Raw genomic sequence first — 115,343 nt, forward strand, 5'->3', positions numbered from 1 at the left:
CTATAATAGAAAAGTAGAAGAAGGTAAAAATAAAATGAGTGTACTAAATGCTGTAAGAAACAAAATTATACACATCATTTTTGCTTTGATTAAAAATCAAACTTTTTATCAAAACCGCTTGAATTTGTCATAGAAATCGATGTGACGTAGCGTGTGTACTCAACTATGCTGAGTCTAGTTGAAACGTCAGTTCGAGTGGTTTTTCGTAATGTAATGGAGAAAAATTGTACTTCGGCAAGCTCAGCAGAGCTATCGAGAACTCCTAAGTGTACTATAGAATAAACTTGAACATATCGGTTCTAAAAACATCTCGATACACTGCACTACCGTGCAGCACTCGATGTGACGTAGCGTGTTTACTAGATTTTTAACGAGCTATCAATCTAGATTTGTTTTTACTTTAATTCTAAACTTACCATTTGTCAATGCCTTAGATTTTGTATCATCCAAATGGCTGTACATAGTACATGCAAAGGTACCTTCAACAATATAAGTGCTTTGATCCTCTTCCTCTACAGAAGTAATTTTAAACGAAGCATCCGTGTTTTCTCCGGCCGAAGTATAAAAATCTTGTTCTTCATCTGCAACTCCAGCTACTTTTGGTGGAAACAATGAAAACGTAATTCTTCTAAAGGTTTTATCGCTTACCCCTTCAGAATACACAAAATCGTTTGAATCAAAAAAAGACTCTAGAGTCTCATTCTCATTAGCTGTAGAACATAACCCCAAAGGCATTTCATAAATAAATAGTTTAGCTCCGTCAACATTAGGTACCGGACTTTGAGTATTATCAGGCAACACTCCAAATGCATATGAGCCAAAACAATCTTCTGTATCTTCTCCGGTACGTGGCACTCTATTTATACCTCCTCCGCCAAAATCTATAGTATGGTCATCGTTAGGAGGAGTACCAATTGTAGGATCATATGATTGAAATCTAATATCAAAGGCTTCATCACCTAAAGTTCCTGTAAAGAAAAATTGGTCAAGTAGTACTGGATTAACAGGAAGAGGAGCCTGAGGGTCATCACTATCAGAACCACAAGAAGAAAGCATTATTAATATGCTTGCTACGAATAAAGGGAAAGATAAAATTTTGTTTTTCATGTTACTTTTTTTGTTTGTTTTCTGTATTAAATTAACTAATTGTTATTACAACGATAGTACGTCGTTTACTTTATGTGTCTATAAGGGTAAAATGTTACCCTATTTTTTCGATTTTATTTGTATTGACACTAAGGTTTCTTTCAAACTCCTGTTGATAAGGAGTACTTATACTTGAGCTACGCGTTGCCAAAAGCATCTCGATAGTTCCGTGTGGCATTCGATGTGACGTAGCGTATATACTCAACTATGCTGAGTCTAGTTGAAACGTCAGTTCGAGTGGTTTTTCGTTATATCAATGTCATAACATATCGCCTCGTCAGTTCGAGTGGTTTTTCGCAATGTAATGGAGAAAAACTGTACTTGGGTAAACTCAGCAGAACTATCGAGAACTCTTAAGTGTACTATAGAATAAATTTGAACATATCGGTTCTAAAAACATTTCGATACACTGCATTGCCATGCAGCACTCGATGTGACGTAGCGTATATACTCAACTATGCTGAGTCTAGTTGAAACGTCAGTTCGAGTGGTTTTTTGCAATGTAATGGAGAAAAACTGTACTTGGGTAAACTCAGCAGAACTATCGAGAACTCTTTTAGTTATGAATGCATCTCGATAAAATTCTCCCTACGGTCAAATCACTCGATCCCGAAACAAGTTCGGGACAAGTTGTGGCGTAGCGTGTGTACCTATAATTCATGGTCATTTACGTATAAATACTTTAGTAATAAACACGTATTTATACTGTTGTTTCTTCTTTTGTCTTGGGATACCTTTAGCATATAATATTCGCTTTTACATTGATAAGAACATCTTCTATGCATACTACCCCTAGGCATAAAAAAATGTACTCTTAATAGTATATCGTGGAGATCAGAAACCACTCAAAAAAACGAGGCGGAATCCGAAAAGCCATACGAGTAGGAAATTCTTAAAACCAATATAGACATGGCATGTAGATCAGCATCAGTTAAAAGAGTTGCCGACAAAACCGTAAAGGCAAAACAACAAGTAGACAAGCTTCAGGCGATGATTCAGGCTCAGGAAGCCGCCAACAAGAAAAAATTCTACGAACAGATTGAGAGTCACTTGGCTAGCGCTAATATTACAGACGCAAGACAATTATCGTATAACTCTGATATCAAAACAGAATATACCAGCGAGTTTAGTTTAGATAAGATTGCGGCAGTAGTGACCTCTTCGTTAAAAGCTGTTTCGGCAGCATCAGACCCTACCGTGGTAAAACCTGCCATGAGTGCAGAAGCTATAGATGCGTATGTAGATGTAGTGAATACTGTGGCACAGGCCGCCAAATCTTCTTCAACAGCTTCGGCGAGTTTATCGTTCTCTATGAATCGTTTATCTCCGGGTATGTTTGGATTTTTATATGCATCCTCAGTAAGCATCCAGGAAGAAGAAACTTTTGGTAGCGAAGCGGTTACTTCTACCGCGATTTATTATCGACTTATGGAAAGTATCGATGATGTAAAGCATCAAGCAAGATTTGATGCTGCTCTTATCGATAAGAATAATTACTTACACATGAAAACATTACAAGCCGGACTTACCGATGAACTCGCTCAAGGTAATATAGACATTAATACCTGGATGAAACTAGACGATCAATACTCGGCAGCAGTAGCCAAACTTAAAGCCAGACTTGATGCCGATCAGATTAAATCAGCAGAGCAATTAGTGGTTAAAAAGAAAAGCATGACTGTATCGACCAATCACCAGCTTGTACTTGAATCTCTAAAAAAACTAACAGCAATGGGTGATATACATAAGGTAGCGATCGAGAGATCACAAGCTCGAATTGCGAGTTCATATTTCTAGATTAAATACATAAATAAACTAGCCCTCCTCATTTAAAAGCTTAGTAGCTATAGATACAGTTACTAAGCTTTTTTTGATATACTGGATAATGCTGTTACCCTTCGATAGGCTCAGGGTACGTTTTTGAACAAACTTGTAGAAGGTTGGTTCCTTAGCTTTCCGAAGGACTAACTCCTGAAAACTTACAACTGCATATTTTCAATAAAACGAGAGACTACTTTTTGGAATCCGTTGCTTACAAAGAGTACCGCAGGATAGGTGGCAATAAATGCAAATACAAACGAATTTAATCCCATAATGCCCGCACAGAAGAAATGAAAGGTGACAGGAATTATCAAAGCGAAGATATTATACGGTGGCGGGATAAACAGCACCAAAAAAAATAAGACTTCAAAAATAAAGGTTGAATGATTTAAGACCTTGATAAGTTTAGGTTTATCTTTTAGAAACTGAACCACATGCCTGGATCCATATGTTTTGGTATTAAATATCCCAAATACAATAGTGCCCGACCGCCATGTCTTTGAAATTAGTTTGGCTACACCTGCGGTTAAATAAGATACTATGGACTGATACGCAATAAACAATAAACTAGCCGCTACGATCACTTTATTATCAGGAAACAAAGCTATAATCAACAAGCATAACAACACAATACTCGACATCTGATCTGAACCATCTTTGCCAACCGGTAATCGAAAATGATAATATAACTGTGTTAGAAACAATAAGATCACTACCCACAATACCAACCCTGAACCTGTTGCAAGCTGGTATATAAAATAAAGTAACAATCCCAAACGAAAAAGCATTGCAATGGTTAAACCAAGGGGCTCAAAAAGAAATGATAATCCCTTCTTAAGTCGAGGCTTTTTTCTAAACTTTATCTCTCTCCATATGTACCAAGAGTAGAGTCCATTATTTCCCATCTGAGTTTTTAGCGCCATCAATTCTAAAGTCGAAATAATCAACCCTACCGCCAATATAATTCCGGTTAAGGTTATTACTACAGTGATGTTATTAAAATCAGTTAAAAAATTAAGTGTTTCAGTCAAATTCATGAAAATAAGATTCAAAGGTTTTGGTAGGATCATCTGTAGAGAAGTATCCGTATGTTGAATAAATTAAAAATCTTCGTTTGCAATTCTGGGATGATGGTTGGGCATAATTATTCACAAAATTAACCAGTACTATATAGGGAGTGTATAGTTCTAGTACCAAAGAATTTTTATCGATTTTACGTCTATGTTTCTTTTTATATTTTAAGAGCAAAGAAGTCATATCGGTCAGAGCTTTTAACGGTCTTTTCTCTGGATTCCAAATAAGCTTAGTAATCGCAAATCTTGTTTCATTTCCGTAAAGGTCAATCTCTACCGGATCAAAAACCTGATCTGTATCGATATCATAATCCTGATAATACAATACATAATCTGTAGTCTTTGGTATGGGGGCAAAAAAAGTCCACTTAGGTACTAAAGAGAAATAATTATAGATACTAATATACATTTCGGTTGCCCGAAACTGATAAAACAACGTAGCTATCCCCCAAATTAAAAAGAAGGAGACGATTAAGATTTCTACGACAATCATATTATCTGTTTTTATTTTTTAGCCGAAGTAGCTCTTGAATACTACGACCTTTTTTTATTGTTTTCGCTTTATCCCTGGTTCTTGACAGCTCGTTTTCTTTCATTTCAATTTCGATTATAGATTGAGTAATATCGATATCTTCGTGAATAACAAAAGCCCCGCCTATGGCTTCTTGTGCCATAGCCGCAGCTTCTGCCAATGCACTTTTAAGCGCAGTGCGTTGCACTTCGCTCATCTCTTTGTGTATAAAATCCAGCATTAAAAAGAATTTTTGCCGTCTATTTTTTCATGTTTAAAAGATCAGAAGGTTTAGAACCTGATCGTTGTTTGGGCGCATTTAGTGAATCATCGGGTAACTCGGGATCTGCCAGGGCAGCTACAGCAATCAGTACTTCGGCAACGACCTCACCAGCATCGGCAGCAGCCTCACCCGCATCAGCAGCGGCATCCCCTGCATCGGCTGCATCATCCCCTGCATCAGCAGCGGCATCATCGCCAGCGTTATCATCGGCATCATTATCATCTGCCGCATGGTCATCGGCAGCATCATCTGCAGCATCATCATCGGCAGCATCATTATCCTTGTTTCGTGCGGCCTTTACTGCTTTGGCAACTACCATTCCTGCATTGATAGTAAAAGCAGCAGCAGCTATTGCCAAGGCAACTACTTGTGTAGCATCAGACTCCTCTGATGTTGTGCCATAAAAATCATACTCAGTCGTTGGTCTATGATCTCCTTTACCCCATTTATAACCAAAGAAAATTAATGTGGATTTATCCTTAGGATCCTTAGAGATCGCTATAGCCACATTATGAGAATTATCATCGCTTGCAAACCAAGCCAACATATAAGTAGTATCTTTTGAATCCTGGTCTTTTTGCTCTAAAAACAAAGGGTTTTTGATATCATTACCAGCAAAAGTAACATGACTCCCCGATAAAACCAGATCACCTTGTTTAACCTTATCATGATTAGTTGTTTTATAGGTACCATCAAAATCCTCGAAGTGAAACACTTGTTTTGCGCTAAGTGCAGCAAGATTAAAAGTGGTCGATTGAGCCGTACTTGGGGCAATGGTATATACACCTTCTCCAGTACTTTTGATCAACTGCAAACTAGAAGGGTTATTATCGCTTGCGTTCCAGGTAATTTCTGAAAGTAAGTTTTGAGGATTATTAATGGTCACCCCGTCAGAAATTGCAGACATTTGTGTGGGTCCGGTACCGGTAAATGTAAAATGAAAGATGGGGCCGAAATTAGCTTTCTTAAAATCCCCGGCAGCATCATATAAGCTGATTAGAAATGCGGTTTCAGTAGACATATTTTTTGGTTTAAGAGTTATTTTAAATTTACCGTTTTTTTACCACCTAAACTGAATAATATCAAACAAAAACAGCTTTGTAGGAAACTATTTTCAAGTCTAATTCGGCATATCTGATTAAGGGCAATTTCCCCGCCATAAACACCTAATTTATACAAAAATCTTTTTAAATTTCCTTACGGTTTTCCTCATCGGAAGGTTGGAAATATTGGGGTAAATTAGGGTGACCTCTCGAGTTTACTTAACAACTATACAGTAACATTTCTATATCCCAACACATTAACATAAGTACTATAGATTGTTTTGTTTATAAACGAAACAACAATAGACATCCAAGTCAGTAAAACTTTAAAGAATAAAAAAAGGCCAATCTCATAAAATGAAACTGATCTGTTATAATATTGCAATACATTAATCAGAAGACCAAAACAAAAAATGAGAACACTACAGCTATTGATCCTAGCACTAATATCCTTACTACTAACCATATCATGCAATAAAGATGATAGTCTAAACAATAGAATAGTCATCACCCAATTCGTTTTCAAAGGAGATATTATGATAAACAACCAGGCAGAATTGGTCAATTTTGCACTTCAAGGATATACTGAAATACAAGGAAACTTAACTATATCTGGAGTTACTGATCTAACACCCTTAAATGCTATTACTAAAATAGATGGAACCGTCTTAATAAAAAACAATCCAGATATGGTGACCTTATCAGGGTTTTCTGGAATTACAGCAATTTCGCACTCTTTAAGTATTTCAAATAATCAAGCCTTAGAATCGATAACGGGTTTTGAACAATTAGAAACTGTAGATATATTTTTTGTATATAAAAATGAGAAATTAAAAAACATAGATAGCTTTGGCCAACTAAAAAAAGTAGAGGTGCTGGATATAAATTCTAATCCTGAATTAGTATCGATTGAGGCATTTTCAAACGTAGAGCGTTTAAGTGGTATTGCAATAAAAAGAAATTCAAAACTAACCACAATATCACCTTTTTCTAAGTTAACCGAGATATCTAAATCTTTTGAAGTTAAAAATAATACTTCTTTACCTGGTCTGAGTTGTTTTGCTACATTACAAAAAATAGGCGAATCAATGGTTATTACTGAAAACAAATCATTAACCACTTTAGACGGAATATCAAATATAAGAACTATAGGTACTGGTTCTACGATTATAGATAACGAAAACTTGGACAACTTTTGTGCCTTACAAAATGTTGATTTTACAGATAAAAAATACTCAGTTTTTGGCAACTTACATGATCCTACCAAAGAACAATTAAGAGGGTCAGGTTGTAAGAGTTGATTAAAACCAAAATAAATATGATTATCAGGCATTCTTTTCATCTGTAGACTTTTTTATGATACACCATGCTAGATGTGGTATTCGACCCCGAAACAAGTTCGGAATAAGCTATGACATCTTGTATTAACTCTACATCTCAACAGTAACATTCCTATTACATAATACATAAACATTATATTTTTTTACATATGAACGAAACAACAATACCTAACGACTTAGACGAAACATCCCCAAGAAGAAGGGCACTATTACCGATATGGATCAAGATATTCTTATGGATATTTATGATTTTCGGTTTTATAGCTCCGATAGGATTACTATTTGGGTTTTTAGGCATGGGGTTTAACTTATCACTCTATGGATTGGAAACTACCAATGCTTTATCTGTAGTCGGGCTTCTTATAACATTATTATTTGCTATAAAAGGTGTAGTCTCTTTTGGATTATGGACCGAGAAAGATTGGGCGGTTCAACTAGCCATTATAGATGCTTCATTTGGAATCATTGTATGCCTCTTTGTATTGATTTTTCCGTTATTAGTTGATAACAATGATATTGGTTTTAGTATACGATTAGAGTTGGTAGTATTGGTTCCTTATCTTCAGAAAATGATGAATATTAAAGAAGATTGGAGTGATAGAGTGGCAAATAATTAAAAAATAAAAGAAGGTCAGTTTCAAAAAATGAAACTGACCCTTTGTATTCTTGCAGTTGTCTAACCATAATTACTAATTGAATTTGGTTAGCCTTAATATAACGAATCTATGACGAGAGAACAGCATTTAGCATTTTGTAAAAAATGTACAAACCGTGAGATGGACCTTAAACAAGGTTTAGTCTGCACGCTTACTAAAGAAAAAGCAAACTTTATAAACGAATGTCGTGATTATATTCTTGATCCAGAATACCAGGAGCGATTTGATGACACCAAACCTTTGGAAAACCATGTAATAAAAAGCTTGGTAGACAATAACGTATTAGATACACTAAGGCAAGAGCAAAATTACCCTCAAGGATTAATAGCGGGGATATCAACTGGAATTGTTGGAGCAGCAATCTGGGGAGCTATTACTGTAGCTACAGGGTTTCAAATTGGCTTTATGGCACTTGCCATAGGAGCTGCAGTGGGAATTGCAATCCGCTTTTCTGGCAAAGGAGTAGATTCAATATTTGGAATTTCGGGTGCTATTATTGCTGTATTGAGCTGCCTGCTTGGTAATTTCTTTAGCATTATAGGTTTTTTAGCCCATCAAGAAGATCTTAATTATATCGATACTTTATTTTTGTTTGACTACTCATTTTTATGGCCTATCATGCAAGAGACTTTTAGCATAATCGATCTGCTCTTTTATGGAATCGCCGGAGCCGAAGGTTATAAATTTTCGTTTAGAGCCTTGACTGAAAAAGATATTGCTCAACTAAAGGAAGAATAGTCAAATTTTACACCATGCAAAACAACTAGGAGTACTAAAAATAGCGCTCCATGTTTATATATATCGAAGTACAATTCTCCCTGTGGTCGAATCACTGGATGCGACATATCATTTTGTGATCAGTTGAAGTGATTTTGATGATAATCGAGATTATACCGAGAACTGTTTTTTATCTAAACGTCCAAACTTCATTTTAAATAAATAGTTTAGATTTGTTTCTTCATACTTTAGAAAACAAAAAATTACTACATGAGTGAAAAATGGAAAAACAAGATAAAAACCGGGGGAATATGGGGAGGTATGACTGCTATTATTTCTAACCTATTTAGATTAGCAGATCATGTATCTTTTGAAGATATCTTTTTTACGTATCGTTTTTTATTAGAACTTCTAGTATTCTTAGTAGTAGGGATTTTATTTTTTTCAGGAGGTTTTAATGTAAAACCTAAGGAATAATATTTTCAAGATCTAAGAAGTGTACATATCATATAACTCAGAAATCTTAGGGATTCAACATGAAATATCTGCTCACCGGACAAGAAACCGAAAGATTAAGCTTTAGGCTTTTAGAACCTGAGGATTTTAATGCCTGGGTTCCTCTTTTTAAAGAAAAAGACGTGGCTAAGTTTTTGGGTATGGATCCAAAACTATCGCCTAACGGCCTATGTCAAGCGTGGTTTGATAAATCGTTTAATCGATATCAAAATGATTTAGGCGGCATGAATGTTTTAATTGATAAAAAAACAAACCAATTTATTGGACAATGCGGGCTCTTAATACAGACCATTGATGATGTCAAACGGCTTGAAGTGGGGTATTCTATTCTTCCCAAATTTTGGAACCAGGGATATGCTTATGAAGCAGCACGAAAATGCAAAGACTATGCTTTTGAAAATAACTTTACTGATTCATTAATCTCTGTAGTACATATCGATAATATAGGTTCTGAAAAAGTGGCTTTAAAAAATGGAATGACCTTCGAAAAACTAACCGAAGAGGTTTTTAATGTGTTTAGCATTAGTAAAGAAGATTGGAAGCTTTCAAAGCAAATCTGATCCTATAGATCCCAATCTATGACGCGATAACAAATTCTCAACCCCAAACCCTCATATTTTTAGAGTACCATTTAACATTACTTTATCATTACTGGTTGTAATATTCTTTAAAAAGTAACGACCTTTAAGATATGATTAAAGAGTTTACAGAATTTTCTACAGAAGCTATCTTAAAAACAGGAGACGAAGAGTTACTAAAACCGTATACAGTATCAAAGCTTATAGGGTTGTATACCTTTGTTTGGGTTAAAAATTCTGAAGCTACTTTAGAAATTGATGGCATCGTTACCACTATCAAAAAAGATAAGATTGTAGTACTTACACCAAATCAATATTTCAAATTTATTAGTGGATCAAATTTGATTGTATATCAATTTAATCGCGAGTTTTATTGTATTAAAGATCATGATAAAGAAGTGAGTTGTATGGGTATTCTTTTTTATGGTAATAGTACAATACCTATTATAGAATTAGATAATAAAGAAAGTGGTAAGCTTGATTTGTTTCACCAGATTTTTTTGGAAGAACTAGATACCGTAGATACTATACAAGCCGAAATGTTGCGTATGCTTATGGCACGATTTATTATCACCACTACCCGATTGATTAAACAACAAGGAGGATATGATGAGAATAAAAATCAGGTAGACCTTATTAAAGAATTTAATGCTTTGGTAGAATTTAATTTTAGAAAAGAGCATTCTGTAGCGTTTTATGCGGAAAAATTATTCAAATCCCCTAAGACACTCTCGAATAATTTTGCTAAATTTGAGAAAAGCCCACTCCAGATCATACATGATCGAATTGTTTTAGAAGCCAAACGCCTACTTATTTATACAGAAAAGACTGCCAAGGAGATTGCGTATGAAATTGGTTTTGAAGATGCGTCACACCTGAGCAGAATGTTTAAGAAACATACCTCTTTTTCGCCTTCAGATTTTAGAAAACAGCTTAAATCTGAACCTGTCGGGAATTATTGACAAGTGTAAAGGAAAAAGTGCCATGTTATAGAATTTGTTTTTGCCCCAACTTTGTAGTGTAATTAATAAAAGAACCACCGAAACCTGTTTCGGGAAAAACATAAAGACATGAAAAATTTTACTCACCATATTAAAATAGCTTTTTTTGGAATATTATTTCTTGCTTTTTCTACGGGTACTGCCCAGGTAGAATTAGAAACGGTATACCTTAACGATTATACTGAAGAGGAAGTATATACAAATAATTTTAGCAGTTTTAACGACGATTTAATTGCTGAAGATGTTATCAATTTTAGAATTGAAATAAAAAAAGCAAAAGAAGATAATAGCTATTTATTATTTCTTTCAGAAAGAAATAGTCTCGAAGTGTTGACCGCTGGGTATTTAAAAACGATCCGCAAAGGAGCAAACAGAAGTACTGATGCTGAAGCTTTTGTAAATTATCTTAGAGAAAAACTTCCAGAATTAATTAATCAATTTAGGAAAGATAATAACCTTGAAGAGTTATATATCATTTCTCGAAAAAATACTTTTAATGGTAAAATAGACGCTTTACCGGTTGTACTTTAATTTTTTATTATTTTTTTATTAAATTCGGGTTGCTAACAAATTACCCCTATTAATGAAAAATAAATTACCCCTATTGCTGCGCATTGTCGTGGCAATAATTCTAATTCAGACTCTCCGATTTAAATTTACCGCGCATCCAGATAGTGTTTACATTTTTACCAAAGTAGGTTTAGAGCCTTACGGTAGAATAATTACAGGAGTAACCGAACTTATTGCTGGAGTATTACTCTTCATTCCAAAAACTATTTGGATGGGAGCTACTTTAACACTAGGAATTATTGGTGGAGCCATAATGATGCATTTAACCAAATTAGGGATTGAAGTAAATAATGATGGAGGTATTCTTTTTATTACTGCTGTTATTACTTTTGTCTTAAGTGCCATAATTCTTTGGATGAAAAGAAGAGAAGTCAACTTTTTCTAAAAAGATCACCTAAAAACATATATACTAAAAGCTTAAACCCTTGCAATTGCAAGGGTTTTTTATTTCGGGAAGAATCGACAAGTATCCGGGAAAATCTTCCATTTCTTATGGCTACTTTCTGATGCATCTTTGTATTGTTAATATAAAACAATAGAAAGATGACAATTCAGAATAAATCAATTTTTAATCTCATAGAGATTTTCAGAAAAGGAAAGAAACAAATCATAAATACAATAAACCCTAAGACACATTGTGAGCAAAAAGGGATTCATGATTTTTATTGTGATACAGAAAAACCTTTTATAGAAAGGAGCTAATACAAGTTAAAATCAAGATCGGGAATTTTTGACAAGTCTCCGGGAAGAATAAACATTTTATCACCTTGATTTTCACCTGATCTTTGTACCAGAAAATTAAAACAAATTATAACACATCCTGAAACACGTTTAGGATAAACTAAAACAAAAATAAAACTATAAAAACTTTAAAATTATGAGCACATTTAATGTACCAACCAGAGAAGAAGTAAGCGCTAATAACCAAGCGATATTTGACAACTTAAATAAAGCTTTAGGATTTGTTCCTAATCTATACGCAACTTATGCGCATAGTGATACAGCTCTAGAAAATTATCTAAACTTTTCTAATGCAAAAACATCATTATCAGCAAAAGAAAAAGAAGTAGTTAACCTAGCCGTTAGCCAAGTAAATGAATGTATTTATTGTTTATCAGCACATACTGCAATCGGAAAAATGAATGGATTCACTGATGAACAAATCCTTGAACTAAGAGCTGGATATGCTTCTTTTGACAGCAAACTGGATGCCTTGGCTAAACTAGCTAAAAATGTTACCGAAAATAGAGGAAAAACAGATCAAAACGTAATCGAAAATTTCTTTGCAGCTGGATATACAAAAGGAAACTTGATTGATACGATCTCATTAGTGGGTGATAAAACCATCTCTAATTACATCCATAGTACGACTCAGGTTCCTGTAGATTTCCCGGTTGCTCAACCACTAGAAACTGCAACAGTATAAGTGTAACCATCGAGGTAGAATTACCCCTTTATATATTTCCCGGAAGAAGCAAGAAATAAAAAGCTCTTCCTTTTTCCGGGAACCTTTTAAAAATAAAATAATTAATCATTTATATACATTAATAATTATCAAAACCATGAAAAATTTAATCTCATTATTTACATTACTTTTAGCAATCACTTTTAGCGCACAGGCGCAAGACGTAAAAACAGTTGCTTTAGAACAAACTAAAGGAGAATTTACTCAAAAAGAAATCAAATTATCTGAGGGAAGTTATATTTTCAATATCACTAATAATCAAGCGGGAACTGATGTAGGTTTCGTATTAGTACCTCAAGGAAAAGATGCATCTGATGCCAAAAATCACATCAAAGAAGCATACGTAACTAAGGTAGTTGCCGAAGGTAAAACTGAAAGCTCGAATACAGTTACGCTACAGAAAGGAACATATACATACTTTTGTCCGTTAAATAAGACACCGCAATATACTCTGGTAGTAGAGTAATTACATGTCTTTTTCAAAACTTAAAACCTTGTTAATATAGATTAGCAAGGTTTTTCTTTTTATATTTTAGCTAAAAACTAACCCTGATGAAAAACTTATTTGTCCTCGTAGTATGTCTTTTGACATTAGTTGCCTGTAAAACCGATGTTAAAAAGCAGAATCAATACGAAGAAGATGTAGAAGTAAGAGATCCACAACTTATTACTAACAAGGAGAAAAAGAAAATGCTTACTACAGCCGAGGCTATTGCGCATGCAAATGGATTTGAACATTGGAATAAAGTAAAAGAAATAATCTTCACTTTTAATGTGGATCGAGATACAGTCCACTCAGAACGATCGTGGAACTGGAAGCCTAAAGAAAATCTGGTTACCATGACCTCTGCAACAGATACCATTACGTATAATAGAACTCAAATAGATAGTACTAATCAAAAAGCAGACGAAGGTTTTATCAATGACAAATATTGGTTATTGGCTCCTTTTAATTTAGTTTGGGATAGCGCAAGTTTTACTTCGCAACATCAAGTAAAAGCTGTTGCTCCAATTAGTAATAAAGAAATGCAAAAGCTAACCATTGTTTATAAAAATGAAGGTGGGTATACTCCGGGCGATGCTTATGATTTTTATTTTGAAGGGGATTTCATTATCAAAGAATGGGTTTTTAGACAAAAAAATACCGCAGAGCCATCATTGATTACTTCTTGGGAAAATTATAATACGTATAACGGAATCAAAATTGCAAAAACTCATAAACGCAATGAAGGTGATTGGACCTTACATTTTACAAATATTGAGATAATTACAGAATAACACACCGGTATTATATATCGGTTATGCTTCTTTTTTCTTAAGAAAGAAAGTGATTATCATGGCTATACTAGTCGCTACCAATAAGGCTATAAAGCTAAGTTGAAGACTATCTATTTTTGATAAAAAACCTAAAAGTGGCGGACTTAATAAAAAGCCTAAATATCCAAACCCGGCAACAAAAGAGATTCCTTGTGCAGCAGAAATACCATTGGTTTTTCCTGCTAGTCTAAATAACTCAGGAATAATTACCGAAAACCCTAACCCTACCAATCCAAAACCAAAGATGCTAATTACTAATTGAGAAGCTAATACTGCAGAAAATCCAAGAATACTTAAAACACATCCACCGACAATTATAGCTAGCGATCCAAATCGTTTACTAATTGCATCTCCCAAAAAGCGCCCCAATGTCATCGTGGCAGAAAAAGCTACGAATCCAAACCCGGATATCTTCTCTGAAGTAACCTTTATAACATCTTGCAAATATAACTTGCTCCAATGCTCTATGGCACCTTCGCTACCCATAATTAAAAAAGCTATAATAGTAAGCCCAAGTAGCGGACGAATAAGACTTAAATCATAAGACTCTTTTTTCTTTTTGGAGGCACTACCTTTGATATCAAAGTACGCTTTGAAGATTATCAAATTAGTAAGGATAACAAAAATTACGGCGCATAGCATATGCATTATTGGAACTTCAAAATAATCAATTATTAAACTCCCAATACCGGCTCCAATTACACCTCCTAAACTAAAAAAACCATGTGAAGCCGACATAATATGAATTGTATCTTCTTGTTCAATATCCGAGACAAGGGCATTCATAGAAATATCGGTTAGGCATCCTGACAATCCTACTAAAAAAAGAGAAATACACAATGTAAGATACGTGGGCATCAATAAAGGGATCAAAAATAACAACGAGAATACTACAATAGCAAAAAATGTAGTTTTGCCGACCCCTATCCTATCAATGATTAAAGATGACAAAGGAATCATTACAAGGGTACCTAGGGCAAAACAAAATAATGCAATCCCCAATTGTGCATCATCTATTGCCAATTTGGATCGTACCTGAGGAATATAAAGTACCCAAGTACCGACAATGATGTTTAACGATGCAAATACCCATGCAGGACCAAAGTAACGCAGCTTTGTAAGGATCAATTGTAGTGAGTTCATTATTAGTTAGTTTGCATACTCATTGTTATCATCTCAAAATTAAGACTATACCAGCATTAATTCATAAAACAAAATATTCCATCCCTAAGACAAAATATTCTAATAAGCTCTTTATAAATAAAAAAAATGATAATTTTATTACATGAAAATGTCTTATGAGCAAATCTATCTAGAGCAATCCAAGTCTTTAAAAATAGAGACCTATACTTACGATTCGCTATGTAACACTATTAATTGGCATATACATCCAGAGTATGAAATTGTGTATATTAAAAATGGTAGTGGTAAAATTCAACTTGATAGATATTCTCAAGAGTATACTGATGGATGTATCATTTTTTTAGGACCGAATATTCCACACATGCCTTTTGGCAATAAAGAATTTAAGACCAATGTAGAAGTAGTGATTCAATTTCCAGAAGCTTTTGTTACAGAAAAACTAATTCATTTTCCTGAGTTTGCATCGATGATGAAATTCATTCAAAAATCAACACAAGGCATCATCTTTTCTTCTGAGACTCATAAAAAATTATCTGCCGCTTTTCTGAAATTCAGAAATCAAAATAATACCGAAAAGCTCCTAAATTTTTCACAACTATTATATCAACTTTCAATTTCTGAAGGTCAAAAGTTAATTCTTAAAAACAATCATTCTTTAGAGATTAACAAACATTCTCTAGAAAGAATTGCAAAAGTATACCAGTATATAAATAAGAACTATAATAAAGAAATACGATCAGAAAGCATTGCCAATAGCTTAGGGTTGACTCCAAATTCTTTTTGCAGAATGTTTAAATCATCTACTAATCGAAGTTTTATTAATTTTCTAAATGAGTTTAGAATACGAAAAGCGCAAGAACATTTCGAAAACGATAAACATGTTACAGTTTCAGAAGTTATGTATCAATGCGGGTTTAACGATCCTTCTTACTTTTCAAGGCAGTTTAAAAAGTACTTAGGTGTCTCTCCTTCAGATTACAACAAACAGTAACCTAGGATTGTTTCGGTTTATGTATTAATTGACTAAACCCTACCTTATCAATGAAACGTGTTATTACATTAGGCATCAATCGATATTTTCTTCTTCATTGACCTCTTCTACTTGACCCGACTGATAATCTATACGGTACTTCTTTTCTTTACAACAGCTTTGAGTAGAATATAATCCAAAAAGTTGACTCGTATTTGTATATCCACCAATAATAATTTCTGCATGTGTCTTATATCGCAACAATTTTCTAAATATTCCATAAGCATTTATGGGTGGATTTGTTCTAAACTCCCCATCAGTGTGGTAATAAATCGAAATACCTCGATAAACCCGACTAAACAAAGCTCCATGTTGAGTCTTCCATTTTGTAACATATATTATCTTTCCTTCTTTAGGCAATCGAATAGTGCCCACTATCGGTTTTGGGTTGTTTGCAGTTATTTGTGCTAATATTACGAGAGCAAATATTACAGTGAATATCGTGAGCAAAACTTTAACAATTTTCTTTAAGGAAAGATTCCAGTACATAACTATCAAAACAAAGGCGTTAATAATGAAGATAACCCCCAAAATTTTGATCCAAGTAAAAATATTACTTAGCGATTTAGGGTTAATAGTATTATAATCACTACTAATAATAGTCAATGCTAGAGTTACCGAAAATAGAAAAACACCACTACTTAAAAATGCATAATACGGCTTTCTATTCTCTGTATTAGTATCTGGATTTTGTTTCACCTTGCTCTTAAAATTACGTTTCTTTGATTTTTATGTATTGAAAATACAATTTGTTACCGTAAAGAACCATATTTTGCAAAAAGACTTACAATCTCAATAATACTAACTAGACAACTCACTATTCTTTTCTAAAATCCCTTGTTTTAGTATTTGTCCAAATCTAAACATATCTTCAAAAGAGCAATAAAATGGAGCGGGAGCCAATCGAATTACATTGGGTTCTCTCCAATCGGTTATCACACCGTTCTTCATCAAAAATTCGAATAGTTTTTTGCCTTCTCCATGCAAAAATACGGAAAGCTGGGTTCCTCGTTCTTTAGGGTTAGATGGAGTAATAATTTCAAAAGTACTTTCTACTTGCGCATCTATTTCTTTCAGAATATATTCTAGATAAGCTACAATGAGATTCCGTTTTTTGATTAGGGCATCCATACCAACTTCATCAAATAATTCTAACGATGCCAGATATGGCGCCAAAGCTAAAATTGGTGCATTGCTTAACTGCCAGGCATCTGCATTAGGCATGGGTTCAAACTGGGGTTTCATCAAAAAACGGGTTTCTCTACTTGTACCCCACCATCCTTCAAATCTTGGAATCTCTGTTTGATTATGAAAACGCTCATGTATAAAGCACCCCGAGGCGTTACCTGGTCCACTATTCATATACTTATAGCTACACCAAGAAGCAAAATCAACATCCCAATCGTGTAGTTCTAATTTAATATTCCCGGCGGCATGTGCAAGATCCCATCCTACAAAAGCGCCAATATCATGCCCTGCTTTTGTGATGGTTTTCATATCAAAAACTTGTCCTGTATAATAATTTACGCCTCCAATCAAAATAAGAGCACATTCCTCTCCAACCTCAGTAATTGTATCGAGAATATCTTCTATCCTAAAATTATGTTCTCCATCACGTTTCTTGATTTCTACTATAGCATCATTAGGGTCATATCCATGAAACCGAACTTGGCTCTGCAACATATATTGATCACTTGGAAAAGCTTTTTCTTCACAAATGATCTTATATCTTTTTCCTTTAGGTCTATAAAAAGAAACCATTAACAAATGAAGGTTTACTGTAAGTGTATTCATTACAGTAATTTCTGAAGGTTTGGCCCCTATAATTTTACTAAGAGGATTAGCCAATCGCTCATGGTAATCCCACCAAGGTTTATCTGCATAAAAATGTCCTTCAACAGCAAGCTCTTCCCAGTCTTGCATTACCTCATCAACATATTTTTTTGCGTTTTTAGGCTGCAACCCTAGCGAATTTCCTGTGAAATAAATAACCTGCTTTTCATTAACTTTTGGAAAAAGAAAATGATCTCTATATGAGTTTAATGTATCCTGTTTGTCTAATCTTTGAGCAAATTCTAAAGTATTCTCAAATTGCATTCTTGGTGTTTTGATCCAAAAATACAGATTAGAAATGACAGATAAGAATATCTTGTTCATAAAGTTTTTTAGCTTTGCAAAAAAGTTAGCAACATGCATTTTATTCCTGAAGAGTTAGATAATTACGTTGTAAAACACACACAACAAGAACCTGAATTATTACAACAACTTACTCGAGAAACATATCAAAAAATACTACAACCTCGAATGCTTAGTGGTCCATATCAAGGACGTGTTCTAAGTATGCTATCTAAACTCATTGCTCCAAAAAACATCCTTGAAATTGGAACATATACTGGCTATTCTGCCCTTTGTTTAGCTGAAGGAATTCAAAAAGAAGGAGCGTTGCATACCATAGATATTAATGAAGAATTAGAGGACTTTCAGAGAAAATATTTTGACCTTTCTCCTTATGGAAAACAGATCCACCAACACATTGGAGACGCCACTCAAATAATCCCTAATCTCGATAGTACATTTGATTTGGTATTCATTGATGCAGATAAACCTAATTACCCCACATATTTTGAACTAATTATTGAAAAGATGAATACTGGAGGTGTAATACTATCTGATAATGTATTGTGGAGTGGAAAAATAATTCAAGAAGTTGCTGAAGAAGACATATCTACAAAAGCGCTTCTGGAGTACAATAAACTTTTGATTACAGATAAAAGAATAGAAACCGTCTTACTACCTATTAGAGATGGATTAACAATTAGTAGAGTTATGTAAAATAAACAAAGGGAGCTTTTGAAAGCTCCCTTTGTTTATTTGTTTTAATACATTATGATTATTGAACTGCTTTAAAAGCATCAATATTACCATAACCAAATCGTCTATTACGGTTTGGATAATTATCTGCTGCACGTCTTAATTTATCTAGCACCTGATCTCTATTCATGTTTGGATTACGAGCCCATACTAATGCTGCGATACCCGCAGTTGTTGCTGTAGCAACCGATGATCCTCCGACCATATTTCTTGTATTACTATTAAACCCTATTACAGGCACTGTTCTATCACTGTTGGCTCTTCTTTGCATAGCAATAGTAAAATCAATTTGTCTACCACTATGGCAGTTACTACAACGATCTCCATTATCTTTTACTCCTGTAACCGCTACAGTTTCAGACATCGATGCAGGAAAAGTTACTGGATACCAATTGGTAAAACTGGTAGATGTTCCTCCTGCAGCAAAAATTAACTTACCTCTATTATGGGCATATCGAACAGCATCTTTTACACTTCCTATAGACCATACATAACCCAATGACATAGAAATAATACGCACATCTGATCTATCGCCTAGTTGTCTTAACGCGTTACTAACTCCTCTGCGTTCTCTTGAGCTATTTAACAATACATCTCCAGTACCTCTATATGCCACAAGGTTTGCATTGTATGCAACTCCTACAGGCATCCCATCATCATTACGAGGAGAAACCATTGCTGATGCCATTGATGTTCCGTGACCGCATTGATCACTATCTGATCCATCAAAGGTTCCAAATCTTTGTACAGTTCTTCCGGTAGAAAATCCATCATTAAATCCATTACTACTTAAAAGATTTTGACTAGATGATATTCCTGTATCTATTAAACCAATAGTGATTCCTGCTCCTGTACTTAAATTCCATGCTTGAGGAACATTATGAACGTCAAAATTCCAAGGTAACCATGCATTTGGTGAGATTACTCTATAATCCTGCGTATTTAACGTTCGGTTTCCTGTTTCACAACCAAAAGACTTCGGCTGTATTTCATTATTACTAAATAAAAAAGATTCATAACCTAGAGGGTCCAGATAACGAATTTGGTCAGCCGATTTTAACGCTCTAATGGTTTCTATATCAGAAATTTGAACATCTATAGCATTAAGAACATCATAATCATAAACTATTGGATCTGACTTTGATATATCTTCAGAAGACCTTACAATGTTTACTATATTTTCTTTTGCATCTATCAATCTGGAAGATTTTTCTATAGAGAAGCTTTCTCCTTCATAACCAAAACCAATGCTTAAAATTCCGCCACCATGCATAACGGCACTATATAACATATCATCAGGAGCATCCATCCATTTGACGTCTCCATATTGCCTTAATTGGCTTTCGATATAATCGTTAATTACTTTTTTAGATAATAATTCTTGGGATTGAAAAGAATTTGAGTTTGGATCAATAATTTCATTAGGGTCATCTTTTGAGCATGAGAATACCAGAATAAGCCCAATGGCAAAAAGTGCAATTTTTTTCATTTTGAATAAGATTTACGAGTTTGTGTATAAAAGCCTATGTAATAAAAAATCCTTGGGACGCGGAAAAATTATCATTTAGTTAATTTCATGGCTAATATATTAAATATTCACTAAATATTACACCTGTTTATTAAGATAATGGCAATGAAATTGAAAATATTATGCTTGCACAGCATCTAGAATAAAGTTGAAATTTCCCCGTAACCCAAGTAAACATTGAGGTTTAATAGAAAAGAAAGTATACTTACAATAATCACAAAAAAATCATAGATTTTTTAATAAATGCTAAAAAATTACACACTAAAATTAAGTAAAACTAAAAAATAGAGGGTTACAGCTTACGTTTTACCGGACCGGTAATCTCATTGACATCATCTTTAACTTTGTCAATCTCCTTTTTGATATCTGTAGTAATGGAATTAGGGATATCTGTATCTATACCATGTTTTTCTGCACTTTTGGTGATTTCGGTTTTGATATCGTTAGTAGCATCTTTAACAATACGCATACCTTTACCTAAGCCACGAGCAATTTCAGGGATCTTATCGGCCCCAAAAACCATCACCAGTATAAAAACGATGAAAGCAATTTCTGTTCCGCTAATAAATAAAGGTAGTGTAATCATAATGCAAATATATAGAATATCGTTAAAACAAAAGCCATCCTCGGCATATCGGGATGGCTTTTATTTAGAATTTATTTTTTAACTATTGTCCTTTAACTTTATTTTTAAATTCTTGAAACTTTCCTAATTTTTTTCGTTTAGGCCAACTATTATTGGATGTATCAATATCTGCTGTTTCCTGATTAGGATCTACAACAATTTTTGAAATAGCCTTCTCTGTAGCCATAGCTCTTTTTACTGAGCTATCATTTTTACGCCAGATCTCTGCGGGATAGGTAATTGTTTCAGTAGTACCATCCTCATAGGTATATTCTACTATTAATGGCATTACCAATCCTCCTGGTTTTTCAAATGTAATCTCATAGAAAAACTTTGGATTTTTCATTCGTGCTCTTTCTTCGGCAGAAAAATTATCCATTAAGTACTCTTTTAATTTTATTGGGTCTTCAATTATACCATCATTCCCTTTAATTCTAGTATAATCATCACTTCCTTCTTCTACCATAACCACTAAATCTGCGGGGTTAGCAAATCTTAACCTTCTATTATTTGAGGCAAAACGCTGAGATTCTAATGTTGGAATTTTAGAGACTACAAATTTCTTTACCTCGCTAACACCAATATCAGTATAATCAGTGGTATAAAACCAACCTCTCCAAAACCAATCCAAATCTACCGCAGAAGCATCTTCCATAGTTCTAAAAAAGTCTTCAGGTGTTGGATGTTTGAACATCCAGCGTTGAGAATAGGTTCTAAATGCATAATCAAAAAGTTCTCTTCCCATCACAGTTTCTCTAAGAATATTTAATCCTGTCGCCGGTTTTGCATATGCATTCGGACCAAATTGATGAATATTATTAGACTGCGTCATTATAGGAGATAAACGGTTTTGGTTTCCACTCATATAAGGAACAATTTTTGCAGCTGGACCTCGACGAGATGGATATTTTTTATCTTTTCCTAATGCCTCTGGATACCACTCTCCGAAATCTTGCTCTGCCACATATTGTACGAATGTATTCAGACCTTCGTCCATCCAAGTCCATTGACGTTCATCACTATTTACAATCATTGGAAAGAAGTTATGACCAACCTCATGGATGATAACACTCATCATTCCGTACTTAACCCTATCAGAATATGCTCCGTCAGGATCAGGTCTACCATAGTTCCAACAAATCATAGGATATTCCATTCCTTGATTTTTAGCATGTACTGAAATAGCCTTGTGATATGGATAATCAAAGGTCATTCGGCTATACGATTTTAAGGTACTTGCAACTACTTTTGTTGACCAATCTTCCCAAAGTGGATTTCCTTCTTTTGGATACATTGACACAGCCATAACATCTCTATCACCAATCTTAACAGCCATCATGTCCCAGATAAATCTTCTCGAAGTTGCGAATCCAAAATCACGAACATTTTCAGCTTTTAATTTCCAGGTTTTCTTCTTGTCAGAAAAAGATTTAGAAGCTTTATCTGCTTCTTCTTGCGAAACAATAATTACTGGATTTTCATATGATTTTTTTGCTTTATCATATCGACTCAACATTTCTTTAGTAAACACCTCTTTTCGGTTTACTAGCACACCAGTACCGTCCAAAATATGATCTGCTGGCACTGTAATATTTACTTCAAAATTACCGAAAGGTAGTGCAAACTCTCCACGCCCCCAGAATTGATGATTTTGCCATCCTTCGACATCATTATACACCGCCATACGTGGGTAAAACTGAGCGATAACATAAGCTCTGTTTCCATCTTCAAACTCTTCGTAACCAGATCTGCCACGACCGTTTACATGATCATTGATATTATACCACCAGTCTATTGAGAATACAAACTTACCCCCTGGCTCTAAATTCTTAGGCATTTCAACTCTCATCATAGTTCTGTTGATCGTATGCTTCAGTGGTTTTCCATTTGCGTCTTTTACAGAAGTGATATTAAATCCACCATCAAAAGGTTCGGACATATATTTAGTTAAGAAGCCTTTTGGAGTATTTGCAAGATCTACACCGCTTCCTTGTATAAGCGGAGTTTTAGAATCTTTAGCACGCATGTTTTGATCTAATTGCACCCAAAGAAATTCTAAATTATCTGGTGAGTTATTAGTGTAGGTAATCGTTTCTTTACCGGTTATTTTTTTATTTTTATCATCAAGCTCTATATCCATTTTGTAATCTGCTTGCTGCTGATAATATGCTGATCCCGGGGCTCCTGACCCTGTTCTATACATATTTGGAGTAGCAAACTCTTCATACATTTGCTTGAATTTATTTTGATTGGTATGCCCCAGCTCGCGAGTTTTCTCTGAAGATCCTTCATTTTGAGCGTATGTAATAGCTCCTGACATTAAAATGGCTGCCAAAAGAACCTGAAATACATTTTTCATTTGAGTAATTTTGAGTTAATTGAAAATAATTTGCAAAATAGTCGTTTTTTAAAAGTTTAGCGTTTCATTCACTAAATTTTAACACCCCTGTACTCCTACCTCCTTCTAAAATTAAACTCTTACGTTGGTTTTCTTTTTTGACATGTACAATATTTTGTTGTTCTTCAAAAAGATCCATTAAAATTTCATTTGAGATTTCTATAGCGTCAAAGGACTTAACATTTTCGATTTCTAAATAACATATAATCAGATCATCTTCGTATTCTTTCCCTAAAAATGTAAAAGAAACTTCTTTATTATTTACAATAAATTTTAATTTCTGATTAAAATATTTCTCAAGATGTTGATCTATTTTACTGGCCTCTTTAGTAGAATTTAAAGTGATAGAGTCGTCATATCGCTCTCTCAAAACATCCTCCATGTCATCAATAAAAATTCTTGAAATGATCTGTAAAGACTTTTCCTCTTTATTATAATCTACTTGTGTAACGCTAACATAAAATTTATGGGTTACAAAAGAGCTTAAAGTAATGTAAATTCCTATTAGAAATAATAGTAATGATTTATTCGTCATGTATAATTGTAAAATGCTAAATGTAATTAAATTTAGAGATTTGAATTAAAAAATTGTGCCAAAATTAAATTTATGAATCATAAACTTTAAAAATCTTATCATTCTACCTGTTAAAGAGCCTCTAGCACTTTACTTTTTTCTAAGAGAAACTACTTCAGGTTCCCTAAACGATTGTCAAGAAAAAGATGGATTGAAGATTAACATATTGCAATTATTAAGTAGGATTTACTATTGCCGTTGACGATATAGTTTACTTTGAATTACTAAAAATTGAAGTAAATCTAATTCTTTACCTGTTTCAAAATACGCATTATTCAAACCATTATCTTCGGCAAAGAAGAGAAAGTCATTTATTTGATGTATTTCTAGAGCCAAGTAATCTTTAAAGAAGTCATCATTATACATATTTCTAACTTTAACATCTATATCCTTTGGCTCTTTTTTGGTTTTTGATTTATTCTTATTCTCAAAAGCCAATTTAAAAAGGTTTACAAAGTTTAGGCCGTTGATAAATCTTTCTTCCACAAATGCATTATTCTCTGGAGTTGTTAAATCATCTGGCGTAAAATCATAATCTGTATCATTAATTTTGGAAGATGTTTGTTTAGCAACATCTTTAATACCACTTTGGCTGTATCCTATTTTTTTTACATCAACCGATACATTTCCTAATAAATCATACGGTGTAACCACTACCTCTTCTAATTGATTTACAGATTCGTTTAGAAAAACATTCAATTTTTTAGTATTTATAATTCCTTTATCAACCAAAATAACAAAATGCTGATATTGCATAGCTACCACTTCAATTTTATCATTAATTCCTGCATTAATTCTAAAAACTCCATCTTTATTACTAATAGTTCCCTTATTTGTACTACGGTTATACACAACAACACCTTCTACATCGTCTCCTATTGGGGCACTTATTTTGCCATCAATAATAACTCTAGAGGTAATTTGTGCCATTGTTAAACTTATTGTAAAACAGATAAGAGCTAGGGATAGTTTAATTTTCATAATTTGCAGCGATTGAATTTTCTTCAATTAAGATACTACATTTTTTTATCTTCAATTCAGATTTCAATATAAGAAAACGTTAAACTACCTTTACAAAAAAACCAATGACAAATTGTATAATCGCTAGCACTTCAACCATTCATGGAAGTAAACCATTAGAATACTTACGTGAAGCTTTACTTGAATTATATTCAGGAATTGATGAAATATTATTTATTCCTTATGCCCGTCCTGGCGGAATTACACATGATGAATATACATCTAATGTCAATATCGCTTTTAATAAAATCAATAAAAAAACAGTTGGTATACATACATTTTCCAATCCGGCTGAAGCCCTTAAAAATGCTAAAGGAATATTTACGGGAGGGGGAAATACGTTTCTGCTAGTAGACCAATTATATAGAAATAAAGTTATTGAGCCCCTTAAAAATGCTATACATTCTGGAACACCTTACTTAGGAACGAGTGCCGGAAGCAATATATGTGGACTTACCATGCAGACCACAAATGACATGCCTATTGTGTATCCTCCTAGTTTTAAAACTTTAGGAATAGTTCCTTTTAATATTAACCCGCATTATCTTGACCCAGATCCAAATTCTACTCATAAAGGTGAAACAAGAGAAACCAGAATCAAAGAGTTTCATAATCTGGACCCCCAACCTGTTGTTGGTCTTAGAGAGGGAAGTTGGCTAAATGTCAAGGGTCAAGAAGTTTTATTAAAAGGAAAATTATCTGCTCGAATTTTTGAGCAGAATAAAACCCCATACGAAGTTGAACCTGAAAGTGCATTATCTAATTTAAACTAAAACAACACTGTGGATTATCAACAAATCCTTAATCAAATCGAAGATGAACTTTATACCCAGAAAAGTACGGGGAAAATAGCTTCCTATATCCCTGAATTGGCTAAAATAGATCCCCACAAACTAGGTATGCATTTATATTGCATTAACTCTGGGCATTATCATTTTGGATGTAATGATGAGAGATTTTCTATTCAAAGTATATCAAAGGTATTTGCTCTTACCCTTGCAATGTCTTTATTAGGTGACGATTTGTTTAAACGTGTAGATGTAGAACCTTCTGGAAACCCTTTCAATTCTTTAGTGCAACTAGAATACGAACAAGGAATACCCAGAAACCCCTTTATCAATGCAGGAGCGTTAGTAATTTCTGATATTTTAATTTCTCAATTAGATAATCCCAAAAAGGATTTTCTGAATTTTATTCACCAGATTACAGATGAACCTTCTATAACTATAAATACCGATGTTTTTAAATCAGAAAAAGAATATAGCTACCGTAATGCTGCTGTATTAAACCTTATGAAAGCTTTTGGTAATATTGAAAATGATATCGATACAGTTTTGGACTTTTATATTTATCAATGTTCTATAGAAATGTCTTGTAAAGAGCTCTCAAAAGCATTTATGATTTATGCGAATCAAGGAAAAAAACTTATAGACAACACTCAAATTATATCGCTTCAAAAAACAAAGCGTATTAATGCCATAATGCAAACCTGTGGTTTTTATGATGAAGCAGGCGAATTTAGTTTTAGAGTTGGACTACCAGGAAAAAGTGGTGTTGGAGGGGGTATTGTAGCCATTCACCCCCACCAATACGCAGTAACAATATGGAGCCCTAAACTTAATCCAAAAGGAAATTCTGAATTGGGGATGTATGCCTTAGAACGATTAACCACTTTGACTGGGTTATCAATTTTTTAATTTTTTATTTCTCTGTTTCTTTCTGAATGAGATTTTCTTTACCAGTATTCATTTTATTCTTATAAAAATTATATCCCTGGGCCATAATAATTACCAAAATAAAATAAACAAACAGAGAGTTGTACGTAGTGCCTTTGCCAGAATGTACAATTATAGAAGTTGCAGATAAAGGAAGAGCTACCAAAATAAGTTTAAGATCTTGCCAGTTTTTTCTTTTATATAAAAAATAAACTAACGGAAATAATAACCATCCTACATAAGAAACCGGGATTGTGGTAGTCAATGTTCTGGCTATTCTTTTAAATATAATTGTGATATACCATACTGGATCATTCTTGATATCATCAATCACCTTTTTTTTCACCACTTTTTCATAATTCGGAAGCTCTTCCGGTTTTTTATAGTATAGCCTATGATCATCATAATAATCGTTCGTAATGTATCCTCCAGAATAATTAATATCCATACCATACTCTTTTTGCAAAATTGGAATAGCATATTGATATGCTATAACATCATACCATTGATACCCATATTTGGTATCAAAATCACCTAAACCACAAAAAACCGGGTGCCAAAAATTATGCCCGCTCAATCTTGGACCATTATATATATGTCCTCCGTGATTACCTACCAGATGCATTGTTTGTTCAAATTTTAAGCTAAAATGATACCTGATCATTGTCTTACTAGCATTAAAACAAAAAAGTACTACCAACACATAAATAATTTTAGGCGCCCATCTAATACTTGATGATAAAATATAAATCAACAGAAGAGATACAATCACAACCGAAACTTCATTCCTGAATTCGCTAAAAAACCCAACTAAAGCTCCAGATATTATAGCAACAATTACATACTTGAAATAATTAATAGACTTGGAAAACAAAAAAGGTAAATTAAGGCCAAGAACAATAAAAAAGGATGAGGCCATCAATCCAAAAATATTATCTCTACAATAGACTTCATAAATAAAAAATGGAGTACAATTAATTAAAATCAACAGTAAAAGTCCAAATAATGGTTTTTTAATACGCCAAAAACCTATAAACAAGACTAAAAGCCCCGCTACAAATAATAACGAATTAAACAATTTAATCGAAGGATTCTCAGGAGATCCTTTAACCAATGCATTGGGCATATATGCCAGAATCCTTGCAGATTCTCCTAATCTGGACCAATGCATATACTCCATAATAAGATCATTAGGCCTATTTTTTATTTCATTTTTAGCACCTTCTTCAGAGTAGTCTAAATCACCATTTAAGGTTGCTAAAGGAAACTGATTCAAATAATAATAGAAGTAAATAAATCGATATGCTTTATCAGGAGAAAATCCAGCTGCATCCTTTCGTGCCTGTATTTCGGGTATTTTTTTATAATCTGTTTTAACATAAAGAAATGCATTAAAAAGAATCACCGACAATAAGACAATTCTCAATCCTTTTTTTGCCTTTAGAAACAATTCGAAACGACTAATTAAATCTAATACTTTATTCATATTAATCATTCTTCTTTTTTATAATGTAAATTGGTCTTTTACGCATTTCCTGAATAAGTTTTTCGAAATACAATGACAAAATAGATAGTGTTACAAATAAAATTGAAAAAGAAGCAGACATAAAAATAATGATCGTATTATATCCTGATGGAGCCGTTGTACCATACCAATATGTATAAAGTGTATAACCAATCATGCCTATAGTGAATAGAATAAAAAACACAGATAAGAAAATACTAATTCTCAAAGGTTTATTTGAAAAAGAAAAAATAGCGTTAAACGCTAGTTTTGTGAGACCTAAATACGAATAGCTACTCTCTCCATACTCTCTAGCAGGAGCTGTAAAAGTCAATGTTTTCTTTGAAAACCCTAGAGACTGAATAAATCCACGAATAAATCTATTTTGATCTCTAAAATTAGACTCTAATATTTCCTTTATTTGCTTTGATATTAAAAAAAAGTCAGTTGAATTTTCTTCAAATTTTACAGCTGATAAAAAGTTAATAACCTTATAAAAGAATCTAGAAAATCTCTTCTTAAGAAAACTATTATCATTGCGACTTATACGTTGCATCAAAATAATATCATTTCCTTCATTATACGATTGTATCATTTTTGGAATCTCCTCTGGTGGGTGTTGCCCGTCTGAATCAATACATATTATAGCCTCTCCGTTAGTATTATCAATTCCAGCAATCATTGCTGATTCGTGTCCAAAATTCTTTGAAAATTCAATAGAAACATTGCTAATATTTTCAAAAGATTCTTTCTTTCTAATTTGGTCAATAGCCATTTGTGTTTGATCTGTACTCCCATCATTCACCCAAATAACTTCAAAATCTATATCATTTTCTCTACGTAATACTTCTTTTAATGAATCCCAAAAATGATCCACCCCCTCTTCTTCATTATATAATGACACTACTATGGATACAAGTTGCTTTTTCATTTCTAAGGTATCGTGCTAAAAAGAAGTATTAAATATTTTTATTTTTCAAAAAAGGATGGTAGTCTCCTTTCAAAGGGGTAATTTCTGCATTTCTAATATCGTGTACAATTTCAATAGAGGGTTTAGCGTCTATTAATCCATAACCTTTACCATTTAAAATCCCCTCATAACTTCTTGTATGTAATTCTGTAAAACCAGTACTAAATTCTATTTCTTCATTATCAATAGTAATTGATCTATATGTTCTTTTACCCTGTTTTTTTATTTCATCTGGGATATTATCATAATCAATAGACAAAAACCATCGAACTCTAGCTTTTTCAAATTCGAGATACCCAGAAGCACTATCATTTGTAAGAAGATGGACTTTATTTTCTTTTACTTCACCAAAAACCCAAGATAACATATCATAAAAATGAACACCGATATTTGTAGCGATACCACCGGATTTTGAAACGTCTCCTTTCCATGAATTGTGATACCAATTACCCCTAGATGTCAAATAAGTAAGATCAAAATCATATATTTTATCTTTTGGCCCTTTCTCTACTTTTTCTTTCAAAGCGATAATACTTGGATGCAGCCTTAGTTGTAAAATAGTATTTACTTTTCCGGCTGATTCTTGCTCGATTTCAATCAAATTATCAATATTCCATGGATTAAGAACCAAAGGTTTTTCGCAAATAGCACTAGCACCTCTGCGCAAAGCCATACGTATGTGAGAATCGTGCAAATAATTTGGCGTACATATACTTACATAATCCAGCGCTACATTCTTACGCCTTTTAAGTTTTTCAATATGTCTATCAAATCTTTCGAATTCAACAAAAAAATGTGCATCAGGAAAATAACTATCTATTATTCCAACACTATCAAACTTATCTAATGCAGCAATCAGGTTATTATTGGTATCCTTTATTGCTTTAAGATGCCTTGGAGCGATATAACCTCCAACTCCAATTATTGCAAAGTTTTGATTATTCATGAATTATATTTTAAAAACTTTACCATCACTAAATTTATATTTTTCGTTACTCTCCGAACATACGGCGATATCATCAGAATCAAACTTCAACTTATGCCCATATTCACTCATCCAGCCAATTTGTTTAGCGGGATTACCCACTACTAAAGCATAGGGTTTCACATCCTTGGTTACTACGGCCCCTGCTCCTATAAAAGCATACTGACCAATATCATGACCACAAACAATAGTTGCGTTTGCACCAATTGTTGCGCCTTTTCCAACATGTGTTTTAGTATATTCTCCTCTCCTATTAATTGCGCTTCGAGGATTTATTACATTAGTAAAAACACAAGAGGGCCCTAAAAAAACATTATCACCACAAGTAACGCCGGTATAAATCGAAACATTATTCTGAACCTTTACATTATTTCCTAAAACTACTTCAGGAGAGATTACTACATTTTGACCTATATTGCAATTCTTACCAATGACACTATTAGGCATTATGTGAGAAAAGTGCCATATTTTTGTATCATCTCCAATGGTGCAATCTTTATCAATAACTGCAGTCTGATGAACGAAGAAATTTAAACTCATTAAACAATTTTACAATTTATACTACCTCTTTACTAATTTTCGTCAAATTAAAATACTTAATTTAAATAAAAAGGGATACTCAAATATAGTATAATTCATATTTGTTTATGAAGACAAAGTAATAATTTGACAAAACAATTATGTTTTTCAGACATTATAAAAACTATAAACTTGGGTTTATACTTATAGAAATACTCAAAAAACTCTCTCTTCGGATTATGAAAACAACATAAAACTACTATATTTAATGCCGATTCGACCTAATAAATTTAGTGAAGCGCAAAATAACATTGTCATACAAAGAATAAAAAAGTTTCCCAAAGCTGTCTAAAATTCAAAAAAGAATATGTTTAAAAACTTTACCTCTAAAAAATTTGAGTACCGGGCTTTAATAACAATACTTATTGTTACTCTTTTTGTGTATTTTAATCATTTTGACAACCCTTTCTTTTTTGATGATACTCACACAATTTCAGAAAATGAATCCATAAGAAGCTTGAGTAATTGGACAGAATTTTTTACTAATGCCGACACATTTAGTTCACTTCCTGCAAATAGAGCATATCGCCCTATGATAACTCTTAAAAATGCAATTGATTACTCAATTGCAGGGGGGCTAAACCCGAGATATTACCATTATCATATCTTTTTTTGGTTTTTGGTTTTAATTACTTTATTATTTTTATTATCCAAGCACATCTATAAAGAATCTGATTCTAAAAATAAATTTATAGGAGTTACTGCCCTTTTTGCAACAGCCTGGTTTGCTGTCCATACTGCTAATGCCGAAACCATTAATTACATCTGTGCTCGATCTGATTCTTTTTCAACCTTGTGTATTGTCGCCTCACTTCTTTTATATATTTACCCCACGACTAGAAAATGGCATTTATACATACTTACAATGATCATTGGGATATGGACAAAACAAACAGGGGTTATGTTTTTTCCAATTCTTTTTGTGTATATACTTTTATTCGAAGAATATGAACTCATTTCTGAGTTTAAAAAGGACACGAAACAAAAAGTAATTAAAATACTAAAAAAAATAGCGCCAGCAGGAATTATTGCCGCGTCGCTCTTTTTATTCAATCAATATTATTTAACACCTAAGTCCACAGATTCCACAAATTATCTAGTCTCCAGGTTTGAATACATAAGTACACAATGTTATGTAATTATGCATTATCTTGGTAATTTCATACTTCCAATTGATTTGAGTGCAGATCCTGATATTGCAATTATCAAGCCTTGGTATAGTATTAAAATTATTTTAGGGTTCCTTGTTATTGCGGCACTTATTTTTATAATGATAAAAGCCGCTATGCATAAAAAATCAAAGCCAATAGCATTTGGTATCGCTTGGTTTTTTATTGCATTGCTTCCCACAACTTTAAATCCTTTATTTCAGATCGCAAATGATCATCGAATGTTTTTCCCTTTTGTAGGCCTTTTTATAGCTGTTCCTTGGGGTATTAAAATGGCATTAGAAAAATATGATTTCCTTGAAAGAAGCAAAAACTATTCTAGATATATTGTATCCATATCTTTATTAATTATTGCTGCACATGCATACGGAACTATTCAAAGAAACAAAATATGGGATTCCTCAGATTCTTTATGGTTAGATGTTGTTGTAAAAAGCCCAAAAAATGGAAGAGGTTTAATGAATTATGGGCTCACGCATATGGCCAATGGAAATTATGAAGTTGCCTTAGAATATTTTAATAGAGCACTAGAATATACCCCCAATTATTATACCCTGTATATTAATCTGGGGATTTTAAATGGCGGTATGAATAATCATGCTAAAGCTATTCAACATTTCGAATCTGCAATAGCACTAAACTCATCTTCTCCGGCACCAGAGTTTTACTATGGCAGATATCTAGTCGGTCAAAAAAAATATAATGAAGCCCAAGTCTATTTAAAAAAAGCTATTGAAAAAAGCCCAAATCATACTAAGTCCAAAGAGCTTTTATCTTTAATCTCCAATGATATAAAACAACCTGAAGAAGAAATCAATAGTCTTCTTGAAGAAATTAAAAATAAACCTTCTCCAAGACTATATCTTGATCTTAGCATAAAATACTATGAAATCCAAAATTATGCTATGTCTATTGCCGCTAGCAAAGAACTATTAAAATTAGATCCTAATAATGCCGATGCCTACAATAATATGTGCGTAGCATACAATCAATTAAAACAATGGAAACTTGGCGCAGAAGCATGTGCAAAAGCAATTGAAATTAACCCAAATTTTCAATTAGCAAAGAACAACCTAAAATGGGCCGAAAATAATATCCCCAATAAATAAGAATTAAAAACCTAATTAATAATGCTTAATAATAAAACAATTGCAGTAGTAGTTCCGTGCTACAATGAAGCTAAACAAATAAAAATGGTGTTAGACAGCATGCCAGACTTTGTTGACCGAATAATTGTTGTGGATGATGCATCCAAAGATGATACTACTGGAGCTGTTATAAAGCATTTAGAAGAAAATAAATCTGCTCTAAAACTAATATCTAATATTTCTCAAGAAATTACTCCTAACATATATAATAGAGCAGATATTGAAGTAAGACAAAAGAGCATTGATGAAGTTCAAAAGTTTACTCCTATTGAAGTTTTAAACGAAGATCCAGAAAACGAAAGAATCATTGTTATCAAGCATCTTACCAACGGAGGTGTTGGCGCAGCAATCGCAACAGGATATAAATGGTGCAAAGATCATGACATTGATTGTACGGCAGTGATGGCAGGTGATGGGCAAATGGATCCTGCCGAACTTGAATCCATATGCAAACCCGTAGTAGAAGAAGAAATTGACTATGTAAAAGGTAATAGGTTAATCCATAAAAGTGCATGGGTTATTATACCTAGAGTTCGTTTTTTAGGGAATTCTATTCTAAGTATTCTTACCAAAATTGCTTCAGGATACTGGGGAGTTTCTGATACACAAAGTGGATATACCGCAATATCGAACAATGCTCTAAATTCTATCCCACTATACGATATTTATAAAAGATATGGTATGCCAAATGATCTTTTAGTTAAACTAAACATCGCTTTTTGTACCATTCGTGAAGTAAAAATAAAACCAATATACGGAGTAGGAGAAAAATCTAAATTAAACATTCTTAAAGTTTCTATACCGATTTTACTTTTACTTATCCGTTGTTTTTTTAAACGTTTACAAACAAAATATCTATACCGTAGTTTTCACCCTTTATATCTTCTATACTGGATCTCATTTATAATAGGAACTGTAAATATCTATTTTCTATACCAATTAATTATAAATTTTCTGGATCCGTACTCAAAAACTCCAACAGATTATTTGATCATATTTATCTTTCTAACCATATCTGGATTTCAGTCATTATTATTTGCCATGTGGATGGATATCCAGGATAATGAAAGACTATCTAAGTAACTACCTCAGGAGAAGTCCGCGAGGCATCGGTTGGAAAATAATTTTGATTTCGAGGCAAGCCTCCGAGCATTCAAATCTCGATTATCGAGTAAAATTTATTCAAGCCTTTTAAGCTTACTTAATTCTACTGGCGAAAAATAAAACCAAATCGCACCGGGTAACAAAGAAAGAAGTTGTAATAAAAAGATAATCAAGGATAATGCTATAGCATCCTGAGAAGAAAGATCATATAATTGAAAAATAATTACCAAAGATGTTTCGCGAACGCCTATACCTAATATTGTAATGGGAAGTAATGTTAATATCCCTAAAATAAAAGCTCCTAAAAATAACCCCAAATGATTTATTGAAATATTCATTACCCAGGCCATATAATTAAATACACCATAAATCAAAATCATACTTAGGCAAGTAATAGCAATAGCCTTTAAACCATCATAACCTTTAAGATTATGAGAATTAAAAGCATTCCACCAAGGCTGTATGACTTTTATTAACTTATTGCGTAATAAATAAAAAATAACAACCACCAATAATAAAACTCCAATCCACAATAATAATGACCAAGGGTTTTTAGGAAATTTTAAAATACCAAAATGAAATTGATAGTAAACAATTGCGATTAGACTAAAAAAAGCCAGACAAATCAAATCAAAAATTCGATCCATGATCAAACTAGACCAACCTATCTTTTGGCTAGGCAATTGATCTTTAATATAAAATAATCTTGCAAAATCTCCTATTTTTCCAGGAGTAATATTGGCAAGAAAGATACCAATAAAAAAAACTCTAAATGCCTGAAAACTTTTCAATGGTATACCGTAAGAATTAGAAACGACCTTCCATCTTAAGCTTTTTAAATAGAAAGCTACCCAAAAAATAAGTATCCCAACAAATACATGAAATATAGAAACTTTCTTAATTGAATCTATAGTCTCTCTCCAACCAACTTTATAAATTAAAAAGCAAAACAGGAGTATTCCTAAAAACTTAACCCAAAAACCAAATCGTTTCAAAACTTTATATACATTACTTAGTATCTCTATGATTATCTCCCAAAATAAATTTTAATTACATTGATTTAAACTTAAAAGAAATCACGCCTTTTCTTTCTCCATATTTCCAATAAATACTAAATCTCCATGTACTTTCTCGCAAGTATAAAATTTCATTTTCATCTCCTGTTCCAACATCCATTTATATGGAAAAAACCTAACATGTTCATCCAAAGTGTAATAATAAGCCCTTTGACAAGGAACTACAACACATAAAGTATGTTTAGTAATACGCTTTAATTCTTTTACTGCTTTTTCAAAGTCTATAACATGTTCTAATGTATGTGTAGAAACCACGACATCAAAAGCATTATCATCAAATGGTAAGTTTTCAATATTTGCCTTAAAATAATCGCTATGATCAAAAGTCTTTCCTCCTATAATATCGCAACCTGTGGTTTTAAATCCTTTTTTATTTGCATATTCAAGTAAATAACCACTACCGCATCCCACATCAATAAAAGTATTATCGTTGGATTCAATTTTATCGAACATATACTTTAGACATTGTTTTGACATATCTGTTAATCGACTATTCGAAAACCTCGTATCCCTGTTAGAATAGAAATCAGCAAACTCTTTATCAGTCCATTTATAAATGGTTGACTTAAGATTCATAACCTTTTTAATATCCCTACCCTTGTAAGCATAATAATAAAAAGGATACATAAAAAATTTTGAATCCCTGATTGCAGGGGGCAACCACTCATCCATAAAATATCTAATAATGTTGGTAAAACTTCTACTATTCATATTTAATTATAATAAAGAATATACATATGCGCAAAGTAATATTTTACTCTCGCAGAAACAAAAAAGAATACATGTATTGAAAACCTTAAAAGAAAAAAGGATCCTATTTAACTCAAATAGAATCCTTTTTAGAGCGGGAGACCGGGTTCGAACCGGCGACATTCAGCTTGGAAGGCTGACGCTCTACCAACTGAGCTACTCCCGCTTTTACGATGGCAAATGTATTAGATTTATATTAAATAAAAAATAAAATGTTTTTTTTTCTTGATGAAGAATAAAACTTTAACAAAACGCGGAATTGACTTATTAAAAATCGGTGTTTTATCGACAATAATTGTATTTTACCGAAAATATTGTATATTTGCTTAGTTAATTGGATTTTAAAGTTTTAACAGTTTATATTTATCTTCGTAATTATGAAGATTTTTTTTAAAGCATAAAATCAATTACGGTTAAACCATAATATAAAAATTTTTTAACCGCACCCAAAACTCAAACTATGAAGATAAAATTACCCCTAATAATTTTACTTTTATCTTTAGCTAATTCCTATGCGCAGGTCAAGATTGGTGATAACCCCAATCAAATTGACCCTTCTTCTATATTAGAATTAGAGAGTACCGACAAGGCCCTTGTACTAACTCGAGTAACCACTGCACAAATGAATGCTATTACTCCTCTTAACGGAGCATTAGTTTACAATACAGATGATGATTGTGTTTATCAATATAATAATAACTCTTGGAGTAGTCTTTGTACTGGAGGGCCAACAGGGCCAACTGGAGCTGTAGGGCCAACTGGACCAAGAGGATCAACTGGACTTACGGGTCGTACTGGATTAACCGGACGCACAGGATTAACCGGTAGAACTGGATTAACCGGTAGAACTGGATTAACAGGACGTACCGGACTTACAGGTAGAACAGGATTAACTGGGCGTACTGGATTAACCGGTAGAACTGGACTTACTGGTCGTACTGGATTAACCGGACGTACCGGACTTACAGGTAGAACCGGATTAACTGGGCGTACTGGATTAACAGGTAGAACTGGACTTACGGGTCGTACTGGATTAACTGGACGTACAGGACTTACGGGTCGTACTGGATTAACCGGACGCACAGGACTTACTGGTAGAACTGGATTAACCGGACGCACAGGACTTACTGGTAGAACAGGACTTACGGGTCGTACTGGATTAACCGGTCGTACAGGACTTACTGGTAGAACTGGACTTACTGGTCGTACTGGATTAACCGGACGTACCGGACTTACAGGTAGAACTGGATTAACAGGTCGCACAGGATTAACCGGACGTACTGGATTAACAGGACGTACCGGACTTACAGGTAGAACAGGATTAACAGGACGCACAGGACTTACTGGTAGAACAGGATTAACAGGACGTACTGGATTGACTGGGCGTACCGGACTTACAGGTAGAACTGGATTAACAGGTCGTACCGGACTTACGGGTCGCACAGGATTAACCGGTAGAACTGGATTAACAGGTCGCACTGGACTTACGGGTCGTACTGGATTAACCGGACGTACAGGACTTACAGGTAGAACAGGACTTACTGGTCGCACAGGATTAACAGGACGTACCGGACTTACGGGTCGTACTGGATTAACGGGACGTACCGGACTTACGGGTCGCACAGGATTAACCGGTAGAACTGGATTAACAGGTCGCACAGGATTAACAGGACGCACTGGACTTACGGGTCGTACTGGATTAACCGGTAGAACAGGACTTACTGGTCGCACAGGATTAACTGGACGTACCGGACTTACAGGTAGAACTGGATTAACAGGTAGAACTGGATTAACAGGTCGCACAGGATTAACAGGTCGTACCGGACTTACGGGTCGTACTGGATTAACGGGACGTACCGGACTTACGGGTCGCACAGGATTAACCGGTAGAACTGGATTAACAGGTCGCACAGGATTAACTGGACGTACCGGACTTACGGGTAGAACAGGATTAACAGGACGCACTGGACTTACGGGTCGTACTGGATTAACCGGACGCACAGGATTAACTGGACGTACCGGACTTACAGGTAGAACAGGATTAACAGGTCGCACAGGATTAACAGGACGCACTGGACTTACGGGTCGTACTGGATTAACCGGACGCACAGGATTAACTGGACGTACCGGACTTACAGGTAGAACAGGATTAACAGGTCGTACTGGATTAACCGGTCGTACAGGATTAACAGGTAGAACTGGACTTACGGGTCGTACCGGACTTACTGGTAGAACAGGACTTACTGGTCGCACAGGATTAACAGGACGTACCGGACTTACGGGTCGTACTGGATTAACGGGACGTACCGGACTTACGGGTCGCACAGGATTAACCGGTAGAACTGGATTAACAGGTCGCACAGGATTAACTGGACGTACCGGACTTACGGGTAGAACAGGATTAACAGGTCGCACAGGATTAACAGGACGCACTGGACTTACGGGTCGTACTGGATTAACCGGTAGAACAGGACTTACTGGTCGCACAGGATTAACTGGACGTACCGGACTTACAGGTAGAACTGGATTAACAGGTAGAACTGGATTAACAGGTAGAACTGGATTAACAGGTCGCACAGGATTAACAGGTCGTACCGGACTTACTGGTAGAACTGGATTGACTGGGCGTACTGGATTAACCGGTAGAACTGGACTTACTGGTCGTACCGGACTTACTGGTCGTACTGGATTAACAGGTAGAACTGGATTAACAGGTCGTACCGGACTTACTGGTAGAACTGGATTGACTGGGCGTACTGGATTAACTGGACGTACCGGACTTACAGGTAGAACTGGATTAACAGGACGCACAGGATTAACCGGACGTACCGGACTTACTGGTAGAACTGGATTGACTGGGCGTACCGGACTTACAGGTAGAACAGGACTTACGGGTCGTACTGGATTAACCGGTAGAACAGGACTTACTGGTCGCACAGGATTAACTGGACGTACCGGACTTACAGGTAGAACAGGATTAACGGGACGTACCGGACTTACAGGTAGAACAGGATTAACAGGTAGAACTGGATTAACAGGTCGTACTGGATTAACCGGACGTACCGGACTTACAGGTAGAACAGGACTTACTGGTCGCACAGGATTAACCGGTAGAACTGGATTAACAGGACGCACAGGATTAACAGGTCGCACGGGACTTACGGGTCGTACTGGATTGACTGGGCGTACTGGATTAACCGGTCGCACAGGATTAACCGGTAGAACTGGATTAACAGGACGTACCGGACTTACAGGTAGAACAGGACTTACTGGTCGCACAGGATTAACCGGTAGAACTGGATTAACAGGACGCACAGGATTAACAGGTCGCACTGGACTTACGGGTCGTACTGGATTGACTGGGCGTACTGGATTAACCGGTCGCACAGGATTAACCGGTAGAACTGGATTAACAGGACGTACCGGACTTACAGGTAGAACAGGATTAACTGGGCGTACTGGATTAACCGGTAGAACTGGACTTACTGGTCGTACTGGATTAACCGGACGCACAGGACTTACTGGTAGAACTGGATTAACCGGACGCACAGGACTTACTGGTAGAACAGGACTTACGGGTCGTACTGGATTAACCGGTCGTACAGGACTTACAGGTAGAACAGGACTTACTGGTCGCACAGGATTAACGGGACGTACCGGACTTACAGGTCGTACAGGACTTACGGGTAGAACAGGATTAACAGGCCGTACAGGATTAACAGGACGTACCGGACTTACAGGTAGAACTGGATTAACCGGACGCACAGGACTTACTGGTAGAACAGGATTAACTGGACGTACCGGACTTACAGGTAGAACAGGATTAACAGGTCGTACCGGACTTACTGGCAGAACTGGACTTACGGGTCGTACTGGATTAACCGGTCGTACAGGACTTACAGGTAGAACAGGACTTACTGGTCGCACAGGATTAACGGGACGTACCGGACTTACGGGTAGAACAGGACTTACTGGTCGCACAGGATTAACAGGACGCACTGGACTTACGGGTCGTACTGGATTAACCGGTCGTACAGGACTTACAGGTAGAACAGGACTTACTGGTCGCACAGGATTAACTGGACGTACCGGACTTACAGGTAGAACTGGATTAACAGGTCGTACTGGATTAACCGGACGTACCGGACTTACAGGTCGTACAGGACTTACGGGTAGAACAGGATTAACTGGGCGTACTGGATTAACTGGACGTACCGGACTTACTGGTAGAACTGGACTTACTGGTCGTACTGGATTAACCGGACGTACCGGACTTACGGGTCGCACAGGATTAACCGGTAGAACTGGATTAACAGGTCGTACTGGATTAACCGGTCGTACAGGACTTACAGGTAGAACTGGATTAACCGGTCGCACAGGATTAACGGGTAGAACTGGATTAACAGGACGCACTGGACTTACGGGTCGCACAGGATTAACGGGTAGAACTGGATTAACAGGACGCACTGGACTTACGGGTCGCACAGGATTAACTGGACGTACCGGACTTACTGGTCGCACAGGATTAACCGGTAGAACTGGATTAACAGGTCGCACAGGATTAACCGGACGTACCGGACTTACGGGTCGTACTGGATTAACAGGCCGTACTGGATTGACTGGGCGTACAGGACTTACAGGTAGAACAGGACTTACGGGTCGTACTGGATTAACCGGTCGTACAGGACTTACAGGTAGAACTGGATTAACCGGTCGTACCGGACTTACAGGTAGAACAGGATTAACGGGTAGAACTGGATTAACAGGTAGAACTGGACTTACGGGTCGCACAGGATTAACTGGACGTACCGGACTTACTGGTAGAACTGGACTTACGGGTCGCACAGGATTAACCGGTAGAACAGGATTAACCGGTAGAACAGGATTAACTGGGCGTACTGGATTAACAGGTAGAACTGGACTTACGGGTCGCACAGGATTAACCGGTAGAACTGGATTAACAGGTCGCACAGGATTAACCGGACGTACCGGACTTACGGGTCGTACTGGATTAACAGGCCGTACTGGATTGACTGGGCGTACAGGACTTACAGGTAGAACAGGATTAACGGGTAGAACTGGACTTACGGGTCGCACAGGATTAACTGGACGTACCGGACTTACTGGTAGAACTGGACTTACGGGTCGCACAGGATTAACGGGTAGAACTGGATTAACAGGACGCACTGGACTTACGGGTCGCACAGGATTAACTGGACGTACCGGACTTACGGGTAGAACAGGATTAACAGGTCGCACAGGATTAACTGGACGTACCGGACTTACGGGTAGAACAGGATTAACAGGACGCACTGGACTTACTGGTCGTACCGGACTTACTGGTCGTACTGGATTAACAGGTAGAACTGGATTAACCGGTCGTACCGGACTTACTGGTCGTACTGGATTAACCGGTAGAACTGGACTTACGGGTCGTACCGGACTTACAGGTAGAACTGGACTTACTGGTCGTACTGGATTAACAGGTAGAACTGGATTAACAGGTCGTACCGGACTTACTGGTAGAACTGGATTGACTGGGCGTACCGGACTTACTGGTCGTACTGGATTAACAGGTAGAACTGGATTAACCGGACGTACAGGACTTACAGGTAGAACAGGATTAACAGGTCGTACCGGACTTACTGGTAGAACTGGATTGACTGGGCGTACCGGACTTACTGGTCGTACTGGATTAACAGGTAGAACTGGATTAACCGGACGTACAGGACTTACAGGTAGAACAGGATTAACGGGTAGAACTGGATTAACAGGACGCACTGGACTTACTGGTCGTACCGGACTTACGGGTCGTACTGGATTAACAGGTAGAACTGGATTAACAGGTCGTACCGGACTTACTGGTAGAACTGGATTGACTGGGCGTACCGGACTTACAGGTAGAACTGGATTAACGGGACGTACCGGACTTACAGGTAGAACTGGATTAACAGGTCGTACTGGATTAACCGGACGTACAGGACTTACAGGTAGAACTGGATTAACGGGTAGAACTGGATTAACAGGACGCACAGGATTAACCGGACGTACCGGACTTACAGGTAGAACAGGATTAACGGGTAGAACAGGATTAACAGGACGCACTGGACTTACTGGTCGTACCGGACTTACGGGTCGTACTGGATTAACAGGTAGAACTGGATTAACAGGTCGTACCGGACTTACTGGTAGAACTGGATTAACGGGACGTACCGGACTTACAGGTAGAACTGGATTAACAGGTCGTACTGGATTAACCGGACGTACAGGACTTACAGGTAGAACTGGATTAACAGGACGCACAGGATTAACCGGACGTACCGGACTTACAGGTAGAACTGGATTAACAGGACGCACTGGACTTACGGGTCGTACTGGACTTACGGGTCGTACTGGATTAACAGGCCGTACTGGATTGACTGGGCGTACAGGACTTACAGGTAGAACTGGATTAACCGGTCGTACCGGACTTACAGGTAGAACAGGATTAACGGGTAGAACTGGATTAACAGGTAGAACTGGACTTACAGGTCGCACAGGATTAACTGGACGTACCGGACTTACGGGTAGAACAGGATTAACAGGTCGCACAGGATTAACAGGACGCACTGGATTAACAGGACGCACTGGACTTACGGGTCGCACAGGATTAACTGGACGTACCGGACTTACAGGTAGAACTGGATTAACAGGTCGTACTGGATTAACAGGTCGCACAGGATTAACCGGACGTACCGGACTTACGGGTCGTACTGGATTAACAGGTCGTACTGGATTAACAGGCCGTACTGGATTGACTGGGCGTACAGGACTTACAGGTAGAACAGGACTTACGGGTCGTACTGGATTAACCGGTCGTACAGGACTTACAGGTAGAACTGGATTAACCGGTCGTACCGGACTTACAGGTAGAACAGGATTAACGGGTAGAACTGGACTTACGGGTCGCACAGGATTAACGGGTCGTACAGGATTAACTGGACGTACTGGACTTACAGGTAGAACAGGATTGACTGGACTTACTGGTCCTACAGGACCAACTGGAGCTACAGGAATCACAGGTGCTACTGGTCGTACCGGACTTACAGGTCGTACTGGACCTACCGGACCAACGGGACCTACCTATATAGAAAGCGTAACCAATACAATAGCCGGTAATAGAATTGCAACAGTAAACCTATTTGATGGAAGTACGGTAGATATTGATGAAACAGTAACTACTTTAACTCAAAATGATGCTAGTGTTACAGGAGAAATCACGTACACTAACGAAGCTGGAACTGCTACGACTGCTCAAGTAGTAAGTGCTAATACTGGTAATGATGTTTCAGTAGGAACGGATGGTGGTGCATTCTTTACCAACCCGGTAAAAGCCATGGGTAAAGTGGCTGGTGATGGAACTGCTATAAAAATATTGAATGCTACGGTAGCAAGAGTAACAGCAGATCCTGAAGGAGATTATCAAATAACCTTCACAACGGCTATGCCAGATTCTGATTACATCATCCAGCTTTCAATATTAGATTGTGGAGGTGATTGTCCTGGAAATACTGGGCAAGACTATGATGATCCAGGTATTACTTATTATGACCAAACCCCTACAGGATTTAAGGTTAATATTGGTGATAGCGATAATGGAACGAATCAAAAAGATGATATAGATTTAGAGTTTATGTTTACCGTTCTGGACTTTTAAAAAAGTTCATTAGTTAAACTTAATATCTAGAATACCATTAAGAAAACAAGATAGTTCGAAAGCAAATAATATTGAAAATGAAAAAATTACCCCTTTACATATTATTTATAGCATTGATGAATCAAGCCTATTCACAAATAGGCCCAAATGATGCAAATGCATTAATGGGGTTACCAACGGCCACCGATTTAACGGAAATAAATGCTATTCTTAATCCACAAATTGGATCTGTAGTATTTAATTTGGATGATGAAGAGATTTATAGATATACAGGCCCTACTAATGGTTGGCAATTATCCACAGATGACCAAAATGCTTCAGAAGTACCTTTGTTAAACAATGTAGATGTAGATGGATCCCCAACAGATCCTACTCCCAATGAAACAAATGTAGAAGAAGTGATTCAAGCGATCGCCCCAATTACTTCTGCAGCAGCACGGGTATTCTATCCTCCTTCTATTGCTATTGACGCCACATCTACTGGGGTTAAGACTCCTATTGATTTATATCAACTTTATGTTGATCAGTTTGCTTCGCCTATTGCGGCTAGTGATCCTATTAATGCTCCAACAATACCGGTTTATAATAGAAATGAATTGTATTATTATGTGACCTTTGCCGATGAAAATGTTTTTGGAAATCCTACGACTATTTCTATAGATGGTAATGGAAATATGAGCTATAGCATTGTAAATCTTCCTACTGATTTTAACACCATTATTAATGTAGTTTTTGTAGTTAGATAACATTAACATATGAAATCTAATCACTACATATCATGTTTTTTATTTTCTCTGCTACTTGTATTGTCATATGGTAGTGCCTATAGTCAGGATACATATGCTGATAATTTTGGTACAGTAGCCTATAATAATAATGATGGAACACAAACCTGGTCTACAAACTGGTCGGAAACCAATGACGACAATAGTGCAAATTCTGGCAATATACTTATAACTGGAGGGCGTTTAAGATTCGAAGATTTAAGTATAAATTCGGAACAAATTATAAGAAGTTTGGATTTATCAGGTGCTAATAGCGCTCAATTATTTTTTGATTTTCAAACTACGGGTCTAGATGGGTCTGGGGGAGCCAGCACAAGAGAACAACTTGATGTACAAGTGTCTGCCGATGGAGTAAATTTTACGACCGTTGGATCATTTGGAGGAACACAAACCGATTCTTTCAATGTAGACATCACTCCATTTTTATCTGCAAATACTACTATACGGTTTATCAATTTAAGTACATGGGCTTTTGGAGATTGGGAAGCAAATGAATTTGTATTTATTGATAACTTGACTATTGAAACGAATGCATATGTAATTTCGAATGGTGGAACTGTTACCGCTTGCGAAGGTACTTTTTATGATTCAGGAGGACCCTCTGCGCAATATTCAAATAATGAAAACTTCACATATACTATTTGCCCAGATGCCTCAGGAAATGAAGTTATTGTAAATTTCACAACATTTGATGTTGAAGCTCCTGGTTTTACACTTTTTGATTTCCTAAGAATTTATGATGGCAGTGATACTTCTGGTACCCTAATCGGTACTTTTCATAATTCAAACTTGCCTCCGGCAAATATAACAGCTAGCACAGCTTCAGGGTGTTTAACTTTTGAATTTACTTCAGATTTTTCTGTTACAGAAAATGGTTGGGAAGCCACTATTTCTTGTACTAGTTCATCTCCTCAACTATCAATTAGCGATATTACAGTTAATGAGAATGCTGGAACAGCAGATCTAACTGTAAGTCATACCGGCTCAAATACTGCTGGAAGTTTTACCGTAGAATATTCAACAGCAAATAATAGCGCTACATCTCCAGGTGATTATACCGCAACTGGATCCCCTACTCCTACAATTACTTTTTCTGGAACAAGCCCTGAAAACCAAACGTTAACCGTACCTATTACTATTATAGATGATAATTTTGCAGAAGCGACAGAATCATTTTTTGTAAACTTAGCCAATGTAAGTGATCCTTCAGTTACAATTACTGATGGACAAGGAGAGATTACCATTGATGATGATGATAATGCATCTATAGCCATAAATGACATAACTGTAAACGAAGCTGACGGTACAGCTACGTTTACTGTAACTTTATCAGGCGCCAGTGTTTCTGGTGGTTTTTCGGTACCTTTTACTTTTGCAGACGGTACTGCTACAGACCCTGCCGATTATACTTCGGCAACGGCGACCAGCTCTCCTATTAATTTTACCGGGACCATTAATGAAACACAACAGATAACTGTTCCTATAGTTGATGATACTGATATTGAAGGAGATCATAACTTCTTTGTTAATCTAGGCACACCTAGCAATACCATTGTTGCTGTTGGTGACAATCAAGGTGAAGCCACTATACAAGATAATGATGCCGCACTTAGTATCAATGATGTGTCTGTAAATGAAAATGCAGGTACAATTACATTTACAGTAACACATATAGGACCAAATACTTCAGGGAATTTTACAGTAGACTTTGCTACTGCTGATAATACCGCTACTGCAGGTGTAGGTAATGATTATACTGCCGATAGTGGTACTTTAAGCTTTACAGGAATTAGTGGGGACACAGAACCGATTACAATCACAATTCTGGATGATATTGTAGTAGAAGGAGATGAAACATTCTTTATTAACTTCTCTAATGTAAGTGATGCATCTGTAGACATAACTGATCAAGGTATAGGAACTATTGTTGATATAGAAATAGAGAATCCAAGACCCTATGAAGAAAGGGTGACTTTTAATGTAAGAGGTAATTTTGACATGATCGGTAACACAAATCTTATTTGTACTGCCAACTGTGCAAGCCCTGTAGCTAACAATCCAACTGTAGTAATGGGTAATGCAAGTATTGATGGGTCAACAATAAATTCTAGTAGTGCGGATTTAACATTACCTGCAGGAGCTACTGTTACCTGGGCAGGTTTATACTGGGGAGGCTCTTACAGTTCTAATGTAGCAGGAATTACAGCCCCAGATCCTTCATTAAATTTACAACAAGTTCAGTTTAGAGAACCTGGTGCCGGGACCTATACAACAGTTAATGCAGGTGTTACCAATATCGAAACAGGAAATTTTGGAGCCACCTGGAATGCATTTATGTCTTATGCTGATGTTACAACTTTAGTACAAAGTGCAGGATCCGGAACCTACACTGTAGCCGATATTCCGTTATTAACAGGTACTGGTTTTACAGGGCCTTTTGGAGGATGGACGATGGTAATCATATACGAAGATCCTACGGATATAACCCGAAGTGTAAGTATTTGGGACGGTTTTGATTTCTTTGGATTTGGAGCCAATGATAATTTCACAGTTACTGGATTGCTTACTCCGTCAACGGGTGCTTTTGATACCGATGCCGGATATTTTGCCTTTGATGGTGATTCTGGAACCTTTACAGGAGATTTTGTTGCCATAAACGGAACAGCACTTTCTAATGGATTAAACCCAGCCAATAATACTTTAAATAGTACCATATCCAAATTTGGAGTTGATGTCGGTGGACGAAACCCAAATCAAAGTTTTAATTGGGGAGTTGATATTGATATTTTTGATGCTACTGGTTTAGTACCTAATAACGCAACAACGTTAGGTGTAGATCTGGGTAGTGCAAATGAAGGAATCTGGGGTGGAGTATTTGCCGTTTCTACCGAAGTAGCTTTCCCAGCAGTAGCTAGTAAAAACTTTTCTCCAACATCAATTGGATATGGCGAAGAATCTACCGTAACTATAGTTTTAAACAACCCGTCTGCGGGGGTAGATCTTACAAACTTATCCTTGACCGACAATTTACCAACAGGAATGAATATTTCTACAACGCCTAATGCTACCTCCTCTTGTGGAGGAACTGTTACTGCTGTAACTGGCTCAGATAATTTCACCATTTCTGGTGTAAATTTACCCGCAGGAAATAGTTGTACCTTTACATTTGATGTTATCGGTACTGTAGTTGGAGATCTTGATAATACGGTTTCATCTGGTGATATAACAAATGATCAAGGTATTCCATTGGCAGGTACAACTACAGGTACATTAAATGTGTTTATCAGAAGTGTAATTACCAATAGACAAATAACCTATAGAGTAAACCCAAACTAATATATGATCAAAGAATTTAACATACTGGCCCTGGTATTACTTCTTTCCTCTTTTGGTTTGAATGCACAAACGGTATTCTGTAATTTTGGCACTATACAAATACATGATCAAGGGCAAGTTGGTTTTCATATCGACGTTGTAAATAATGGAACTTTTGATCAAAACCTGGGTTTGGTTGGTTTTTATAACCCAAATGGAGGTTTAAATGTTTCGGGTAGTAATCGCCCTGTATTTTATGATTTGGATATTGATGTAAGAGACGAGCTTTTCCTGGATGTTGCTGTTGGTGTAACTAATTTTCAAGAGTTTATTAGTGGTCGTGTTGAAACCCCAAGAAATAGACCCGATGTATCTTTAGATTATATTAATGACACCCCATATTTAGGAGAGAATGATGATCGTTTTGTAGATGGATATGCCACAATAACGGGACTTTTGGATTTTACCTTCCCGATAGGAGATGATTTTAGATTAAGACCTATGCGTATCGAGAGCCAAGCTGCAGTGAATACTGCAAGGGGAGCATATTTCTTTGAAGATCCAAATTCTCCCAATTTTTTCTCAGAAAATTTTGACACCAATATCTTTTCAAATACTCTATTTGGTGTAAGTCAATTCGAATTCTGGGATCTCGATGGAAATGTAGAAACCCGAGTAACACTTACCTGGGATGACAACAGTAATATTCCATCATTAGTAGATGACTTAGAAAACCTTAGAGTTGTAGGTTGGGATCCATCGTTGCAGCAATGGGTCAATCTTGGTAATTTCAGTGTATCTGGAGACCTCAACAATGGTGAGATTACATCAGAACTATTTATCCCAGATAATTATGTAGTCCTAACCTTTGGAACTTCGGATAGGTTAATCGATGGTGATCTTGAAATTTTTACAGCTGTATCTCCAAATGGAGATGGATTTAACGATACTTTTATTATTCAAGGTATAGCGCAATTTCCTAATAACGAACTATCTATCTTTAATCGTTGGGGAGTAGAAGTATATAACAAAAAAGGGTATGACAACTCTTGGGGAGGGCTTTCTGAAGGAAGGTCCACCATAGCCAAAGGAGAAGAATTACCTGTAGGTACGTATTACTACGTTTTAAAAATCGAAGGACAAAAAGATCGTGCCGGATATCTTTATATCAATAGATAACCCTATTTAACCTTAACTTTACTATTTCTAGATACACTTAATCATATCTGGACACACCATACTCTATATATAGATACTTATATCAACATATCTATAATTACATAAAGCCCTATCTTTTAATATATTTAAATGTATATTTATATATACATATTTGTATATTAAGATATATTATATTATTAGTATAGATACCTTATCATGTATCTAAAGACACGTTATAACCAACTTAAAACAATTACAATAATGCCATTAGACAATATTATAAGCATAAGTTTTACATCTGAAGAACTTCAAGAGATTGATAACGCTTTTAACACCATCGAGACTATTATTAAAACCAAAACGGTAAACCTTACTCCTGCCGAAAGATCTAAGTACGGCAGTATTGCCAATCGTAATAAATTATTGGTAGACAAAGCCAAAAATTATATGGATCAATATCCAGAATGGATCCCTAGGCCGTTAGATAAAGAAGAATTTGATCGTGACTATGTAACCCGGGATCAAATAGAAAAAATGATTCAACAATTACATAACTATAGCCAACAATTGATCGATACCAAAACCTTGCTCGATCATGATAATTATAAAAATGCTATCAGTTTTTACAGATTAATGAAGTATTTATCTACAACCAATGAGCCTGGCGCCGAAACAGTTTATAATGATATGAAAACACTCTTTAAAAATCGTTTTACACGATCCAAAGACCGAAAAAAGTAGTATTTACTCCATAATAAAGAACTTTATTTTTTGAAAAACATCAGTAATTACGGTTTCCCTCAACGATAATGACGATATATTTTTTTATCTTTGAACCATAGTTGATAGGTAATCGTCAAAATTGTAGTCAACAGAAATTCTTACTTAATAATTACCCCTAATTATTTAAAATAAATTAGAAAACGTGCTTTTCTATATCTAATACTATACATATGATTTACTATATGTAAATATTAGCTATAGCAATAAGTGTGGCAAATTGCTATAGAATGCTTATTACAAAAGGTTATATAAGAGGAATATCTAGAGAAAAAAATCTTTTTCTACTTCTTTTACTACTTCCTATTTTTCAAATATTCTCATAAACCGCTACCGTTAGTATCGAAGTTACATGGCCTAATTTTGCTGAAGAAAATGCTGCTCAAATTAGAAGTATAGATAATGCTACAATTTTTTATACCGATTGTGTTGGGGGACTCGGTGCAGCAACGTGTAATCAAACCACGAATCAAAATCTTTCGTATACCAATACAGGTTCAGTAGTTTTGAATTATGGTGGATATAACTTAATACTTTTTGATTCTTTCAATGATGGATGGAATGGTGCTTCAAGTATACGCGTATTTGTAGATGGCGTTTTAGTCGTCGATGAGGATTTAGCTAATGGTGCCAGCCCCAGAATAATTGGATTTTCAGTATTTGACACTTCTGTCACCCAAAATCCTCCGCTCACATTATTTGATCAATTTAATGGCTATTTTGATTATACAGTCACTGGGGGAACATTAAGAACTAGTGATACTGATCCTTGTGCCATAACAACATCTTCATCAAACACCTTAACAAGAACAATACCTGCAGGTGCTACCATTGAAAAAGCATACTTATTTTGGGCACATTCTAATTATACTGTAGATACTAATGTTACTTTCGAAGGGCAAAATGTAACCGCCGATGTAGTCAATCAATATGCCGTGAGTCAGATATCATTTTTTGGAATGGTTAGCGACGTAACCTCGATCATACAAGGCATTCCTGATCCTTCTTCAAATACATACGACTTTAGTGATTTAAATGTTGATAACACTAATAATACAGGTTTCTTTTGTGGTTCTACAACACTCGGCGGATGGAGCCTGATGATATTTTATACAGAACCATCACTACCAGCTTCAAGAATTAATTTATTTAATGGATTCAATGGATTGCAAAATGCTACTACCGACTATACTATCGATAACTTCTTTGCCATTAGTAGTGCAGGCGCTAAGACAACAGTATTAAGCTGGGAGGGAGATCAAGCTTTTTCGGGAGGTGAAGATATCTCAATTACAACAAGTTTAAATCCGACACCAACTTCTTTAAAGGGAGACGGAGATAATATTGCTCCAACAGAAAACCCATTCAATTCCACCATTTTTGACAATACACCTGGAGGAGCGACCGTAAATAATACTGCTGCTTTTGGTTTAGATTTGGACACTTATAATATTGCTTCACTTATTGGAGCTGGAGATACAAGTGTGACTACCAATGTTGATGTTGGGGGTGATATAGTTATACTTAATGCAGTAGCTATAAAAGTTACCAGTAATTTGATTGTAGGAACGGTTTATGAAGATATCAACTACCCTGGAGGGGCAGGACGTGATCTTGCCACATCCTCTGGAGCACCTATCGAAAATGCTACGGTAGAACTATATGACAGCTCCGGGAATCTAGAATTAATTGCCACTACAGATAGTGCCGGAGAATATGTTTTTGCAGGAATGGCAGATGGTGATTATACCGTTAGAGTAGTAAACAACACGGTTAGATCTACACGAGGAGGAGGAACCGCTTGCACAACTTGTTTACCAATACAAACCTTTAGAAGAAATTATACCGCCAGTACATTAAGTGATGTCACTAATGAAGTGGGAGGAGCAAACCCTCTAAACGAAGATCCTGGAGCGGTAACAACTATTGGAGACCCATTACCTGCGGGAGCACAAACTCTTTCTTCTGTTTCTATTAGTGGTGAAGGCGCTGTGGATTTAGATTTTGGTTTTAATTTTAACACTATTGTAAACACGAATGGAGACGGGCAAGGATCACTGGAGCAATTTATTATTAATTCGAATACTATTGATGAAACTGGATTAGATATTGAAGCGCACCCTAATGATATCACTCTGGATCCAAATGCCGGAGAAGATACTTCTATATTCATGATTCCTACCAATGCAGATCCTCTAGGAAGAACCACAGACCCAAGATACAATAGTACCGATGGTTATTTTGACATTTTAACTACTGTAAATTTATCAGCAATAACGGGCGCTAATACTAAAATAGATGGAAGAACTCAGACAGCATATTCCGGTAACACGAATACAGGAAGCATCGGGTCTGGTGGTACTACAGTAGGTACAACGGCTGTTACGTTACCAACTTATGATTTACCCGAAATACAGGTACGACGAGATGGGAATGGCTATGCCATCGATATACAGGGCAATAATGTTACCGTAAGAAATATAGCTGCATTTGCCAATGGAAATAGCGGAGATGGAATACGAGTAACTTCGGGAACAGGAATAATCGTTCAATCAAATATTGTAGGTCCAAATGCAGTCGGCACTCTTGAGGGAAACACAAGAAATGGAATTCGAATAAATGGTGGAACCTCTACGGTGACCGGAAATTATATTGCACAAAATAGATTGAGAGGAATTAGGATAAATAACAATGGCCCTCCAACAAGTACTATAACGCTTAATCATATAACAAACAATGCCAGTAACACCTGTAATAATAATGGCAATATTCAAGTAAGTGGGGGTGCCTTAATTGAGATACGAAACAACTTAATTGAAAATGCGGGAGCTTATGGAATTAATCATACCGCCGGAACAGTTACTATTACAGATAACACCATAACAACATCGGGGCAAAACGCAGGATGTAATAGTGATTCTGGTATTCGATTAAATACAAACAACGCCTCGGTTGTCAGTAATATAATTAACGCCAATAACGGATCAGGAATTGCAGTGACAGGGGGAACAACCTCTGGGAATTTAATCTCTCAAAATTCAATTTATAATAACGGATCGGCAACTAATTTATCATTAGGTATAGACATTAACGATGATGGAGTTACTATAAATGACAGTGGTGACGCAGATACGGGTCCAAATGGTAGTCTCAATTTTCCGATTATAGAATCTGCTGCCGTTGCTGGAGGCAGAATAAGAGTTATAGGATGGGTAGGTGCCGGTGCAACTGTTGAGTTTTTCTTAACTGATATTGATCAAGGAACTGCCGTTGCCGGAAATAATCAAATAGGTGGAGTATCTCGGGATTATGGAGAAGGACAAGTATTTATTGGATCAGCAATAGAAGGATCTGGTGCAGATAATAGTGCTGCATCTTCTACATATAACGACGTTGACGGAAATACAGACACTACCAATAGGTTTGATTTCATGATTACGCTAACTTCAGCAATACCAGCAGGCAGTATCATAACCGCTACAGCAACGATATCTAATACTACTTCAGAATTTGGAAGTATTTATGCTGTTAGGGCAGGTAGTATAATTACCAATAGAAACATTACGTTTAGGGTAAAGTCAAATTAATTTATAAATCTATTCAATCCCGTTTGCTGGAGTACATATGCAAAGACCGTAAGTTTTTTACGGGAAGAATATATTTTATAAAAAAATACAGTAGATTACGGATTTCCTCATATTTTCTTATTCATATAATTCATATATTTGATCACTAGAGAGCACACTCCAATCGTCAAAGTCGCACTCAGTATATTATATTATACTTGACAATTACCCCTCTATTTTTAAAACTAACACTTTCGAGTTTTAACCACTTGAGAATTAAATTTTGTTTAGCTCAATAGGCTATATCCATTAAAAATAAACCTATGCTTAAAACCTATATAATCATAGCATTTTGTTTTATAATTTCTTTCACTTTTGCACAATCCGTCAACGATTATAGGTCCGTTGGATCCGGTAACTGGACCAATGTATCTATATGGGAAGTATATAATGGTACCGCGTGGGTAGCCGCCACAACTTATCCTGGAGAAATAGCCGGCACTAATGATGTGTCTATTGAAGGTGGAGATTCTATTACGGTATCATCTTTTATTCCTAATAGTTTTAATTCACTCACTGTAGGTGACGGTACAGGTGCAACCGATACACTATTGGTTAGTGGAACTTCCAATTTAGACACATCGCGAATTACTATTGCTAATGGTGGTTTTGCTTCATGGACGGCCAACGTGAGTTTATTTCTCCCCGCAGGAGCGGCTTTTGTTATTGAACCGGGGGGTAGTTTAGATACAACAAGACCTTGTAGCGCTTCTAAACGTCTAGTAATAGGATCAACTATATATGCGACTTGTAATGGTGGCGCTGGGGCAGATTTTTCATTTACAGACCTAAATAATGGTGGTGGAAGTCTTAGCGTTACACCAAGTTCAAATAGCTCTATTTGTACAAGTGAAACTCTTACACTTTTTGCAAATGTATCGGGTACCGGGAGTTCTACGGCAACATTTAGCTGGACAGGTACCGGTCCTGGGAGTTATACGTTTAGCTCTATCTTAGAAAACCCAACAGAAACTGGTCTTACAGCGGGTAGTTACACATATACCGTTACTGTTACTTCATCAGATGGCTCCATCACCAACACTGGCTCTACAGATGTTGTTGTTAGCGATTCTCCAAATGCACCTGTAAGCAATGGCAATATGATAGCCTGCACCGGAGCCACTATACCCACATTAACTGTTTCGGTTAATGCTGGTGAAACCGTAGATTGGTACGATGCAGCAACTGGAGGAACTCTTTTACTAAGTAATAATGTAAGTTATACTCCAACAGCATCAGGTAGTTATTTTGCCGAAGCAAGAAATATAGCAGCCGGTTGTGTAAGTAGCACTAGAACCGAAATTGTATTAACTATTAAAACCTGTACAATTATCACTAATAGCAGAATTACGTTTCGGGTAAAAGCAAATTAGTTAGCATTAAAATTTCTTTACAAAGTGATATCCCCATATTTCATAGTTTTCATTTAGATAAAACTTATGAGAGGGATAATTAGACACATAGCTATTCAATTCTGAAGTTTCGCAACCTTTACTCTGGGCATACTCATAGATCCATGCAAACACCTTTTTACCTATCCCCTTTCCTCGGTACGTATCATCAATATAAACATGATCAGGTTCACAAGAACGACCTGCATAATGTCGGGTCATAAACCATAAACCAAATATTCCAATTTGTTTATCATCTTGATACACCCCCCAACATTCATAATTCTGATCAAACATTTCTGTAAAACGTTCCATTAAAATTTCATCTTCAAATTGATTATTCATTAATTTTTGAATCAAGGGAAGAGATTTATGAAAGTCCTGTTTTAAAATTTTGTGAAATGCTAAATTCATATGATGTTTTTCTGCAAAAATAATTATACATTTATCTCAAAGATGTAAAGAATTCTTAAAATATATAAAATCATAAGAATGAAAGAAAAAACAGGAAAAACACAAGATCTTATCGATAAAAAATTTCTAGAAGAACGTAGCGTATTTCTATGGGGACAGGTTGATGACAAATCTGCCAAACATGTTATTGATAGACTTATGTATTTAGATATGATAAGCAATGAGGAAATCAAATTATATATTAATAGTCCGGGAGGGTATGTTACTTCAGGATTTGCTATGTATGATACTATAAAAAGTCTAAAAAGCCCGGTATCCACAATCTGTACTGGGTTAGCCGCTTCTATGGGATCAATTCTTCTAAGTGTTGGTGAAAAAGGACGTAGATTTATACAACCTCATGCCAAAGTAATGATACACCAACCAAGTGGTGGCGCAAGAGGACAGGCTTCTAATATAGAGATTCAGGCAGCAGAAATTCTCAAAACCAAAGAATTAAGTGCACAAATACTTGCGGACAATTGCGGACAGGACATGGAGAAAGTTTTAAAGGATTTTAATCGTGATTATTGGATGGATGCCGATGAATCTCTAACGTATGGTATTGTTGACGGAATCTTAGAATAATATAGATAATCAAGTTTTGATGTTGCGACGAGATTTTATGGAAATTAGTGCATTGGGAGCCCTAGGACTTTCATTAGCATCATTTTCTATATTTCAGTCTGAATTCTCAAAAGACGATTTAATGGGTAAAGGAAATCCCTCGCTTTATGGTGAGGGGTTCAAACTCAGAAAAGAAGCTTACGAAGCCTTTTTAAAAATGAAAGCTGAAGCTTCAAAAAGTGGATTTAAAATAAAAGTTGTCTCCAGTTATAGAAATTATGCTCACCAAAACCGAATTTGGGAACGTAAATACAAAAGATTTACTGCAGATGGTCTATCTCCTATCGATGCCATAAAAAAGATTATTGAATATTCGACCATCCCTGGCACTTCCAGGCATCATTGGGGTACCGATATTGATATTGTAGATGGTAATGCTCGGCAGCCTAAAGGTCTGCTTCTTGCAGAAAACTTTGAAAGCGACGGACCATTCTGTAAATTCAAAGAATGGATGGACAAACATGCAAATTCTTTTGGATTTTATTTAGTATATACAGACAAAAAAGATAGGAAAGGTTTTAAATACGAACCCTGGCATTACTCCTATGCCCCACTCTCTATCCCCATGCTTAAAGCATATCAAAAACTCTCTATTATCGAAGAACTTAAAAAAGCTAAACTACTCGGCAGCAGTTTTTTTACTGATGATTTTATTCAAAAATACAGTATAGAGAACATATCTGATATTAATCCAGAATTATTGTAAATTTGCATACTAAAATCATACTTTTTTAGTTATATTATCGAAAACCCCATAATCATGAAAACTACTTTATTACGCTATTTATGCGCTTTCGCTTTACTATGTATTACATTTTCTTGTTCAAATGATGATGATGCACCCTTCATCCCACAAGGAAGCACTAATCCACCTGTTGACACCCCAAGTGAGGTTTCTATTACTGATGAAATATTTACGTTAGTAAATGCACATCGATTGAGCAATGGTTTAGCTGCCCTAGAAAAAAGCACTACAGCAGATATATTAGCGGCAGAACATTCACGATATATGATTGGCCAGGGTCGAATTAGTCATGATAATCGTGATACAAAATTTGCAACATTACGGGAAAATGAAAATGCAACAAGATTTGGAGAAAATGTTGCCGCAGGACAAACTTCAGCGCAATCTGTGATGACAGCCTGGCTTAATAGTGATGGCCATAGAGAAAATATTGAAGGTGATTATACACATATAGGTATTGCTGCCATAAAAGATCAAAATGGAAGCTATTACTATACACAAATTTTTTATCGCTAAACTATGCAAACTCAACTATGCTAGTTAGCACTAATTTCGTTCAATAATTGTGAACGACACCTCTAGTAGTTGCTTACTAAAAAGTGTTTTAAACATTTTATTAGTAAGCAACTTTTTTATTTCTTAACTTTAAATACTAATCATAATTATATTTTCATGAGACGTGGTGGCTTAAAAATTCGGGTCTTAATTGGTTTGGCAATAGTGGCTTTTGCATTTTTTAAAAAATGCAATAATAAAACCCTGAACCCATATACTCAAAGAGTCCAAAACATTAATATGACAAGCGATCAAGAAATTGCTATCGGATTACAAAGTGCACCAGAAATGGCTCAACAACATGGTGGATTATATCCTGATCAAAAATTACAAAGTTATATAGATATGGTAGGAAATAAGCTGGTTAACTCTAGTATGGCTAAAGAAACCCCCTATAAATATGATTTTCATTTACTGGCAGACCCTAATACAATTAATGCTTTTGCACTGCCAGGTGGGCAAATATTTATCACCTATGCTCTTTTATCTAAATTAGAAAATGAAGATCAGGTTGCGGGAGTATTAGGACATGAAATAGGCCATGTATTGGGTAGACATTCGGCAGAACGAATTGCCGAACATGATTTTTGGAAAACTATATCTACTGGAGCATCTGTAGGTGCAGATGCCGGAGGAATTGTAAATAGCATTGGTCAAAATGTACTTTTGGGTAATGGTCGTGATGATGAGCTGGAAAGCGATAAACTGGGAGTACTTTTTATGATTAATTCTGGCTATAACCCGACCGAAATGATCGGCGTGATGAAGATTTTAAAGGCCGCTGCAGGACCTAATCGTACTCCAGAATTTCAAAGTACACATCCGGATCCCGAAAATCGTATAGAAAAGATTAAAGAAGCCATTCGAGAATATAGTCAATAAAAAAACCTGATTGTTAAAACAATCAGGTTTAAAATTTAAGCTTCAATTCAAGAAATACTATGATAGTTCCTCAAGAAGAGCTATAGCTTCTTTAGCATTAGATAATTTTGCAAATTTCATTGCATTATATCCTTTACTATTCTTGGTTTTGATATTAGCTCCTTTTTCTACAAGAAGTTTAATAATATCTACACGATTGTATCGTGCCGCAAACATTAACGGAGTCATCCCATTAGATTTCTTGTTAACATCACTACCTAATTCGATTAGTTTTTTGACAGTTTCGGTGTCACCCTTTACAATAGCCATACAAAATGGACTAGTTTGTGCTGTAATTAGATCATAACTATACTGATTATAATCTGTAGTACTGATTTCTGTAGCAAAACTTACTGATGAAATAAGCATAATCGCTAGGGTAAATAACAAAGTTTTTTTCATGATGAATGAATTTAAAAATTAATTAATTATTAGTTCATATTAAATAAGACCCTTGAAACATGCATTTTGTTACACTAAAAGAATCAAATAACAGAATTTTAACCTTTATATAACAAAATATCTTAATAGTAATACCACTCTATACCATTGTATTTCAAATCAATACTCGTTACTCTTCTTTATTGGTATCAAATTTTACTTCGTAAATAAATTATATTATTCTCAAAAAAACTTGCTAAAACACTAAGTATAACCTAATATTAATCTTCTCTACACACATTCGTTAATAGTTTCATAAAAACCAAGGCACCCATAACCCTAAAGAAAAGTTTAAACCATAAAGGAATAACCTCTCTTTTTTGTGTGCTTATTCTTGAAGTTGTAACTTTGCCTCTTATCTCACTTTGAGATTTTTTTACTTAATACTAACCAACCAAAACTTCAAATTAAGAGCATATTATGAATAAGAAAGTAATCTTGATGATTCTAGATGGATGGGGTACATCTCCAGATCCAAAAGTGTCTGCAATAGATCATGCAAAAACACCTTTTGTCGATAGTTTATATACTAAGTACCCTAATGCATCTTTACGTACAGATGGTCTACATGTTGGATTACCCGACGGACAAATGGGAAACAGTGAGGTAGGACACATGAATCTTGGTGCTGGTCGAATTGTCTATCAAGATTTGGCCAAGATCAATCTCGCGGTTGAAAATAACACACTAAAAGATGAACCAGCACTTGTTGAAGCTTTTCAATATGCTAAAACAAACAATAAAAATATTCATCTACTTGGATTGGTTAGCGATGGTGGTGTACATTCTCATATTAATCATATTAAAGGATTACTTGATGCCGCCAATTCTGAAGGGCTCAAAAATGTATTCCTTCATGCGTTTACCGATGGTCGAGATGTAGATCCAAAATCTGGTAAAGATCACATACAAAACATACAAAACCATATGTCCAAAACTACCGGAAAAATAGCTTCGGTTATAGGAAGGTATTATGCCATGGATCGAGACAAAAGATGGGAGCGGGTAAAACTAGCATATGATCTAGTTGTTAATGGTATGGGTGAGATTAGTGATAACGCCCAAGAAAGTATTCAAAAAAGCTATGATAATGATATAACTGATGAGTTTATTAAACCAGTGGTTATCCAAGAAAATGGAGCGCCTGTAGCTACCATACAAGATGATGACGTTGTCATTTTCTTTAACTTTAGAACGGATCGTGGTAGAGAGCTTACAGAAATGCTTTCACAAAAAGATATGCACGAATACAATACGCATAAACTACCTTTATATTATGTTACCTTGACCAATTATGATGATACTTTTGCGGGCATCAAAGTAGTTTATGATAAAGAAAATATTACCGAAACGTTGGGAGAGGTACTTTCTAAAGCTGGTAAAAAGCAAATTCGTATTGCCGAAACCGAAAAATATCCTCATGTTACCTTTTTCTTTTCTGGCGGACAAGAAGAACCTTTTAAAGGTGAAACCAGGATCCTACGAAATTCTCCAAAGGTTGCGACCTATGACTTAAAACCTGAAATGAGCGCTTATGAATTAAGAGATGCTCTTGTTCCAGAATTACAAAATGTAGAGGTAGATTTTGTATGCCTTAACTTTGCCAATGGAGATATGGTAGGTCATACCGGCGTAATGGAGGCTGCCATCAAAGCGTGTGAGGCTGTAGATATTTGTGTAAATGACATCGTAAGTACCGGGCTTGAAAACGGCTATACCACCTTATTAATAGCCGATCATGGTAATTGTGAAACCATGATCAATCCAGATGGTACACCACATACTGCGCATACTACTAATCCTGTTCCTTTTATTATTATTGATAACGATCAAATCAATATTAATGATGGTGTTTTAGGTGATATCGCACCAACAATACTTGAACTAATGGGGGTAGAAAAACCAGATGCAATGACTCAAAAATCCTTAGTTAAATAGGCTCAAAGACAAATTTTGTTAAATACCTCTAAAGTTTAATACTCAAAATAGTCTTTATATTATTTTCGTACAAAAAGCAATAGTATGCTAATGAAAAAAGTGTTTTTAATTTTTATTTCTTTACTCCTAAATGCATGTATGAGTACCTCTTCTTCAGTAAATAATGGAGGGACTACTCAGGATGAGGATAGTATTATACCAAGGCAATCAAATCCTGATATTTTGGTAGGAAAACAAGATAGAAAAGCCCTGAAACAGGAACCCTTTGCAATCTGGTTCAATAAAAATTATAACGACTACGTTATAGATACAGAAACAGTAGAGAACATTTCTATGTACCTTGAGGATATATCTATCAAAGCTTTTATGGGTACTTGGTGTAGTGATAGCAAAAGAGAAACTCCAACTTTTTATAAAATTCTGGATACTGCGAAATATGATTATCGAAATTTTGAATTGATTACAGTTACTAGAGATAAAAACACTCCAGAAGGTTTTGAAAAAGGTTTAGACGTTATGCGCGTTCCTACTTTTATCTTTTACAAAGAAGGAAAAGAGATTGGAAGATATGTAGAATTTGCACGAGAAACACTAGAAAAAGATATATTGGCGATTGTATCGGGAAAACCGTATAAACATTCGTATGAGGATTAAATTATATATCCTAATATTCTTTGTAAATTTGCCAACCTTATAATTTAGGATATTATGATCATTGTTAAGACACGTGAAGAAATAGAATTAATGCGCGAAAGTGCCCTGGTGGTATCCAAAACTTTAGGAATGCTTGCATCTGAAGTAAAACCAGGAGTAACTACCCTACACTTGGATAAATTAGCAGAAGAATTTATCAGAGATCACGATGCAATACCAGGTTTTTTAGGGTTGTATGATTTTCCAAATACACTTTGCATGAGTCCCAATGCTCAAGTTGTTCATGGTATCCCAAATAATACTCCTTTAGAAGAAGGCGATATCATATCTATAGATTGCGGGGCGATTAAAAATGATTTTTATGGAGATCATGCCTATACATTTCCTGTTGGTGAGGTATCTCCAGAGGTAGAACGATTACTTCAGGTTACTAAAGAATCGTTATATGTCGGTATTGCAGCATTAAAAGTAGGAAATCGCGTTGGTGATGTGGGGTATGCAATCCAAAAATTTACCGAAGAAGCAGGCTATGGTGTTGTTAGAGAGTTAGTAGGCCATGGTATAGGTCGAAAAATGCATGAAGATCCTGAAATGCCAAATTATGGTCGTAGAGGAAGAGGAAAAAAACTTGTTGAAGGTATGGTCGTTGCAATAGAACCTATGACTAATATGGGCACACATCGTATCAAACAATTACGCGACGGATGGACTATTCTTACGGCAGATGGTAAACCCAGTGCACATTTTGAGCATGATGTAGCCATTATAGATGGTAAACCAGAGATTCTTTCTACCTTCAAATATATCTATCAGGCTCTTGGCATCGAATCTGATGAAGAAGATGCTTTTAGACAAGAAGTATTGACGGTTTAGCGCATTATGTTGTACTCAAAGTTATTCTTTGTGTACCTTCAAAATTATGAAAAAGCTTTTCAAATTTATTCTTAACACCATCCCCAGGCCACTACTAATTCGGTTGAGTTATGTGATACGACCGGTTATTTCTTTATTGCTTAGAGGAAAAACCTATACAGATCCAATAGATGGAAAAAGTTTTTCTAAATTTTTACCTTATGGATATGGTAAACAAAGAGATAATGTACTCTCTCCTTCTACCCTGTCATTAGAACGACATAGACTACTCTGGTTATATTTAAAAAACGAGACTAATTTTTTCACCACACCTTCAAAGGTATTACATTTTGCTCCAGAACAAGCCTTTTATAAACGATTTAGAAAGCTAAAACACCTCGATTATACGACTACTGATCTTAATTCACCTTTGGCAGATGTAAAAGCAGATATCTGTAATCTTTCCTTTAAGGATAATCAATATGATATTATTTTTTGCAATCATGTGTTAGAGCATATCCCAGACGATACTAAAGCTATGCAAGAGCTATTTAGAGTCTTAAAACCAGGAGGAATGGCGATTTTACAAATCCCACAAGATCTCAATCGAGAAACTACTTTTGAAGATGACTCTATTACCGATCCAGTCGAGCGAGCCAAAATATTTGGGCAATATGACCATGTTAGAGTGTATGGTAGAGATTATTTCGAAAAACTAAGATCAATAGGTTTTAGAGTAGAAGAAATAGATTATACTGATACGATTACAAAAGAAGAAGTCGTTAAATACTGCCTTGCACCTGGAGAAATCTTACCGGTTTGTTATAAGCTTTAATTACGCTTATTATAACACCCTAAACAATTAATATTCTTCTTTTTAATACCTTTACTGGTAAGAACACTAACTAACTTTCTCAACGCATACGATGAAAATGAAGCCTACCCCAAAATTTTTGTTGTCAAAAATGGTTTTTACCGCCTTGTTGATGATTCTATGTAAAACAGCACAGGCACAACAAACAATAGACACATTAGTTGCGTATCAAAATTATAAGATAGCCGATTCTCTATTAGAGGTAGGTAAGTATAAAACCTCTATTACATACCTAAAAACCGCCTTACCCGCCTATAGAAAAGCTAAGAACTGGAAAATGGTATCGAATTGTCATAGTGATCTATCGGCATGTTACTGGAGAACTTCTGACTTAAAAAAAGCACTATTACATGCCCAAAGCGCCTTAAAAACAGCTACTCTTCACCTAGACAAAAATAGTATCGAAGAAGCCAATGCTTATGATAACCTTGGGAATTACTATGAAAATACTACAGAATATGACAAAGTTTTTAATAATTACAAAAAGGCGTTAACGATAAGACAACAGAGATTACCTAAAAATCATCCCGAAATTGGACATTCTTATAATAATCTGGGTGTTTTTTACTTAAAAAAAGATGAGCTTCAAAAATCATTGGAATATTTAGAAAAAGCACTTACTATTTATTTAGAGTTTTATGGTCCTGATCATCCTAAAACAGGAACTTCTTATAATAACATTGGTGTAATCTACGATGATCTTGGGAAATACAGAAAAGCACTTGAATACTATAAAAAAGATTTGTCTATAGGTCTTAAAAATCCTGATGAAAATCCTCTCCAAATAGGATACGGTTATATCAATGTAGGTGGAATCTACTACACCCTTAAAGAATATGATAAAGCCTTGGATTATTACGAAAAAGCCTTGGAAATAGTTATTAATGAAGGTGATCTTTACGGAATAATCGGAGTATACACTAACTTAGGATTACTATGGGACGATAAAGGAGAATACGATAAATCTTTAAACTACCATAAAAAAAGTTTGGAAGTACAGTTTCAACTTTATGGCAATGAGCACCACGAAATACCAGTGGGTTATCTCAATATTGGCCTGGGTTACTATAACAAAGGTGATTTTGAGAAAGCAAAAGAATATTACAACCAAGCATTGCAAATGACTAGAACTTTAAATGGAGAAAATAATAGTGAGGTGGTCAATATATATCAACATTTCGGTAACCTTCATACTCGAAGCAAAGAGTATGATATCGCTATGGAATATTATGAAAAAAGCTTAGTCATAGATCAGAGTATTACAAAAGAAAACAGTCCCGATATCCCATGGTCATATATAGGAATTGGACAGATTTATTTTGAGAAAAAAATGTATTCAGAAGCATTGTATTATGCTCAAAAAGGTTTAAAGGCAATCCAAAACGCTTATGGCGAACAACATATTGAAGCTATTAATTCGTATAATAGTATTGCAGCAATTTATAGTAAACTAGGAAAATATGAAGAAGCTTTCAAACATTTAGACAAAGCATTACTTATTAACACCAAAAGGAAATTCACTAATGTTTCAAAAGGCTCATTTAACATAAACAAATACATAGATCATAAAGGGCTATTAAAGACACTTCATTGCAAAGCAAATACACTCCAATCTTTATACAAAAAAACTCAAAAGCGGGAGTATTTTAACGAAAGTGTTACAACTTATGAAAACATAGGTACCCTAATTGATAAAATGCGGCAATCTTATCAAAATCACCAGGACAAAATAACTTTTGCAAAGCATTCTAAAGATATATATACCGATTTTATACAAACTCTTTTACTATCTGAAGATGTTTTGACCTCAAAACAAGCACTTCTATGTGCTGAAAAAAGTAGAGCCAATACCTTAAACGAACTTCTTATCGATTCTAATGCAAAAAAAATTGCCGGACTTCCCACAGAATTGCTAGAATTAGAAAAGAAATTAAAAATAAATCGTGCTTTTTTTCAATCTCAAATAGTTGATGAGTGGTCTTACGGCAAAGTAGACACCATAAAAATTAGAGAATATGAAAATATGCTTTTCGAAATTAATAGGAAGCAAGACTCCCTATTATCGGTACTAGAAAACAACTACACTAAATACTATCAGCTTAAACATCAAAACGATGTTATTTCGGTATCAGGAATTCAAAAGAAGCTTTCAGAAAACACTACCTTACTTGAGTTTTTTACTTCAGACACTATTACGTACGCTTTTACCATCTCAAAAAATGACATTACCATAAAGAAATTAAAAACTCCTGATCTAACTCGACAAATTGAACAATTTAACCAAGTTATTATCTCTAAAAACATGAAGGATTTTCAAAAGAAATCTCATGCTCTTTATGAAACACTATTAGCCCCTATTGCAACTAAATTAAAGGGAGATGAACTTATTATTGTTCCAGATGGAGCCCTTTGGCATCTCAATTTTGAATTATTACTCTCCCAAAACACATTATCAAAATCAATTAAAAGCTTCCCTTTTCTTCTTAAAGACTATGCCATAAGTTATGCCAACTCGGCTACCCTTTTATTTAAACCGCCAAAAGACTACACGCAAAATTCAGAGCTTTTAAAAGAATGTGTAGCTTTTTCTTTTTCAGATTCTATAAGTGTCTCTAGTGGACAAAGCTTATCGCTCGCAACATTAAGAAATAGCAATATAGACCTCCCTGGAACGCGTAAAGAAATTAATGCCATTGCTAATATTGTAGATGGCAAATATTATTATGGTGACCAAGCCATTGAAACTAATTTTAAAAATAATGCCGCCCGTTACAATATGATACATCTTGCTTTGCACGGAGAGGTTGATCATAAACACCCTGAGAATTCTAAACTTTATTTTACAAAAATCAAAGATTCCATAGAAGATAACATATTGTATGGCCATGAATTATTTGCCTTAGAAATTCCTGCTGAATTAACTGTACTTAGTGCTTGCAACACAGGTTCAGGAAAAATTGCCAAGGGAGAAGGTATTATGAGTTTAGGAAATGCCTTTCAATATGCAGGAACCAAAAGCCTATTATTAACAAGTTGGGAAGTATATGATGAAACCACTCCTAAATTAATGCAGTATTTCTATTCAAACCTCAAAGAAGGGATGAATAAAAGTAAAGCCTTACAACAAGCTAAACTTAACTACCTAAAAAACTCAGATAATTACCTTGCAGCTCCGGTATATTGGGGTGGGTTTTATTTGGTTGGAGATCCTTCGCCAATTCAATTTAAAAATAGTACCATATGGTATTGGATTATTGGATTAAGCATTCTTGCACTAGTTTCAGGTCTATTTTTATATAAGCTTAGATTGAAAAAACCTAAAAATAACATTGCCTAGTTCCCAGAGAAGTCTTAACGATTCGCTTTAAACCCTAAAAAATTCTTTTTTAAGGTAACATTTTGACTACTTGTTACATTAAAGATAGTTATTAATATAAATTATTTAATTATGAAATTGACAAGTTTAAAACAATTTAAACAACTAAATTCTAGTGAGTTAAAACAAGTAAATGGTGGTGTTAGTAGAAAAGAGTATTGCAATACTTTAAATAACACTATCACTCATAAAACATCATTTACATATACCGAAATACAATCTTTTGCTAAAGCATTAGCAGATCACTGTTAAGATTATAGTATTCAATCCGGGTATTTGCATCGTTAAATGCCCGGAAATTGATTTACAGCAAGGGTTTTCAGCTCCTTGTTCTCATTTTCATAAATAAAAAACACTTTAAGCTCTGGGTGCGTTTTTAAAAATTCTTTTGATTTTTCTAATCCCATCGACATGAATGCGGTAGCATAGGCATCGGCTTCCATACAGGTACTTGTAAGTACTGAAACACTTAACAGATTAGATTTATGAGGATAGCCGGTTTTTGTATCAATAATATGTGCATACCGATTACCTTGCTCATCAACTTTATATTTTCGATAACTTCCAGAAGTTGCCATCGCTTCATTTTGTAATGAAATTACTTTATTATAGGACTGAGTAGTATCAAAATTAGGATCTTCAATCCCTATTCGCCAAGGTTTTTGTTTTAGGATATTGCTTCCTTTACCTCGTATTTCACCACCAATCTCTACCAAATAATTTTTGAATCCCTTACTCTCCAGAAATTCAGCAAATACATCCACGGCATATCCTTTAGCTAATGCATTAAAGTCAATAAACGAATTCGGGTTTCTTTTTACAATTTTGCCATCTTTAAGAAATACTTTATCCAATCCCACAGAAAGCAACAAACTATCAATTTTAAGACTATCTAACGACGTTACTTTTCCTTCTGGACCAAAATCCCAGGCATTAACCAAAACTCCAATGGTAGGATCAAAAGCACCTTCAGTTTCTTTATATATTGCCTTCGAGGTCTTGAATACTTTTATAAAATGATCATCAAGAACCACGGTCGTATCTCCTTGATTAATTTTAGATATATCAGAATCCTTTATGTATGTTGACATGGATTGATTAATCACGGTGATCAAACTATCGTATGATTTAGAAAAATCAAGTTCTTTGTGGTCCAAAAACTGAACAGAAAATGTGGTACCAAAAGCTTTTCCGCTTGTAAAATTAAGGTGTAATTTTGAATCTTCTCTACAAGAAATCAGTAAAATAATTACAACACCAAAAATCAGCTTTTTTAACATATTACCTAATTAAGATGCGTTTCTACAACCTGCAATCCAGCGTATTCTAAAATATAATCTTCATTCAATACCACAGGTTTATTTGGATTTTTTGCATTTTGCAGCCCCACGCCTGCATAAAACACTTTGGCTTCTTGTTCTCTTGCATGTTTTTTAAACGATTCCATCCAAATCATATCATAATTATGAGGATTATCGGGATAAGAAATGGCCTTTACCAAAACAAAATATCTTTGATTGGTGTTATCTATACACACAAACTGAGGATGTTTTCCCAGCTTACTATTAATTGCAATAAATTCGAAGCCTTTTTTCTCTAATTCTTCCCCTACAATATTCATGGCAAGGTTGTGCAATTCTTGTTTTGTCAATATCCTAGTCATAGCGGTGCAAAGATATTATTTTGAACGTATAATTCAGAAAAATATCAATAGTAAAAAGGGATTAAGAACCCACACTTTCCTACGCAGGAAGACTACATATATTTATCTATAAAACTACTTAAATCGTATAAAACGGGCTTCATCAAAATAATAACTTGGCGTATACACAGGTTCATTTTTATCAAAACGATACCATGGAGAAATTGAAACGTTTTCAAAATTTTTAAGTAAACAAACACTCTGCGCAGGAGTATTGCCTTGAGCTAAGAGGTACATCTTATCCCCTAGTTCATTTACAATTTCATCAACAATGATTTCAATGTGCCCGGGAGAACCAGGTTTGACTAACATATCACCTATTTTAATATCATCAACCTCAACTTTTTCAAGCTCGGTATGCATAGATAATGTACCTGCATACGTATAAATCAGGTTTAAATATTTATAAAAATTGCTTTTAGAATGGTTTGGGGATGCTGTTTTATGAAACGTAACTCTATTACCAGATATTTTGGGTCGATAGCCTTCTGCATATTTAATCCAGGAACAATAATGACCTGATGTAAAATTAAATCCTATTTCATCCTTTCTGTTTTGTTGCCATAAATATTCAGATCGTATTCGCATTAAAGCATCTGCACATTGCTGTAATCCATTTTTTGGCACCGAAATCTCTAAAATTGCCTCATGCCAATCTTGTGCAAAATACTCAGTATCATCATAATTAATAATTTTACTCCCATAGGGTTTTAATGGATAATATCGAAGATAATTTTCAAACGAGTTTTTGTCATAAATAACTCTTTTATACCCTTCGGGAACGAGTACTCTTGTAGCAATAGAATCCCCTTTTACATTTATAAAATCAGGTTCATAAATAACATTTGCCACAACTCCCTTTACATGATTTGCAACCAGTTTTGTACTGCTCATATTTCTTAATAGTAAAAGAAGAATCACAGCAATGCAAATAGAAACAATATACTTTTTCATAGGACTATAATAGTTGTACGAATTAAAAAATTAAGATGTGTGAAAAATAGCCCTTTACATTTTGTTTAACAAAACATTAACAAACAATATAATTTTAACACAAGTCTTTTAAAGCAATTACTAATAAAATCTTAAAATAAAATTTATGAATTTAAAAACGGCTTACACACTCTTAGTGCTCACAATTACATTTTCTATTACCACGTATGCTCAAGAAGAACAAGATTATGGCTTTAATAAAGGCGACTTCTATGTTTCAGGAGCTTTTAAATATAGCAGTTTAATAAGTGATCAGTTTTACCCAGACAATGAATTATTTGTAGAACCATCTTTTGGATACTTTATATCTGACAATATTTCTCTGGGAGTTCAATCAGAATTCTTATTAAGTAATACTGACAATTATGATGCATTTGGAGTAGGTGTTAATGGTCGCTATTATTTTATACCTAAAAAAAGATTTAATGTATTTACCGAACTAGCAGTAGATTATTCTAATACTAAAAGCAGTTTTAGTTCTTTTAGAGACAATACAGAAGCTTTTAGCACAACATTCTCAACAGGTTTAAACTATTTCATTACAAAAAATCTATCCTTATTTGCGAAATTTGAAATTTTAGACTACAGCTACTCAGAAGTTGATGTAAACTCTGGTAGTTTTTTCCAATTTCAAAACCCACGTAGTTACGATAATCACACATTAAGAATAGGTCCAGAAAATTTACACCTAGGAATTTTATATAAATTTTAATCCATCAAATGCTCAAAAAAAACCGATACAAGTACATTGTATCGGTCTTTTATTTTATAATTATTTTGAAGAATTATCCTCCAAAATCATCAAATCTGATATTCTCATCTGGGATTCCAAAGTCCTCTCCCATTTTCTGAACAGCTTTATTCATTAATGGTGGTCCACAGAAATATAATTCGATATCTTCTGGAGATTCGTGATGATTCAAGTAATTATCAATTACACAATTATGTATGAATCCAACAAACCCATCTCCTACGGTATCATCAATATCTTTTTTCACTTTCCAATTATCTTCTTCTAATGGTTCAGATAAGGCAAGGTAAAATTTGAAGTTAGGGAAGTTCTTTTCTAAATCATAAAAATGATCTAAATAGAATAATTCACGCTTTGAACGCCCACCATACCAATACGTTACTTTACGTCCTGTTTTCAGGGTTTTGAATAAGTGATACAGGTGAGAACGCATTGGTGCCATACCAGCTCCTCCTCCAACGTATAACATCTCAGCTTCAGAGTCATTAATAAAAAATTCTCCATAAGGTCCAGAAATTACTACTTTGTCTCCTGGTTTTTGAGCAAAGATATATGATGATGCTACCCCAGGGTTTACATCCATCCATCCATTTTTTGCTCTATCCCATGGCGGAGTAGCAATACGCACATTAAGCATAATCTCTCTTCCTTCTGCAGGGTAAGAAGCCATAGAATAAGCTCTCTCTACAGTTTCATCATTTTTCATTACTAATGGCCATAAACCAAACTTATCCCATTCTGCCTGAAACTTATCTGGAGTATCGTGTTCCTCTGGATGTGCAGTAATATCAATGTCAGAGTACTTGATCTCACACTGCGGAATCTCGATTTGGATATATCCTCCTGCCTTATATCCCATATCTTCAGGAATACGAACCACAAATTCTTTAATAAAAGAAGCAACATTGTAGTTACGTACTACTTCGGCTTCCCATTTTTTGATACCGAATACCTCTTCAGGAATTTCGATATTCATATCTTGTTTTACTTTAACCTGGCAAGCTAAACGAGCTCCATGTTGCAACTCTTTTCGAGAGAAGTGTGGAGTTTCTGTAGGTAGTGCTTCTCCTCCACCTTCTAATACGTGGCATTCGCACTGGATACAAGTTCCACCTCCACCACAAGCAGAAGGTAAAAATATTTTTTGACCTCCTAATGTAGATAATAATGTGCCTCCAGAAGCTACTTCGATTTCTTTTTCACCATTAATGGTAATTTTTACCGGTCCTGATGGCAGTAGTTTATCTTTTGCAAATAATAAGATTCCTACTAAAACAAGAATCAGTACCAAAAACGAAATAATCGTAATTGCTATTGTTCCACCTGTAGATGCTAAAAATATCATATTATTTAAGTATTGTAACGTTAGTATTTTCGGCTACTTCTTTTGTAGTCCCTTCTTCTTTTTCAATCTGAACAGCCTTTTGCTCTTTTTTACCTTCTTCTTTACCACCGGTAAGCATTCCTCCAAAACTCATAAAACCAATAGCCATTAATCCAGTAAGAATAAAAGTGATCCCTAACCCTCGTAATGGAGCTGGAACGTTAGAATATCTAATTTTTTCTCGAATTGCCGCAATAGCCAAAATTGCTAAGAACCAACCGATTCCTGAGCCTATACCATATACAGCTGCCTGAGAAATATTAGAAAACTCTTTTTGTTGCATAAATAAAGATCCTCCAAGAATTGCACAGTTTACAGCAATCAAGGGTAAAAAGATACCTAATGAATTATAAAGTGCTGGAGAAAATTTCTCAACAACAATCTCTACTAATTGTACCATTGTAGCAATCGTAGCGATAAATAATATAAAGGTTAAGAAACTTAAATCATAGTCTGCATACTCTGGACCTAACCATACCAAAGCACCTTCTCTTAGAATATATTTATCTAATAAAAAGTTTAGTGGTACTGTAATAGCCAGTACAAATATTACCGCTGCTCCAAGACCTACCGCAGTAGATACTTTTTTGGAAACTGCAAGGTATGAACACATTCCTAAAAAGAATGCGAATACCATATTATCTATAAAGATCGATTTTAAAAACAACTCTAAATATTCCATGATTCTTTATTTTAATGATCTTCGATTAATGCTTTATTTCTACTTCTCTGAATCCAGATAATGATTCCTACCGTAATCAGTGCCATTGGCGCCAATACCATAAATCCATTATTTTCATATCCTATGGCATATAACCCTGTCTTTTCGATAGGATCACCTAGTACCTTGGCTCCAAATAGTGTTCCTGATCCAAACAACTCTCTAAAGAAAGCTACAATAATCAATAACACTCCATATCCTGCTGCATTTCCTATTCCATCAAGGAAAGATTTCCATGGACCATTTCCTAAGGCAAAAGCTTCAAAACGTCCCATGATAATACAGTTGGTGATGATTAAACCAATAAAAACTGAAAGTTCTTTACTTAGCGTATAGGCAAATGCTTTTAATACTTGGTCTACTATGATTACTAAAGCTGCTACAACAACCAGTTGAACGATAATTCTAATTTTAGAAGGTATAATATTTCTCATTAAAGAGATTACTACGTTTCCTACTCCTAATACAAAAATCACCGAAATTGCCATTACAATTGAAGGTTTCAATTGTGCAGTGATCGCTAATGCAGAACAAATACCTAATACCTGAATAGTAATTGGGTTATTATCCGCTAATGGATCTACTAAAAGTTTTCTGTTTTTCTTCGAAAACAAAGGTTCTTTAGGCTCTTTTACTTTAACTTTTTCTTCTGTTACTTCAGCCATTTGTTATTTTTTTAAAGTTTCGAAATAAGGCAAATACATTCTAATCCCTTTCTTTACCATTGCAGTTACACCATCTCCTGTGATTGTTGCTCCAGCAATTGCATCAACGGCATTATCTTCTTTTCTTTCATTCTTAGGATCTGCATTACCTTTCTTTACCGTTACACCTTGATAAGATCCCGAAGCATCAAATATGTTTTCTCCTTTAAAATCATCTCTAAAGAAAGCTTCTTTAATATTTGCTCCTAGCCCTGGTGTTTCTCCTTTATGGTCAAAAAATGCTCCTTGGATCGTTTTAAAATCTTTATCTAGAGATACATACCCCCAGATTGCATCCCAAAGCCCGTTACCTCTCATCGGCACAACATAGTACTTTTGTCCATCTTTTTCACCGATAAACAAAGGCATCTTTCTCTCATAATTAGAGTCTTGCTTTACCTTATCGTTTTCTTTCTTCACTTCTATATCAAAAGCATCTGTAGTTTTTTCGGCAGTGCTTCCTGTAACAATATATTGACCCTCATTGCCAATATACTTATCAAACAATTCTTGTGCTCGTTCTGCAGGAACAAACTCATTAGGATCATTTGGATCTGCAATTCCCATTGCAAAAAGAATATTTTGCTGCTTTTCTGTACGCTTATTAGCCGAGATTCTTTCTTTTAATGAAGAAGCTGTAAAAGCTAATAACGAACCAACCACAACTACCATTGCAATAGCAAATATGATTGTATACGAATTTTTATCTGTATTGATCGCCATGATTAAGCGGTTTTTAATTTTAAACGTTTCATTCTTTTCTTCACATTACCTTGTACCACATAATGGTCAATAGTAGGAGCAAAAACATTCATTAATAAGATTGCTAAGAATACTCCTTCTGGATACGCCGGATTAAATACACGAATTAATATTGAAATAAATCCGATTAAGAATCCATAGATCCATTTTCCTTTATTGGTTTGTGATGCGGTTACAGGATCTGTAGCCATATACACTATACCAAAAGCGATACCTCCTACGATTAGGTGCTTCCAGAATTCAAGGCTCATTAATGCATAGAATTTACTTGAATCTGTGACCCAACCTGCATTTACAACACCGTTAAATATAAGTCCCATTACTAGTGCGCCCAGAACGGCACTAAGCATAATTCTCCAACTTCCAATTTTAGTAAAGATCAAGAATAATCCTCCTAATAAAATTAAGAAGGCCGAAGTTTCTCCAACCGATCCCGGGATAAATCCAAAGAACATATCCGAAACAGAATAATCAAATGGTTTAGAATTAGCTAAGAATCCTAATACAGTTTCTCCTGACAACGCATCAACTCCAGATTTTTCTACTGCAGAGTGCACCCAAACTTTATCTCCAGACATCCAACCTGGATATGAGAAGAATAAAAAAGCTCTTATCGTTAGTGCAGGGTTAAGAATATTCATTCCTGTACCTCCAAAAACCTCTTTACCGATTACTACACCAAAAATTACAGCTACAGCTAGCATCCATAATGGAGTATCAACAGGCACTATAAGTGGCACAAGCATTCCGGTAACCAGATATCCTTCTTCTACCTCATGTCCTTTGATCACTGCAAAAACAAATTCTACTGCAAGACCAACTCCATAAGAAACAACAACCAATGGTATAATTTCCCAAAATCCAATCATAAAGTTATCAAGAGACCAAAACTCTGAGCTAAAAAATCCATTAGACACAGCTTCTATTGTTCCTGATGCCAAATGATATTGGTATCCAGCATTAAACATACCGAATATCAAACATGGCAATAAAGCCATGATTACGGTATTCATGGTACGCTTTAAATCATCTGCCCCACGTACATGTGCACCAGAATGAGTAGTTTCGTTAGGTAAATACAAAAACGTATGGATTGCATTAAATGCAGGAGCCATCTTTTTGCCTTTATATTTTAGTTTTAGTTTATGTAATTTATCTTTTAATCCCATAGCACTATCCAATTTCTTTTAACATTAGGTCTAACCCTTCTCTAACAATCTGTTGATGTGGTTGTTTAGAAGGACATATAAACTCTGTAAGAGCAAAGTCTTCTGGAGCAACTTCGTACATTCCTAATTGTTCCATTGCATCCAGATCATTTACCACGCAAGCTTTTAGTAATTGCAACGGATAAATATCTAATGGAAATACATTTTCATAACTTCCGGTAACTACAAAAGCTCTATGCTCACCATTTGTATTGGTATTAAGCGCATATTTCTTTTTCGGAAACAACCAAGAGAATGTTAAAGCTCTAGATGGAGATATCTTATTAAAAATAGGTTTATTCCACCCAAAGAATTCATAATCATCTCCTTCAGGAATTACAGAAATAGTATTATGGTAATATCCTAAGTTACCATCTGGTTTTACGTTTTCACCAGTTAATACATCTCCACTAATTACTCTAATATTTCCTTCATCATGGACTCCAGAGTCATACACCATTGATGATACCTCTGCTCCAATCGTAGTCTTGTAATATTTTGGATTTTTAACTGAAGATCCTGCTAGTGCAATGGTTCTTTCTGCATTAAACTTACCTGTTAAAAGAAGTTCACCAATGATTACTAAATCTTGAGGACTTACAACCCAAACAACTTCTCCTTTATTAATAGGATCTATTTTTGCGATTTGTACACTAACATTTCCTGCTGGATGTGGACCAGAAACTGTATGAGTGGTTATGTTATTAAGACCAGATAGAGGAGAATTACTCTTTTTACCTACAGAAACATGCACCTGACCCTCGGTTAGTTTACTTAACGCAGTTAATGCAGCCTGAAGCTCATTCTCTTTACCTTCTAGCACATAATCATAATCTGCAGTAAGAGGTGCTGTCGCATATCCTGATACAAATATTGCTTTTGGAGCAACATCTGGGTTAGCAATTACATCATAAGGACGTTGCCTAATAAAAGGCCAACAACCAGAGGATAAAAGATGGGATTTAATATCATCACCACTCATGGCGTTAACATCTTTTGCTCCAAAATCAGCATATTGCTGCTCTTTATCTGCAAGAATTTTAAAAGCTAAAATCTTTCTTTTGGCACCACGCACAATTTCTACTACCTCTCCACTAACTGGAGAAGGAAAAAGCATTTTTTCATTAGATTTTGAGTGAAAAAGTGGTTCGCCGGCTTTAACTTCTGTACCCTGTTTGGCAATAACTTTTGGTACTATACCGTGAAAATCGTCAGGCTTAATTGCGAAAACATTACTTCTGATAGCATTAGCAGTGTTTTTTTCTGCTTCGCCAACAAGCTTAATGTCTAAGCCCTTTCTGATACGAATGTCTTTTGACATATTTGTAGTCTATGTTAATTAACTAAAAAAATCGTGCAAATTTACTAATTAAAACACGTAAGTGAAAGAGGGTTGGGGTATAATGTTTTATTAATAATGATTCTAAATAACAATTTATGCTTAAAAAAACCGTTACACTACCTTGGGCATACTTTTTGTGTATATTTATACCCTTAACAACCTATAAAATGTTTAAAAAAAGTAAACAATTCTTAATACTTTCCTTTTTGTGTATTCCTTATCTTTTTTTTGCACAACAAGAAAATAACAATCATAACCAAGCCAATCATATTAGAACCATTCAATTTATTTCTGATTCAGAATTTGCAGGGACACCGGTAATTAAATTAGGGCAACCCATACGCATTACTTTTGATGATATTAATGGAGATGAAGCTGATTATTATTACCGGATCACTCATTACAATTTTGACTGGACACCATCTTCATTATATAAAAATGAATATCTCGATGGTTTTGATGAAGTTAGAATCATTACCTACGAAAACTCGTTTAACACCTTGCAAATGTATAGCCATTATACATTAACGATCCCGAACGAAGATACCAGACGTCTAAAAGTAAGTGGAAACTATGGCATAGAAATTTATAATGATGACGATGAAGTAGTGTTCTCAAGAAAATTTATTGTTTATGAAAACATTACCCGAGTAATAGTCAATACCAAGAGATCAAGAGATCTTAATTACATTAACTCCAAACAGTCTGTTCAATTTGAAATTAGTTCTCCTAACGAAATTCTAAGAAACCCTAAACGAACCATAAAAACCTTAGTTATACAAAATAATGATTTTAAACAAGCGATTACCGATCTTGTACCGCAGTTTACGATTGCTAATAAGTTAGTATACAAATATGACCAGGAATCCAGTTTTTGGGGAGGAAATGAGTACTTGGCGTTTGATAGCAAAGACATAAGAGCCTCTACTGTAAATATCAGAAATATTGAACTAAAAGATCTTTATCACAATTACCTATATACCAATAATGTTAGAGCCAACAGAAGATACACCTACAATCCTGATATCAATGGAAATTTTGTGATTCGCAACCTTAATGCACAAGACAATAATGTAGAAGCTGATTATGTATGGATGCATTTTTTTCTGGAATGTTATGAGCCTCTAAATGATGGTGAAATTCATATTTATGGCAATTTCAACAATTTTACACTTGATGATTCTACCCGATTGCAATATGATAAAGAGCGAGCTATCTTTTATACCAAAAGATTATTTAAGCAAGGCTTTTACAATTACAAATATGTGCTGTTGAGACCAGATGGTACTATAGATCCTGGATTTATAAGTGGAAATTTTGACGAAACCGAAAACGAATATATGGTTATTCCTTACTATCGCGCTCCTGGAGCGCGATATGACAGAGCTATCGGAAAAGGAGTAAACAATTCTGCCAATATCACAAACTAAAAAAGCGAGGTCAATGACCTCGCTTTTTTTTAAGTTATGCTACCTTATTTTTTAGGTGGATATTTATGAAACGTACCATTATAATAATACGGCTTGTCCTCGCAAACGTATAAGTCTGCAGTTTGATTTTGGCCATTATTACTAAATATTATATTGGTACATGTAGCACTACCAAAAAGATCCCCTACATACCATTCATCTAACGATTCGCTCATTTTTCTTCCGGGCCACTCACCACTGGTAGGGTTACCATTTTGATCCCATGTATACATATGCGTATACCCCATTGTCATAACATCCAAACTAAACTCCCTAAACTCACCAAGCCTAGGAGGCACTACATACCAATTATTATTATAAAAATAAGGATAGCCCTTTGTAGCAAATAGATCTGCAGTTTGGCTCGCACCATCTTGACTAAATATAATATTGGTTTCCTGTTTGTTATTGAAAAGATTGATTTCTATAGTAGTCCATTTCAAAACTTCTGCCGCCAACGCGAATTTTGGAAATTGAGGAACAAATGTTCTATCCATTTTCTCCCCTGGCCAAAACGTTGGATTAGGATTATCGGTATCCCAGGTATATGCCGTTGTATATAACCCAGGATTAAATGCAAATACTCTTATTTTTTCCTTGACTACACCACCTGTGTTTGATGGATACATAATCTCTATCCCTTCAATATCCAAGTCTGATAATACCGCGCGGTTAATACTATAAGTACTTCCATCTTTTTTGGTAATTGTAGGCTTCCCGTTTTTTGAGAAAAAGTAAGGCCCGTACATCATGATAGAATTGAAATCAAACTCTGCAGAATATTCGGCTCCAGACATTCCTCTTGCGATATAAGTTTGAAAATTATGAGTAAAACCATCTCTTACATTTTCAAAATTGATAGTAACGTATTGATCACGATCTTTTCTATTTTGCTCATGAAAAAGTCCCGCAGCGTGACCTATTTCATGTATTACTGTACCCTGACTACAACCCGATGCCAAAGTAATTCTTTGAGCACCTCCTATTTTACCCAAAAAGGAAGAACAGCCATTACCCGGAACAAAAATTACATAATCGGTTTCATTTGTTCTTTCTTTAAATCTTACATTCGTGTTGCTCTCCCAATGCTGAATTGCTCCATACACCCTGTTTTTGTTAGGCAAATCATCAGAAATACTATAAATCATCGTATTATTTGGCCATCTGCGATTGGTTAATCCTGTACTTTTTAAAGCAACAGGACGATCTGATAAATGCTCCTTTTTGAACATAATATCGCCATCTAATAGAAAATAATCCCTATGGTTTTCTACACGTAGTTCGGCTTCATTAAGATACTTAGTTTCTATTCGGTACGTTGCATTTTCTGACGCTTCAATTTCATTAAGCTCTTCTTTTTGACAAGCAGTAAAACAAAACACTGAAACGATTAGTACTAATTTTAACAAATTACAATTAATAATACTCTTTCTCACTTTAGATATTTTTAAGGTTAATAGTATGTTTTATGTGGTTATAGTATGAAGAACACAAAGATACTCTTGAATAAAAGAGGAAATGGAGTACTTAGAAGTGCCAAAAAAATAGTATGAAATATAATTACCTAAAAAACAAAATATTACAAATTATCTAACGTTTGCGTGCTTTTTCAGTTTTTCGATAAGAATACAATAAAATCGACAAAAGCCTATGCGCACATGCAACGAAATCCTTTGAATTTTAACTCTATTAAAAAGATAGTTAACGTTGTAGAAAAATCAAGAATCTACTTTTCTATTTGCGAAACACGCTTTCATTGCAAAACACAATTATGCGAGCCACTATTTTTTTCTAATTCAAAAATGTTCAACATAAACATAAAACCTTTATTTTAGGAGCTTGTAATACACTAATCACAAATGAAAGAAAAGGGGAGATTTCTTAAACAGTACAGAGGAAACGAATGTCTTAATTGCAGAGTTCCTTTAGACATTATTGATCGTTATTGCCATAATTGTGGACAAATCAATACCACAAAAAAACTATCATTCAAAGATTTTTTTGATGAGTTTTTTGCCAGCATATTCTCCTACGATTCTCGCTTAAGACATACTATGTCAACCTTATTGTTTAACCCAGGTAAAATATCTAAAGATTATATCGAAGGGAAACGAATTAAATATGCCAACCCGTTTCGGTTCTATCTTAGTGTTTCGATTATCTTTTTTATAATCAACGGTTTGTTTATTGATTTTGAAAGATTTAGTGCAGATATAGAAGATGATGTTACCAAAGGAAAAGAAGCTATCGAAAAGGCAGGGATTAACGAGATTGAAAAAACCATTGCATTAGACTCTATAAAAGAACACATCAACCAACAATTAGACGCTTCAGAACATCTTTCGCCCCAAGGAAAAAAAATCATAAACAATCAAATCACAAAAGCAAAAGGCACTTCATGGTTTGATAAAGAAAAAACAGAAGAAGAAGTTGTTTACTACAAACAAACCCAAATAGACACTATGGGCTTTATTAAAAAGGCAACAAGCCTATGGTCAATGTATACTGATCATTATGAAAAGACTGGTCAAAAATCAGCTTACCGTGCCTTAAACGAGCTTAATCACAACAAAAGTCCGTTTAATAAATACGTCTATCACAGAGCTATAAAAACAAGTAATATTGATGATACGTATGGTCGAGAATTATTAGAGTTTATTTTTAACAAATTGCCCTTTATTATCTTTTTCTTTTTACCATTTTTTGCCCTTGCCATATGGTTTTTGTATATCAGAAAATCTTATAATTATATGGAACATTTAGTATTTACGTTTCATACCCAAACTATGTTTTTCATATTAATAGGGATTGCTATTTTATTAGATCAAATTTTTGCCAGTAGTACTACATTGGGTGTCGTTCTGCTTATATTTTTGTTCTATCTGTACAAAGCAATGCGAAAATTTTATAACCAAGGTAGAGTCAAAACTATTGTTAAATTCCTGTTAGTAAATGTTTTATTTTTTATCTTAGCGGTTGCAGGCTCTGTAATTACAATTACAGGTTCGATTTTTATATTTTAAGATGGTTCAGCAGATAACAAGAGGTATAAAGATTTCGGTGGATACCACCTTTGAAGGTACGTTCTATAAGAACTACAAGATTCATTTTGCCTTTGGTTATCGTATTACTATAGAAAATCAAAGTAAAGACTCTGTACAGCTTACTTCTCGGTATTGGGAAATCAAAGATTCTTTAAATAATACAGAAATTGTTGAAGGAGAAGGAGTTATCGGAAAAAAACCTGTTTTAAAACCAGGAGAATCCCACTCTTATAATAGTGGTTGCCTGTTAAGTTCTCCTTTTGGATCTATGAAAGGACATTATAATATGGTCAATTTTACATCTACCCGAAAGTTCAAAGTACAAATCCCTGCATTTAAACTAAGTGCACCTTTTGCACTTAACTAATAATCCTTTTTACCAGATCAAATCTTATTTTCTTACCATGTTGCTCAATATGGCAATATTTACAGTTTGAGTCATAGACAAAACTATATTCCTCAACGATTGTAAATGATTGTTCTGAGGTGATAAACAACCCCTTAAAATCCATATCACCATAGTCTGTATATCGCGTTATTATATACAGCTCCTTTTCTTCAGAAGGTGTTATTGTAAAATATGCCCCGCTTCCTATCCCTTCAAGAAAATGAGCATCTTTTAGATGGTTCAAAACTTTGGGGGCATGCTTTGTTTTTATATCGGGGATATTTTTATCAAAATAATTGGTCAGGTTTTCTTTAAATACGGATCCTGGATAGGTAGTTAACTTTCCATCTTGAACCTGATAAATAGGATTATCTAACGCCGCTTTTTCAACATTACCCAAAGGACTAGGGGTAAACTTTTTATTACGCAACAGGGGTTTACGTATTTTAGAATTATCTGTACTTTCTAAAATGGTATCTGTCACTATTCTGGAGCAATTGCTTCCCTCTTTTCTAAAGGTAGAATATGGTATACTGCCTCTACTTTGTGTTGCCAGCACATATGCTCTTGCTTTATCATAAAAAATACAATCGCATACTGATGCAACCAATCGACCACTACCATGCGTTTTTTCAGGATGCCCTTCTAACCATAATAAAAACTCATTCACATTAGCCAATTTTCCATTGAGTGTAAATGTAGCTTTAAATGGTATTTCTAACTCCACATCGGTAACAGCGCTTCGCACTCTACCATAGCCTTCCGGAGTGATATACCGTCCAAAATCATAATACTCTGCAATCCCTGTTTTATTTTCGATAAGCACAAAAGCGGCATGCCCTGCTTTGATAATCCCATTCTTGCCTAAACCAAATAATTGCAGAACATTTGACGCATTTTTTTCATCAGAAAAACGAACAAAGGTATCTGGAAATGCAAGCGAAATTATTTTGCCTGTGTAATTCAAACTATACAAATTTATTAATGGTACTTTTAGGCAGTTATAGCCTCAAAAACAACCGAACTTACTTCTTCATTCTGAAGATTTTCGTATCGCATTGTAAGTTCTTCTTCATTTTTAACAATTTGAGTAATGCTTATTGTTTTTAAAAAACCGCGATCAATTTGCAAATCCACATCCTTATCTCCTACTCCAGCATCTTTATGAAAATCAAGTAATGTATCGGCAGTAAGTATTGCATTGCTTTCAAAATCACCAAACCACTCCTGGCGCATCTGCTTCATTTCTTGTGTATACAATGTAGAAGATGACCAAATATGTGTTTTCTTCTCTAAAGAACGAAGATGTTTTTGATGCCCATCCCAAACAAATTCAAAAAGTAAAAGATCTGATTGCCAATTTGCAGCTACAATAGTAAATGGTTCTATGGCCTTACAATCATATTGCTCGATTGCTTGTTCCAGATCATTTGCTTCTAACAATTCTTTTACAACGACCCCCCTACTCTTGCGGTATGATACCAATCTCTCATGGATTTCAAATCCGCCATTAAGTAAACAGATCATTGTATTCTTATCACTAATCCCGATCCAGGTGCCACCAGCAAGTGCATCCTTCGGAAATAACATCCTTGTTTTGTTTACTTCATAAAATTCTGGAAGTAATGTTTTTCGATTAATTGCTTCATCTCGATTAGAAGTCAGAATGAAATTATTTTCTTGAGTTGGGATTAAAGTAACTGTACACATAAATTCTGGGTCGGCTAAATATGTCACAACTTACAAAAAAAAACACATACCCCGCAATGTTTGTAAAAGGTTAAAAACAGATATTACCGTTGTATCCTATAAACCCAAAAATCAACATTTTCTTTTAACATAAATTCAACGCAGAGTTGGGATTTTAATTTTCTATCTTTGCTAACCAAAATAACTAACTCATTATAATAACACATCTTACTAATTTAAAATAACACATTACATTATGGGAAAAGGTTTTTTTCAAGTTCCTACAGCGATAAATGAACCTGTAAAGTCGTATGCTCCGGGAACACCCGAAAGAGAAGAAGTCCTGGTAGTATACAAGCAAATGTACAACAGCAAAATTGATGTTCCTTTATATATTAATGGTGAAGAAATCAGAACTGGTGATACCGCTACCATGGCACCACCACATGATCACAAACATATCTTAGGAACCTACCATAAAGCCGAAAAACAACATATCCAACAAGCCATAGACACTGCTATCGAAGCTCGTAAACAATGGGCAGACCTTGCCTGGGAGCAACGTGCAGCTGTATTTTTAAGAGCTGCAGAACTTATTGCCGGACCATACCGTGCAAAAATAAATGCAGCGACTATGTTGGCGCAATCAAAAAATATATTCCAGGCAGAAATTGATGCTGCTTGTGAGTTTATAGATTTCTTACGTTTTAATGTAGAATTTATGACACAGATCTATGAAGATCAACCTGATTCTACTTCTGGTGCTTGGAACAGATTAGAATATCGCCCTCTAGAAGGATTTGTATATGCAATTACTCCTTTTAACTTTACGGCCATCTCAGGAAATCTTCCTGCTAGTGCTGCGCTTATGGGTAACACTGTAGTATGGAAACCAAGTGATAGCCAGATCTATTCTGCAAAAGTAATTGTAGATATCTTTAAAGAAGCAGGAGTACCCGACGGAGTGATCAATGTAGTATACGGAGATCCGGTAATGATTACTGATACCGTTTTGGCAAGCCCTGATTTTGCAGGAATCCACTTTACAGGAAGTACTCATGTATTTAAAGACATTTGGGCTAAGATCGGGACCAATATCCATAATTATAAAACCTATCCTAGAATTGTAGGAGAGACCGGAGGTAAAGATTTTATCGTTGCTCACCCAAGTGCTAATGCTAAACAAGTAGCAACGGGTATTTCTCGTGGTGCTTTTGAGTTTCAAGGGCAAAAATGTAGTGCTGCATCCAGAGCGTATATCCCAAAAAGCATGTGGGCTGATGTAGAGAAATTTGTAAAAGAAGATATCAAGTCATTCAAAATGGGATCGCCTGAAGATATGGGCAATTTTATTACTGCTGTAATTCATGAAGGTTCTTTTGATAAGCTTGCAAAATATATAGATCAGGCCAAAAATGATGCCGATGCCGAGATTATTGCCGGAGGAAGTTATGATAAATCCAAAGGTTATTTTATAGAACCAACAGTGATTCTAGCCAAAGATCCAAAGTATACTACAATGTGTACCGAGTTATTTGGACCTGTAATTACTATTTACGTATATGACGATAAAGATTGGTCTACAATGCTAGAATTAGTAGACGGAACCAGTGAATACGCACTTACGGGAGCTATATTCTCTACCGATCGTTATGCTGCTGCAGAAGCTACCAAGGCCTTACAGAACTGTGCGGGTAACTTCTATATCAATGACAAACCTACTGGGGCTGTTGTAGGGCAACAACCATTTGGAGGTGCCAGAGCATCAGGTACTAATGACAAAGCAGGATCGTATCTTAATTTGTTACGTTGGGTATCACCACGCACAATCAAAGAAACTTTTGTTTCGCCTGCAGATTACAGATATCCATTTTTAGGAGAATAATTTTTAATACCAATACAAAAAAAGCGCCAATTGGCGCTTTTTTTAACCCGTTATATTAGACTATGAGTATTATCATACGTACAGCAACGCCAGAAGACTTGGATATTCTTCTCGATTTTGAACAAAAAATCATCGAAGCCGAACGCCCTATGGATCCTACATTGATCCAGGATCAAAAAATAAGCTACTATAGTATCAAAGATTATATTTCCGATAACTATACCGAGGTAGTGGTTGCCGAAATCGAAGGAGAAATTGTTGGCAGTGGTTACGGACAGATTAAAGATCGAAAGGATTATTTTAAACAAAAACAATTGGGTTATATCGGTTTTATGTATGTAAAAGAAGCGCATCGTGGCAAGGGCTTGAGCCAAAACATAATCCAGTATCTATACGATTGGTTTGCTCATCATGGTCTTGAAGAAATACGGCTTACGGTATATGATGATAATCCAAGAGCAATTAGAGCCTATGAAAAAGTAGGGTTTAAAAAACACCTCATCGAGATGCGAATAAATCTTAAGGAATAAGAGTAAATATGCAACTTTTTTTCAGGAAGACACACCTACACCACCACTAGGCGCAGACTAGTTTAAACGAAAGTATTTGATAGTATTTTTTTGATTAAAAATCAACACTCTAACAATCCAAAGATCCGATAATCCGAAAGCTGAGCAAAGTCGAAGGCGAGGTGCCTTGAAACCCCATCGCTCATTATACTAAAAATTGTTTATACTTTATATTTTAACGGTAGATATACTACTTTTTTGGTTTCAAAAAACTCTTCTTCAAAAATATCAGAAAGATGATGTTGTTCTGCTTTAGGAAACAATGCCAATTCTTCGGTTAAATCTCCTCCTTTTAAATACAGAATCCCATTTTGAAGTTCGTGATTGCTTTTCTTCGCTATATTTTTACGAATCCATTTTACAAAATCGGGCATATTGGTTACCGCTCTGCTCACAATAAAATCGAAACGATCATCAAATGTACCGGCTCTGCGTTGTTCAGCTTTTATATTTTTCAGTCCTAATGCTTTGGCTACCTCATTAACTACTTTGATTTTTTTTGCAATCACATCCACCAGATAAAATTGGGTATCAGGAAACATAATCGCTAAAGGAATCCCCGGAAAACCGCCACCTGTACCAACATCTAACACATGCGCGCCCGGTTTAAATTCCATTATTTTTGCAATCCCCAAAGAGTGTAGAACATGTCGCGCGTATAACGACTCAATGTCTTTGCGAGAAATTACATTAATCTTGGCATTCCATTCTTCATATAGTGATCCTAACTTAGAAAATTGCTCCTGTTGTTCCTCGGTTACACCCGGAAAATACTTCAATATGATATCCATGAATATAAATTAAAGCACAAAAATACATGTTAAACTGATATATTTTACCTCTTTTTAAGAACTTAAAAAAATTTAAATACCTAACTTTACCCAATATTAGTATGATAAATAACGTTTTGTCATAAACCTCAACGACCATGACTACACCCAATGTACGTTTTAGCAGGGTAGATTCTGCTAAGTTTTTCAGAACACTAAACAAACGTGTAAACCAATACTTTAAGGACAATAACATTAAAAGAACAGGAAACTGGCGATTGCATTTAAAAACCATCGTTATGTTCTCTATTTTTTTAACACCTTATTTTTTAATCCTAACCTTAGACATCTCACAATGGTGGATGCTACTACTTACTGTAATTATGGGAGTAGGAATGGCTGGTGTTGGTATGAATGTGATGCACGATGGAAATCACGGCTCGTATTCGTCAAAAAAATGGATTAATAAATTAATGGGAAACACCATTTATATCCTTGCCGGAAATGTATATAACTGGCAAGTACAACACAATGTTTTGCATCATACATACACTAATATTCATGGCCATGATGAAGATATGGATGCGGGTAGAGTAATACGATTTACCAAACATGCAAAATGGAGACGTTTTCATAAGTTTCAGCACTATTATTCGATATTTTTATATGGCTTGCTAACGTTTAACTGGGCACTTACCACAGATTTTAAGCAAACCAAAAACTATCTGGCACGTAAATTATCTTATGGTAAACTACCAAGTCCATTAAAACAATGGAGCACTATAGTAATCACTAAGATGATCTATGTATTAATATGGATTGTAATCCCTATGGTATTTATGTCTATTGCATGGTGGAAAATCTTACTCGGTTTTTTTATTATGCACTATGTTGCTGGATTGATCTTAAGTGTTGTATTTCAGCTAGCTCATATGGTAGAAGGTGCAGAGATGCCTGTACCCGACAAGACCGGTACAATGAAAAATACCTGGGCTATTCATCAATTATTTACCACTGTTAACTTTTCAACCAAAAACAGATTAATCAATTGGTTTACTGGCGGATTGAATCACCAGGTGGAACACCACATATTTCCACATATAAGCCATATTCATTATACCAAAATTTCTAAAATTGTTAAACAAACGGCTTTAGAGTTTAATTTACCGTACAACGAATACAAAACCACACGCAAAGCAATCATTGCCCATTTTAAACATCTTAAAGAAATGGGAATGAATCCTGCATTGCAATCATAACCTTTTATTTACCAATTAAAAATGAGTACACAAGTATCGGAAATGAGTACCAAATTATCAGACAGAATTAATGCGCTTAAAGCATCGGCAACATTAGCTATGGCTGCAAAAGCCAGAGAACTAAGAGCCGAAGGAAAAGACATTATCGGGTTAAGCCTGGGAGAACCAGATTTTAACACGCCAGATTTTATTAAAGATGCTGCTATACAGGCAGTAAACGACAACTACAATTCGTACACCCCTGTTGACGGGTATGTAGAATTAAAAGATGCAATTATCACCAAATTTAAGCGTGATAATAACCTGGCATATGATCGTTCGCAAATTGTGGTCTCAACAGGTGCCAAACAATCATTATACAATGTTGCTCAGGTGTATATCAATCCGGGTGATGAAGTTATTTTACCTTGCCCGTATTGGGTAAGTTATAGCGATATCATAAAGCTATCTGGCGGCGAGCCCGTAGAAGTTAAAACCTCTATTGACACTGATTTTAAAATGACCGCTAAAGAATTAGAGGCTGCAATTACTCCTAAAACTAAAATGTTATGGTACAGTTCTCCTTGTAATCCTAGCGGATCTATATACAGTAAAGAAGAACTAAGAGCTCTGGCTGATGTTTTACAAAAATATCCAGACATTATCGTAGTAAGCGATGAGATTTATGAGCATATTAATTATGTTGGAGGTCATGCATCTATGGCTCAGTTTGAGGATATGTACGACAGAACAGTTACTGTAAATGGAGTAGCAAAAGCGTTTGCTATGACCGGATGGAGAATCGGTTATATCGGAGCTCCTACGGCAATTGCGAGAGCTTGTAATAAAATTCAGGGACAGGTGACCAGTGGAGCAAATTGTATTGCACAACGCGCAGTTATTAGTGCCTTAGAAGCTCCTGTGAGCAAAATTCAATACATGGTTGATGAATTTAAAGAGCGTAGACAATTAATCCTGAAATTACTATCAGAAATCCCTGGTTTTGCATGCAATGAACCTGAAGGTGCCTTTTACGTTTTTCCGGATATATCCCACTATTTTGGCAAAACATTGCAAGGACAAACTATTGATAACGCTACCGATTTTTCTATGTTTTTATTAGAAAAGGCAAATGTGGCTACCGTAACCGGTATTGCTTTTGGAAACAGCAATTGTATCAGAATATCATATGCAGCCAGTACAGAACAAATTATAGAAGCGGTAAAAAGGATTAAAGAAGCATTGAGCTAATCTTTATATTATATGCATTAAGCCCGATTATATATCGGGCTTGATTTTTTTAGACCAAAATCTTTATATAATTTTTATATTTTTTCACATTGTAGTATACTCTCATTAAAAATAAATACCCTATTTTTATACATATCCAAGAATATCCTAAATCACCCTTAGTTGTTTTTCTATATCTGAAAAACTTTTTTTTTGATTACTAGTTTGGCTTTTTCTGTGAATCGCATAATAAAACCTTTTATGAATCACATTGAAAAAGAACATATTGTTAAAAAAAATATACTCGAAATTTTTAAAGAGAATTTTGAGGTAACCAAATCGGATCATGACATCCTAAACACTTGGCCAGAAAAAGAATATGAAACGAATTACATTTCATATTATGAATCTATACTGGATATTTTTTTAATTGATCATGAACATCTAGAATATATCACTGGAAGGGTAAAAGACACCATAAAAAAAGTAACCGAATTATGGACTATTACTTCGTATTCTTCACCTCCATGGAGAAGAGAATAATTCTATCCATCTAGAAAAAAAGTAATGCGATTATCTGTTACGCCAGAAAAATGGCGTAAGAAGTATGAGCACCGTAAAGAGTTCTAATCTCCCGATTAGCATCAAAAAACAACACCACCACTTTCCTACTGCAGGAAGAACATCAAAATTATTGACAGGGCTAAGTTTCCCAAAAGCAGGACCTACATTACCCAGTGATGAAGCTGCACCCCCTATAGCCGTTTCAAAATCTAATCCTAATGCGCCTAAGACTACAGAACCAATGATAAAAGAAAGCATATAAAGAATAAAAAACGCTAAGACATTAAACACAATCTCTTTTGAAACTGCCCGAGTATTATATCGAACAGGCAATACTGCTCTTGGGTGCAATGTTCTTTTAAATTCTAAAATCCCATTGCGTATGGTGATTAGATGTCGTACTACCTTCATCCCTCCAGAAGTTGATCCTGCAGACCCCCCCAGAAACATCAATCCAAAGAAAAAGATCGTTAAAAAAGGAGTCCACATTGTAAAATCTGCAGTTACAAAACCAGTAGTCGTTATAGTTGCAAGCACTTGAAACAATGCATGACGAAAAGCACTTTCGGCCTCGCCCCATACCATTGGATGATCAATAGATGACAAAGATGCATCAGCTTTTAGATATATGACCAATGTTGCAATAATCGTAAATGAGATAACGAAAAACGAATACAGCTTAAACTCTTCATCTTTTATTATTTTTTGAATCTTTCCTTTAAACCCAAAATAACTCAATACAAAATTCATCCCTGCCAAAAACATAAACAACATAATGATATATTGTATCAGAGGTTGATCATTCCAGTAAGCTACACTTGCATTTTTGGTAGAAAACCCACCAGTAGACAACGTACTTAAGGCATGATTTATAGCATCAAAGAAGTTCATTCCGGCTAGTTTTAACAAAATGGTTTCTGCGGCTGTATATCCAAAATATATAAGCCACAATCGTTTGGCTGTATCTGTAATTCTTGGGTGTAATTTATCGGCACTAGGCCCAGGTGCTTCTGCAGCAAATAACTGCATTCCTCCTATTCCTAATAACGGCAAAATAGCAACCGCCAGTACAATAATACCCATCCCGCCAATCCAGTGTGTTAAGCTTCGCCAGAACAAGATCCCTTTAGGAATTATTTCAATTTCATTAAGAATCGATGCCCCTGTAGTTGTATACCCTGACATGGTTTCAAAAAAAGCATTGGTAAACGACGGTATTGCACCTGAAAATATATAGGGTAGTGTACCACTAAGCGACATAAAAATCCAACCAAAAGTAACTACGATATATCCTTCTCTTTTATTGAGCTCTTTTTGATGTTCTCGAGTAAGAAACATCAAAGCAATACCTACAAATAGCGTTGCAAAAGACGCCATCATAATTTCTAAAGTAACTCCGTCTTCATAAATAAAACTAATTATAGTCGCAATAAGCATGAAACAACCGTTACAAAGTAACAGTAGCCCCATAATATGCGAGATAATTTTATAATTTAATTTAGACATCTTAGAGGAATAGCTTTTCTATTTTCTTAATGGATTTTGGCAGACAACATACCACTACTCTATCCCCAGCTTTTATATAGAAATCTCCAAGAGGTATCAAGCCTCCTCCATCTCGAATAACACCCGCAATGATCGCCGAACGTGGAAAATCCAGGTCTTTTATACGATTATCGCTTACTTCGGATGTAGGTTTTACAATAAACTCTAATAACTCAGCATTCATATTATTAAGCTTGGTCATTGCCACTACTTCTCCTTTTCTAATAAACCTAAATATGTTATTAGCCGCCAGAAGTTTTTTATTGATCAAAGTATCAATCCCTATCGAATGTGACAGCTGAAAATAATCCATGTTTTCGACCAAGGCAATGGTTTTTCTCACTCCTTTTGATTTTGCAACCAGGCATGACATGATATTGGTTTCAGAATTACCTGTTACCGCAATAAAAGCATCCATATCACTGATACCTTCTTCTTCAAGTAATTCTACATTGCGACCATCTCCATTAATAATCAAGGCATTTGGCAACTCATCTGCCAGATCAAAAGACTTATCCTTATCTTTTTCGATAAGTTTAACCCTAAATTTATGATCACACAGATCGCAAGAGGTTTTAAAACCAATCTTACTACCTCCAAGAATCATAACATTTTTGATTTGTTCTTTTACTTTACCTGTCAGTTTATAAAGTTCGTCAACACCTCCTTGAGAAGTTACAAAATATACCAGATCCCCTTCTTTAAACTTGGTATCACCCCTAGGTATAATAGTATATTGAGTACCAGATCGCTGAATAGCAATTGGCATAAAATGCAATTCTGGAAACACCTCTGCTGCTTCTCTCACGGTTTTCCCAATAAACAATGCCTCTCCAGACAGTGTTGTACCTACCATAGTAAGAGCCCCATCTTCAAATTCATAGCTATCATGAAATGCTGATTGATTAAGCAGTAATTCAATTTCGCTCGCTGCTAAAGCTTCAGGAGAGATTAATTCGTCAATTCCAAATTTTATAAAACCAACTTCTTCTTTGTTTTCTATAAATTCTGTATTGGATATTCTAGCAATAGTGCGTTTGGCCCCCATTTGTTTCGCTAATACACACACTGTAATATTAGTCGTTTCACTAGAGGTAACACTAATTACCATATCTACGTTTTCTACTCTTGCTTCTTTTAAAATAGCAATTGAAGTAGAATCTCCTTTAATAACTCTAATATCTAAGTGAGTATCTGCATAATTGAGGCACTCTTTATCGGTATCGATAAGTGTAATGTCTTGGGACTCGAATGAGAGCAACTTTGCCAAATGAAACCCCACCTCACCTGCTCCGGCAATAATGATTTTCATTGGTTTTGTTTATTGTTTTCCATCTAAAGATAAAATCAAACTAAGAGATGTATTTTTTTACAATTAAAAAACTTCTAGCATCCCTTAGAATATAAAAAGCGTACAAAGATAATGTAATTTGACTAACTGATAAAATTTGATGATCCTCAACTTAATTTAAATCTATTCTAACTATCAATATCAAAAATGTATATTTGCCTAAATTTTTTTTTGAATGCCTGAAAAAATAACTCCATATAAGGACGAGAAGAGATCCAAGAAGGAACAAGTTACTGAAATGTTTGACACTATTTCGGGAAACTATGATGGCCTAAATCGTGTTATTTCTTTTGGAATTGATGTAAAATGGCGTAAAAAAGTTGTAAAACTTGTTGGTAAAACCAATCCTAAAAGAATTCTGGACGTTGCCACCGGAACCGGAGATTTAGCTATTAACCTTTCTAAAACGGGAGCTTCAGAAATTATTGGTCTTGATATTTCTGCAGGAATGCTTGAGGTTGGAAAAAATAAAGTCGAAGCAAAAAAATTAGCCCCTATTATTCGTATGGTACAAGGTGATAGTGAAAACTTACCTTATGACGATAATTACTTTGATGCTATTACGGTAGCTTTTGGTGTTCGAAATTTTGAAAATTTAGAAAAGGGGCTTTCTGAAATTTTTAGAGTACTTAAACCTGGTGGGATTTTTATAGTTTTAGAAACTTCAATCCCTACTAAAACCCCATTTAAACAAGGATACAAGTTTTATTCTACGATGATTTTACCGGTTATTGGAAGAATTTTCTCTAAGGACCGATCAGCATACTCTTATCTTAGCGAAAGTGCTGCAGCTTTTCCTTATGGTGAGGTGTTCAACAATATTTTGAAAAAAATTGGGTTTATAGATGTTGAAGATAAACCACAAACTTTTGGTGTTGCTACAATTTATACAGCCACAAAACAATAAGAAAACCCATTACGGGTATTAAAAAGTAACTAATGCTAATCAAAATATACCGTAGTTTTAACGATTTGGTTGGTAAATTTTAATTTAGATGAAAAAACTTTTTATCGCAATTGCTCTTTTAGTATTCACTCAAAATGTGAGTGCACAATTATTTACTAAAGAAAAGGTTCAAAACCTTCAAAACTTTGACAAGCCAAGGTTTAGTTGGGGATATATTCTCGGGCTTAATTTTTATGACTTCAATTTTGATTATACTGCAGATAGATTGGATCCTGATGTTCTGCATAATGAATCAATAGGTTTTAGTGTTGGACTTTTGGGTAATATGAGAATAAATGATTATTTAGACTTACGTCTAGAGCCTATGGTAACTTTTAATACCAGAACACTAACTTTTGACAACCCACTATTTTCTGAAAATTTTGAAAGAGAAAGAGAAGTAAAATCTACGTATGTACATGTTCCTTTATTATTAAAAATATCTACCAAAAGAATTAACAACATTAAACCCTTTATTATTGGAGGGGTTTCAACATCTTTAAACTTATCGAGTAATGCCGACAATCCAGACGATAACAGCTCTGGAGAGTTTAGAATGAAAAATAACACCAACTATTACGAAATAGGTTTTGGAATAGATTTATACCTGTATTACTTTAAATTTACACCATCAATACGAGGTGTTTTTGCAATGAACGATGAGTTGGTGCCAGACAATGACCCAAACAGCCCATGGACATCCACAATAGACAAGATGTCTACCAGAGGGGTATTTCTAAACTTTACTTTTCAGTAACACTAATCTAAATACGATCGCTTAAATTCGCTAAGAACAATAGCTGTTGCAGTAGCCACATTTAAACTTTCCGTTTTTTGAATTTGTCCAAATTGCGGTATTGCTAATTTTTGACTTACTAAATTTTCGATAGTAGCAGAAATCCCACTAGCTTCATTACCCATAACTATAACTCCTTTTTCTGGCAGTTTTACCGAAAATATATTTTCGCCTCCCATAAAAGTTCCAAACACCTTTGAGTTTGAACTCTCCTCTTCTATATATTGCTGAAGATTTGTATATACAATATTGATCCTTGTTATTGACCCCATAGTAGCTTGAATCACTTTTGGATTATAACAATCTACAGTTTGCAACGAACATACTAGCTCTTCAACACCAAACCAATCACACAAACGAATTATTGTTCCTAAATTGCCTGGATCCCTGATATCATCTAATGCCAGCACCAAACCATCGCCGCGTATTTCATCTTGTACAGGAATATAAAATACCGCCAATGCGACCTGAGGAGTGGTTAAAAAACTAATTTGTTTTAGTTCATCTTCAGTAATCTTATGTTCTAATGCTTCAGAAACATCAAAAAGATTATCCTGCAACGTGAAAAGTGAATGAAGCTTTATATTTGCTTCTAACAACTCTTTTATTACCTTTTTTCCTTCTGCAACAAATAACCCATGTTGTTTTCGGTATTTTTTTTGATATAAACTTTTTATTAGTTTCTTTTGATTTTTGCTAACCATCCAAATAATGTATTTTTGAATCAATAATAAACACGGATTGAAACAATTTCTCACAAAAATATTATTTATTACCCTAACCACAATCTTTTTAATTTCGTGTAACGCAGTTAAGAGAGTTCCGGAAAACGATTATTTACTGGAAAATCATAAAATTTTTATCGATAGTGTAAAAACTAATAAACCAAAATTATACAATCAATTATACCAAAAACCCAATACTAAACTACTGGGCATACCTATTAGACTTCATATTTATAATGCTGCGAGTGTAAACCAGGACTCTTTATATCAAGATTGGTTAACAAGAAAACCTAATCGAGAAAAAAGAATGATAAATTTCTTCTCTAAAAAGCAAGTAGATAGATTAGGAGTTGGATTATCAGGTATAAATGACTGGCTAAAAAAAACAGGTGAAGCACCAACAATTATAGACGAATCTAAAACAAAACGTGCTGTAAAAAGACTACAATCGTATTATTGGAATAATGGATGGTTCAATAATAAGGTTGATTACAAAATAAATAGAAAAGAGGACAAAAAGGCTACAATAGACTATTACATAAGACCAAACTCACCCTACTTTATAGATTCATTACACACCAGAATAGAGTCCATGGTAGCCGATTCTATCTATCAGCTCAATACTGAAAAATCTGCCATTATCTCTGGAAAACAATATAAGACATTGGATATAGAGACCGAAAGAGAACGACTAACCACCTTATATAGAAATTCTGGATTATTCCATTTTGAAAAAGAGTATATAAAGTTTGATGCCGACACTATAAATACGGGGCACAAAGTAAACCTAAACCTTTTAATAAAAAATAGGTCTGTAGCTTTTGGTGATTCTACAGCTAGAATTCCGTTCAAAGTACATAAAATTAGCAAGGTCAATGTTTTTACAGATTACTCGTATCAAAACAGAAATAAAAAACCAACAGATAGCATGTTTTATAGAGGATATAATATTTATGGTTTTGACGAGATACAATTTACCAGAAAAGCGATTACCAACTCTATTTTGATAAATCCAGGTGAAATATACAGGGACAGCGACAAAATATTTACATACAATCAAATAAATAACCTTAGAACATTCAAGTACCCAAACATACAATATGATATTGACCCCAATGACCCCTCTGGAGAAAATTTAATTGCAAACATCTTACTTACTCCCAGAAAAAAATATAGTGTTAATACCGAATTTGATGTCTCTACTTCAAGTATACAGGCATTTGGCGTAGGTTTTGGTGGATCTCTTTTAATTCGAAATGTCTTTAAAGGTGCTGAGATCTTAGAAATTTCTGCTCGAGGTAGTATTGGATCCTCTAGTGATGCAGTTGATGGTGGTGAAAAATTCTTCAACATTTCTGAAGTTGCTACAGATGTAAAGCTCTCATTTCCAAAAATATTATTTCCGTTTAGAATTAATAAAATTATCCCGAAACGGATGTCCCCAACCACAAACCTTATATTTGGTATGAATGTGCAGCAAAACATTGGACTTGACAAAACCAATGCATCGGGAATTTTTAATTACCGATGGAAACCAAATATTACGGTAACAAATCAATTTGATTTGATCAATGTACAATATGTACGTAACCTGCGCACCAATAATTATTTCAACATTTATGAGACTTCATTTAACGAATTAAATGATATCGCAGTTCGAGTTTTAGAAGCAGACTCTCCTTTATTTAACCCTGATGGCGATACTCCTCAACTTACTATCCCAACCGGTGCGGACCAGTTTATAATTGAATCCTTAGGTGCATCTCCAGATGTAGGGCCAGATCCCGATTTAACCGCAGAAGATTTACAAGAGATTAGAAATATTAATGAAAGAAAAATACGACTTACAGAAGACAACTTAATTTTTGCCTCGAGCTACACCTATACCAAAAACAATAGAGAAAATCTTTATGATGAGGATTTTTCGAGATTTAGAGTTAAAATCGAACTCGCTGGAAATACCTTAAACACTATTGCTAATATTGCTGGTCTAAAGAAAAAATCAAATGATCGTTTTGAAATATTTAATGTAGAATTTTCTCAATATGCAAAAACAGAACTTGATTATATTAAACACTGGGATCTAGGGAGAAAAAACATCATTGCCTTCAGGGCTTTTGGAGGAATTGCCATTCCTTATGGCAATGCAAATAGTATTCCGTTTGCACGTAGTTTCTTTGGGGGGGGACCTAATGACAATAGAGCCTGGCTTGCTTATGACTTAGGCCCAGGAAGCACAGGAGGCAGAAATGAATTTAATGAAGCAAATCTTAAAATAGCACTCAATGCCGAATATCGTTACAATATTTTAGGATCTCTAAAGGGAGCTTTATTTATTGATGCTGGAAATATTTGGAATATCCTTGATAATGTAGAGGAAGAAGAAGCAGTATTTTCAAGATTAGACGATATCCAGGAAATTGCTGTAGGTAGTGGTTTTGGGTTTAGATATGATTTTGATTTTTTTGTGATACGACTAGATATAGGATTCAAAACATTTAATCCCGCAAGTGATAGAGATCAAAGATGGTTCAAAGGCTATAATTTTTCTGAAGCTGTCTATAATTTTGGAATCAACTACCCTTTCTAATATATATACCGCACGATTACAATTCTTATCAAGCCTCTCAATCTTCAGTTTTTAACGTAAACTTTTTTATCTATTCACACTAATAATTTTATATTAGCCGCAGAATCGTAAAAAAACTATGTCAACAGGTATTTTTTAAGCAATTAAAATGATCATGATCAACCATATCAAAGATTACTCTAATACTACTTGTTTCAGTATAATTTTACTATTTTTGTAAGCTTATTAAACCAAAACTAAATTATGAGTCACAACATTAAACCAGGAGTTGCTACAGGAGACGAGGTACAAGCAATTTTTAAATACGCTAAAGAAAAAGCGTTTGCTTTACCTGCAGTTAATGTAATCGGTTCTAACTCTATCAATGGGGTTTTAGAAACTGCCGCAGAATTAAATGCTCCTGTAATCATCCAATTCTCTAATGGAGGAGCACAATTCAATGCCGGAAAAGGCCTATCTAACGAAAATCAGAAATCAGCCATTGCAGGAGCAGTAGCTGGAGCAAAACATGTACATTTACTTGCTGAAGCTTATGGTGTTCCTGTTATTTTGCACACTGACCACTGTGCAAAAAAACTATTGCCTTGGATTGACGGATTATTAGACGCAGGAGAGCAATTTTATAAAGAAACCGGAAAGCCTTTATATAGTTCACATATGATTGATCTATCAGAAGAGCCTCTTGAAGAGAACATAGAAATATGTAAAAACTATTTAGCTCGTATGAGTAAAATGGGAATGACATTAGAAATCGAGCTTGGGATTACTGGTGGTGAAGAAGATGGAGTAGACAACACCGATGTAGACGATTCTAAATTATACACACAACCCGAAGAAGTTGCTTATGCTTATGAAGAATTAAGTAAAGTAAGTGACAAATTTACGGTTGCCGCTGCATTTGGTAATGTACATGGAGTATACAAACCTGGTAATGTAAAGCTAACACCGAAAATCCTTAAGAATTCTCAAGAATTTATTTCAGAAAAATATGGAGTCGAACATAACCACATCGATTTTGTATTTCATGGAGGAAGCGGATCTTCTTTAGAAGAAATTAGAGAAGCAATTGGGTATGGAGTTATTAAAATGAATATCGACACCGATCTTCAGTTTGCTTTCAACGAAGGAATTAGAGATTATATGACCAATAATATCGAGTATTTAAAAACTCAAATTGGCAATCCTGATGGACCAGAGGAACCTAATAAAAAGTATTATGATCCCAGAAAATGGTTACGCGAAGGAGAAGTTACATTCAAAAATCGTCTAAAAAAGGCGTTTGAAGATTTAAATAATGTAAACACATTATAAAGACTGAAAAACCAAGCTGAAACTCTTGATGAGTTTCAGCTTTTTTTAATACAATAAATTTATGGCTTGGTTTAAGAGAACACAAAAAGGTATACAAACTGCTACCGAAGACAAAAAAGATGTCCCTAAAGGACTTTGGTACAAATCACCTACAGGAAAAATTGTTGATGCAGAACAACTTGAAAAAAACTTTTATGTAAGTCCAGAAGATGGATATCATGTAAGAATCGGAAGTAAAGAATATTTCGAAATATTATTTGACGATAACAAGTACAAAGAACTTGATAAAAATCTTAGTTCTAAGGACCCTCTTAAATTTGAAGACAAGAAAAAATATGTTGATCGTCTTAAAGATGCTCAAGAAAAAACAAACTTAAAAGATGCGGTTAGAACTGCTGTTGGAAAATCTGGTGGTAATGACTTAGTGATCGCCTGTATGGACTTTTCTTTTATTGGAGGTTCTATGGGAAGTGTGGTAGGTGAAAAAATTGCCAGAGCCGCAGACTATTCATTAAAAAACAAAGTTCCTTTTATGATTATTTCTAAATCTGGAGGAGCTCGTATGATGGAAGCCGCATTATCATTAATGCAATTAGCTAAAACTTCAGCAAAATTAGCACAATTAGCAGATGCTGGTATCCCATACATTTCCTTATGTACTGATCCTACAACCGGTGGAACTACAGCTTCTTTTGCAATGCTTGGCGATATTAATATTGCAGAACCTGGAGCTTTGATTGGATTTGCAGGACCAAGAGTAGTAAGAGATACTACAGGAAAAGAATTACCAGAAGGTTTCCAAACTTCAGAATTTGTATTAGAACATGGGTTTCTAGATTTCATAACCCCTAGACAACATCTAAAACAAAAAGTAAACCTTTATCTGAATTTGGTTTTAAACAGACCTTTAGCAAATTAAAAAATACATTTATAATAAGTAAAACCCGACATATGTCGGGTTTTACTTATTATAAAAACATCTTAATAAAAAGAATTTCTTTTTATATACTTTTTAAGATACGAGAAACTATAGTCTAATTTCAATTTCCTCTCCATTCGCATTCGTAAATACAGCCTTATTATCGCAAGCTCCATCACCATAATCCAAGGATCCGCTATAATTTGTTCTTACCAAATCAACAATACCACTTACCAGAAATCTGCAACTTGCCTCTCTACGTAAAGGAGTCGTAATGTTAGTACTATGCGTGTTACCATTAACAAAATTTGTCTCCCAAGCTCCAGTAATCAAGAAAACATTATCTCCCCAATTACCATTAAAAGAGCCCTCGATCCACTCGCGGGTCTTATTTCCTGTTCTTGTAGCTTTAGTACCATCAGCAAAAGTAACTATCAAATCCATATTCATAGTATATTGAGGGTTCCCAGCCTCATTAGCCTTTTGCCTGGTTACTGTTTTATTTCCCTCTAACTGAATATCATCAATAAAGAAATCTTCCAGGCTATAATTGATAACTAAAAGTTCTGTATCAATAACTGCCTCATAAGCCATTTGAACCTTACCTTTAATGATACGCCCTCGAACTTCGCACCCTTCGGTTCCAAAATCTACCAGAATCGTTTTAGAATTACCTGTGATTTCTATGGTGACCACTACACATTCCGGCAAAAAAGGATGAATAGGGCTTTTTGCCATGCTTTCTTCCGCCTCGTACACTTGTAAAAAGGTATCGCTAATCACCTCAGTAGTATTATCGACTTTTGCTGTAAGCTCAGCTTCTTCAGAATTCAGAGATTCAATAACCTCAGTACTAGAATCATCATTGCTACAACTAATCAAAATCATTGACAAAAATGCAATCAAACCAAACTTTAAAATGCTGTTTTTCATAATATTTAATTTTAACGTTACTATTCTAAGACCAGCTATTTTTAGAAAGGTTTAATTGAAAGATGATTTTTTTTAATAAAAAGCATTTCTAATTCAAAAAGTACTATATTTGCACGCTGATAGCAAAGAGCTATTGTATACATAAAAATCATTTAAATAATATTGGAATGTATTTAACAAAAGAAATTAAAGAAGAAATCTTCGCAAAACACGGTAAAGGAAAGAATGACAGTGGTTCTGCAGAAGGTCAAATTGCATTATTTACGCACAGAATTACACATTTAACAGAGCACTTAAAAAATAATCGTAAAGATTTTAATACTGAGCGTTCTCTGGTAAAGTTAGTGGGTAAGCGTAGAGATTTACTTGACTATCTTAAGAAAAAAGATATCATGAGATATCGTGCAATTGTAAAAGAATTAGGATTGAGAAAATAATAAAAGAGAGGCTGCGCGCCTCTTTTTTTATTATACTATATAGTTAAAACGAAAACATTCAGTACTAAAAAGTATGAATGAATGCCTTAGTTTTTCATTGGTCGCGCAATTTACTACAACAACAACACAACCTTGTCCATCCGAGTAAGATGGAAACCAATGTTTAATTAAGCCTAAGATTGCTCCATAGTAATGTTTTATGGTAGCACAAATAGGCATGAATCAAAAAAATATGATTCCACAAGTGTATAGAGAGGTTATCGACTTAGGTGATGGAAGACAAATCACCCTCGAGACCGGAAAACTAGCAAAACAAGCCCACGGGTCTGTTGTTGTTCAAATGGGTAAAGCAATGTTATTATGTACTGTAGTATCCTCTTATGATGCAGGTACTGTTGACTTTTTACCATTAACTGTAGATTATCGCGAAAAATTTGCGGCTGCAGGACGTTACCCAGGAGGTTTCTTTAAAAGAGAAGCAAGACCAAGTACCGAAGAAATTCTTACCATGAGATTAGTAGACAGAGTATTACGTCCACTATTCCCTAAAGATTATCACTCAGAGACTCAGGTGATGATCCAATTAATGTCTCATGATGATGATGTAATGCCAGATGCATTAGCAGGTTTAGCGGCGTCTGCGGCTATTCAATTATCAGATATCCCTTTTGAAACTCCTATCTCTGAAGTAAGAGTTGCACGCGTTGATGGTAAATTTATTATCAACCCAAGCCGTGCTCAGTTAGCCGAAGCAGATATTGATATGATGGTTGGAGCTTCTGCAGATTCTGTTGCCATGGTAGAAGGTGAAATGGATGAAGTTTCTGAAGAAGAAATGACTGAAGCTATCAAATTTGCACACGAAGCTATTAAAGTACAATGCGAAGCACAAGTTAGATTAGCCGAAGCTTTTGGAAAAAAGGAAACTCGTGAATACGAAGAAGAAAAAGAAGATGAAGAATTAGCTAAAAAAATATATGATGCTGCTTATCAAAAGTGTTATGATATTGCTAAGCAAGGATCTTCTAAAAAAGAACGTGGTTTAGCTTTTTCTGAAGTGAAAGACGAAATAAAAGCTATGTTCACCGAAGAAGAATTAGAAGAAATCGGTGATTTAGTTTCTAAATATTTTAGCAAAACTCATAAAGAAGCAGTTAGAAATTTAACCCTTGATGAAGGTATTAGATTAGACGGTAGACAAACTACAGATATCAGACCTATCTGGTGTGAGGTAGATTATTTACCTTCTACTCACGGATCTTCAATCTTTACTCGTGGTGAAACTCAAGCATTAGCTACAGTAACTTTAGGAACTTCTAGAGAAGCCAATGTAATTGATCTACCAACACAACAAGGTGAAGAAACGTTCTATTTACACTACAACTTCCCTCCTTTCTCAACTGGAGAAGCAAGACCATTACGTGGTACTTCTCGTAGAGAGGTTGGACATGGTAACTTGGCACAAAGAGCATTGAAAGGCATGATCCCTGAAGATTGCCCATATACTGTTCGTGTTGTTTCTGAAGTTTTAGAATCAAACGGTTCTTCTTCTATGGCTACGGTATGTTCTGGAACGATGGCACTTATGGATGCCGGTATAGAGCTTAAAAAGCCTGTTTCAGGAATTGCAATGGGACTGATCTCTGATGGTGATCGATATGCCGTATTATCTGATATTTTAGGAGATGAGGATCATCTTGGTGATATGGATTTTAAAGTAACCGGTACTGCAGATGGTATTACTGCTTGTCAAATGGATATTAAGATCAAAGGACTTTCTTATGAGATCCTGGTAAAAGCTCTTAAACAAGCACGTGATGGACGTTTACATATCCTTGAAAAATTAACAGATACGATAGCTACACCTAACGAAACTGTTAAAGCTCACGCTCCAAAAATGGTTAAGATTACGATTCCAGAAGCATATATTGGTGCTGTAATAGGGCCTGGAGGTAAAGTTATTCAGGAAATGCAAAAAGAAAGTGGTACTACAATTGTGATTGAAGAAGACGGTGATAAAGGAATTGTAGAAATTCTTGGAGTAGATCAAGAAGCAATTGATGGTGTAATCAAGAAAATCGAATCTATCACCTTCAAACCAGAAGTTGGAAGCGTATACGAAGTAAAAGTAGTTAAGATTTTAGATTTTGGTGCTGTAGTAGAATATGTAGAAGCACCAGGAAACGAAGTTCTTCTTCATATCTCAGAACTTGCTTGGGAACGTACAAATAATGTTACCGATGTCGTAAATATTGGAGACAATATTGATGTTAAGTATTTTGGTATTGACCCAAAGACCAGAAAAGAAAAGGTTTCAAGAAAGGCATTACTAAAACGCCCACCAAGACCAGAAGGTGATAAACCTAAAGGAGATAGAAAACCGCATAGAGACAAAAAAGAAAATTAATTTCTTTTTTTGAGATTCATAAAAAAACACCTTTAGTATTTAAATACTAAAGGTGTTTTTCATTTAAAGAACATACAAAAAGCTATTCACCATAAAACACTAAACTACGTTCTTCAAATTGTTAAAAAGTGTGAAAAAAATATCTCCAAATATTTCAAAAAGCTAGTGTTAGTAATAGGTAAGTATGTACGACTAATACGAAAGAAAAAGATTTATATCAAAAAAGAAACTTTTTTGTAACATTTTCATAACATATTACGTATAACATATAAAGGCCCTAAAATATTCACAAATAAAATTTCAAGGAGAACATAGATGAGACAACTTAAAATTACGAAGCAGGTAACAAATCGTGAAACTGCATCGCTGGACAAATATTTGCAGGAAATTGGTAAAGTAGATCTTATTACTGCAGATGAAGAAGTAGAATTAGCTCAACGTATTAAGGCTGGTGATGAAAGAGCCCTTGAAAAATTAACAAAAGCTAACCTTAGATTCGTAGTATCTGTGGCTAAGCAATATCAAAACCAAGGACTTACACTTCCAGATTTAATAAACGAAGGTAATTTGGGATTGATTAAAGCTGCTAAGCGTTTTGACGAAACACGTGGTTTTAAATTTATCTCTTATGCAGTATGGTGGATTCGTCAATCTATTTTACAGGCTTTGGCAGAACAATCGCGTATTGTACGTCTACCTTTAAATAAAATTGGTTCTATAAACAAAATCAATAAAACCTATGCATTCTTAGAGCAATCACATGAGCGCCCACCAAGTGCTGAAGAGATTGCAAAAGAATTAGATATGACAATCAATGATGTTAAAGAGTCTATGAAAAACTCTGGACGTCATGTAAGTATGGACGCTCCTCTTGTAGAAGGTGAAGATTCTAATTTATACGATGTATTAAACTCTGGAGAATCTCCAAATCCAGATCGATCTTTATTACACGAATCTTTACGCACAGAAATAGAACGTGCTTTAGAAACACTTACACCAAGAGAAGCTGATGTAATCAGATTATATTTTGGTCTTGGAGATCAACACCCAATGACCTTAGAAGAAATTGGAGAAACATTTGACCTAACACGTGAGCGTGTACGTCAAATCAAAGAAAAAGCAATTCGAAGATTAAAACATACATCTAGAAGTAAAATATTGAAGACATATTTAGGATAAATTCCTAAATTGCAGTTACAAACAGTTTTATAACATAACTGTTCGTTTTTTGATTGATGAATGACCTCCGGCTGATTACCGGAGGTTTTTTCTTGCTCCTAATAGTATCAATTATCACAAAACCATTAACGCATTGCTAAAAAATAAGTTATTACGGTTGTTTTGTTATCAAAAACACAATAAACTAGCAAAAACATTATAAAATTCATATCTTCCCATATCTCTTACCCCTAATAATTTGCTTATGAGATATACTATAAGTTATGTAAGCACTTCGAATCCGAATGTATCAGACATTGATATTACACAACTCATGGATTATGTTAAAACCCAAAATTGTTTATTGAATATTACGGGAATACTAATCTATTCAGATGGTAATTTTTTACAAGTTTTAGAAGGCGCAAAAGAAGTTATTACGACACTATTTGAAAAAATAAAAAAAGACCCCAGGCATTATAATATTATTAAAATGTTAGATAAAGAGATTAGTGATACCTCTTTTTCTGATTATCATTCTTCTTTTACTGTTATCTCTGATCACGATGGACCTATTGAACTTCAAAAGTTTTTAAAAAAAGAAAAGTTAAGTAATCCTGAACACTTCAAAAGTATTCAATATTTGATTCAAAAATTTATGAAGCTCTTATAGCAAAATATTCAAAACTTAAATAGTACTTTTGTTTGAAAATAATACACATAATTTTATGGCTTCAAAACGTATAGCACCCTCAGTATTAGCAGCAGATTTTGCGAACCTACAAAGAGACGTAGAAATGATCAATACCAGTGATGCTGATTGGTTTCATATTGATATTATGGATGGTGTTTTTGTACCCAATATTTCTTTTGGGATGCCTGTTTTAAGAGATATTGTTAAACATGCCAAAAAGACTATAGATGTTCACTTAATGATTGTTGATCCTGATCGATATATCAAGACGTTTGCAGCATTAGGAAGTAACATCTTAACAGTACACTATGAAGCATGTACTCATCTGCATCGTACATTACAAGCAATAAAGGCAGAAGGTATGAAAGCCGGAGTTGCAATCAATCCACATACTAATGTTAGTTTACTGGAAGATACCATACAGGATATTGATCTAGTTTGTATTATGAGTGTTAATCCTGGTTTTGGAGGACAATCCTTTATTGAAAACACCTACGAAAAAGTAAAACAGCTCAAAAAAATCATTGATCTCAAAGGTGCTAATACCCTAATTGAAATTGATGGTGGTGTTACTGATAAAAACGCCAAACAACTCATTGATGCTGGTGCAGACGTTCTAGTTGCTGGAAGTTTTGTCTTTAAAAGCGAAAATCCGATCAAAACCATCGAACAATTAAAGGAAGTTGCCAATATGTAGATAGCATAAAAAATGGAACAGAACCTAACACCATCTTTTGATACCTGGACATCCATGTTCTTATTGGTAAGTTCATTAGGATTCTTTCTAAGCATTATTTTAAGTATCAATAAAAATGGAAGAGCAAACAACCTACCCATTATTTTATTGATATCGGGGTTTTCTTTTATACTAGTTCAATATGTTTTTTTCTGGACAAAATATGAGTCCCTATATCCATATGTTTACTTTTTTGATTCAAGTTGGTACCTGGCATTCGGACCATTACTTTATAGCTATATCATAAGATTTTATCGCGAATCTTTTAGAATTAAATGGTATCATTTTTTACCGGCGATGATCTCATTCTTATTAAATGGCTATTATCTAATCATGTCAAATGGGTTTCAAAATCTTGACCAATACAGAGGTGATATCCTATTTTCTATTTTTTGGCCATTAAGATCGCCCTGGCTTCCTGCCCTATCTCTTATCATCTATGTAATTACTATAAGAGACTTTATTTCTTTTTATAAAAACGACAAAAGCTCTCAATACGAAGTCTTAAGAAAAAAATGGTCTCACCTCTTACTTAATTTATTTTCGGTCTTTATAATTTCTTATATCAGCTATTACGTTCTGGTAAAGTTTTCATTTTTTAATGTCGGCTGGGATTATACCATTTCTTTTTCTATGACCATTTCTATATATGCCATAGGATATATGGTTTATAAAGAACCTTCTATATTTAATGGAGAACTATTATCGAATTTATTTTTAAAGGAAACCATAAATGGTGAATTAACCGGAACAACCAAAGATGAGTTTTATGACAAACTTCTTAGCTATATAACACAAAACAAACCCTACCTAGATAACAACTTAAGATTGGTACAATTGGCAGATAAAATTGGGTTTTCAACGCATACCCTTTCTAAACTTATTAATGAAAAAGCCAGGAAAAATTTTAACCAATTCATTAATGAGTATAGACTGGAAGAAGCTAGGAAATTACTTTTAGAAGATTCAGAAAGTAGTATCAAAACCATATATTTTGATGTAGGTTTTAATAATAAAGCAACATTTAATACTGCATTTAAAAATAAATATAATTGTACTCCCTCAGAATACAAGAAAAAATATCTTGAAGTCCAAGATAAATAAGTAAAAAATTATAATTCTAAACCAGTTCTCCCTAGCTTTTAGTGAAATTTATTCTTATAAATCTTAAAATCCAGGCTTATGAGAACTATAACTCTATGCATTTGTTTCTGTATCTCTTTTACAGTTTTTTCACAAAAATTCACTTTAATTACTGACACGAACAACCCTGTTGTTTCTGAACCAACCATAGGCGGTACTTATTTTGGAACTGCATGGACCGACATCGATAATGACGATAAACTTGACTTGTTTTATGGAGGTGCAATTTATAGAAATCTTGGAAATGGAAATTTTGAAGTAGCCGAAGGTGGAGCAGCTATTCCAATTGCAACTGCGCTTGTAGGAGTTAGCTGGGCCGATTATGAAAATGACGGCGATTTAGATTTACTATATTCAAGGTTTTCTCTACCAGGTATATTACAGACACGTATTTATACTAATACAGGTGGAGGAAAATTTGTTGAAACCAATACAATATTAAACACAATTAGTTCAGGAACATGGAGCGCCCAATGGTGTGATTACAACAATGATAGTTATGTTGATTTCATTCTTACGTTTGCCGATGGTTTCTTAAACCCTTTAAGTTTTCCTAATCGATTGTATCGAGGTAATTCTGACGGTACATTTACTGAAGTGACCGAACCTTACGAATTTCTAACAGACAAAGAAGCATATACTGTATCCAGCTGGACCGATTATGATGAAGATGGAGATACTGATTTGTTTATTGCAAGTGGCCCTGCCGCTGGTCCAGCTGGTATTAAACAAGATTTCTTGTTTAAAAACCTACAAGTTGAAACTGGAAATGAAGGTTTTCAGAAATTAACCAGCGCTGATTTGGCCTTTGCTGAAGATCCACAAGATGGACAAAATTATAATGTAATTGATTACGACAATGATGGTGATCTTGATGTTTGTTTGACTAACTATTCTGGTATTGAAAACAAATTTTATGTAAACAATTCAGGAAACTACGTAAGTACTGAAACTCCTTTTACCACGACTAATACTCAAAATTTATCAAACGTTTGGGGCGACTTTGACAATGACGGGGATTTGGATGTAATCATTACAGCCTCAAGTGCAACAGGAAGTGGTTATTTTATTAATAATGGAGATGGCACTTTTACCGAAAGTGGTTCAAATCTAATCAATTCTAGTACCGGAGGAAATTCTACGGGTGCAGCAGCAGCTGACTATGATAACGATGGTGATTTAGACTTTTTTGTTGTAGGAGGAGGTTTAAAAGCTCTTTTTAGAAATGATCTGGCCGTAAAAAATAATTTTGTAAACTTTAAGCTTATAGGTAATCCCTCAAATAAAGCCGGATTAGGGGCTAGACTAGAAGCAACCATAAGAATTAAAGGCAAAGTAGTAACCCTCAAAAGAGAAATCTCCGCTTCAAACACATTTATGGGACATAACAGTTTAAGAGCACATTTTGGTCTTAACAAAGCTCCTAAAATAGATAAACTAGCCATTTATTGGCCTTCAGGAAATATAGACACGTATAAAAACCTGAGGGCAAACCGGTTTTATACTCTTGAAGAAGGCAAAAAAAAGCCAGTATCCCCTCCAATTAAGGACAAGAAAGACAAAAGGGTTGAAGTAATTGTATACCCTAATCCTTCAAAAAACATTGTAAAAGTAAACATCCATAATTCAACATCAAAAAACGCAATTACAGTTGGTATTAAGAATGTAAGTGGGCTCTTGATTTCAGAATCTACGTTTAATTCTGATCAAGAGATAGAACTCGATACATCTTCATTATCTAAAGGAAATTATTTTTTAAACGTAGCCATAGATGGAAAAAGGATTGTAAAAAAGTTAGTGATTCAATAAGCTGTTCCTATTTTTCATCTAATAGGCAAGTTTCAACATGAAGCTTGCCTTTTTTAGTACCCTAAACTCAAAAATTAGTAGTTTTATAAATCAATTAAGGTTCGTTCAAATAATACGACAGATACCTAGTAAATAAAATTTCTCAATGACACATATTGATCTAATAATAATTGGAGGCGGACCAATAGGAATAGCATGCGGTTTAGAGGCCAAAAAAAATGGTATTGAATACCTTATTATTGAAAAAGGGCCCATTGTCAACTCATTGTTTAATTACCCAATAAACATGCAGTTTTTTTCATCTTCTGAAAAACTAGAGATTGATGAAATTCCATTTATCAGCAAAGAAGCAAAACCAAAACGTAACGAGGCTCTAGAATATTATCGCAGAATTGTAACTTCTAATGATTTAAATATCAATCTGTTTGAAAAGGTTACCTCTGTAAAAAAACAGGAAGAAATCTTTTATATTGAGACTGAAAAAGAAAAATACACAGCTTCTTTTGTAGTCGTAGCTACTGGATTTTATGATATCCCTAATACTATTGATGCCCCAGGAGAAAATTTACCAAAAGTTTCTCATTATTATAAAGATCCACATTTTTATGCAAAACAGAAGTTAGCTGTTGTTGGAGCTAGTAACTCTGCTGTTGATGCCGCTTTAGAATGTTATCGTAAAGGAGCAGAAGTAACAATGATAGTGCGAGGGCCAGAAATCGGTAAACGTGTTAAATATTGGGTGCGCCCAGATATTCTCAACAGAATCGAAGAAGGAAGTATTAAAGTATATTATAATGCCCTTATTAAAGAAATTTCGCCTGATAAAATTAGTATTACTATGCCTGAAGGTGATATAAGTATCCCAAATGACTATGTACTTGCATTAACAGGGTATAAACCTAATTTTAAGTTTCTTCAAGAAATAGGAATACAGCTTTCTGATGATCATAAGTTATATCCGCAGTATGAAGAAGAAAGCATGGAGACCAACATAAAAAATCTTTATCTAGCCGGGGTAATCTGCGGTGGAATGGATACACATGTTTGGTTTATCGAAAACTCTAGAATTCATGCCAAAACGATTATAAAAGATATCTCGTCAAAGACGAAAATTCCCTAGAAGATTAAAGAATTCATCTGGAGTACTCTTTCTATATACCAGAAACTAATCTTCAAAGTATCTAAAATTTAACATCTGCACCACGTATGCATATATTTCAGGAAATTTTTGTTTTAGATCATCTGGAGATTCCATAAAAACCTCAATCAAAACTGCGATAAATTCAAACTTATCTGTAAAAGCATACTCTCGAAGTATTTTAGCATCTACAATCTGCTTTCTTATTTCAATAGAGCCAAGGTATTCTTCCAATTCTAAAAACGTATCATAAAATATTTCAGAACTTATATTATTATTTTTTATGGAGTTATAGTGAATTGCATGTGTAATCTCATGAATTCCTAGATTTCTTCCATCGTCTTCATGTAAGTTCCCTTTTTGAAAATCTTTCCAGGACAATGCCATGGCCTTAGATCGTGGATTAAACTCTCCTATATTTTCCGTTTTATTCAAAATCGAATAAAATGACGCAGGATATATAATTATGGTATTGAGGTATTCTAATAAATAATGCCTCATTCCAAATGTAAGCTGAATGACCATCATCGTAATTTGCATTCGCATAAAATCATTTATAACCAGACCTTCTCTTCCAACAAAACGTATATCATCTAAAAACACAGCAGCTCTATGAGCAAAATACCGTTTTCTTTTTTTATCTAACTTATTATAAAAATCATTTTCTTCTATGAATACTTGTAAATTAGAAGGCAACTCCTTAATGGAAGGATAAAAATGGATGAAGTAGGGCTTCTTTTTGTATTTCACATATACAGATTCAAGATATCGTAAAACATAATATACACAAATGGATACGATACCAACAGTAACAATAACCCCTAAAATATTTTGGAGTATGGAGTTAGAAGGTTTTTCTTCTAATAGTAAGATTGCTATATAAAAGTTCAAAAAAAAGAAAATGCAGGTTAAGACTTCTAAAATTAGCGTTTTAGAAACAAAAACCCTGTTAAAATAGTAATTTAACATTCATTAATTATAAATAGAAAATCTCTGAAAGGTTATTTATTAGTAATATTGTTCTTATGCATATCAAATTTGTATAGCCTATTCTTCGAAATTATATCTTAATTTTTATAACTTCTTATATTTTTAAGAAATAAATTTATACGAAAAGCTATATCCGTTTCACATAATTTATACTCATATATAGTAGCGAAAAGGCACGAAGTACATCCGCATGATAAATAAAAAACATAAAGAGTTTTTAACGAATTTTAAAAAACAGCTTGTAATAGACTCTCCTGGTAGAATCAATTTTATTGGAGAACACACCGACTATAATAGCGGACTGGTGTTGCCAACCGCTATAGATAGAAAAATTATTCTTTCATTCGAAAAAAATGGCACTAACTCTTACTGTGCTTTATATAGCACTACTTATAATAAAATGTTTGAGTTCGATTTTAACGCAATAAAAATTAGCACTATAGAATGGGAAAATTATATTCTTGGAGTCATCCATGAGTTGCTTAAGGTTACGAAAAATATCAAGGGTTTCAATTGCATAATAGAAAGTGACTTACCTATTGGAGCAGGCATTAGCTCATCAGCCGCATTAGAGTGTGGGTTAGCCTATGGCTTAAATCAACTTTTTGACCTTAAACTACCCAAAATTAAACTCATAAAGCTATCTCAAAAAGCAGAACATAATTTTGTAGGAACAAAATGCGGAATTATGGATCAGTTTGCATCAGTTATGAGTGAAGATAATAAAGTAATTCTTTTAGATTGTATGAGCGAAACACACCGGCTAATCGATGCTAATTTTGAACCCTATAAAATTTTGTTATTGAATACTAATGTTACTCACAACCTTGCTTCTACTGAGTATAATACTCGCAGAAAAGAATGTGAAGAGGCAGTTAATATCATTTCTTCACAATTTAAAAATGTAAGATCACTAAGAGACATAGATAAAAATATATTAGAAAAATTCAAAAATGAAATCTCCAAAAAGTTATATAAACGTGCTTCTTTTGTAATAGAAGAAAACAACAGAGTACTTGAAGCATCAAAATCATTAGAAAAAGGAAATCTAAAACAATTCGGGGCATTAATGTACGAATCTCACAGGGGACTTCAACATCAATATGAAGTGAGTTGTCAGGAATTAGATTTTTTAGTTGATTTTTCTGAAAAAACCGATAAAATTTTAGGGGCAAGAATGATGGGAGGTGGGTTTGGCGGATGTACTATAAATCTGATTCATAAAGATAGTATTGAAGACTTTTTAGTTGAGGTTAAAAAAGCATATGAAGATATGTTTTCTATTGAATTAACTTCATTCACTACGGTTCCAAGTCATGGAACCTCAATTCGAAAATAATCATGGAAGATTTTAACAATGATCCGCATAGAAGATACAATATATTAACTGGAGAATGGGTACTGGTATCACCCCATAGAACCAAAAGACCATGGCAAGGAAAGAATGAGCAGCCTCAATTTTTTTCACATACAACTTATGATCCAAATTGCTATTTATGTCCAGGAAACACTCGTGCAAATGGAGAAAAAAATCCATATTATACCAAACCCTTTTCCTTTGTTAATGACTATTCGGCTTTACTACGGGATATTCCTAAAAAAGAATTACAAAATGGATTACTCAAAGCAGAATCTGAAAGCGGAATATGTAAAGTAGTATGTTTTTCGCCAAATCATGGACTTACTTTGTCAAAAATGGAAATTGAAGAAATCGTCTTGGTCATAAAACTATGGCAAGAAGAATTTACTTCCTTAAAAAACACCGATGATATTAATTACGTACAGATTTTTGAAAATAAAGGCGAAATAATGGGATGCAGTAATCCGCATCCTCATGGTCAGATCTGGGCACAACGTTCTATCCCCGAAGAAATAATTAAGAAAACTAGAGAGCTAAAACAATATTGGTCCACACACAAAAAATCACTACTTATGTCATACATTGAGCAAGAAATAAAAATAAAAGAACGAATTCTGCTAGAAAACGAACATTTCATTGCCTTGGTTCCCTATTGGGCTGTTTGGCCTTACGAAACTATGATCATACCCAAAAGAAAAGTACAACATATAGATCAACTTACAACCGAAGAAGTATCTGATTTTGCCAAAACCATTAAAACGTTAACGACCAAATATGACAACATCTTTAAAACCTCATTTCCATATTCGGCGGGGATACATCAAGCCCCTACAGATGGGTCTTCATATGAGTTTTGGCACATGCATATGTCATTTTACCCTCCATTGTTAAGATCTTCTAGCATAAAGAAATTTATGGTGGGATATGAAATGTTTGCCAATCCACAACGAGATATTACTGCCGAGCAAGCTGCGAAAATAATACGAGCACAAAATGATATACATTATACTTCTCAAAACTAATTAGTAAAGTTGTAATAAAGTACGTCTATTCCTGTTTCTGGAACTCAGCTAAAAAAACTAACACAAACATGAGTAACTCTAAGAAATTATCAAGAATAAAGTTTGTTAAACAATTGTATTAAAAATTTCCAGAAAGGTGTATCAAACTTAAATAACAAAAACCTCGCTACCATAGTGTGGTTTTTTGGTTTCCGTCAAAACCTCAACTCACTTTAATTCAATTTATTTAGAAAAAACAGCGTTTAACAGTAGTTTTTATGTGGCAATTACGGAGCTCTGACTGCTTTTATTTTAGTAACTTATTCACAACAAACTCAATAAAACCTAACCAAACAATGAATAATTCTAAGAAATTATCAAGGAGAAGTTTTGCAAAAAAATCAGCCTTGATAGCAGCAGCTGGGACTGTAGCTCCACAATTATTAAATTCTAAATCAAAAAAAATCACAAATGAAACCGACTATGATTACATCGTGGTAGGGTCAGGAGCTGGAGGAGGTCCTCTAGCCGCCAACCTGGCCAGAAACGGCTTTAAGGTTTTGGTACTAGAAGCCGGAGCCAAAGATCCTAAAACAGATAATTACAAAATCCCCGCCTATCATCCATTAGCATCAGAAGACGAAAAACTGTCATGGAATTATTTTGTAAAGCATTACTCCGGAGATCGAGATCAACTAGATAGCAAATACGTCCCCGGAAAAGGAATCTTATATCCAAGAGGGGCTACAATAGGAGGATCTACAGCAGTAAATGCCATGATCACTGTATACCCTCATGCTAATGATTTTGAATATATAGCCGAACTAACCGGAGATGACAGCTGGAGAGCAGAAAATATGAGAGAATATTTTAAACGTTTAGAAAATTGCGAATACCTTAAAAGTTGGGAAGCTATTAGAGAAGATCATGGATTAGATGGGTGGCTCCCTACCAACTATCAAAATCAGGATATTGGCACTTTACTAGAAAACACCTCGCTATTAGGTATCATTAAGGCTAATCTTGACTATACAGGCAGAAACATATTAGAAATATTTTTTAATGAACAATCTTTTGATGTAAACAAAAGGTTTTTTGAAAGAGGTGGTGAAGGCGCTTTATTGATTCCACAAACAATGGACAAGAAAGCCTCTCGACATTCGGTAAGAGAATATCTCTTAGAAACTCAAGAACTCTATCCAGAGAATTTAACCATTATTACAGATGCTTTAGTAAGCAAAGTAGTCTTTAATGATCAAAAAGAAGCTATCGGTGTAGAATATATCAAAGGAGAAAATCTTTATGAAGCTGATCGACTATATGATGACACATCTAATCCTAATACTCCTCAATTTGTAAAAGCAAGCAGAGAGGTTATTTTATCTGCTGGGGCCTTTAACACCCCACAAATATTGCAATTATCAGGTATAGGAGAAGCTTCTCTATTAGAAGAAAAGGGTATCGACCTAATACAAGATTTACCTGGGGTAGGAAGAAATCTCCAGGATAGATATGAAGTTGGAGTTAGTTATAAGCTAAAGGAGAAAATATTAGAAACCTGTACTTTTTCTGAAGGCAATGATATTTGTCTTAATAAATATAATAATAGTGCCGTTGGCCCCTACACCAGTAGTGGAGTCGCCGCTGCAAATATAAAAAGATCAAGTCCAGAATTACCTGACCCTGATCTTTTCACTTTTTGTGTGACTACAGATTTTATAGGATACTATCCCGGGTATAGCGAGACGATAAGAACAACTCGAGATAAAATTACTTGGGCTTTGCTAAAAGGTCATACCGAGAATACCGCTGGAGAAGTTAAAATAAAGAGTAGCGACCCTAGAAAGACTCCCGATATTAATTTTAAAAACTTTACTGATGCTCAGGACCTAGATGGTTCAGATATGCAAGCATTGATAAAAGGAGTAGATAATATTCGGAAGATTATGCAAAGTCATCATGTTAGCAACATTATTGAAAAAGAAACCTGGCCCGGAAGTGAAATTCAATCTTATGAAGATATGCGAGACTTTATCGCAAGAGAAACCTGGGGACATCATGCCTGTGGTACTTGTAAGATTGGAAATGGTGACACTAACGATGTATTAGATAGTAATTTTAAAGTGCGAGGGGTAAAAAACCTACGCGTTGTTGATGCTTCCGTATTTCCAAAGATACCTGGATTTTTTATCGCAGTACCTATTTACTTAATTAGTGAAAAAGCTACTGATGTCATTCTTAAAGATGCCGGTGTAGAAAGAAATGAGAATCTATTACGCAGAAAAATCAATCAATTCACTAAATCAAGAGCCGAACAAAAGTTAGAAGCCATCAGTGTAAAAGCATATCCAAACCCCTGTGTTAATCAGATTCATCTCAAGATCAATAATGAAATGGTATCAGATGGAGGCTATCTAATCATTGTGGATAACGGCGGTCGTATAGTATTTAATCAGTCGTATTCCAGTTTTGAGAAAGCCACCATAGATACCAGTGGTTTTCAAAGTGGTATCTATACATATTTAGTT

At 34.9% G+C, this 115,343-nt stretch carries 99 protein-coding genes and 1 tRNA gene (1 of these 100 running past the window's edge); 60 read left to right on the forward strand and 40 right to left on the reverse strand.

What is annotated here, in order from left to right:
* Positions 1–378: 378 nt before the first annotated feature.
* A complete protein-coding gene (locus tag JJQ60_RS07340; protein WP_201918239.1) occupies positions 379–1,107 on the reverse strand; it encodes a hypothetical protein in 729 nt (242 codons plus the stop codon).
* A gap of 948 nt (positions 1,108–2,055) precedes the next feature.
* On the opposite strand from JJQ60_RS07340, the gene JJQ60_RS07345 reads away from it, so the two are divergent.
* Positions 2,056–2,943: a hypothetical protein gene (locus tag JJQ60_RS07345; RefSeq protein ID WP_201918241.1), complete on the forward strand. Its 888-nt coding sequence runs from the start codon at positions 2,056–2,058 to the stop codon at positions 2,941–2,943.
* A 182-nt stretch (positions 2,944–3,125) separates the two neighbouring features.
* Here the strand turns inward: JJQ60_RS07345 and JJQ60_RS07350 are convergent, their stop codons facing one another.
* From JJQ60_RS07350 to JJQ60_RS07365, 4 genes are read right to left on the reverse strand one after another with little or no spacing between them, the layout of a single operon-like run.
* Positions 3,126–4,004, reverse strand: a complete 879-nt coding sequence (locus tag JJQ60_RS07350; protein ID WP_201918243.1) for a hypothetical protein — start codon at positions 4,002–4,004, stop codon at positions 3,126–3,128.
* Positions 3,991–4,533, reverse strand: a complete 543-nt coding sequence (locus JJQ60_RS07355) for a hypothetical protein (RefSeq protein ID WP_201918245.1) — start codon at positions 4,531–4,533, stop codon at positions 3,991–3,993. Before JJQ60_RS07355 ends, JJQ60_RS07350 begins: the two co-directional genes overlap by 14 nt.
* Before the next feature lies 1 nt (position 4,534).
* Positions 4,535–4,792 (reverse strand): hypothetical protein, encoded by a 258-nt coding sequence (locus JJQ60_RS07360; protein ID WP_201918247.1) that lies wholly within the window; start codon positions 4,790–4,792, stop codon positions 4,535–4,537.
* 19 nt (positions 4,793–4,811) lie between these two features.
* Complete coding sequence (locus JJQ60_RS07365) at positions 4,812–5,855, reverse strand: hypothetical protein (protein ID WP_201918249.1); 1,044 nt, start codon at positions 5,853–5,855, stop codon at positions 4,812–4,814.
* Between the two features lie 435 nt (positions 5,856–6,290).
* Between JJQ60_RS07365 and JJQ60_RS07370 the strand changes: the two genes are divergently transcribed.
* From JJQ60_RS07370 to JJQ60_RS07420, 11 genes are all read left to right on the forward strand, one after another.
* On the forward strand, positions 6,291–7,178 hold the full coding sequence (locus tag JJQ60_RS07370) for a hypothetical protein (protein WP_201918251.1): 888 nt from the start codon (positions 6,291–6,293) through the stop codon (positions 7,176–7,178).
* Positions 7,179–7,366: 188 nt separating this feature from the next.
* Positions 7,367–7,834, forward strand: a complete 468-nt coding sequence (locus JJQ60_RS07375) for a hypothetical protein (RefSeq protein WP_201918252.1) — start codon at positions 7,367–7,369, stop codon at positions 7,832–7,834.
* Positions 7,835–7,942: 108 nt separating this feature from the next.
* Positions 7,943–8,611: a hypothetical protein gene (locus tag JJQ60_RS07380; RefSeq protein WP_201918254.1), complete on the forward strand. Its 669-nt coding sequence runs from the start codon at positions 7,943–7,945 to the stop codon at positions 8,609–8,611.
* Between the two features lie 249 nt (positions 8,612–8,860).
* Complete coding sequence (locus JJQ60_RS07385; RefSeq protein WP_201918256.1) at positions 8,861–9,067, forward strand: hypothetical protein; 207 nt, start codon at positions 8,861–8,863, stop codon at positions 9,065–9,067.
* A gap of 59 nt (positions 9,068–9,126) precedes the next feature.
* Positions 9,127–9,666, forward strand: a complete 540-nt coding sequence (locus JJQ60_RS07390) for a GNAT family N-acetyltransferase (protein WP_201918258.1) — start codon at positions 9,127–9,129, stop codon at positions 9,664–9,666.
* 131 nt (positions 9,667–9,797) lie between these two features.
* Positions 9,798–10,646, forward strand: coding sequence for a helix-turn-helix domain-containing protein (locus JJQ60_RS07395; protein ID WP_201918260.1), 849 nt, complete (start codon positions 9,798–9,800; stop codon positions 10,644–10,646).
* Between the two features lie 108 nt (positions 10,647–10,754).
* Positions 10,755–11,216 (forward strand): hypothetical protein, encoded by a 462-nt coding sequence (locus tag JJQ60_RS07400; protein WP_201918262.1) that lies wholly within the window; start codon positions 10,755–10,757, stop codon positions 11,214–11,216.
* A gap of 52 nt (positions 11,217–11,268) precedes the next feature.
* The gene (locus JJQ60_RS07405) at positions 11,269–11,640 is read left to right on the forward strand and encodes a DoxX family membrane protein (RefSeq protein WP_201918264.1); all 372 of its coding nucleotides are present in this window, start codon (positions 11,269–11,271) and stop codon (positions 11,638–11,640) included.
* Between the two features lie 492 nt (positions 11,641–12,132).
* Entirely contained in the window at positions 12,133–12,681 is a 549-nt protein-coding gene (locus JJQ60_RS07410; protein WP_201918266.1) for a carboxymuconolactone decarboxylase family protein, read from the forward strand.
* 136 nt (positions 12,682–12,817) lie between these two features.
* Entirely contained in the window at positions 12,818–13,186 is a 369-nt protein-coding gene (locus JJQ60_RS07415; protein WP_201918267.1) for a cupredoxin domain-containing protein, read from the forward strand.
* 86 nt (positions 13,187–13,272) lie between these two features.
* Positions 13,273–13,998 (forward strand): hypothetical protein, encoded by a 726-nt coding sequence (locus JJQ60_RS07420; protein WP_201918269.1) that lies wholly within the window; start codon positions 13,273–13,275, stop codon positions 13,996–13,998.
* Positions 13,999–14,019: 21 nt separating this feature from the next.
* On the opposite strand, the gene JJQ60_RS07425 is transcribed toward JJQ60_RS07420, so the two are convergent.
* The gene (locus JJQ60_RS07425) at positions 14,020–15,180 is read right to left on the reverse strand and encodes an MFS transporter (RefSeq protein ID WP_201918271.1); all 1,161 of its coding nucleotides are present in this window, start codon (positions 15,178–15,180) and stop codon (positions 14,020–14,022) included.
* 142 nt (positions 15,181–15,322) lie between these two features.
* On the opposite strand from JJQ60_RS07425, the gene JJQ60_RS07430 reads away from it, so the two are divergent.
* Entirely contained in the window at positions 15,323–16,171 is an 849-nt protein-coding gene (locus JJQ60_RS07430) for an AraC family transcriptional regulator (protein WP_201918273.1), read from the forward strand.
* Positions 16,172–16,246: 75 nt separating this feature from the next.
* Here JJQ60_RS07430 and JJQ60_RS07435 read toward each other — a convergent pair whose 3' ends face one another.
* On the reverse strand, positions 16,247–16,909 hold the full coding sequence (locus JJQ60_RS07435) for a hypothetical protein (RefSeq protein ID WP_201918275.1): 663 nt from the start codon (positions 16,907–16,909) through the stop codon (positions 16,247–16,249).
* 102 nt (positions 16,910–17,011) lie between these two features.
* Positions 17,012–18,307 carry a kynureninase gene (kynU, locus tag JJQ60_RS07440; protein WP_201919668.1) on the reverse strand — a complete coding sequence of 432 codons (1,296 nt, stop codon included), beginning with the start codon at positions 18,305–18,307 and terminating at the stop codon, positions 17,012–17,014.
* 93 nt (positions 18,308–18,400) lie between these two features.
* Between kynU and JJQ60_RS07445 the strand changes: the two genes are divergently transcribed.
* Positions 18,401–19,042 (forward strand): O-methyltransferase, encoded by a 642-nt coding sequence (locus tag JJQ60_RS07445; RefSeq protein ID WP_201918277.1) that lies wholly within the window; start codon positions 18,401–18,403, stop codon positions 19,040–19,042.
* A 58-nt stretch (positions 19,043–19,100) separates the two neighbouring features.
* On the opposite strand, the gene JJQ60_RS07450 is transcribed toward JJQ60_RS07445, so the two are convergent.
* The 5 genes from JJQ60_RS07450 to JJQ60_RS07470 form a co-directional block, all read right to left on the reverse strand.
* Entirely contained in the window at positions 19,101–20,570 is a 1,470-nt protein-coding gene (locus JJQ60_RS07450; protein ID WP_201918279.1) for a S8 family peptidase, read from the reverse strand.
* 331 nt (positions 20,571–20,901) lie between these two features.
* Positions 20,902–21,195, reverse strand: a complete 294-nt coding sequence (locus tag JJQ60_RS07455) for a Sec-independent protein translocase subunit TatA/TatB (RefSeq protein WP_201918281.1) — start codon at positions 21,193–21,195, stop codon at positions 20,902–20,904.
* A gap of 82 nt (positions 21,196–21,277) precedes the next feature.
* Positions 21,278–23,593, reverse strand: a complete 2,316-nt coding sequence (locus JJQ60_RS07460) for a M1 family metallopeptidase (RefSeq protein WP_201918283.1) — start codon at positions 23,591–23,593, stop codon at positions 21,278–21,280.
* 64 nt (positions 23,594–23,657) lie between these two features.
* Positions 23,658–24,167, reverse strand: a complete 510-nt coding sequence (locus JJQ60_RS07465) for a DUF6702 family protein (protein WP_201918285.1) — start codon at positions 24,165–24,167, stop codon at positions 23,658–23,660.
* 228 nt (positions 24,168–24,395) lie between these two features.
* Positions 24,396–25,136 (reverse strand): carboxypeptidase-like regulatory domain-containing protein, encoded by a 741-nt coding sequence (locus JJQ60_RS07470; protein WP_201918287.1) that lies wholly within the window; start codon positions 25,134–25,136, stop codon positions 24,396–24,398.
* Between the two features lie 155 nt (positions 25,137–25,291).
* Here JJQ60_RS07470 and pepE point away from each other — a divergent pair, with 155 nt between their 5' ends.
* Complete coding sequence (gene pepE, locus JJQ60_RS07475; RefSeq protein WP_201918289.1) at positions 25,292–25,999, forward strand: dipeptidase PepE; 708 nt, start codon at positions 25,292–25,294, stop codon at positions 25,997–25,999.
* Between the two features lie 9 nt (positions 26,000–26,008).
* Positions 26,009–26,923, forward strand: a complete 915-nt coding sequence (locus tag JJQ60_RS07480) for a glutaminase (RefSeq protein ID WP_201918291.1) — start codon at positions 26,009–26,011, stop codon at positions 26,921–26,923.
* A 4-nt stretch (positions 26,924–26,927) separates the two neighbouring features.
* Here JJQ60_RS07480 and JJQ60_RS07485 read toward each other — a convergent pair whose 3' ends face one another.
* Genes JJQ60_RS07485 through JJQ60_RS07500 form a run of 4 tightly spaced genes read right to left on the reverse strand, consistent with a single transcriptional unit; the run spans position 26,928 to position 30,940 of the window.
* Positions 26,928–28,427, reverse strand: coding sequence for a hypothetical protein (locus tag JJQ60_RS07485; protein ID WP_201918293.1), 1,500 nt, complete (start codon positions 28,425–28,427; stop codon positions 26,928–26,930).
* A 1-nt stretch (position 28,428) separates the two neighbouring features.
* Positions 28,429–29,376 (reverse strand): glycosyltransferase, encoded by a 948-nt coding sequence (locus JJQ60_RS07490; RefSeq protein ID WP_201918294.1) that lies wholly within the window; start codon positions 29,374–29,376, stop codon positions 28,429–28,431.
* A 28-nt stretch (positions 29,377–29,404) separates the two neighbouring features.
* Positions 29,405–30,361 (reverse strand): Gfo/Idh/MocA family oxidoreductase, encoded by a 957-nt coding sequence (locus tag JJQ60_RS07495; protein WP_201918296.1) that lies wholly within the window; start codon positions 30,359–30,361, stop codon positions 29,405–29,407.
* Positions 30,362–30,364: 3 nt separating this feature from the next.
* Positions 30,365–30,940 carry an acyltransferase gene (locus tag JJQ60_RS07500; protein ID WP_201918298.1) on the reverse strand — a complete coding sequence of 192 codons (576 nt, stop codon included), beginning with the start codon at positions 30,938–30,940 and terminating at the stop codon, positions 30,365–30,367.
* A gap of 346 nt (positions 30,941–31,286) precedes the next feature.
* On the opposite strand from JJQ60_RS07500, the gene JJQ60_RS07505 reads away from it, so the two are divergent.
* Both JJQ60_RS07505 and JJQ60_RS07510 read left to right on the forward strand, forming a co-directional pair.
* On the forward strand, positions 31,287–33,257 hold the full coding sequence (locus JJQ60_RS07505; protein WP_201918301.1) for a tetratricopeptide repeat protein: 1,971 nt from the start codon (positions 31,287–31,289) through the stop codon (positions 33,255–33,257).
* A gap of 21 nt (positions 33,258–33,278) precedes the next feature.
* On the forward strand, positions 33,279–34,379 hold the full coding sequence (locus JJQ60_RS07510) for a glycosyltransferase family 2 protein (protein ID WP_201918303.1): 1,101 nt from the start codon (positions 33,279–33,281) through the stop codon (positions 34,377–34,379).
* 95 nt (positions 34,380–34,474) lie between these two features.
* Here JJQ60_RS07510 and JJQ60_RS07515 read toward each other — a convergent pair whose 3' ends face one another.
* From JJQ60_RS07515 to JJQ60_RS07525, 3 genes are all read right to left on the reverse strand, one after another.
* Positions 34,475–35,395 (reverse strand): lysylphosphatidylglycerol synthase transmembrane domain-containing protein, encoded by a 921-nt coding sequence (locus tag JJQ60_RS07515; protein ID WP_201918305.1) that lies wholly within the window; start codon positions 35,393–35,395, stop codon positions 34,475–34,477.
* Positions 35,396–35,476: 81 nt separating this feature from the next.
* Complete coding sequence (locus JJQ60_RS07520) at positions 35,477–36,052, reverse strand: class I SAM-dependent methyltransferase (protein WP_201918307.1); 576 nt, start codon at positions 36,050–36,052, stop codon at positions 35,477–35,479.
* Between the two features lie 267 nt (positions 36,053–36,319).
* Positions 36,320–36,392 (reverse strand) — tRNA-Gly (locus JJQ60_RS07525).
* A gap of 294 nt (positions 36,393–36,686) precedes the next feature.
* Between JJQ60_RS07525 and JJQ60_RS22430 the strand changes: the two genes are divergently transcribed.
* The 7 genes from JJQ60_RS22430 (at position 36,687) to JJQ60_RS07565 (ending at position 54,959) form a co-directional block, all read left to right on the forward strand.
* The gene (locus tag JJQ60_RS22430) at positions 36,687–43,922 is read left to right on the forward strand and encodes a hypothetical protein (protein ID WP_236669103.1); all 7,236 of its coding nucleotides are present in this window, start codon (positions 36,687–36,689) and stop codon (positions 43,920–43,922) included.
* Between the two features lie 77 nt (positions 43,923–43,999).
* Positions 44,000–44,668, forward strand: coding sequence for a hypothetical protein (locus JJQ60_RS07540; protein ID WP_236669065.1), 669 nt, complete (start codon positions 44,000–44,002; stop codon positions 44,666–44,668).
* Between the two features lie 9 nt (positions 44,669–44,677).
* Positions 44,678–48,043 carry a Calx-beta domain-containing protein gene (locus JJQ60_RS07545; protein WP_201918309.1) on the forward strand — a complete coding sequence of 1,122 codons (3,366 nt, stop codon included), beginning with the start codon at positions 44,678–44,680 and terminating at the stop codon, positions 48,041–48,043.
* Between the two features lie 3 nt (positions 48,044–48,046).
* On the forward strand, positions 48,047–49,201 hold the full coding sequence (locus JJQ60_RS07550; protein WP_201918311.1) for a gliding motility-associated C-terminal domain-containing protein: 1,155 nt from the start codon (positions 48,047–48,049) through the stop codon (positions 49,199–49,201).
* Positions 49,202–49,441: 240 nt separating this feature from the next.
* On the forward strand, positions 49,442–49,921 hold the full coding sequence (locus JJQ60_RS07555; protein ID WP_201918313.1) for a hypothetical protein: 480 nt from the start codon (positions 49,442–49,444) through the stop codon (positions 49,919–49,921).
* 545 nt (positions 49,922–50,466) lie between these two features.
* On the forward strand, positions 50,467–53,547 hold the full coding sequence (locus JJQ60_RS07560; protein ID WP_201918314.1) for a beta strand repeat-containing protein: 3,081 nt from the start codon (positions 50,467–50,469) through the stop codon (positions 53,545–53,547).
* A gap of 302 nt (positions 53,548–53,849) precedes the next feature.
* On the forward strand, positions 53,850–54,959 hold the full coding sequence (locus tag JJQ60_RS07565; RefSeq protein WP_201918316.1) for an immunoglobulin domain-containing protein: 1,110 nt from the start codon (positions 53,850–53,852) through the stop codon (positions 54,957–54,959).
* 6 nt (positions 54,960–54,965) lie between these two features.
* Here JJQ60_RS07565 and JJQ60_RS07570 read toward each other — a convergent pair whose 3' ends face one another.
* Positions 54,966–55,322: a GNAT family N-acetyltransferase gene (locus JJQ60_RS07570; protein ID WP_317194003.1), complete on the reverse strand. Its 357-nt coding sequence runs from the start codon at positions 55,320–55,322 to the stop codon at positions 54,966–54,968.
* Positions 55,323–55,469: 147 nt separating this feature from the next.
* On the opposite strand from JJQ60_RS07570, the gene JJQ60_RS07575 reads away from it, so the two are divergent.
* From JJQ60_RS07575 to JJQ60_RS07590, 4 genes are all read left to right on the forward strand, one after another.
* On the forward strand, positions 55,470–56,018 hold the full coding sequence (locus tag JJQ60_RS07575) for a ClpP family protease (protein ID WP_201918320.1): 549 nt from the start codon (positions 55,470–55,472) through the stop codon (positions 56,016–56,018).
* A gap of 19 nt (positions 56,019–56,037) precedes the next feature.
* Positions 56,038–56,763 (forward strand): M15 family metallopeptidase, encoded by a 726-nt coding sequence (locus tag JJQ60_RS07580; protein WP_201918321.1) that lies wholly within the window; start codon positions 56,038–56,040, stop codon positions 56,761–56,763.
* A gap of 54 nt (positions 56,764–56,817) precedes the next feature.
* Complete coding sequence (locus JJQ60_RS07585; protein ID WP_201918323.1) at positions 56,818–57,318, forward strand: CAP domain-containing protein; 501 nt, start codon at positions 56,818–56,820, stop codon at positions 57,316–57,318.
* 156 nt (positions 57,319–57,474) lie between these two features.
* Positions 57,475–58,239: a M48 family metalloprotease gene (locus JJQ60_RS07590; protein ID WP_201918325.1), complete on the forward strand. Its 765-nt coding sequence runs from the start codon at positions 57,475–57,477 to the stop codon at positions 58,237–58,239.
* Between the two features lie 57 nt (positions 58,240–58,296).
* Here JJQ60_RS07590 and JJQ60_RS07595 read toward each other — a convergent pair whose 3' ends face one another.
* Entirely contained in the window at positions 58,297–58,680 is a 384-nt protein-coding gene (locus JJQ60_RS07595) for an ankyrin repeat domain-containing protein (protein WP_201918327.1), read from the reverse strand.
* Between the two features lie 459 nt (positions 58,681–59,139).
* Here JJQ60_RS07595 and gpmI point away from each other — a divergent pair, with 459 nt between their 5' ends.
* The 6 genes from gpmI (at position 59,140) to JJQ60_RS07625 (ending at position 66,665) form a co-directional block, all read left to right on the forward strand.
* Positions 59,140–60,657, forward strand: a complete 1,518-nt coding sequence (gpmI, locus tag JJQ60_RS07600) for a 2,3-bisphosphoglycerate-independent phosphoglycerate mutase (protein ID WP_201918329.1) — start codon at positions 59,140–59,142, stop codon at positions 60,655–60,657.
* Positions 60,658–60,747: 90 nt separating this feature from the next.
* Positions 60,748–61,311 (forward strand): thioredoxin family protein, encoded by a 564-nt coding sequence (locus tag JJQ60_RS07605; protein ID WP_201918331.1) that lies wholly within the window; start codon positions 60,748–60,750, stop codon positions 61,309–61,311.
* Positions 61,312–61,365: 54 nt separating this feature from the next.
* Positions 61,366–62,184 (forward strand): type I methionyl aminopeptidase, encoded by an 819-nt coding sequence (gene map / locus JJQ60_RS07610; RefSeq protein ID WP_201918333.1) that lies wholly within the window; start codon positions 61,366–61,368, stop codon positions 62,182–62,184.
* Between the two features lie 46 nt (positions 62,185–62,230).
* Complete coding sequence (locus JJQ60_RS07615; RefSeq protein WP_201918335.1) at positions 62,231–62,998, forward strand: class I SAM-dependent methyltransferase; 768 nt, start codon at positions 62,231–62,233, stop codon at positions 62,996–62,998.
* A gap of 97 nt (positions 62,999–63,095) precedes the next feature.
* Entirely contained in the window at positions 63,096–66,374 is a 3,279-nt protein-coding gene (locus JJQ60_RS07620; protein ID WP_201918337.1) for a CHAT domain-containing protein, read from the forward strand.
* Between the two features lie 111 nt (positions 66,375–66,485).
* Positions 66,486–66,665, forward strand: coding sequence for a bacteriocin (locus JJQ60_RS07625; RefSeq protein ID WP_201918339.1), 180 nt, complete (start codon positions 66,486–66,488; stop codon positions 66,663–66,665).
* Positions 66,666–66,697: 32 nt separating this feature from the next.
* Here JJQ60_RS07625 and JJQ60_RS07630 read toward each other — a convergent pair whose 3' ends face one another.
* The 3 genes from JJQ60_RS07630 to JJQ60_RS07640 form a co-directional block, all read right to left on the reverse strand.
* The gene (locus JJQ60_RS07630) at positions 66,698–67,693 is read right to left on the reverse strand and encodes an FAD:protein FMN transferase (RefSeq protein WP_201918342.1); all 996 of its coding nucleotides are present in this window, start codon (positions 67,691–67,693) and stop codon (positions 66,698–66,700) included.
* 5 nt (positions 67,694–67,698) lie between these two features.
* Positions 67,699–68,076, reverse strand: a complete 378-nt coding sequence (locus JJQ60_RS07635) for a Na(+)-translocating NADH-quinone reductase subunit F (RefSeq protein ID WP_201918344.1) — start codon at positions 68,074–68,076, stop codon at positions 67,699–67,701.
* A 114-nt stretch (positions 68,077–68,190) separates the two neighbouring features.
* The gene (locus JJQ60_RS07640) at positions 68,191–69,069 is read right to left on the reverse strand and encodes a DUF4846 domain-containing protein (protein WP_201918346.1); all 879 of its coding nucleotides are present in this window, start codon (positions 69,067–69,069) and stop codon (positions 68,191–68,193) included.
* A gap of 145 nt (positions 69,070–69,214) precedes the next feature.
* Here JJQ60_RS07640 and JJQ60_RS07645 point away from each other — a divergent pair, with 145 nt between their 5' ends.
* Entirely contained in the window at positions 69,215–69,820 is a 606-nt protein-coding gene (locus JJQ60_RS07645; RefSeq protein WP_201918348.1) for an outer membrane beta-barrel protein, read from the forward strand.
* Between the two features lie 73 nt (positions 69,821–69,893).
* Here the strand turns inward: JJQ60_RS07645 and nqrF are convergent, their stop codons facing one another.
* From nqrF to JJQ60_RS07675, 6 genes are read right to left on the reverse strand one after another with little or no spacing between them, the layout of a single operon-like run.
* Complete coding sequence (gene nqrF / locus JJQ60_RS07650; RefSeq protein WP_201918350.1) at positions 69,894–71,204, reverse strand: NADH:ubiquinone reductase (Na(+)-transporting) subunit F; 1,311 nt, start codon at positions 71,202–71,204, stop codon at positions 69,894–69,896.
* A 1-nt stretch (position 71,205) separates the two neighbouring features.
* Positions 71,206–71,925 (reverse strand): NADH:ubiquinone reductase (Na(+)-transporting) subunit E, encoded by a 720-nt coding sequence (gene nqrE, locus JJQ60_RS07655; RefSeq protein WP_201918352.1) that lies wholly within the window; start codon positions 71,923–71,925, stop codon positions 71,206–71,208.
* Between the two features lie 11 nt (positions 71,926–71,936).
* Complete coding sequence (locus JJQ60_RS07660) at positions 71,937–72,629, reverse strand: NADH:ubiquinone reductase (Na(+)-transporting) subunit D (protein WP_201918354.1); 693 nt, start codon at positions 72,627–72,629, stop codon at positions 71,937–71,939.
* Between the two features lie 3 nt (positions 72,630–72,632).
* Complete coding sequence (locus JJQ60_RS07665; RefSeq protein ID WP_201918356.1) at positions 72,633–73,391, reverse strand: Na(+)-translocating NADH-quinone reductase subunit C; 759 nt, start codon at positions 73,389–73,391, stop codon at positions 72,633–72,635.
* A 2-nt stretch (positions 73,392–73,393) separates the two neighbouring features.
* Entirely contained in the window at positions 73,394–74,599 is a 1,206-nt protein-coding gene (locus tag JJQ60_RS07670; protein ID WP_201918357.1) for an NADH:ubiquinone reductase (Na(+)-transporting) subunit B, read from the reverse strand.
* 4 nt (positions 74,600–74,603) lie between these two features.
* On the reverse strand, positions 74,604–75,959 hold the full coding sequence (locus JJQ60_RS07675; protein WP_201918359.1) for a Na(+)-translocating NADH-quinone reductase subunit A: 1,356 nt from the start codon (positions 75,957–75,959) through the stop codon (positions 74,604–74,606).
* 188 nt (positions 75,960–76,147) lie between these two features.
* On the opposite strand from JJQ60_RS07675, the gene JJQ60_RS07680 reads away from it, so the two are divergent.
* Entirely contained in the window at positions 76,148–77,410 is a 1,263-nt protein-coding gene (locus tag JJQ60_RS07680; protein WP_201918361.1) for a type IX secretion system plug protein, read from the forward strand.
* A 44-nt stretch (positions 77,411–77,454) separates the two neighbouring features.
* On the opposite strand, the gene JJQ60_RS07685 is transcribed toward JJQ60_RS07680, so the two are convergent.
* Positions 77,455–78,885, reverse strand: coding sequence for a M12 family metallopeptidase (locus JJQ60_RS07685; RefSeq protein WP_201918363.1), 1,431 nt, complete (start codon positions 78,883–78,885; stop codon positions 77,455–77,457).
* A 423-nt stretch (positions 78,886–79,308) separates the two neighbouring features.
* On the opposite strand from JJQ60_RS07685, the gene JJQ60_RS07690 reads away from it, so the two are divergent.
* Together JJQ60_RS07690 and apaG are read left to right on the forward strand one after the other, a co-directional pair.
* A complete protein-coding gene (locus tag JJQ60_RS07690) occupies positions 79,309–80,472 on the forward strand; it encodes a DUF3667 domain-containing protein (protein WP_201918364.1) in 1,164 nt (387 codons plus the stop codon).
* 1 nt (position 80,473) lies between these two features.
* Complete coding sequence (gene apaG / locus JJQ60_RS07695) at positions 80,474–80,860, forward strand: Co2+/Mg2+ efflux protein ApaG (protein ID WP_201918366.1); 387 nt, start codon at positions 80,474–80,476, stop codon at positions 80,858–80,860.
* Here the strand turns inward: apaG and JJQ60_RS07700 are convergent.
* Together JJQ60_RS07700 and JJQ60_RS07705 are read right to left on the reverse strand one after the other, a co-directional pair.
* Positions 80,853–81,848: a DUF6695 family protein gene (locus tag JJQ60_RS07700; protein ID WP_201918368.1), complete on the reverse strand. Its 996-nt coding sequence runs from the start codon at positions 81,846–81,848 to the stop codon at positions 80,853–80,855. The genes apaG and JJQ60_RS07700 overlap by 8 nt on opposite strands.
* Before the next feature lie 26 nt (positions 81,849–81,874).
* The gene (locus JJQ60_RS07705; RefSeq protein ID WP_317194004.1) at positions 81,875–82,618 is read right to left on the reverse strand and encodes an NRDE family protein; all 744 of its coding nucleotides are present in this window, start codon (positions 82,616–82,618) and stop codon (positions 81,875–81,877) included.
* Positions 82,619–82,826: 208 nt separating this feature from the next.
* On the opposite strand from JJQ60_RS07705, the gene pruA reads away from it, so the two are divergent.
* Together pruA and JJQ60_RS07715 are read left to right on the forward strand one after the other, a co-directional pair.
* Positions 82,827–84,455, forward strand: coding sequence for an L-glutamate gamma-semialdehyde dehydrogenase (gene pruA, locus JJQ60_RS07710; RefSeq protein ID WP_201918370.1), 1,629 nt, complete (start codon positions 82,827–82,829; stop codon positions 84,453–84,455).
* Between the two features lie 62 nt (positions 84,456–84,517).
* Positions 84,518–84,985 (forward strand): GNAT family N-acetyltransferase, encoded by a 468-nt coding sequence (locus JJQ60_RS07715; protein ID WP_201918372.1) that lies wholly within the window; start codon positions 84,518–84,520, stop codon positions 84,983–84,985.
* A 200-nt stretch (positions 84,986–85,185) separates the two neighbouring features.
* On the opposite strand, the gene rsmG is transcribed toward JJQ60_RS07715, so the two are convergent.
* Entirely contained in the window at positions 85,186–85,815 is a 630-nt protein-coding gene (rsmG, locus tag JJQ60_RS07720) for a 16S rRNA (guanine(527)-N(7))-methyltransferase RsmG (protein ID WP_201918374.1), read from the reverse strand.
* A gap of 137 nt (positions 85,816–85,952) precedes the next feature.
* Between rsmG and JJQ60_RS07725 the strand changes: the two genes are divergently transcribed.
* The 3 genes from JJQ60_RS07725 (at position 85,953) to JJQ60_RS07735 (ending at position 88,805) form a co-directional block, all read left to right on the forward strand.
* The gene (locus JJQ60_RS07725; RefSeq protein ID WP_201918376.1) at positions 85,953–87,053 is read left to right on the forward strand and encodes a fatty acid desaturase family protein; all 1,101 of its coding nucleotides are present in this window, start codon (positions 85,953–85,955) and stop codon (positions 87,051–87,053) included.
* A gap of 42 nt (positions 87,054–87,095) precedes the next feature.
* On the forward strand, positions 87,096–88,283 hold the full coding sequence (locus JJQ60_RS07730; RefSeq protein ID WP_201919675.1) for a pyridoxal phosphate-dependent aminotransferase: 1,188 nt from the start codon (positions 87,096–87,098) through the stop codon (positions 88,281–88,283).
* Positions 88,284–88,523: 240 nt separating this feature from the next.
* Positions 88,524–88,805, forward strand: a complete 282-nt coding sequence (locus tag JJQ60_RS07735; protein WP_201918378.1) for a hypothetical protein — start codon at positions 88,524–88,526, stop codon at positions 88,803–88,805.
* 30 nt (positions 88,806–88,835) lie between these two features.
* On the opposite strand, the gene JJQ60_RS07740 is transcribed toward JJQ60_RS07735, so the two are convergent.
* Both JJQ60_RS07740 and trkA read right to left on the reverse strand, forming a co-directional pair.
* Positions 88,836–90,332 carry a TrkH family potassium uptake protein gene (locus tag JJQ60_RS07740; protein ID WP_201918380.1) on the reverse strand — a complete coding sequence of 499 codons (1,497 nt, stop codon included), beginning with the start codon at positions 90,330–90,332 and terminating at the stop codon, positions 88,836–88,838.
* A gap of 1 nt (position 90,333) precedes the next feature.
* Complete coding sequence (gene trkA, locus JJQ60_RS07745; protein ID WP_201918382.1) at positions 90,334–91,683, reverse strand: Trk system potassium transporter TrkA; 1,350 nt, start codon at positions 91,681–91,683, stop codon at positions 90,334–90,336.
* 214 nt (positions 91,684–91,897) lie between these two features.
* On the opposite strand from trkA, the gene ubiE reads away from it, so the two are divergent.
* Together ubiE and porT are read left to right on the forward strand one after the other, a co-directional pair.
* Entirely contained in the window at positions 91,898–92,629 is a 732-nt protein-coding gene (gene ubiE / locus JJQ60_RS07750) for a bifunctional demethylmenaquinone methyltransferase/2-methoxy-6-polyprenyl-1,4-benzoquinol methylase UbiE (protein ID WP_201918384.1), read from the forward strand.
* A gap of 88 nt (positions 92,630–92,717) precedes the next feature.
* Positions 92,718–93,425: a type IX secretion/gliding motility protein PorT/SprT gene (gene porT, locus JJQ60_RS07755; RefSeq protein ID WP_201918386.1), complete on the forward strand. Its 708-nt coding sequence runs from the start codon at positions 92,718–92,720 to the stop codon at positions 93,423–93,425.
* 2 nt (positions 93,426–93,427) lie between these two features.
* On the opposite strand, the gene JJQ60_RS07760 is transcribed toward porT, so the two are convergent.
* Positions 93,428–94,168 carry a TrmH family RNA methyltransferase gene (locus JJQ60_RS07760; RefSeq protein ID WP_201918388.1) on the reverse strand — a complete coding sequence of 247 codons (741 nt, stop codon included), beginning with the start codon at positions 94,166–94,168 and terminating at the stop codon, positions 93,428–93,430.
* 37 nt (positions 94,169–94,205) lie between these two features.
* On the opposite strand from JJQ60_RS07760, the gene tamL reads away from it, so the two are divergent.
* From tamL to accD, 3 genes are all read left to right on the forward strand, one after another.
* Positions 94,206–96,779 (forward strand): translocation and assembly module lipoprotein TamL, encoded by a 2,574-nt coding sequence (gene tamL, locus JJQ60_RS07765; protein ID WP_201918390.1) that lies wholly within the window; start codon positions 94,206–94,208, stop codon positions 96,777–96,779.
* 243 nt (positions 96,780–97,022) lie between these two features.
* On the forward strand, positions 97,023–98,090 hold the full coding sequence (gene fbaA / locus JJQ60_RS07770) for a class II fructose-bisphosphate aldolase (RefSeq protein WP_201918392.1): 1,068 nt from the start codon (positions 97,023–97,025) through the stop codon (positions 98,088–98,090).
* Between the two features lie 61 nt (positions 98,091–98,151).
* On the forward strand, positions 98,152–99,009 hold the full coding sequence (gene accD / locus JJQ60_RS07775) for an acetyl-CoA carboxylase, carboxyltransferase subunit beta (protein ID WP_201918394.1): 858 nt from the start codon (positions 98,152–98,154) through the stop codon (positions 99,007–99,009).
* Between the two features lie 108 nt (positions 99,010–99,117).
* Here the strand turns inward: accD and JJQ60_RS07780 are convergent, their stop codons facing one another.
* Complete coding sequence (locus tag JJQ60_RS07780; RefSeq protein ID WP_201918396.1) at positions 99,118–99,942, reverse strand: hypothetical protein; 825 nt, start codon at positions 99,940–99,942, stop codon at positions 99,118–99,120.
* Positions 99,943–100,109: 167 nt separating this feature from the next.
* Between JJQ60_RS07780 and rpsO the strand changes: the two genes are divergently transcribed.
* The 8 genes from rpsO (at position 100,110) to JJQ60_RS07820 (ending at position 109,446) form a co-directional block, all read left to right on the forward strand.
* Positions 100,110–100,379, forward strand: a complete 270-nt coding sequence (gene rpsO / locus JJQ60_RS07785; RefSeq protein WP_201918398.1) for a 30S ribosomal protein S15 — start codon at positions 100,110–100,112, stop codon at positions 100,377–100,379.
* A 232-nt stretch (positions 100,380–100,611) separates the two neighbouring features.
* Entirely contained in the window at positions 100,612–102,786 is a 2,175-nt protein-coding gene (locus JJQ60_RS07790; RefSeq protein ID WP_201919678.1) for a polyribonucleotide nucleotidyltransferase, read from the forward strand.
* Positions 102,787–103,101: 315 nt separating this feature from the next.
* Complete coding sequence (locus tag JJQ60_RS07795) at positions 103,102–103,965, forward strand: sigma-70 family RNA polymerase sigma factor (protein ID WP_027395748.1); 864 nt, start codon at positions 103,102–103,104, stop codon at positions 103,963–103,965.
* 244 nt (positions 103,966–104,209) lie between these two features.
* Positions 104,210–104,617: a BLUF domain-containing protein gene (locus tag JJQ60_RS07800; RefSeq protein ID WP_201918401.1), complete on the forward strand. Its 408-nt coding sequence runs from the start codon at positions 104,210–104,212 to the stop codon at positions 104,615–104,617.
* 55 nt (positions 104,618–104,672) lie between these two features.
* Positions 104,673–105,335 (forward strand): ribulose-phosphate 3-epimerase, encoded by a 663-nt coding sequence (gene rpe / locus JJQ60_RS07805; RefSeq protein WP_201918403.1) that lies wholly within the window; start codon positions 104,673–104,675, stop codon positions 105,333–105,335.
* A 12-nt stretch (positions 105,336–105,347) separates the two neighbouring features.
* The gene (locus JJQ60_RS07810; RefSeq protein WP_201918405.1) at positions 105,348–106,478 is read left to right on the forward strand and encodes a helix-turn-helix domain-containing protein; all 1,131 of its coding nucleotides are present in this window, start codon (positions 105,348–105,350) and stop codon (positions 106,476–106,478) included.
* A gap of 78 nt (positions 106,479–106,556) precedes the next feature.
* Positions 106,557–108,326: an FG-GAP-like repeat-containing protein gene (locus tag JJQ60_RS07815; protein WP_201918407.1), complete on the forward strand. Its 1,770-nt coding sequence runs from the start codon at positions 106,557–106,559 to the stop codon at positions 108,324–108,326.
* A gap of 145 nt (positions 108,327–108,471) precedes the next feature.
* The gene (locus JJQ60_RS07820) at positions 108,472–109,446 is read left to right on the forward strand and encodes a YpdA family putative bacillithiol disulfide reductase (RefSeq protein WP_201918409.1); all 975 of its coding nucleotides are present in this window, start codon (positions 108,472–108,474) and stop codon (positions 109,444–109,446) included.
* A 45-nt stretch (positions 109,447–109,491) separates the two neighbouring features.
* Here JJQ60_RS07820 and JJQ60_RS07825 read toward each other — a convergent pair whose 3' ends face one another.
* Complete coding sequence (locus JJQ60_RS07825) at positions 109,492–110,355, reverse strand: zinc-dependent peptidase (RefSeq protein WP_201918411.1); 864 nt, start codon at positions 110,353–110,355, stop codon at positions 109,492–109,494.
* A gap of 289 nt (positions 110,356–110,644) precedes the next feature.
* Between JJQ60_RS07825 and galK the strand changes: the two genes are divergently transcribed.
* The 3 genes from galK to JJQ60_RS07840 form a co-directional block, all read left to right on the forward strand.
* Positions 110,645–111,793 carry a galactokinase gene (gene galK / locus JJQ60_RS07830; protein WP_201918413.1) on the forward strand — a complete coding sequence of 383 codons (1,149 nt, stop codon included), beginning with the start codon at positions 110,645–110,647 and terminating at the stop codon, positions 111,791–111,793.
* Between the two features lie 2 nt (positions 111,794–111,795).
* Positions 111,796–112,836, forward strand: coding sequence for a UDP-glucose--hexose-1-phosphate uridylyltransferase (locus tag JJQ60_RS07835; RefSeq protein ID WP_201918415.1), 1,041 nt, complete (start codon positions 111,796–111,798; stop codon positions 112,834–112,836).
* A gap of 335 nt (positions 112,837–113,171) precedes the next feature.
* On the forward strand, positions 113,172–115,343 hold the 5' portion of the coding sequence (locus tag JJQ60_RS07840) for a GMC oxidoreductase (RefSeq protein ID WP_201918417.1). 45 nt of this gene lie beyond the right edge of the window; 2,172 of the gene's 2,217 nt are visible here — the first part of the coding sequence; the start codon lies at positions 113,172–113,174; its stop codon lies off the right edge, out of view.

Origin of the sequence: Aquimarina mytili, assembly GCF_016735115.1 — a bacterium.
Lineage (GTDB): Bacteria > Bacteroidota > Bacteroidia > Flavobacteriales > Flavobacteriaceae > Aquimarina > Aquimarina mytili.

Excerpts from the sequence above, each read along its gene's own strand:
- porT (WP_201918386.1), top strand. The coding sequence starts at position 92,718 with ATGAAAAAACTTTTTATCGCAATTGCTCTTTTAGTATTCACTCAAAAT.
- JJQ60_RS07615 (WP_201918335.1), top strand. The coding sequence starts at position 62,231 with ATGAAAAAGCTTTTCAAATTTATTCTTAACACCATCCCCAGGCCACTA.
- JJQ60_RS07495 (WP_201918296.1), bottom strand. The coding sequence starts at position 30,361 with ATGAATAATCAAAACTTTGCAATAATTGGAGTTGGAGGTTATATCGCT.
- JJQ60_RS07680 (WP_201918361.1), top strand. The coding sequence starts at position 76,148 with ATGTTTAAAAAAAGTAAACAATTCTTAATACTTTCCTTTTTGTGTATT.
- JJQ60_RS07795 (WP_027395748.1), top strand. The coding sequence starts at position 103,102 with ATGAGACAACTTAAAATTACGAAGCAGGTAACAAATCGTGAAACTGCA.
- apaG (WP_201918366.1), top strand. The coding sequence starts at position 80,474 with ATGGTTCAGCAGATAACAAGAGGTATAAAGATTTCGGTGGATACCACC.
- JJQ60_RS07660 (WP_201918354.1), bottom strand. The coding sequence starts at position 72,629 with ATGGCTGAAGTAACAGAAGAAAAAGTTAAAGTAAAAGAGCCTAAAGAA.
- JJQ60_RS07490 (WP_201918294.1), bottom strand. The coding sequence starts at position 29,376 with ATGAAAAAGCAACTTGTATCCATAGTAGTGTCATTATATAATGAAGAA.
- ubiE (WP_201918384.1), top strand. The coding sequence starts at position 91,898 with ATGCCTGAAAAAATAACTCCATATAAGGACGAGAAGAGATCCAAGAAG.
- JJQ60_RS07485 (WP_201918293.1), bottom strand. The coding sequence starts at position 28,427 with ATGAATAAAGTATTAGATTTAATTAGTCGTTTCGAATTGTTTCTAAAG.
- gpmI (WP_201918329.1), top strand. The coding sequence starts at position 59,140 with ATGAATAAGAAAGTAATCTTGATGATTCTAGATGGATGGGGTACATCT.
- JJQ60_RS07820 (WP_201918409.1), top strand. The coding sequence starts at position 108,472 with ATGACACATATTGATCTAATAATAATTGGAGGCGGACCAATAGGAATA.
- JJQ60_RS07415 (WP_201918267.1), top strand. The coding sequence starts at position 12,818 with ATGAAAAATTTAATCTCATTATTTACATTACTTTTAGCAATCACTTTT.
- JJQ60_RS07410 (WP_201918266.1), top strand. The coding sequence starts at position 12,133 with ATGAGCACATTTAATGTACCAACCAGAGAAGAAGTAAGCGCTAATAAC.
- JJQ60_RS07740 (WP_201918380.1), bottom strand. The coding sequence starts at position 90,332 with ATGTCTAAATTAAATTATAAAATTATCTCGCATATTATGGGGCTACTG.
- JJQ60_RS07405 (WP_201918264.1), top strand. The coding sequence starts at position 11,269 with ATGAAAAATAAATTACCCCTATTGCTGCGCATTGTCGTGGCAATAATT.
- JJQ60_RS07455 (WP_201918281.1), bottom strand. The coding sequence starts at position 21,195 with ATGATTACACTACCTTTATTTATTAGCGGAACAGAAATTGCTTTCATC.
- nqrF (WP_201918350.1), bottom strand. The coding sequence starts at position 71,204 with ATGATATTTTTAGCATCTACAGGTGGAACAATAGCAATTACGATTATT.
- JJQ60_RS07675 (WP_201918359.1), bottom strand. The coding sequence starts at position 75,959 with ATGTCAAAAGACATTCGTATCAGAAAGGGCTTAGACATTAAGCTTGTT.
- JJQ60_RS07835 (WP_201918415.1), top strand. The coding sequence starts at position 111,796 with ATGGAAGATTTTAACAATGATCCGCATAGAAGATACAATATATTAACT.
- JJQ60_RS07715 (WP_201918372.1), top strand. The coding sequence starts at position 84,518 with ATGAGTATTATCATACGTACAGCAACGCCAGAAGACTTGGATATTCTT.
- map (WP_201918333.1), top strand. The coding sequence starts at position 61,366 with ATGATCATTGTTAAGACACGTGAAGAAATAGAATTAATGCGCGAAAGT.
- JJQ60_RS07550 (WP_201918311.1), top strand. The coding sequence starts at position 48,047 with ATGATCAAAGAATTTAACATACTGGCCCTGGTATTACTTCTTTCCTCT.
- JJQ60_RS07595 (WP_201918327.1), bottom strand. The coding sequence starts at position 58,680 with ATGAAAAAAACTTTGTTATTTACCCTAGCGATTATGCTTATTTCATCA.
- JJQ60_RS07645 (WP_201918348.1), top strand. The coding sequence starts at position 69,215 with ATGAATTTAAAAACGGCTTACACACTCTTAGTGCTCACAATTACATTT.
- JJQ60_RS07570 (WP_317194003.1), bottom strand. The coding sequence starts at position 55,322 with ATGAATAATCAATTTGAAGATGAAATTTTAATGGAACGTTTTACAGAA.
- JJQ60_RS07500 (WP_201918298.1), bottom strand. The coding sequence starts at position 30,940 with ATGAGTTTAAATTTCTTCGTTCATCAGACTGCAGTTATTGATAAAGAT.
- JJQ60_RS07590 (WP_201918325.1), top strand. The coding sequence starts at position 57,475 with ATGAGACGTGGTGGCTTAAAAATTCGGGTCTTAATTGGTTTGGCAATA.
- rpe (WP_201918403.1), top strand. The coding sequence starts at position 104,673 with ATGGCTTCAAAACGTATAGCACCCTCAGTATTAGCAGCAGATTTTGCG.
- JJQ60_RS07565 (WP_201918316.1), top strand. The coding sequence starts at position 53,850 with ATGCTTAAAACCTATATAATCATAGCATTTTGTTTTATAATTTCTTTC.
- JJQ60_RS07445 (WP_201918277.1), top strand. The coding sequence starts at position 18,401 with ATGCATTTTATTCCTGAAGAGTTAGATAATTACGTTGTAAAACACACA.
- JJQ60_RS07635 (WP_201918344.1), bottom strand. The coding sequence starts at position 68,076 with ATGACTAGGATATTGACAAAACAAGAATTGCACAACCTTGCCATGAAT.
- rpsO (WP_201918398.1), top strand. The coding sequence starts at position 100,110 with ATGTATTTAACAAAAGAAATTAAAGAAGAAATCTTCGCAAAACACGGT.
- JJQ60_RS07505 (WP_201918301.1), top strand. The coding sequence starts at position 31,287 with ATGTTTAAAAACTTTACCTCTAAAAAATTTGAGTACCGGGCTTTAATA.
- JJQ60_RS07430 (WP_201918273.1), top strand. The coding sequence starts at position 15,323 with ATGAAAATGTCTTATGAGCAAATCTATCTAGAGCAATCCAAGTCTTTA.
- JJQ60_RS07545 (WP_201918309.1), top strand. The coding sequence starts at position 44,678 with ATGAAATCTAATCACTACATATCATGTTTTTTATTTTCTCTGCTACTT.
- JJQ60_RS07420 (WP_201918269.1), top strand. The coding sequence starts at position 13,273 with ATGAAAAACTTATTTGTCCTCGTAGTATGTCTTTTGACATTAGTTGCC.
- JJQ60_RS07640 (WP_201918346.1), bottom strand. The coding sequence starts at position 69,069 with ATGAAAAAGTATATTGTTTCTATTTGCATTGCTGTGATTCTTCTTTTA.
- galK (WP_201918413.1), top strand. The coding sequence starts at position 110,645 with ATGATAAATAAAAAACATAAAGAGTTTTTAACGAATTTTAAAAAACAG.
- JJQ60_RS07385 (WP_201918256.1), top strand. The coding sequence starts at position 8,861 with ATGAGTGAAAAATGGAAAAACAAGATAAAAACCGGGGGAATATGGGGA.
- JJQ60_RS07815 (WP_201918407.1), top strand. The coding sequence starts at position 106,557 with ATGAGAACTATAACTCTATGCATTTGTTTCTGTATCTCTTTTACAGTT.
- JJQ60_RS07575 (WP_201918320.1), top strand. The coding sequence starts at position 55,470 with ATGAAAGAAAAAACAGGAAAAACACAAGATCTTATCGATAAAAAATTT.
- accD (WP_201918394.1), top strand. The coding sequence starts at position 98,152 with ATGGCTTGGTTTAAGAGAACACAAAAAGGTATACAAACTGCTACCGAA.
- nqrE (WP_201918352.1), bottom strand. The coding sequence starts at position 71,925 with ATGGAATATTTAGAGTTGTTTTTAAAATCGATCTTTATAGATAATATG.
- JJQ60_RS07630 (WP_201918342.1), bottom strand. The coding sequence starts at position 67,693 with ATGTTAAAAAAGCTGATTTTTGGTGTTGTAATTATTTTACTGATTTCT.
- JJQ60_RS07340 (WP_201918239.1), bottom strand. The coding sequence starts at position 1,107 with ATGAAAAACAAAATTTTATCTTTCCCTTTATTCGTAGCAAGCATATTA.
- JJQ60_RS07345 (WP_201918241.1), top strand. The coding sequence starts at position 2,056 with ATGGCATGTAGATCAGCATCAGTTAAAAGAGTTGCCGACAAAACCGTA.
- pruA (WP_201918370.1), top strand. The coding sequence starts at position 82,827 with ATGGGAAAAGGTTTTTTTCAAGTTCCTACAGCGATAAATGAACCTGTA.
- JJQ60_RS07390 (WP_201918258.1), top strand. The coding sequence starts at position 9,127 with ATGAAATATCTGCTCACCGGACAAGAAACCGAAAGATTAAGCTTTAGG.
- JJQ60_RS07555 (WP_201918313.1), top strand. The coding sequence starts at position 49,442 with ATGCCATTAGACAATATTATAAGCATAAGTTTTACATCTGAAGAACTT.
- JJQ60_RS07540 (WP_236669065.1), top strand. The coding sequence starts at position 44,000 with ATGAAAAAATTACCCCTTTACATATTATTTATAGCATTGATGAATCAA.
- JJQ60_RS07375 (WP_201918252.1), top strand. The coding sequence starts at position 7,367 with ATGAACGAAACAACAATACCTAACGACTTAGACGAAACATCCCCAAGA.
- JJQ60_RS07760 (WP_201918388.1), bottom strand. The coding sequence starts at position 94,168 with ATGGTTAGCAAAAATCAAAAGAAACTAATAAAAAGTTTATATCAAAAA.
- JJQ60_RS07735 (WP_201918378.1), top strand. The coding sequence starts at position 88,524 with ATGAATCACATTGAAAAAGAACATATTGTTAAAAAAAATATACTCGAA.
- JJQ60_RS07450 (WP_201918279.1), bottom strand. The coding sequence starts at position 20,570 with ATGAAAAAAATTGCACTTTTTGCCATTGGGCTTATTCTGGTATTCTCA.
- trkA (WP_201918382.1), bottom strand. The coding sequence starts at position 91,683 with ATGAAAATCATTATTGCCGGAGCAGGTGAGGTGGGGTTTCATTTGGCA.
- JJQ60_RS07810 (WP_201918405.1), top strand. The coding sequence starts at position 105,348 with ATGGAACAGAACCTAACACCATCTTTTGATACCTGGACATCCATGTTC.
- JJQ60_RS07790 (WP_201919678.1), top strand. The coding sequence starts at position 100,612 with ATGATTCCACAAGTGTATAGAGAGGTTATCGACTTAGGTGATGGAAGA.
- JJQ60_RS22430 (WP_236669103.1), top strand. The coding sequence starts at position 36,687 with ATGAAGATAAAATTACCCCTAATAATTTTACTTTTATCTTTAGCTAAT.
- JJQ60_RS07470 (WP_201918287.1), bottom strand. The coding sequence starts at position 25,136 with ATGGCACAAATTACCTCTAGAGTTATTATTGATGGCAAAATAAGTGCC.
- JJQ60_RS07400 (WP_201918262.1), top strand. The coding sequence starts at position 10,755 with ATGAAAAATTTTACTCACCATATTAAAATAGCTTTTTTTGGAATATTA.
- JJQ60_RS07780 (WP_201918396.1), bottom strand. The coding sequence starts at position 99,942 with ATGAAAAACAGCATTTTAAAGTTTGGTTTGATTGCATTTTTGTCAATG.
- JJQ60_RS07360 (WP_201918247.1), bottom strand. The coding sequence starts at position 4,792 with ATGCTGGATTTTATACACAAAGAGATGAGCGAAGTGCAACGCACTGCG.
- JJQ60_RS07725 (WP_201918376.1), top strand. The coding sequence starts at position 85,953 with ATGACTACACCCAATGTACGTTTTAGCAGGGTAGATTCTGCTAAGTTT.
- pepE (WP_201918289.1), top strand. The coding sequence starts at position 25,292 with ATGACAAATTGTATAATCGCTAGCACTTCAACCATTCATGGAAGTAAA.
- JJQ60_RS07380 (WP_201918254.1), top strand. The coding sequence starts at position 7,943 with ATGACGAGAGAACAGCATTTAGCATTTTGTAAAAAATGTACAAACCGT.
- JJQ60_RS07580 (WP_201918321.1), top strand. The coding sequence starts at position 56,038 with ATGTTGCGACGAGATTTTATGGAAATTAGTGCATTGGGAGCCCTAGGA.
- JJQ60_RS07460 (WP_201918283.1), bottom strand. The coding sequence starts at position 23,593 with ATGAAAAATGTATTTCAGGTTCTTTTGGCAGCCATTTTAATGTCAGGA.
- JJQ60_RS07510 (WP_201918303.1), top strand. The coding sequence starts at position 33,279 with ATGCTTAATAATAAAACAATTGCAGTAGTAGTTCCGTGCTACAATGAA.
- JJQ60_RS07370 (WP_201918251.1), top strand. The coding sequence starts at position 6,291 with ATGAGAACACTACAGCTATTGATCCTAGCACTAATATCCTTACTACTA.
- kynU (WP_201919668.1), bottom strand. The coding sequence starts at position 18,307 with ATGCAATTTGAGAATACTTTAGAATTTGCTCAAAGATTAGACAAACAG.
- JJQ60_RS07365 (WP_201918249.1), bottom strand. The coding sequence starts at position 5,855 with ATGTCTACTGAAACCGCATTTCTAATCAGCTTATATGATGCTGCCGGG.
- JJQ60_RS07425 (WP_201918271.1), bottom strand. The coding sequence starts at position 15,180 with ATGAACTCACTACAATTGATCCTTACAAAGCTGCGTTACTTTGGTCCT.
- JJQ60_RS07465 (WP_201918285.1), bottom strand. The coding sequence starts at position 24,167 with ATGACGAATAAATCATTACTATTATTTCTAATAGGAATTTACATTACT.
- JJQ60_RS07620 (WP_201918337.1), top strand. The coding sequence starts at position 63,096 with ATGAAGCCTACCCCAAAATTTTTGTTGTCAAAAATGGTTTTTACCGCC.
- JJQ60_RS07350 (WP_201918243.1), bottom strand. The coding sequence starts at position 4,004 with ATGAATTTGACTGAAACACTTAATTTTTTAACTGATTTTAATAACATC.
- JJQ60_RS07690 (WP_201918364.1), top strand. The coding sequence starts at position 79,309 with ATGAAAGAAAAGGGGAGATTTCTTAAACAGTACAGAGGAAACGAATGT.
- JJQ60_RS07355 (WP_201918245.1), bottom strand. The coding sequence starts at position 4,533 with ATGATTGTCGTAGAAATCTTAATCGTCTCCTTCTTTTTAATTTGGGGG.
- JJQ60_RS07520 (WP_201918307.1), bottom strand. The coding sequence starts at position 36,052 with ATGAATCTTAAGTCAACCATTTATAAATGGACTGATAAAGAGTTTGCT.
- JJQ60_RS07665 (WP_201918356.1), bottom strand. The coding sequence starts at position 73,391 with ATGGCGATCAATACAGATAAAAATTCGTATACAATCATATTTGCTATT.
- JJQ60_RS07800 (WP_201918401.1), top strand. The coding sequence starts at position 104,210 with ATGAGATATACTATAAGTTATGTAAGCACTTCGAATCCGAATGTATCA.
- rsmG (WP_201918374.1), bottom strand. The coding sequence starts at position 85,815 with ATGGATATCATATTGAAGTATTTTCCGGGTGTAACCGAGGAACAACAG.
- JJQ60_RS07585 (WP_201918323.1), top strand. The coding sequence starts at position 56,818 with ATGAAAACTACTTTATTACGCTATTTATGCGCTTTCGCTTTACTATGT.
- JJQ60_RS07395 (WP_201918260.1), top strand. The coding sequence starts at position 9,798 with ATGATTAAAGAGTTTACAGAATTTTCTACAGAAGCTATCTTAAAAACA.
- fbaA (WP_201918392.1), top strand. The coding sequence starts at position 97,023 with ATGAGTCACAACATTAAACCAGGAGTTGCTACAGGAGACGAGGTACAA.
- JJQ60_RS07670 (WP_201918357.1), bottom strand. The coding sequence starts at position 74,599 with ATGGGATTAAAAGATAAATTACATAAACTAAAACTAAAATATAAAGGC.
- JJQ60_RS07625 (WP_201918339.1), top strand. The coding sequence starts at position 66,486 with ATGAAATTGACAAGTTTAAAACAATTTAAACAACTAAATTCTAGTGAG.
- JJQ60_RS07605 (WP_201918331.1), top strand. The coding sequence starts at position 60,748 with ATGAAAAAAGTGTTTTTAATTTTTATTTCTTTACTCCTAAATGCATGT.
- JJQ60_RS07730 (WP_201919675.1), top strand. The coding sequence starts at position 87,096 with ATGAGTACCAAATTATCAGACAGAATTAATGCGCTTAAAGCATCGGCA.